Raw genomic sequence first — 115,343 nt, 5'->3', positions numbered from 1 at the left:
AACCAGACGAACAGTGTGCTCACCGCCGAATAGTCAGCATAGGGCTGACCATAAGTGGTCGGAAAAACCGTCGGCCCGTGGCGCAGCATTTCCTGGGCGAACAACACGAACCGCGAATCAAAGCCGATGGCGGACTGCTGATAAACCCCGGCCATGAACAACAGCAGGGCCAACAGCCCAAGACCGAGGGACTGTCGACGGATTGCATCAGTCGGTTGAGCCGCCACCGTCAGGCAACCGCTGGCGTGTTGGGCCATTGCTGGTATGGAATCGGCAGCTTGCGCGATTCCCCACGTCCCATCGGGAAGTACAGGAAGCCGCTGCGGGACAAGCGTTCGGCGTCATACAGATTGCGCCCGTCAAAGATCACCGGCGCGGCCAGGCGCTGGCGGATCAGATCGAAATCCGGGGCTTTGAACTGTTGCCACTCGGTGCAGATGATCAGCGCGTCCGCGCCGGCCAGTACTGACTCCGGCGTGCCCATGAGCATCAGCTTCGATTCGTCCGGGTACAAATGCTGCGTTTCCTGCATTGCTTCAGGGTCGAAGGCCCGTACGTTGGCCCCGGCCGCCCATAACGACTCCAGCAGCACCCGGCTTGGCGCATCGCGCATGTCATCGGTGTTGGGCTTGAACGCCAGGCCCCACACGGCAAAGGTCTTGCCGGCCAGGTCGCCTTTGTAAAACGCATTCACGCGCTCGAACAACTTGTGTTTCTGCCGTTGGTTGATCGCTTCCACCGCTTGCAGCAGGTCGCTGGAACAGTGCGCCTGTTCGGCGCTGTGGATCAGCGCGCGCATGTCCTTGGGAAAGCACGAGCCGCCATAACCGCAGCCCGGATAGATGAAGTGGTAGCCAATGCGTGAATCCGCACCGATGCCCAGGCGCACGGATTCGATGTCGGCCCCCAAGTGTTCGGCCAGTTCGGCGATCTGGTTGATGAAGCTGATCTTGGTCGCCAGCATGCAGTTGGCGGCGTATTTGGTCAGCTCGGCGCTGCGCAGGTCCATGAACATGATGCGGTCATGGTTGCGGTTGAACGGGGCGTAGAGATCGCGCATGACGTCGCGCACCTCATCACGTTCACAGCCGATGATGATACGGTCCGGGCGCCGGCAATCAGCCACCGCCGAACCTTCCTTGAGAAACTCGGGGTTGGAGACGATATCGAACTGCAACTGGCGGTCAGCCTGCAACAGCTTGCTTTCAATGTGTGCACGCAAGGTGTCGCCAGTACCGACCGGCACGGTGGATTTTTCCACGAGGATCAGGGGTTGTTCGCGATGACGAGCGACCGCGTCACCCACCGACAACACGTAGCTCAGGTCGGCCGAGCCGTCTTCGCTGGACGGCGTACCCACGGCGATGAACAACACTTCGCCATGCTGTACGGCCAGTTTTTCGTCGGTGGTGAACTGCAGACGCTTGGCCTCCAGGCTTTCCCTGACCAGACTGGCCAGCCCCGGTTCGAAAATGCTGACGTGGCCCTGCTGGAGCAATTCGACCTTTTTGGCATCGATGTCCATGCAGATCACATCGTGGCCGACTTCAGCCAGAACGGCAGCCTGTACAAGGCCAACGTAACCACTACCAAATACACTGATTTTCATGGGTCATTCCTGAGAACGGAGACGCGAGCAGGTCGAGAGTTGATGGTGATGACACCCAGGATGACCAAGGCCACCCCAAGGCTTTTTGCAAGACTGAAATGTTCGTTGAACGCCGGCAGGCTTGCCGCCAGCAGGTACACCAGCGCGTAGCTGATGCTCAGCAGCGAATAGGCCCGGCCCAGCGGCACATCGCGCAGGGCGAGCAGCCAACTGAGCATCGACAGCGCATAGGCGAGGATCGCCGCCAGCACTACGCCAATGGCGGTCAGGTCCACGCTGCCATTGCCCAAGGCAGTCAGCCATTGATCGGGATGCGGCAGCCGGCTCATGCTCCAGCGCATGCCCAATTGCGCAGCGCTGGCGAGCATTACGCTGCCCAGGGCAAAGGTGATTCCACGGCGCAGGCTCATGCGTGTTGCCCCAGCAAAACCACACCACCGATCACCAGCGCCACACCGAGCCAATGGCGACGGTCGACGGGTTCGTGAAAGATGAAGCGGGCGACCAACGTGATCAGCACAAAATTGAGGCTCAGCATCGGATAGGCGATGCCGACCTCCAGGCGCTGCAGTACCAGCAGCCAGACCAAAAGCCCCAGGCCGAGAGAGAAGAGCGCCAGCCACAACCACGGCGAACGTAATTTCTCGCCCCAGCCGGAGTCTTTACCGCGCCAGCTCTCCACCGCGTACTTCTGGGCGATCTGGCCCAGGCACGTCAGCAGGCATGCGGTCAGTAGCAGAACCAGGCTCATGACACATCCTTGGGGATAATCAGAATCACCAGGTTGCCTTGTTCATATCGCTTGCCCTCTTTAGGCAGCAGATCCACTTCCTGCAGTTCGTCGTCACCCTTGACCCGCATGACCACGCCCACGGAACCCTGCTTGCGAGCATCGCGCATCCACTGTTGCACTTCGTCGAGGGTGATTCGCCGATTCTCGGCTTCGGGATAATTCAGGCCATATTTCAGCTCGCCGACGGTGTTGTACAACGCCACTTGCGGACGTTGCAGACGCCAGGCCAGTGCCGACGCCGCCCCCAGATCGTTGCTCATCAGTTGGGTGGTCTGGCTGAGTTCACGGGCGTGTTCGAGGATGAATTGGTCAGGCGTTTTGTTCGACACCACCGAGTTGGGCAGACCGGAGGGAATCAGGCCGATGAACAGCAAGCTGCCAAACGCCGGCGCTGCCCAGCATTGGAGGGGCCGGAAGGCTTGCAGCAGGTTGGCCATGATCCAGCCGATCAGCGCAATAAACACCAGCACCAGGTTGTGCAGTTCGAGTTCGTACAGCGGCTTTTTCAGTTGCAGGTACACCAGGGCCAACAGCACCGTCAGGCCCAGCACCAAATTCAGCAGGCCATTGAGTCCCAGCGCCCGACCTTGCTCAAGCCGCAAACGATCGGCCACCGCATGCCCCAACAACAGGGCCAATGGCAGCAGGCACGGCAAGATGTAGGTCGGCAGTTTGCCGTTGCTCAGGCTGAAGAAAACCAGCGGCATCAGCAGCCACAACAGCAGAAAACCGATGTTCGCCTGGCGTCGGGTTTGCCAGGCTTGTTTCAGTGCCGGCGGCAGCAACACCGCCCACGGCAGACTGAACGCCACCAGCAGCGGCAGGTAAAACCACCAGGGCGCGTCATGCTGGGCATCGTCGCTGGCGAACCGTCGAACGTGTTCGTGCCAGAAGAAGAACCGCCAGTAATCAGGCTCTTGGGCATGCACCGCCAAAGCCCATGGCAGGCTGATCGCGATGGCCACGACCACCGCAATCGGGCCGTAGACCAGCAGTTCACGCCAGCGTTTCTGCCAGAGCATCCACGGCAGGGCGATCAGCACCGGCAACAGCCAGGCGAGAAAACCCTTGGTCATGAAGCCCATGCCGCAGGCCAGTCCCAACGCGGCCCAGCTCAATAACCGCGCACCACGGCCAGTGCTGTCCAGCGCAAACCACAAGGCCACCAGACTCAAATTGACCCAGAAGCTGAATTGCGGATCGAGGTTGGCGTAACCGGCCTGACCGGCGACCACGGTGAAACTCATGTACAGCAAGGCGCAGGCAAAACTTTTACGCGGCTCGTTCCACAGGCGCCGGGCGATCAGGTAGCACAGCATGACACTCAGCCCGGTGCTCAGGGCCGAGGCGAAGCGCACGCCGAACAGGTTCTCGCCAAACACGGCCTGACCTAGGGCGATCATCCAGTAACCGGCCACCGGTTTCTCGAAGTAACGCAAACCCATGAAATGCGGCGACACCCAGTCACCACTCAGGAGCATGTCCTGACTGATCTGGGCGTAGCGGGTTTCGTCGGGAATCCATAAACCATGGGTGCCCAATGGCAACAGGTAAGCCAGCAGCATGACGACCAGCAATACAGGCAGGGCCCAGCGTTTACTCATGCGCCTTGCACTCCCAGCCAGCCTTCACGGCCTTCGAGGACGCCACGCACCACGCGCCCGGCCGGCAGGCTGGCGAATGACTCGGGCAACAGGCCGCCCAAGGGTTTGAAACAAATGTCACGCTGGCGCGCATCGGCCAGCAGTTGACGAAAATCATTGGCCATCAGAATCCCTTCTACCTCGGCATGGATCGTGTAGACGTTGAGTTTTTCAGGAGTGAAGCGGTCGAGAATGAAAGCGTTGAAGTCCTTGGCGGCCACGCTCGGCCCGACCACTTCGTCAAAGGTCGGCAAGTCCACCGGGATTTGCGGCGCACCCAGAAGGCCACTGGCCAAGGTCGGCTGGAACAGGCTTTGGCCCCGGCAATCGCTGTTGTAGCGAAAGCCGAAGGCCTGCTTGGCTTCGATCACGCGTTCGTCTGCCCGCCAACCGGCGGAGGCCGAGCAGTCGACTTTTTCCCCGAGGATGTCGCTGAGGCTGTCGACGCCCCGGCGAATCTGCTCGATCAGTTGCGCATCGCTCCAGCGCCCGGCATTGGCCTGCCAGCCATGGTGATCCCAGGCGTGCAGGCCGACTTCATGGCCAGCCGCCCGGGCCTGACGCATCAAGTGCCCGAGGTCGCGACCGATGGGTTTGCCCGGCCAGGCAGTGCCGGCCAGCAAAATGTCCCAGCCATACAGGCCGGCGGCGTTGGAACGCAGCATTTTCCAGAGGAATTGCGGGCGGATGAGGCGCCACAAGTGGCGCCCCATGTTGTCCGGCCCGACGCTGAAGAAAAACGTCGCCTTGACCTGGGCCTCATCGAGGATTTCCAGCAACCGGGGCACCCCTTCACGGGTGCCTCGGTAAGTGTCGACATCGATTCGAAGGCCTGCCTGCATCAGCGCTTGTCCGCGATTTCGAGCATGGCTTCGCGCAAGAAGAAGTCCAGCGTGTTGCCGATGGTCTCGCTCATCTCGACGGTTGGCGTCCAGTCCAGCAGACGTTTGGCGTTGTCGATGCTTGGTTTACGGTGCGAAACGTCCTGGTAACCGGTGCCGTAGAACGCCTTGCTTTCCACATCGCGGAAACCGGCGAACGGCGGGAAGTTGCTGCGCAACGGGTGAGCTTCGAACTGACGAAGCAGCTCTTCGCCCAACTGACGGATGCTGGCTTCGTTGTCCGGGTTGCCGATGTTGATGATCTGGCCGTTGCACACGTCGTTGTCGTTGTCGATGATCCGCGCCAGTGCCTCGACGCCGTCAGCGATGTCAGTGAAGCAGCGTTTTTGCTCGCCGCCGTCGAACAGACGAATCGGTGTGCCTTCCACCAGGTTCAGAATCAGCTGGGTGATTGCCCGGGAGCTGCCGATACGTGCCGAGTCCAGACGGTCCAGGCGTGGGCCCATCCAGTTGAAAGGACGGAACAGGGTGAAGTTCAGGCCTTTCTGGCCGTAGGCCCAGATCACGCGGTCGAGCAGTTGCTTGGAAACGGAGTAGATCCAGCGTTGTTTGTTGATCGGGCCGAGCACCAGGTTCGAGGTGTCTTCGTTGAATCGTTCGTCCTGGCACATGCCATAGACTTCGGAGGTCGACGGGAAGATCACGCGCTTGTTGTACTTGACGCAGTAGCGAACCAGTTTCAGGTTCTCTTCGAAGTCGAGTTCGAAAACACGCAGCGGGTTGCGGGTGTATTCGATTGGCGTGGCAATGGCCACCAGCGGCAGGACCACGTCGCATTTCTTGATGTGGTACTCGATCCACTCGGAGTGGATGCTGATGTCGCCTTCGACGAAGTGGAAGTTCGGATGGCTGCGCAGGCGCTCGATGGCGTCGGAACCGATGTCCAGGCCATAGACTTCATAGCGGTCGTCACGCAGCAGGCGCTCGGACAAGTGGTTGCCGATGAAGCCGTTGACACCGAGGATCAGCACGCGGGTACGGCGCGGCGCACGACCGGATTCGGCACCACGCAGCACGGAGCCGTCCACCAGGCCCAGTTCGTTGGCCAGTTGCGGGCCGCTCAGGTACAGGCCGTTGTTGTTGCGCTGGCCGGCGGTGATCACCAGGGAGTCTTCGCCGCAGGCGATGCGCAATGGATCGACGCTGATGACACGGCCTGGCGCCTGACCTTCGTTGCCTTTGACGACTTGGGCGCCCCAGACAATCAGTTTGTGCTCGCCGACGTCACAGAAAGCGCCAGGGTAGGGCTGGGTCACAGCACGCACCAGGTTGAACAGTTCTTCGGCCGGTTTCTTCCAGACCAATTTGCCATCGGCCGGGGTACGACGGCCGAACACGGTGGCTTTGGATTCATCCTGCGCAGTTTCAGTGACCTTGCCTTGCAGCAGCGCTGGCAGGGTGTCACGCAGCAACGAACTGGCGGCATCGCGCAGCTTGGCGTGCAGGCTCAGGGCAGTGTCGGAACGCTCGATAGCGACTTTTTGCTGGGCGAGGATAGCGCCGGCATCGGCACGTTTGACCATGCGGTGCAGGGTCACGCCGGTTTCGGTTTCGCCGTTGACCAGCACCCAGTTGGCCGGAGCGCGACCACGGTAGGTCGGCAACAGCGAGCCGTGCAGGTTGAACGCACCTTTGCTCGCGGTGGCCAGCAGTGGCTCGCTCAGCAGGTTGCGGTAGTAGAAGGAGAAAATGTAGTCCGGGTTGAGCTTGCTGATGCGCTCGATCCACAGTGGATGGTTGGCATCTTCCGGAGCGTGCACGGGGATGCCTTTGTTGGCACACAGTTGCGCAACGGAACCGTAGAAAGCGTTTTCCTTCGGGTCATCGGCGTGAGTGAACACGGCCGCGATCTCAAAACCTGCGCCAAGCAGGGCTTCGATGCCGGCACAACCGATATCGTGATAGGCGAAGACAACAGCTTTTTTGCTCATGAGAGAACCTGATCTGAAGAAGTTGAAGTGAGACCGTCGACAGTGACAACGGGAGCAGGGGAGGCGGGTTGGCTACGCAAGACTTTTTCGATAAAGAACCGCGGGCGTGCCCGGACATCGCTGTACATGCGGCCCAGGTATTCACCCAACAGGCCCATGCCGATGAATTGCCCGCCGGTAAAGACGAACAGCACGGCGAACAATACGAACGTGCCGCCGCCAGCCCAGCCGGCGCCAAAAGCCAGGCGCAGGACGATCAGCGCAATGGCAAACAGCACGCCAAGGCCGGCCATGCAGAAGCCGACGATGCTGAGCAGGCGCAGCGGGGTGGTGGTCATGCAGGTGATCAGGTCAAACATCAGGTTGACCAGACGCATCGGGCTGTACTTGGATTCGCCGTGTTCACGCTCGGCGTGGGTCACCAGGATTTCGGTGGTGTGCCGGGCGAAGCTGTTGGCCAGGATCGGGATAAAGGTGCTGCGCTCACGGCAGGCGAGCATTGCGTCGACGATGGTGCGGCGATAGGCCCGCAGCATGCAGCCGTAGTCGGTCATGGCCACGCCGGTGGAGCGTTGCACAGCCAGGTTGATCAGTTTCGACGGCCAGCGGCGCAAGGCCGAGTCCTGGCGGTTGTTGCGCACGGTGGCGACCACGTCGTAGCCGAGTTCGGCCTGGGCCACCAGGCGCGGGATCTCTTCGGGCGGGTTCTGCAGGTCGGCGTCGAGGGTAATCACCACGTCGCCCTTGCATTGTTCGAAACCGGCCATGATCGCTGCATGCTGGCCGTAGTTGCGGTTGAGAATGACCGCGACCACCCGACTGCCTTCACGATTGGCGGCGTCCTCGAGGATCTGCGCCGAGTCGTCGCGGCTACCGTCGTCCACCAGCACGATTTCGTATTCGTAGTGCAATTGGGCGCAGGCCGCTTCGGTACGACGCAGCAGTTCGGGCAGGCTTTCTTCTTCGTTGTAGACCGGAATAACGATCGACACGCAGTTGATTGGGTAAGGTTTCAAAGGCTTCTGTCCATAATATTTTCAATGGCGCCGACGACTCGTTCGACATCGTCGGTGGTCATGTCAGGGAACAACGGGATCGAACACAGCCGCGCCGAGTTCCATTCGGTATTGGGCAGGTAAATGTCCGGGTAACGCTGGCGGTAGTAGGTGTGCAGGTGCGTCGCGATGAAGTGGATGCCGGTGCCGATGTTCTGCTCCTGCAAGGCCTTCATGAACGCTTCGCGGTCGAGCCCGCAGCGTTCGGCGTCGATACGCAGAATGAACAGGTGCCAGGCGTGCTGTTGCGGATACGACGGGATCGCCAGTGGTTGCACCGGCAAGCCTTCGAGCCGTTGCAGGTAGGTCTGGGCCAGTTGTGCGCGTTTGGCGTTGATCTCGTCCAGTCGCTCCAGTTGCACCAGGGCGATGGCGGCATTGATGTCGGCCAGGTTGTACTTGAAGCCAGGCTCGATGACTTGGGCCTGGGGTTTGCGGCCACCGGTCAGGCGGTCGTAGGCGTCCACGCCCAAACCGTGAAACTTGAGCATGCGCACCCGATTGGCCAGGGCTTCATCGTCGCTGACAAACATCGCGCCCTCGGCGCAGGTCATGTTCTTGATCGCGTGGAACGAGAAGATCGCCGTGCCTTGTGAGCCAACGTGGCGACCTTTGTAAAACGTGCCCGCCGCGTGGGCCGCGTCTTCGATAACGGGAATACCGTGTTTATCGGCCAGGGCATAAAGCGGATCGAGATCGAACGCCGCGCCGGCGTAATGCACCGGGATGATCGCCTTGGTCCGAGGCGTGATTGCCGCTTCGATGCTGTGCAGGTCAGTCATCAGGGTGTCGCGATCAACATCGACAAACACCGGCGTTGCACCCAACAGGCAGATCATGTTGGCGGTGGATACCCAGGTCTGGGACGGGGTAATGACTTCATCGCCAGGACCAATGCCCAAGGCCAGCAAAGTGATGTGCATGCCACCGGTGGCCGAAGACAATGCCACGGCATGTTTGCAACCGACGTAGTTGGCGAAGTGCTCTTCCAGTGCCTGGTTTTTTGGCCCGGTTGTGATCCAGCCAGAGCGCAGTACTTGCTCTACGGCTGCAATTTCTTCATCGCCGATACTGGGGCGTGAAAAGGGGAGAAAAGCCTGACTCATGGGGACCTCGGGGCTGAAGCTTCAACGGGAATTTCAGGTATAACGTCTTGGATCCACATTGAGCGTAGACGCTAAAACGAAAGCTGCATCAATTAGTTACCGCAGAAATGTGACAGATTGCGTAGGTTGACTTTTTGCTCCCTGCTCGTCAGGTTGTGTTGGCGGACCGCGAGTGGCCTGATCCGTTCAGATTAAGCGCGAAAATGTGAAAGGGACATGAAAAACCGGTCGGCGAATCGTTTATCTGAAGTTCAGACAGCTAGAGTTCAGACTTCGACCGTTGATCGCGTTAATCCCAACGTTTGCTACTCCTTACAGCAAGTAACCGAACTCTTTAGTTGTTGTGTTGAACCGTTTTCATTCAAGGCTTTTTCGTTTGATTGACTTACCCGCTAATGACCCAAAGGCTGCAAAAGCCAACCCGTTGACCCTTTATCTGGCGCGTCTGGCGCCGTCCAGCCAACTGACCATGCGCTATGTCTTGCAAGACGCGGCGGATCGCCTGGGCTTCGAAGATGTGAACATCGAGGAGATTCCCTGGTACGAACTCCAGCCCGAGGATGTCGTTGCGTTAGTGGCCGCTTTGCGCACTGACGGTTACGCGCCGAATACCTCTTCGCTGTATGTAAACGCTGTACGCGGGGTCATGAATGAAGCCTGGCGCATGAGCCTGATCAGTCAGGAGCACTTGCTGAAAATGCGCTCGGTCAAAGGCATCGCCGGCACGCGGCTGTCCCAGGGGCGCAACCTTAAGCGCACGTTGATTCAAGAGTTGATGGAAGTCTGTGCCGCCGACCCTCGGCCCCAAGGCCTGCGGGACGCGGCGATCATTGCGGTGCTGTACGGTTCGGGCATGCGCAAGTCGGAGTCGGTCAACCTGGACCTCAACCAGGTCGATTTCAGCGAGCGCAGCCTGCGGGTCACGGCCAAGGGCAACAAGCAGTTGATCAAGTACGCGCCGGCCTGGGCGTTCGCCAAACTGGAGGCGTGGCTGGAACTGCGACGTTCACAACTGGGGGAGGGGCAGGAGGACGATCCGTTCCTGTTCAACCGTATCCGTCGCGGCAGCCACATCACCCGCGAGCGCATCACCAAACATGCGATCTACTACATCGCCCGGCAGCGCGGCGCACAGGTAGGGGTGAAGATCATGCCCCACGATTTCCGGCGCTCGTTCATCACTCGGGTGATCGAAGAACATGACCTGTCGATCGCGCAGAAACTGGCCCACCACAGCAACATCCAGACCACCGCCAACTATGACGTGCGCGATGACAATGAGCGGCGGCGGGCGGTGGATCGCTTCGACTTGTGACGGCTGTCAGTCACTCAACACATGGGCATTGCCGAGCGTGGTGACGTGCACGGCGCTGCCGGCTGGCGGCGCGTGCATGCCGGAACTGCGCACCAGCAACGACCGGCCTGTTTCAAATTCGCCGGGCAGCAACTCCACGGTCAAGGTGCAGGTGTTGCCACCAAAATCGCGCTCGGTGACTACCCCCGGACAACCGTGGGTATCCGCCACCGAGTCGCCGATCTGCAACTGCTCGGGCCGCAGCATGATTTGCGCCGAGCCGTTTCTGTCCTGATCGTTGACCGGAATCCGGCCCAGGTCGCAATGGGCCCAACCGGACTCGATTCGCGCCGGCATGACCACCGCATCGCCGAGAAACAACGCGGTTTGTTCGTCATCGGGGTAGCGGTACAAATCCATTGGATGCCCCGACTGCACCAAGCGGCCCTGACGCATCACCGCCAACTGATCGGCGAACGACAACGCTTCGCTCTGATCATGGGTCACCAGAATCGTCGTAACGCCGGCAGTTTCCAGTAAACGCGCAACCATCTTGCGCATGGCCGCGCGCAAACCGGTGTCGAGGGCCGAGAAAGGCTCGTCCAGCAGCATCAGCCGTGGCTGTTGCGCCAGCGCCCGGGCCAGGGCCACACGCTGCTGCTGGCCGCCGGACAGTTCATGGGGCCAACGCTTGGCCATGTTCGAGTCCAGATTGACGCTGTCCATCAGCTCGGCAATACGTTCCTGTCGGGCCGGGCCTTTGTCCGTCAAACCGAAACCGATGTTGGCGGCCACGGTCATGTGCGGAAACAAGGCACCGTCCTGGGGCACGTAACCGATCAAACGCTGGTGTGCCGGCACCGAGTGGGTGCTGTCCACCAGGGTCTGGCCGTTGAGCGAGAGGCTGCCGGTGTCAGGGAACTCGAAGCCGGCAATCATCCGCAGCAGCGTGGTTTTGCCCGAGCCGGACGGCCCGACGATCACCGTGCGGCTACCGGTGGGCACCGACAGGCTAATGTCTTCCAGGGCTTGCTGGGCGCCGAAAGATTTGTAGATGGAGTTCAGTTCGAGGGCGTTCATCGGCCAGCCGTGCGTTTGGATTGGTGATAGAGGAGTCCGGTCAGCGGCAGCGACAGCAGGATCATGATCAGCGCGTAAGGTGCCGCCGCTGCGTAATCGATTTCGCTGGTCATCGCCCAGAAACCGGTGGCCAGGGTGCGGGTACCGTTGGGTGCCAACAGCAGGGTGGCGGTCAACTCGTTGGTGATTGCCAAAAACACCAGTGCGGCGCCGGCTGCGGCACCCGGTGCAGCCAGGCGCAAGGTAATCAGCCACAAGGCCCGACCGGGGGAACGTCCTAGGCTGCGGGCCATGTTTTCCAGTTCTACCGGAGCCTGGGCGATGCCGGCGCGCAAACTCACCAGCGCCCGGGGCAGAAACATCAGCAGATACGCCAGCAGCACGGTGATGGTGGTCTGGTAGATCGGCCGGGCGAAGTGAATCGTCACCGTGACCAAGGCCAGGGCCACCACGATGCCGGGCAACGAACTGGTGATGTAATTGCAGCTTTCCAGCACCCGTTGCAGGCGCCCCGGCGAACGAATCGACAGCCAGGCAATCGGGATCGCGGCGCAAGTGGTCAGAGCGGCGCCAGCGACCCCGAGCAACAGCGTCTGTTGCAGGGCCGGTAGCAATTCACTCCACTGCCAGACCTCGCTGCCGCCCGCGATCAGCCATTTGCCGAGGGTAACCAGCGGAACACCCAGTGCCAGCATGCAAGTAACGATTTGCAGGGCGAGGGCGAGGCGGGTGGTGTTGCCATCCAGCCGTACAATCCGCTGCTCCCGGGCACTGCCCGAGCCGACGCGGGCGTAACGGGCAGTGCCACGCGCCGCCGATTCGCCGGTCAGCATGGCCAGGCAACACAGGGCCAGAACCCCGGCCAGCATGTGCGCGGCCGGGCCGTTAAACGTCGATTTGAACTGATCGAAAATCGCCGTGGTAAAGGTGTCGAAACGGATCATTGCGTACAGGCCATATTCCGCCAGCAAATGCAGACCGACCAGCAGCGCACCGCCGCAAATGGCCAGGCGCAGTTGCGGCAGCACCACTCGGAAAAACACTGCCCAAGGCTTGAGCCCGAGGGATTCGGCAACGTCTTCGATGGCCGGATCGAGCCGGCGCAATGTCGCGGCCACCGGCAGATAAAGGAACGGGAAATATGCGATCACCGACACCAAAACACCGGCCGGTAACCCATGAATCGACGGCACCAGGCTGACCCACGCATAGCTGTGAACGAACGCCGGCACCGCCAGCGGCGCGGTGGCCAGCAACGACCAGCCACGTCGGCCCGGCAGGTTGGTGCGCTCGGTCAACCAGGCCAACGCCACACCCAACGCGACGCATAAGGGCAGGGTAATCAGCACCAGCAACACGGTGTTGATCAGCAACTCGCCGACCCGTGGCCGCAACACCAGTTTCTCGATGCCGGCCCAACCGGTTTGCCAGGACACGCCAATCACAAAGGCAATCGGCAACAGCGCCAGCAGCGACACCAGCACCGACAAACCCGTCACCCACGCACCACCGCGGCCAATAAACAGACCGCGGGAGCGTCGCAGCGAATTCGCCGGTATCGCCGAAGCGACACCCGACGGCAGGGTTTCAGGCATCAATTAGAGCAGTCCGGCCTGGGTCATCAGTTCCACCGCTTTTTTGCTGTCGAGCTTGGAGGCATCGACGGTCGGCGCGTCGAGCTGCGCCAGCGGCACCAGTTTCGGGTTCGACTCGGCATTCAGGCCCACGGCGTATTCGAACGAGTTGCCGTTCTTCAGAACCGCCTGGCCGTCCTTGCCGGTAACCCACTTCAGGAAGGCCTGAGCTTGTTCCTTGTGTTTACTTGAGGCCAGCACACCGCCACCGGAGATGCTGACAAAGGCGCCCGGATCTTTGTGCTTGAAGTAGTGCAGCGAGGTGTTCTTGCTGTTTTCACCGGTTTTGGCCTGATCGCCGAAGCGGTAGTAGTGGTAGATCACACCGCTGTCGATCTGCCCGGCGTTCACCGCTTTCAGCACCGCGCTGTTGCCCCGGTAAGCGGTGGAATTGGCTTTCATTGCCTTCAACCAATCGAGGGTGGCGGCTTCGCCCTTGAGTTCGAGCACGGCCGCGACAATAGCCTGGAAGTCCGCGCCGCCCGGTGAGGCGCCCCAGCGACCTTTCCAGTTGGGTGATGCAAGATCCAGCAGCGACTTGGGCAGATCGGCTTCCGCCAGTTTGCTCGGGTTGTAGACAAACACTGTGGAGCGCGCGGCGATCCCGACCCATTTGCCGTGAGCCGGACGATACGGTGCGCCAATTTGCTCCAGGGTGGCGGGCGCGACCGGGGCGAACAGCCCGGCATTGTCTACCAGCACCATGGCCGGGGAGTTCTCGGTGAGGAACACATCCGCAGGGGAGGCCGCGCCTTCCTGGACGATCTGGTTGCCCATCTCGGTGTCGTCGCCATTGCGCACGGTGACCTTGATCCCGGTTTCCTTGGTGAAGCCTTCAATCCAGGATTTGGTCAGGCTTTCGTGCTGAGCGTTATAGACCACAATGCCGTCGGCCTCGGTGGCGGCGTACACATGCCCGGCGCTGACCAATGCGGCGGTCAGCAGTGCGGTTTTGAGAAAAGAAGGAATGCGGGAAGTCATGCGATGCGTGCTCCTGTTTTTTTTTGATTTTTGCCTGCGCCGTCCACAGTGTTGACGAGGAAGGTTCTCAATAACTGTAGATCAATAGGAATCATTTGCATGTTTGAGGCGCGGCGAATGTAGAGCGCTGAATGAGAAAAAAACGTTAAAAAAACCGTCAATTCGTGTCATTCGCTGGAAGAAGAAAGGGGGCAGAAACAACCTGTGGGAGCGAGCCTGCTCGCGAAGAGGCCGTCACATTCAATATCTATATTGACTGACACGATGCTTTCGCGAGCAGGCTCGCTCCCACAGGGAGGATTACCGGTGTTGGTCAGGATTGAGGAATAAACGCCACGCTCTGGTCCTCCCGACCATGGAACATCCGCTCGCCATTGGTAGGCGTGGTGGTGATGACCTGATGGTCGACACTCAGGTAATTCAACGGCAGCGCATCACCGTTGCGGTATTGCGCCACGATGATGGTGCGCTGCGGATCCCAATGCTGACCGCTGGTGGTTTCGAGCCAAGTCATCAAAGCTGCGCTGTCGCCGGTGCGTGGGAAGTTCTGGTTTTCCTGCACGTAATAGAACGGCGCACCGCCGGTTTGCAGGTACATCGGCACTTTGTTATCGACTTCGATCATGACCATCCGCCAGTCCTTCAGCGGCGCACGTTTGCTGGCCTCAAGCTTGACCGTTTCACCGAAGCGGACCACGCCGCCACCGCCATTGGTCCAGGGATAAAGCACGCCCAGCACCGCGAGCAGCAGCACCGTGGCCGCGCCAAAACCAATCTTCCAGCCACGACTCACCACCTTGCGTTGGGTGATCCACCAGGCACCGAGCAATTGCGCAAATGGCACCAAGGGCAATACGTAATAACTGCGCCGACTGCCACTGGCGGTAAAGAACAGCATCAACAAACCCAGGCCCCAGATCAGCCAGCGGGTATTGGGCTCGATGCTATGCCAGCGCCGCACGGCAACCCACAACGCGATGATCCAGCAGGGCGCCCAGGGCAGGGTGTAGACCGGCAGGTAAATCAGATAGGTGTAAATCGGCCCGATGTTGTCGAACGGCTGGAAAAACCGCACGACGTTTTCCCGCAGCACCAGGCCCAGGCCACTTTCGCCATAGGTCGGCGCACCGTAGAAGTGAGACAGGATGAACGGCGTCATGTAGAACGCGCCGGCCATCACCAGCGCCAGGCACAGCCGCAGGTTGAGATGGCGTTTCCAGCGACCGTCCTGCAACAGATGGGGCAACAGCAGCAAGCCCGGCAGAATGAAGCCGATCAAGCCTTTGAACAGCGAAGTCAGCGACAACAGCAGGAAAAACACCAGGTAGCGACTGAAGCGGGTGTCGTCTGGTCCGCGCCAGTACCACCAGACGGCGGCGAGTACACCGCAAACGGTGAGGATGTCGGCCGTCGCGACCCGTGCCCAGAAGACGAAGTAGAACGTGGTCGCCAGCATCCACCCGGCAATCAGCCCGGTGCCTTTGCGGAACAATTGCTCGCCGAGCGAATACACCAGCCACACGCTCAGCCACGCCGAGATCACCGAAGACAGGCGCAGCGACCAGTTTCCGAGGCCGCCAGTCAGCCATGCCGTGGCGGTAATCAGCCAATAGGACGGCAGCGGCTTGTCGTAATACGGCCCGCCCTTGAGATACGGATCGAAGTAGTCACCGCTCTGGAGCATCTGCAGGGCGATATTGGCCCACCGGGTTTCGGCGCCCCAAAGTTCCCTCGAGCCCAAACCCAACACCAACATCAGGGCAGTCGCGCCCAGCAGGAGCCACAACGCGGCCCTGTCATTTGCCCGGAACTTCATGGAGGGTTTCCCTGGAACTTGAATTGGCATTACTCACTGTGGGAGCGAGCCTTCTCGCGAAGGCGGTAGGTCATTCAACATCAACTCTGAATGTACCGGCCTCTTCGCGAGCAGGCTCGCGCCCACAGGATTTGGTGTTTGTCTGAGCGATCAGGGTTGGGTTTGGGGGAATATCAAAATCTCCAAGTTGCCGCGCTCATAGCGTTTGCCGTCCACCGGCAACAACTCGACTTCCTCGACCTCCTGCACACTGTTGACCCGCATCACCACCCCGACCGAGCCTTTCTTGCGTGCTTCAGTCATCCACTGCGCAACGCTGTCCTTGGTGACTTTGCGCGAATCCATGGCCGGATCATCCAGGCCATATTTCAGCTCGCCAATGGTGTTGAACAGATCGACTTGCGGGCGCTTCAAGCGCCAGGACAAGGCCGACGCCGCGCCCAGGTCGTTACTGAGCAACGAGGTGGTCTGGCTCAAGGCGTCCAGGTGTTCGGCAATGAACTGGTCAGGCATCTTGCTGTTGACGATTGTTGCGGGCATCGCCGCCGGCAGCAGCGCGACCAGCAGCCAGATCCCCAGCGCCGGCGCGGCCCAGAACTGCAAGGGGCGGGAGACTTGCAGCGCGTTGGCGATGATCCAGCCGGCCAGCACGATGTAGCCCAGGGACAGGCTGAACATCTCGGTGTTTTCGAAGATTTCCCGGGTCGCCTGGACGTAAATCAGGGCGATCAGACCGACGCTGCCCAGCGCGACGTTGAGCATGCCGTTGAGACGAATCGCCCTGCCTTTTGCCTGGTCCACCAGGCCCACCACGGTATGGCCCATCAACAACGCCAGCGGCAGCAGGCACGGCATGATGTAGGTCGGCAACTTGCCGCTGCTCAGGCTGAAAAAGGCCAGCGGCAACAGCAGCCACAACAGCAGAAAACCAATGGCCGGTTTACCCTTGTTTTTCCACGACTGGATAAAGGTGGACGGCAATAATGCGGCCCACGGCAGGCTTGAAGCCACCAGCAACGGCAGGTAGAACCACCACGGACGGGCATGCTGCGCATCATCAGCGGCAAACCGGCGAATATGCTCGTTCCAAAAGAAAAATCGCCAGAAATCCGGTTCCTGATGGTGAATGGCGAGCACCCAAGGCAGGCAGACCACCGCTGCGACAATCACGGCAATCGGCCCGTAACGTAGCAATTCCCCCAAGCGTCGCTGCCACAGCATGTAGGGCAGGGCGATCAGCACGGGCAACAGCCAGGCGAGGAAACCCTTGGTCATGAAGCCCATGCCACAAGCCGCACCCAACACCGCCCAGGCACCGAGTCGTCCTCTACCTGACGGGCTATCGATGGCAAACCACAGCGCCACCAGGCTCAGATTGACCCAGAAGGTGAACTGCGGATCGAGATTGGCATAACCCGCTTGCCCTGCGATCAACCCGAAACTCATGTAGAGCAACGCACTGGCGCCACTCTTGCGCGGGTCGTTCCACAAGCGGCGGGCGATCAGGTAAGTCAGCCATACGCTCAGCCCGGTGCTCAGCGCCGAAGCGATCCGCACGCCGAACAAGTTGTCACCGAACACTGCCTGGCCGATGGCGATCATCCAGTAGCCGGCGATGGGTTTTTCGAAATAGCGGATGCCCATGAAGTGCGGGGCGATCCAGTCGCCGCTCAGGCGCATTTCCTGGGCGATCTGGCCATAACGGGCTTCGTCGGGAATCCACAAACCGTGGCTCACCAGTGGCAGTAAATAGAACACCACGAAGGCCAGTAGCAAACCGGGAACGATCCAGCGTTCGGCGGCAGTGGGGGCAGGTGCAGGTTGGCGGGACAGCTTCGCCGTAGGGTGTAGCAACAGATTGTTATGGGACGTCATAACTCGACCTTAACTCAGGGACGTTGCTTGATTCAGTGTTGTGCCCGGCGCAATCCTGCGCGGGCATAACACTGGCTTGAGTGAATGCAGGCATGTCGGCAGCTGAATGTGCGTGATCTCCCTGGATCCAGAGAACTATCAACCTTCCTGGCTGAACCGTTCCTGAAGGAATTCAAGCTTGAAACCCAGCGAAGTCCAGTCATTCATGTAAAAGACAAACTTTTTTTACATGAGCACACCCACTAGCTAGCCAACTAAGTAGCCTGCTATTTATATTTTGATCTTGTATGACGCTTGGCATTTAACAGTTGACTAATCTGGCGCTCGTTACTTCAGCGCTTTTTCGCTTGATAGCAAATGCCAATCAACGTCATTCAGCACGCCCAATACTTGAAGGTGTCCATCGGCGCCGATACTGGCAAACAATGAACTGCTGTATTCGCTGGTGTTGGCATGCTGGAAACCCGTCTGCTTTTCGAAATCACTGATGCAGCCGCTGTGGGTGACCAGCACCGTATTGCGATGGGCAATTTTGTGGGCGACGACGTCGTTACGCAGGGTTGTGCCACAACTGGCCAGCCATTCCTGGGTCAACGCTTCTTTACCGAACATGTAGTGCGCGGTTTGCTCCGTGCGGGTAACCGGGCTGGTGAAGACATCGGTCTGTGCCATGCCCAGTCGTGTAAAGCCCTGACCCACTGCGGTGGCAGACTCGCTGCCAAGCCGCGTGATGCCATCGGCTGGCCCCAGGCACGGGTTGCTGGAGCGGTCGCAGCGCTCGGCGTGACGAACCAGCACCACCACTTCACCGGCGCGCCAGTGCTGGAGCAATTCGGCGCGAGCCTCGACGCCGGCACTGCCCAGGTCGACCGGCGATCGATGCCACAGGACGAAACCCGTTACCAAAGCGGCCACCGTCAGCAAGGCTGACACGCTAATAATGCGGGTGAGTCGAGAGAGCTGCCAGCGGCGCGCAGGCATGGCGGATGACAATGATTCGAACACGGTCTAGCCCCTTTGGATAACCCGAAAACTGCGCACGACGCAGTCTGGCCGGGAAAATATCGACGGTTGTTGAAGTTGTTTGGTCAAACTTTCAGCAACGCTCAATACACTAAGGGGCGATGCGTATGAGCCCGGTGAAACGGATGTGAAAAATTTGCGGAGAAACGTCCTATTGATCACGAAACTGCTTCCTTTTAGTTTCAGTGGACAGAGCGTAGTTGACTAATTAGTTTTAAGTCAGGTGTATTTGAAAACTAGTATCAAATACATAGGTGGGATTAATTCAAGTTGTTGCAGAAGCTAATAATGGGCGACACCCACCCAGCGGCAGTTGTAAAGCCGTTGGGCTGACGCAGGGGAGGGCAACCGTGTTTTTCAGAGCGACGCCGGGCAACCCCGCTGCGAAGCGGCCGCTTGGCTGATCACCGCGGCCAGGCGTTTGACGTTGTTTTGTTGCGCCGTCACCAGATCCTCGATTGACGGCCCCGACGGCGTCTGCAAAGTGCTGCGACAGGTAACCAACACGTTATCTCCCGCCCCAAGAGGGCGCAGGCGCCATTTGACGTCGATCAAGCCGTACTGGCCGGGAATCGAGTCGAAGCGCTGCACATCCACCCGCAACGACACCTTGCGTTGCGGATTGCTGTTGGACAGTTGATCCACCAACGCGCTACGCAATTCGTCCGACAGGCTTGCGCCCCACCAATCGGTTTCGAGGATCGACAGGCCGCTGTTGCCCTGACGAATGACAATCTGTGGCCGATCGACCTGCGGCGGCACGCTGATGCCTTCAATCTTGATCTCGTCGCCACTGGTGCGGGGAGGTTGTGCCGGGGTCAGGGTGTGAAAGTGAATCGGGTCGCTGCGGCACGCCGCAAGCAGCAACAATGCGGCGACCAAGGTGATCTTCGGCGAAAAAGCCATGGGTGTTGCTCCTGTGGTCAGTTGCGCGGTGGTCCTTGCAGATCCGATGGCGCGGCATTGTCGGGGCGGCCGCGAATCAGCGATTCCGGGTGACGGCCCAGGTAATCCGAGAGTTCACGCAATGACCGCGACATACGTTTGAGTTCGTCCAGGGTCTGGGTCAGCTGTTCGCGCTGCGGCGAGTCTTCGGCAAGGGTCGAACTGGCCGATTGCAGGGTCTTGCTGACGTCGGCCAGGGTGGTTTGCACGCCGGGCAGGGTCTTGGCGTTGAATTGCGCCAGGCCTTTGCGCAGTTCGACGAGGTTGCTGTCGAGGTTGCCGGCAATCCGCTCCACCGGCAGCTTGTTGATCTTGTCGACCATGGCCTGAAGTTTTTCCTGCAATTCTTCCAGGCTGCCCGGGATCGTCGGGATACTGACCGGCCGGGCGTTTGGATCGAACGCGACTTTCTCCGCTTTCGGGTAGAAATCCAGCGAGATATACAACTGACCGGTCAGTAGGTTGCCGCTGCGGGCCTGGGCACGCAGACCGTTTTCGATAAAGGTGCCCATCAAACGCACGCCAGCGGCTTCGTCATTGGGGTCATGCATCAAGGCCTTGATCATTTTGGTGTGGGCCTGCCCCAGCCGTTGCGGGTAGATCACGATGCCGACATTGACCGGGAAGCTGCGTTTTTTCTCGTCGAAATCAAGATTGATCGCCACCACTTTGCCAATCTCCATGCCGAGGAATTCCACCGGCGCATCGACCTTGAGCCCGCGCAGGGCCTGGTCAAAACGCAGGCTCAGGTACTGCGCCTTGCCGTTGGGCGGGGCGAGGGCGGTGGTCTGGTCTTCGAACAGCTCGAAGGTTTTCTCCTCGCTGGCCGGTTGGTCGTTGGGGCTGTATTGCGGGGCAAGAAAAGCGATGCCGCCGACCAGCAACGAGGACAGCGATTCGGTCTTCACCGCAAAGCCGTTGGCACCGATGTTCAGGTCGATACCGCTAGCGTTCCAGAACCGGGTGTTTTCGGTGACATAGGCATCGTTGGGCGAATGGACAAAGACTTCGAGATTCACGCCTTTGCCGTCGGCATCCAGTGCGTAAGCCACGACTTGGCCGACCGGAATCTTGCGGTAATAGACCGGCGAGCCGATATCCAGCGAGCCCAGGTCCTGAGAATGCAGGGTGAAGCGCTTGCCCGGCTCGCCGTAGGTGATGGGCGGCGGGTTTTCCAGGCCTTTGAAGTTCTTCGCGCGACCGTCGGCGTGACCGATATCGGCGCCGATGTAGTCACCGGACAGCAAGGTATCGATACCCGAGACGCCGCCAGCACCGATGCGCGGGCGCACCACCCAGAATTGCGAGTCTTCGCGGGTGAAGGTTTCAGCCTGTTTGGACAGCTTGATCGTGGCATCGACACTCTTGTGGTCGTTGCTCAATTCCACGTCAGAGACATGGCCGATCACCACATTGCGGTATTTGACTTCGGTTTTGTTGGCGGTCAGGCCGTCGCCTGTCTTAAAGGTCACGGTAATGGTCGGGCCTTCCTGCATCAGACTGTGCAGCACCAGGGAGATCCCCACCAGGACCGCCACGATGGGCACGATCCAGACCAGCGATACGCTGAAACGACGAGTCTTGATACTGGCCTGGCCCGGGGCCTGCGGCCCGTCAGTGGCTTGCGACTTCATCCATGTCCTCCTCATTTTGTGACGGGGCAGGCTCTTTATCCCAGATCATTCTTGGGTCGAAGCTCATCGCCGAGAGCATGGTGAACACCACCACCAGGCCGAAAAACAGAATGCCCGGGCGCGGTTCGATATCCGCCAGGGCCTGGAACTTCACCAGAGAGGCGACAAGTGCCACCACTATCACGTCGAGCATTGACCAGTAACCAATGACCTCGACAAAACGATAGAGCTTCGACCGCTCCTTGCGCGCCCATAAGCTGTCGCGGTGAACGGTCACCAGCAGTAATGTCAGGGCCACGAACTTGATACCGGGCACCGCGATGCTGGCGATAAAAATGATCAGGGCAATGTCCCAGGCACCGGCCTCCCAAAACTCCAGCACGCCGCTCATGATGGTGCTGTCGGCGCCGTTGCCGACCATTTTGGTGTTCATCACCGGCAACAGATTGGCCGGCACATAAAACGCCAGGGCGGTGAACATATAGGCCCAGGTTCGGGCCAGGGCGTTGGTCTTGCGCCGATGCAACGGCGCGCCGCAGCGCTCACATTCATGGGGATCGTGGATCATGTCGCAGGCCAGGCCGCAGCTGTGACACAGGCACAGGCCGAGTTCGCTGGCGACCGGAGGGGTTGTCATAGGATGTCCCACAGCTCACGGATATCGCGCCCGGCGATGCGGATCATCATCAGACTGAGCACGGCCAGGGCGAACAGGCCAATGCCGGGCAGCACATCCAGCAACCCGGCGAGCTTGATCACCGCCACCATCGCCCCCAGCAGGCAGACTTCCAGCATGCTCCAGGGCCGGAGTGTTTCCAGCCAGCGCATGCAGAACCTGAAACCCGGCGAACGCCGGCCCTTGAGGGCGAAGCCCAAGACCCAGATCAGCAGCAGCAACTGGAAGACCGGCGCGATGATCATCGAGATCGCCGCCACCATGGCAATGAACGTGATCGGTCCCAGGCTCAGGGCCAGCACCGAATCCCAGAGCGTCGCACTGTTTTTCAGGCCTTTGAGGCTGATGCTCATGACCGGGAAGAAATTGGCAAAAATCCACAGCATCAATGCGGTGAGGGTCAAGGCCAGCCGCTGCTCCAGCGTCAGGCCGTTATAGCGCTGGAGCACGCCGCCGCAGCGGGTGCACAGGGTTTTCTGATGCTTGGCGAGCGTGACTTTTTCATACACGCAGTCGCAGTGCTCGCAGATGATCAACTGGTCAGTGGTGGCCATGGGTCGCATTCGCAAGGAGGCAGGAAAGTCAGAGCACCTTCTCAATATAGAAGTGCCTTGCGATAGAGCAAATTAAAAGGCGGTTCAAAGGGATGCACGCCCGACCTGTGGGAGCGGGCTTGCTCGCGAAGGCGGTGTGTCAGTCGACATCGGCATTGACTGACATGACGCCTTCGCGAGCAAGCCCGCTCCCACAGGGGTAAGGATTTTGCCGGGAGAATCGAGGGTTAACCGAGGATTTCGCGCAGGCGATACCAGAACATGCCGAGGGCCAGCAGCGGTGAACGCAGGGCGCGGCCACCGGGGAAGGTCATGTGCGGCACGGCGCTGAACACGTCGAAACCTTGGCTGTGCCCGGCGTGGATCGCTTCACCCAGCAGCTTGGCGCACCAATGAGTCACGTTCAGGCCGTGGCCGGAATAACCCTGAGCGTAGAACACGTTCGGGTGCTGGCTCAAGCGTCCGACCTGAGGGAAGCGATTGGCCGATATGCCGATCTTGCCGCCCCATTGGTAATCAATGCGCACGTTGGCCAGTTGCGGGAACACCTTGAGCATGGCCGGACGCATATAGGCCGCGATGTCCGATGGATCGCGCCCGGAGTAGTGACAGGCACCGCCGAACAGCAAGCGCCGATCCGCCGAGAGTCGGTAGTAATCCAGGCCGACTTTCTGGTCGCACAGCGCCAGGTTTTGCGGGATCAATTGCGCAGCGACTTCGGCTGACAGCGGTTCGGTGGCGATGATGTAGCTGCCAGCCGGGAGCACTTTGCCGCTGAGTTTCGGTTCCAGTTCTTCCAGATGCGCGTTGCAGCCCAGCACCACGCTGCCAGCGCGTATCGTGCCGCCGGCACAGCGAACCTGCACAGTGCTGCCGTGGATGATCTCCAGCACCGGGCTCTGTTCGAAGATCCGCACCCCAAGGGACTCCGCCAATCGAGCTTCGCCGAGGACCAAATTGAGCGGGTGCAAGTGGCCCGAGCCCATGTCGATCAAGCCACCGGCATAGACAGCGGAATTCACTACTTGCTGACGGATTTGTTCGGGGCCGACCAGGCGGGTTTCATGGGCGTATCCGGACTGAATCAAGTCAGCTTGCTCAGCCTTGAACGCTGCAAACTGAGCCGCCGTGTTGGCCAACTCACAGAAGCCCCAACGCAGGTCACAGTCGATCCCGTGTTCGCGTATCCGATCGCCCACCAGCGCCACGGACTCAACCCCGGCGCGCTCCATATAACGCACGCCTTCTACGCCGACATAGCGGGCGAACCCGCTGACGTCATGGCCAATCCCGCGAATCAACTGCCCGCCATTGCGCCCACTGGCGCCCCAGCCAATGCGCCGGGCCTCCAGCAGAATCACCGAGAGCCCGCGCTGTGCCAGTTCGATGGCGGTGTTGACCCCGGTAAACCCGCCGCCGATCACGCAGACATCGGCATCCAGATCCGAGGCCAGCGTGGGGTAGGGCGCCAGGCTTTTCGCCGTAGCGGCGTAATAAGAATGGGCGTGTTCATTGCTGTACCGATTCATTTATTGGACTTCACTTTGCTCCAGGAACGGGTCATCAGACGCATGATCGCCTGGGGCGGGGTGGTTGAAATGTAGAGTTTGTCGAGGACTTCCTGGGATGGGTAAACCTCAGGATTGCTCACCAACGCCACGTCCATGTATTGCTTGGCGGCCGGGTTCGGGTTGGCGTAACCCACCGAAGCGCTGACCTTGGCGATCACTTGCGGGTCTAGCAAGTAATTGATGAAGGCATGGGCTTCTTTCGGGTTAGCGGCATCGGCGGGCACCGCCAACAGGTCAAACCACAAGTTACTGCCTTCCTTCGGGATAGCGTAGGCGATGTTCACGCCGTTCTTCGCTTCCTTGGCGCGGTTGGCGGCCTGGAACACGTCGCCGGAGTAACCGAAGGCCACGCAGATATCGCCGTTGGCCAGGTCCGACACGTATTTGGAAGAGTGGAAGTAGGTGATGTAAGGGCGGATGCTCAACAGCTTGGCTTCGGCTTTCTTGAAGTCTTCCGGGTTTTCGCTGCGCGGGTCCATGCCCATGTAGTTGAGGATCGCCGGGAACACTTCATCCGCCGAGTCCATCATCGACACGCCGCACTGGCTGAGTTTCTTGATGTTCTCCGGTTCAAACAGCACCGCCCAGGAATCGATGTGATCGATACCCAGCACTTGCTTGACCTTGTCGACGTTGTAGCCGATGCCGTTGGTGCCCCACAGGTACGGCACCGAGTGCGCATTCTCCGGATCGTTTTTCTCCAGCAGCGCGAGCAGTTTCGGGTCGAGGTTCTTGAAGTTCGGCAGTTGCGAGCGGTCCAGCTTAAGGAACGCGCCAGCCTTTACCTGGCGAGCGAGGAAGTGGTTGGACGGCACCACCACGTCATAACCGGTGCGTCCGGCGAGCAGTTTGCCTTCCAGGGTTTCGTTGGAGTCGAAGACGTCGTAGATCACCTTGATCCCGGTTTTGCCCTGGAAGTCGGCGAGGGTGGTTTCGCCGATGTAATCGGTCCAGTTGTAGACGCTGACCTGTGGCTGAGCCTGGGCACCGGCACTGAACATGATCGCCAGCGCGACCGGAACCACGGATTTCAATAGACGCATTCGACACCTCTTTGAGTTATTGGATTATTCAGGCGTTGGCAATTTCCCCTTGTGGGAGCGGGCTTGCTCGCGAAAGCGGTGTGTCAGTCGACATCTGTATTGACTGTGCCGCCGTCTTCGCGAGCAAGCCCGCTCCCACAGGGTGATGCGGTTTAGACGCTCAGCAACAGGAATTCCCGCTCCCAGGAGCTGATCACGCGCTTGAAGTTTTCATGCTCGGCACGCTTCACCGCGACATACCCGCGCACGAATTTGCTGCCCAGGTAACGCCCGACGGTTTCGCATTCTTCCATCTGGGTCAGGGCGTCTTCGATGGTGATTGGCAGGCGCAGGTTGCGACGCTCATAGGCGCGGCCCTGCACCGCAGCGCTCGGCTCGACCTTCTCGACCATGCCCAGGTAACCGCACAACAGACTCGCGGCAATCGCCAGGTACGGGTTGGCGTCGGCGCCGGGCAAACGGTTTTCTACGCGCATGGCGTCCGGAGTCGAGGTCGGCACACGCAGGCCGACGGTGCGGTTTTCTTCGCCCCATTCGACGTTCACCGGCGCCGAGGTGTCCGGCAGGAAGCGGCGGAACGAGTTCACGTTCGGCGCAAACATCGGCAGCACTTTTGGGATGTACTTTTGCAGGCCGCCGATGTGGTGCAGGAACAACTCGCTCATTTTGCCCTCGGCATCAGCGAAGATCGGCTGGCCGGTGACGATATCCACCACGCTCTGGTGCAAGTGCATGGCGCTGCCCGGCTCGTCGCCAATCGGCTTGGCCATGAAAGTCGCGGTGACGTTGTGCTTGAGCGCCGCTTCGCGCAGGGTACGCTTGAACACGGTGATCTGGTCTGCCAGGTCGAGGGCGTCGCCGTGACGGAAGTTGATTTCCATCTGTGCCGGGCCGTCTTCGTGGATTAACGTGTCGAGGTCCAGGCCCTGGAGTTCACACCAGTCGTAGACGTCTTCAAACAGCGGATCGAATTCGTTGGCGGCGTCGATGGAGAACGACTGCCGACCGCTTTCCGCGCGACCGGAACGGCCCAGCGGCGCCTTGAGCGGCAAGTCCGGGTCTTCGCAGCGTTGGGTCAGGTAGAATTCCATTTCCGGCGCGACAATCGGCTTCCAGCCTTTATCGGTGTAGAGCTGCAGGACTTTCTTCAGCACGTTGCGCGGCGACAATTCGATCGGGTTGCCGAACTTGTCGAAGGTGTCGTGAATGACGATGGCGGTCGGCTCGATGGCCCATGGAATCACGTAGACCGCGTCGGCGACCGGGCGACAGATCATGTCGATGTCGGCCGGGTCGAGCAGGTCGTAGTAGATGTCGTCGTCGACAAAATCCCCGGTTACTGTTTGCAAAAGCACACTTTCCGGCAGGCGCATGCCTCGCTCATGCAGGAACTTGTTAGTGGGTGCAATCTTGCCGCGAGCGATACCGGTCAAGTCGCTGACCACACACTCGACCTCAGTAATCTTGTGATCTTTCAGCCACGTGAACAGCTGATCGAAAGGGACATTCATAAAGACCTCGTTATTGGTTTTGGTAACGCCGGGGAGGGCGGTCGCATCCGACAGACACTTCCCCTGAAGCGCGTTGACGACTATCTTGGGCGAGCCTTGCGGTTCCATCTATCCACTTTAAGCAGCACCAAAACGCACCAAACGAGTGCGTAAGGTCACCCATGACAGTGTGCAATCCGTTACAAGTCCAAGCGTTCAACACCGCCGATGTCGCCGAACAAATACGCGCCACACCGGGTTGGGTGCAGCATTACCAGCAGATGTCGCCGGGGCATTTCGCCGGGCTGGTGCGCTATCTGGACCTGCAGGGCGTGGAGATTTACGAAGAGCATATGAATACCCGGGTCGAGCAGAATTTCAGTGCGCCCCAAGGCTCGCTGGCGTTCTGTTTCGATCGCAGCGACAACTCGCTGTATGTGCTGAATGGCGAAAGTCGCAACATCTGGATCACCCCGGAGAACTACCAGGAAATCGCCGTGGTGTTCGGTCCGGAGTTCGTCCAGCGCCATGGCTTGAACGTGGCGCGGCTCGAAGGCCTGTTCATGTCGGCGCTCAATTGCCAGCAGAACGCGCTGTTCAGCCGTTGGCTAAGCACCACCTTGACCCGACTGACGCAGACGCTCGATCCGCCCAGCCGTGAGGCGTTGACCTTGCAACTGCTGGAAGACTGCCTGTACATCCTCGACAACGCGTGCGTGCGCCTGGACCGCGGCGGCTTGCAGCGGCGTGCCGAAGAACGGACGATCATGAAGCGAGTAGGGGAGTGGGCCGCCGATGCGCCGGAAGAAACCCTCAACCTGCTGGAGCTTTCCCAAGTGGCGGGGGTGTCGTTGCGTCAGTTGCAGCATGCATTCAAGGCGTTTACCGGCATGACGCCGACCCACTGGTTGCGTCTGCGTCGGCTCAATAGTGCTCACCGTGAACTGCTGAGCCGCACAACCATGGAAACTACCGTCGCCGAAGTGGCGATGCACTGGTCGTTCTGGCATTTGGGACGGTTTTCCAGTAGTTATCACGCGTTGTTCAAAGAGTTGCCCAGTGAAACGCTCAAGCGTGGAAGTCGAGTGACGAGATATAACGCAACCTGATTAACAAATAGATATCCACTAATCCTTGTCTGTAGGACACGTCTTGCAAATGTAGCTCGATGTTTCCAGATTGCTTGTGCCTCTGGCAAATATCGTTACTAATCAATCACCTGAAGATTTATATAACCCATCAAGTGATTTGACGCAGCACGAAGGTCATCTAGTTTCAGTTCGTCGATACAACGGGTGTATCGAACATATTGAACCGAGGCGAACATGATGACTGTTCAGTTGAAAGATGCAGAAGTAAGCAACGATCTTCCCAAAGCCGTGCTCCATTTGATTTCGGGTGAGTACCCTGGTGTTGCGCGCAGCGCCGGGGTATTTACCAAAGAAGATGTCATCAAGATCAAAGAGTATGTGAAAAAGGGACTCTCCCTGCCGAGTGAATTGCCAGAAGTTGAGTCCTACTTGAAATATACCAAACTGGATATTCCCGGACTGGAGCCCAGTGATGTTCAGGTGTTGTTCAAGAAAATCCGGATCCATGCCGCCAGTTGGGATGCAGTCGAAAACAAAATCGTCCAGCAAAGTATCGACTTGAGTTCTGCGGCTAAAAACATTGTCAGCAGTGGCGGTGAGATCATTTCTGTGATTAAAGAAATGCCCATCATGGAGCGGGTGAGAACCACCCTGGGCCAGTTGAGTAACCATGATCTGGAGGGCATCAGATACACCTCTGACGACGGTGAAGTCGCGTCTGCCGTGACTGAAATCATCGAACTGATGAAAGTCGATATCAAACGCCAGCAAAGCGCGACGAAGGAACTCAAGGACCGCATCTCTAACTTCAGGATTGAGCTGGCTGGCGGCGAACTGTCGAGCGGCAAACGAGTCTTTGGCTTGCAGTCCGAGGTCAAGAGCAAGTATGACTTGATGGAGCGAAACAGCTTGCTCGAATCCATCGCGAGCACCAAAGAAACCATTCGCTCCAAGAAAGACCGGATCACGCAGTTGGATAAGGACTACGACTATTACGTCGGCATGTCGTTTTCCGGTGGTTTGCCAATCTTCTGGCCTATTTCGGGCTCTATCTTCGGCCCGAAAGCAGAAACGGCCCGCAAAGAACGCAATAAGCTCAAGACCGAGGTGGATGACCTGGAGTTGTCCGTCAGTGGCAAGGAAGGCTTGCAGAGTGCCATGGAAAGTTCCCTGTCGAACTTTGGCGATATCGGTATCCGCATGGCCGGCGCGGAAGCCGCACTCAATATATTGAATACGATGTGGCAAACCATCCTGAGCAAGATTGATTCATCGGCCGAGCAGTTCGAGCGCATCAACGATGCCTTGCGCCTGACGTCATTCGTTGCCGAATTTGCAATGGTGATTGACCCGTGGCGCGATGTGAAAAACACCGCCGGTGAACTGGTGGCTGTATTTAATGAAGCGCTGGACGAATACAAAAAGAACTTCAACTGATTACCCGGCAACCAAAGGATGACTGCCATGAATAATGTGACACCGATCGACACCCAGCTTATCCCCGACATTGATGTTAAAAAAATCATTCAAACCATTCGCGATATCTCGAGACTCGCCAGTTTCAGGCAGGACCGGTCTGACGTATTGCAGGAACGGGCACAGCGAATCGCCGCGTATTTGAACAACATTGATAAAACCATGCGCGAATCTTTCCCGGTGCTGCTGACGGCGCTCAATAGCGCTTCCGGGCAAAGCTATTTTGAGGCCCTCGCGGAATTGAACAACGCCTTGGCCCGGAACGATTTGACGGCGAAGGATCGGGAGATGGTCAGCGAAGAAGTCTCGAATATCAAACGCAACATCGAATCGATGCTGGAAGGGGTGGAGGCAAAGTTTACCGACCGCTCGCGATTTCTTGAGAACGAAGTGCGCAGCTTATATAAGGTCGAAATTGATGAGCGAGCAGATGAGCCACTGAAAGTAACCAGGGACCGCAAAGCCAGAATTCTGCTGACCTTGAATGATCACACCCTGAGCAAAGCGCAATGTGAGGTGCAGCGAGACGCACTGATCAAGGCGCAGGATGTGATACGCGAGTTCAACCTGGCCGAGATGTATAAAAACTACATCCCTGACGGTGAAGCGCTTGATGGCCTGGACATCGAAAATCCAAAAAAAGAAGCGGTGAAGCAGGGGATCGAACTGGTCAGGAAAGTGCTGGGGGTTGTGTCCGCCGGCATTAAATACAGCGAACTCGCGACCTCACGGAACAATCTGGACAAGGAAATCCAGAGCCTGACGTTGTTGATGGAAGGGCTGAACCATGAGCTTCAGATTGCCGAAGATGCGCTGTCCGATATCACTGCCGTCGTGGAAATCAGTCGTCAACGCAAAGTGGTTGGCGAGGAAATCATTTCAGTGGTTGGTGTGTGGCTGGGTTTTTCAACAAGTCTCGATCAATTGAAAAACACCGATTACACCCAGGCCGAACTGTCCAGATTTCTGAATCGATACAAAACCCATCTGCAGGTACTGACCACTGACTACAACAGCATCATGATCCACTAACGAGCAAGGTGCGGCTGATCATGCGTGATTCTGCCGCACCCGGATCGCCTGTAACTCAAGCATTTCAAGTGTTCCGCTGTTAGAAGGCGCTTATACTGCGCGGGCCTTTAACCAACCTGTTAACAGCCTCGGAATTCCCTTGATACGCGACCTTCGACTTGCCACGTTGCTGACCGCCCTGGTGTGTATCTCCATGGTGCTGATGACTGCCTGGCAGATCTGGACTTCCCGTCAAAGCACATTGGGGGATATCCAGACCGATACATTGAATCTGACCAACGCCCTGAACACATATACCGAAGGCACGTTCAAGCAAAGTGAACTGGTGTTGCTGGGGCTCACCGAACGGATCGAGCGAGACGGCACCGGCCCACAGCAACTCGAGCGCCTGAGAACGCTGGTCGCGCAAGAGATGCAAGCGCTGTCGCAATTGAACAGCGTGGTGCTGTATGACGCCAACGGCGACTGGATATTCTCGACCAACAATCCGGTGCCATCGGGCAGCAATAACGCCGATCGAATGTTCTTCAAACATCATCGCGACGATCCCGATCGCGGCCTGTTCATCGGTCCGGCGATCCTCAGTCGTGCTACCGGCGTGTGGGTCATTTCAGTCAGTCGGCGTATCGATCGTCCGGACGGAAGTTTTGCCGGGGTCATCGCGGCAACCATCAGCCTCGAGCACTTCCTCAAGCTTTATCGAACCATTCACGTCGGGCAATTTGGTGCGATCAGTTTGACCACGTCTGAAGGCCGGCTGCTGGTCAGATACCCTTTCAAGGAAGAAGACGTCGGCCTGGATTTGTCGCCGGCACCGATCTTTTCGCAGGCCTTGCGCAAAGCGTCATCGGGCAGTGTGGATTTCGTTTCGAAAGTCGATGGCATTCACCGTATCTACGCCTTTAAAAGAAGTGATCAGTACCCTTTTGTGACCACGGTAGCGGTAGGGCAGAGGGAGGCGATGCAAGGGTGGTGGAACCAGACAGAGCAATCGGTCGCAGTGGTCACTGTGCTGCTGGGACTGCTGATCGCGTTGGGACGTCGGTTGATCTCCCATATCAATCGGCGAATCGGCGCCGAGAAAAAGCTGCGCACCACCCAGACCGAATTGATCGAACTCAACCATACGCTGGAGATTCTGGCCAGCGAGGACAAGCTGACGGGTTTGGCCAATCGTCGGCATTTCGATCAATTCCTCGAGGTCGAATTCAGGCGCGCCAAACGACTGGGCAGCCCGTTGTCATTGATCCTGATTGATGTGGATTTTTTCAAGCGTTACAACGACCACTATGGACATCTCGCTGGAGATGAATGCCTGCGAATCATCAGCCAGACGATCAAGCGTTGCGTACGGCGTCCTGGTGATATGGCCGCACGCTATGGCGGTGAAGAGATTGCCGTAGTGATGCCGAATACGGATGCAGCGGGCGCCCGCTCGGTAGGCGAAGCCATTTTGCTAGGCATGAAGGATGAGCAACTTGCGCATGTGACCAGTCCTTTCGGGATCGTGACGATCAGTCTAGGGTTGGCAACTTATGTGTCTTATGAAGGTGATAGCGATGAAAAAACGCTGATCGAAAAAGCCGATCGCGCGCTTTATTCAGCAAAATCCCAAGGCAGAAATCGCCTGAATATAGCTGTAGAAGGAGTGCAGGGCGCGCATGTTTGAGAATGTTAATATTCGATATATTTATAACTACACTAAATGACCGTTTAGTTTAGTTATTAAAAGAATCGTAATATCGGCCTTCATTACAGAGGAAGGATACCGGATGACACACAGCCAACCCAATGCTCGAGAACTGATCGCGGCACTCGAACTGGAACGCCACGTGGAAGGCGGTTACTACCGCAGAACCTTTCAATCGGATCAACGCGCGATGGTCGAGACCAAAGGTGGCCAGCGCTATTTGATGACGTCCATTTATTACCTGCTGACCAAGGATTCGCCCATTGGTCATTTCCATTTCAACCAATCCGACATCGTCCATTATTACCATCTGGGCGATGGAATTCAGTACAGCCTTATTTTCCCGGACGGCACATTGAAAACCGTGGTGATGGGCAGCGACGTTGTTGCCGGTGAATGCTTGCAGCTGCATGTACCTGGTGGTGTCTGGAAAGCTTCGCAGCTTAAGGATGGGTCTGCGGGTTACGGCCTGATCAGTGAAGCGGTTTCGCCAGGGTTTGATTTTGCGGATATGGAAATGGGCGACAGGCAGAAACTCACGGAACAGTTTCCCGAGCATTCAGCGCTGTTTGAAAAGCTGACGCAGGAGTAACGGCTTGTGTGGGCTTGAGTGGGCAATGGTTCATTCAAGCAATGAGCCTTGCGTGGACAGCAGCGTTCTGTGGGCAACCAGGCTAATCCTGAAACATCTTGTTACGTGTAATGTATATTATGTTAAATCACGTATTACCCTATAGCTGCGCATAGTGTCAGCCTCCTTCTCCCTATTCAGTGATACGAACACAATAATCCGCATCAGGATTTGTATGACGCATCAAAAATGTAGCCACGCTCAGGTTTATCCAACATGCAAACGCGGCCATTTGTTCAGCTTGATGGGCGATATGGCGCGGTAAACACTGGCTCACCCAGATTCAACATCAATCGATTGGCCCAGGCGAAAATCGAGATCGCATGGATCAGGTCCAGGACCTGTGCGTCGTCCAGCCCTTGATTGCGCAGCGCATGAATGTGACTTGCGTTCAGCGACGCCGGCGCCAGTGTCAGGTCGATGGCGAACTGCACAATGGCCTTCTCGCGATCGGTCGTGCCTGCGGTTGCAGGGTCGGCAAACACCTCGGCGATCACATCGTTGCGCTTGGCCAGTTGCTCGAACCGTTGCGCATGCACCGAGGCGCAATACACGCACCGATTGATCCGCGATACGACCGTACTCGCCAGTTCGCGCTCGGCGCGGGATAAACCGCCCGGAGCATACATGATGGCGTTGAACGCCTGGGAACGCTGGCGAAGGATGTCCGGGTGGTGGGCCAGCGTCAGGTAGTAGTCCGACGTCTTGGCCTGCGGGTGACTCTCTTGCAGTACGGCCACTTGCTCGAGCGTGGCGCTATTCAAATCGACAGTAGGCAACCAGGCTTTCCAGCCCAGCACTTCGTTGGTGAATCCATTGCTGCGAATAAGCTCGCTCATCAGGCTGCTCCAGCGGACAGTAACGCGCCGAGCCCGGCGGCCAGACGCACTTGATAGGACAAGAAGGCAATCAACTGCGCCAGTACGACGATTTCAGCGGTGCTCAGGCCCTCATGTTGAAGCGCTTGCAACGCTGCTTGATCGCCGTGGACCGGGGATTCGATCAAGGTGCGGGTAAATCCAAGAATCGCTTGCAGGCGCGAATTTTCCAGTGTTTCGAGGGCTGCGGAATCGACGGCCTCGCGCACGGTTTCATCCAGGCCTGACGCTTGCAACTGCGCCAGGTAGTGCGCAGCCAACGTTGCGTGCGGTGTCAGCCGCGCCGCGAAGTAAGCCACCCACAAGCGCTCACTCAATGACAGGTTGTTTTCCAGTGCCTGATCAAAAAACAAATCGTGGCTACCCTGTGTCGCCGAGGCGACCTTCTCCCTGGCATCGCGCACGGCGTGCAGTTGCGTTCCGGGCTGGATGCCCAGCACGCTATTGAGCAAATCGGCATTGGGTTCAACGGTCGAGGTCATGACAAATCCTGTAAGGCTGTTGGCGGACATTGCGCGCAGAGCCTGGCAGGCCCTGGCGCACACCGATTCAAGGTTGTTCGGTGACCATCGTCGCGGCCGTGCGGTCGCTGACCAGCGGCTCGACTTTCAGGCCTTTGCGAGCGGCCCAGATGTTCTGGTAATGGAACAGCGGAATGATGCCGACGTCGTCACTGACCACCTTGACCGAGTCCTGGAGGATCTTGCGGCGCTTGCCTTCATTAAACTCGGCGGTCGAATCCACCAGCGCCTTGTCCACCAGCGGATTGCTGTAATGACCCCAGTTGGAGGCGCCCTGCCCTTTGCTGCTGTCCACCGTGGTCAGGATGTTGGTCAGCGCATATGCGGCTTCGCCGGTGCCGTTACCCCAGGCAATCACACTGATCGCCAATTCATTTTTATTGGCCTTGCCGGCATACACCGCCCACGGCAACACTTCGAGCTGTACCTTGACGCCGATCCGCGACCAGAACTGCGCCACCGCTTGCAGCGCTTCCGGCGCCTGCGGATAGCGATCGCCCGGCACATGCACGGTCAATTGGAAGCCGTCGGGGAAACCGGCCTGCGCCAGCAGTTCCTTGGCCTGTTTCGGGTCGTACGGGATGTTCTTCACGTCCGGGTTGTAGCCGAAAGTGTTGGCCGGCATCCATTGATTGGCCTCGGTGACGGTGCCTTGCATGATGCGTTCATCGATGGCCGGGCGGTTGATCGCCAGGGACAGCGCCTTGCGCACCCGCACATCACGTAGCGGGTTTTCCGCCAGCGGCTTGCCAGCGTTGTCACGAATGAACTCATTGGGGCCTTCGCGGAAACTTGGCTGGATAATCAGCGCACGCAAGCCTTGATAGGCGTAGACATTGACGCTCGGGGTCTTGCGCAGACGCTCGACATCCGTGGGCGATACCTTGTCGATCACGTCCACGTCACCGGCGAGCAGCGCGGCTGTGCGGTTAGCGGCGTTGGCGATAAAGCGATAGTCGACCTTGTCCCAGGTTGGCTTGGCCCCCCAATAGGTCTCATTGCGCTCGAAGATCGTCCGGTCACCCGGCACGTAGGACACGAAACGGTACGGCCCCACGCCCACCATGGCCTTGCCCGAGTTGTAGTCGGCGCTGCTGGCATTGGCGCCGGCATGACGGCTGACGATGTAGATCGAGTCCACGTCCGGCAGCAGGTTCGCGTTCGGCGTGCGGGTCTTGATGATCAGCGTGTGATCGTCCTTGGCCGTCACCGATTCCACCGTGCGAGTGGCCCCGGCATAGGACGCCACGCTGCCCGGCACATTGCGAGCGCGCTCGAACGAAAACACAAAGTCATCGGCGGTCAGCGGCGTACCGTCCTGCCATTTCACGTCGTCACGCAGGGCGAATTCCCAGGTCGTGTCATCGATGACTTTCCAGCTCTTGGCCAGGCCCGGCAGGGTTTTGTCGTCGCGGCGATTGACCAGCGATTCGAAGGCATGCAGCGCCACCGAGCGGTCACCGGCGTAGTTGTTGAGTTGCGGATCGAGCGACGACACGGGGTCGGCGTAACCGATGCGCAGGGTCTGCGCGGCAGCACTGCCGGCCGCCAGGATAAGCGCCGAGGCTAACAGTGAACGAACAAATGGATTCATCGGTGATTCCTTGTACGCAATGGCAATGGGCATGAGGAGCGTCAGCGCGCTCGTTCAAAAATGGTCGTTGAGGTGACACGCACTCAGGTGGTTCGGCGAAACCTCCCTGAGTGCCGGAACTTCGTTGCGACAGCGCGCGGTGGCGTGCGGGCAACGAGGATGGAAATGACACCCGGCGGGCGGGTTCAGCGGGCTGGGGATTTCCCCTTGGATCGCTTCATAACGGGTGCTGCGGACATCGAAGCGCGGGATCTGCGCCAACAATGCTTGGGTGTAGGGATGGTTGGCGCGGGCAAACAGGTCATCGACCGACGCACTCTCGACCACTCGCCCCAGGTACATCACCACGACCCGGTCGCACAAGTGCTCGACGACGCCTAGATCATGGCTGATGAACAGATAGGTCAGGCCCAGCTCGTCGCGCAGGTCCATGAACAGATTGAGAATCTGCGCCTGAATCGACACGTCCAGTGCCGCCACGGACTCATCGCAGACCAACAATTGCGGCTGCACCGCCAGCGCCCGGGCAATGCCGATGCGTTGACGTTGACCGCCACTGAACTGATGCGGGTAACGCTGACGCAATTGAGGGCTGAGCCCGGCCCGTTGCAGCTGCGCACTGACGTAATCGTCGAAGCCCTGCTTGTCGGTCAAGCCGTGCAACAACGCGCCCTCGCCGACGATACGGTCGACCCGCAGACGCGGATTGAGGCTCGACGACGGGTCCTGAAAGATCATCTGCACCTTCAGGCGTACAGCCTGACGCTCATCCACCGTCAGGTTGTCGAGGGATTTGCCGTCCACCCACGCCGTGCCCGATGACACCGGCAGCAGCCCCGCCACCATGCGCCCGAGGGTTGATTTGCCACAGCCGGATTCACCGACCAGCCCAACCACTTCGCCACGGTTGATGCGCAGGTCCACCCTATCAACCGCATGGGTCACTGGCTTGGGACGCGTCAGATGAGCACGTTGCAGCCAGTGCTGGATCGAATGCTCAGGCACTGATTTACCGAACGTCTTGCTGACCTGACACAGCTCTATAAGAGGAATTTGATCAGTACGCATCAGCGGCTCCCGGGTGAAAACAACGAACCGTCTGGCCGGGCAAGATCTCGCGAGGTTCAGGTTCCTGCGCACAGAGCGCCGACGCTCGACTGCAGCGTTCGGCGAACGCACAGCCTGTCGGCATCGAGGACAGGTCCGGCGCCATCCCGGGAATCTGCCGCAAACGCTCACCGCGTTTGTTACGGCTCGGCAGGCTGTTGATCAGGCCTTGGGTGTAGGGGTGTTGCGGACGATCGAGCACATCAGCGACCGGGCCTTGTTCGACGATGCGCCCGGCGTACATCACCGCCACGTCGTCGGCCAGCCCGGCCACCACTGACAGGTCATGGGTAATCCAGATCAGCGAGGTGCCCTGCTCGCGCACCAGTTTCTGCACTTCACTGAGGATTTGCGCCTGGATCGTCACGTCCAGCGCGGTGGTCGGCTCATCCGCAATGATCAGGTCAGGCGAATGCAGCAGTGCAATAGCAATAGCCACCCGCTGACGCATGCCACCGGACAACTGATGGGGAAAAGCGCGCAGACGCTCTTCAGGGCTGGCGATGCCCATCAGCGCCAAGGTGCGACTGGCGTGTTCACGGGCGTCGCGCCTGCTCAATGGACGATGGGCCCGCACTGCTTCGATCATTTGAGTGTCGACCCGCAGCACCGGGTTGAGCGTCATCATCGGGTCCTGGAAAATCATTGCTATCCGATTGCCTTGTATCGCGCGCAGTTGGGACGCCGACAATTTTGTGAGATCACGCCCCTTGTACAACACCTGGCCGCCACTGATACGGCCGGGCTCATCCACCAGCCCGAGGATGGAAAATCCGGTCACCGACTTACCCGACCCCGACTCGCCCACCAGGCCCAGGATTCGACCCGGCTGAACGTGTAGCGACAGATCACGCACCGCCGGCAACACGCCGGCCCGGGTGTAGAACGAGGTGCACAGGCCGCGCACCTCCAAGGTTGGCAGCAACGGCATTTCAGGCAGGCTCATCGCTGCAACCTCGGATTCAGAACATCCCGCAATCGGTCACCAACCAGATTGATCGCGACGATGGTGATCAACAGCGCCAGCCCCGGAAACAGGCTGATCCAGTATTCGTTGCTGAGCATGTACTGGAAGCCGTTGGCGATCAGCAGGCCCAGGGACGGTTCCGTGACCGGCACCCCCAGACCGAGAAACGACAAGGTCGCTTCCAGGGTAATAGCGCGGGCGATCTGCAAGGCGCCGATGACAATCAACGGTGGCAGGCAATTGGGCAGGATGTGCCCGATGACAATGCGCAACGGACCAATGCCCTGCCCCCGCGCGGCGTCGACGTATTCGCGGCGGCTTTCGGTCAATGCCTGACCGCGGGCGGTGCGGGCGTAATAGGCCCATTCCAGCAGGACTAACGTGAGCATCACGTTGCCGACGCCCTTGCCCAGCCAGGCGAGGATCATCAGGGCCATGAGGATCACCGGGAACGACAGCAGCAAGTCCACCAAGCGCATCAACAACGCATCGACCCAGCCACCGACATACGCCGACACCAGGCCCAGTAAAGTGCCGATCAATGCCGCGATCAACGCCGAACCGATCCCGACCCACAAACTGATGCGCAAGCCATACAGGATCGCCGAAACCAGGTCGCGGCCCTGGCCATCGGTGCCGAGCCAATAGGTGTAGCCGCTGTCCATATTGACGCTGCCCGGTGCCAGGCGTGCATCCAGTACGTTGAGCTGCATCAGGTCATAGGGGTTCTGCACCACGATCCACGGCGCAGAAATCGCGACCAGCACGATGGCCAACAACAGCAGCAGCGCGATGACTGCCGTCGGCGAACTCATGAACTCGACGGACACCCGACGCCACGGCGACTGGGCCTGCAAACCCACGCTGACCGTTGTGGTTTTTTGAATGGCGTTCATCGGCTGGCCTCGATGCGGACGCGAGGGTCCAGCAGGTAATACAAGCTGTCGACAATCAGGTTGAGCACCACGAAGATCACCACGACCACCATCAGATAGGCGACCACCACTGGCCGATCCAGCGTGTTGATGCTGTCCAGAATCAGCTTCCCGGCGCCAGGCCAGGAAAAGATGCTTTCGGTGACCACGGCGTAGGCAATGGTCGAACCCAGCTCCATCGCCAGCACCGTGACCAGCGGAATCATGGTGTTGCGCATGACGTGCATGCACATCACCCGCATCGGCGAGAGGCCCTTGGCCCGTGCGAATTTAACGAACTCTTGTGGCAGTACTTCCCGGACACCGGCGCGGGTCAGGCGCAATACCAGCGAGATTTTGAACAGCGCCAGGTTCAGCGCAGGCAACAGCAGATGTTGCAGGCCATCAAGGGTCAGCCACGACCACTGCACCCCCAGCCACTCACGGGTATCGCCCCGCCCACTGGCGGGCAGCCAGCCCAATTTGATCGAGAACAACATGATCATCATCAACGCCACCCAGAACGCGGGCAGTGAGAAGCCCACAATGCTGCAGGCCATCATCAGGCGCGAGAACGGGTGATCAGGATAGGCGCCGGCAAACATGCCCAAAGGCACGCCAATCACCACGGCCAGGAACAGCGCGCTGAACGCCAATTCGAACGTGGCTGGCAGTCGTTGCAGAATCAGGCGCATGGCGTCTTCGTGATAGACAAAACTCTGCCCCAGGTTGCCGTGGACCGCGCCCTTGAGAAAAACCAGGTATTGCGCCCACAGCGGCTGGTCCAGCCCCAGGTGGGCGATGGCCTGCAAGCGTTCGGCTTGATTGAGGTCTTCGCCCACCAGGATGTCCATGGGATTGCCAATGGCATTCAGGCCGATAAACACCACGAGGGTCATCAGCACAATCACCAGCAGCGACTGAGCTAATCGTCGCAGCGCCCAGCCGATCATTGCCGCAGCTCTTCAGCAGTCGGCTGGCTGACCACCCATTCATCGCCAAGCAGTTCGGGGTCTGCGTAGCTGCGCATGGACTCGAAATGCAACGCGATGTCGTCGGTGAACAATTGGCCAACCAAGGCGTGCGCCAGGCGTTTGGAGCCTTCGCTGATGGCCGGGATATCCCCGGACACTGCGCCATAGGTCAGAGCGGCGGGATAGCTGAAGCAATGGATATGGTTCAGGCCCGGGCAACTGCCGGGTGTCTTTTCCTGGAATTCGAAATGGTTGCCCAAGTCCGGCAATTCCGACATTTCGGCATCGCGCTCCGTGGACGGCGCCTCGAAGCGATCCCGCCAGACGCGAATGTGCGAAGAGAACGGCGCGAACTCAGGGCGCTGCTGAAAGTCAGTGCGGAACCCGGTGGCGAACACCAGAAAATCCACTTCGATCCGGGCATTGGCCGTGTGCAGCCACAGGCCACCGGGAGGGTTTTCTTCCACCGAGACCACCGGGCTGTTCAACAGGAACCGCGCCCTGCCCGAGCTCGACACTCTGAGTGTACTGCTCCGTGGCGGCGGTACTTGCTGCTGATTGAGGTAGTTGCGAATCCGCCATTTCCAGGCATCCGGCAAACGCCAATAACCGTGGATCATCCCCGGATTACCGGCGCCCTTGCCTTTGTTGATGCGTGGCAGCTCGGCGCGGCGGATCAACAGATCGACCCGCGTCGCGCCAGCTTCCAGCGCAGTGGCGGCACTGTCCATGGCGGACGCCCCGCCACCGATGACCGCGACGCGCTTGCCTTCAAACCATGCATCCTGCAAACCGTCCGCCGAATGCGCCCAAAGATGACCCGGTAACTGCTGAGCGAACTCAGGCACCCAGGGGCCGCCCAGCCCGTCGCGCCCGGTGGCAAGCACGACATGACGCGCCAACAGATGATGCGTCTGCGTGGTCGTCGCGACCGCCAGTTCAACCAACCCGTCGGCCCTTGGCGCAACCCGGCTGACACGATGTTCGTTGCGCACGTCCAGCGCCAGGACCTTGCGATACCAGCGCAGGTAGTCGGCCCATTGCAGACGCGGGATTTTGTCCAGCGTGACCCAGCCCTCGGTGCCGAATTGTGCTTCGAACCAGGCGCGAAAAGTCAGCGCAGGCAACCCGAGTGCCGGGCCGGTCAGGTGTTTGGGTGAGCGCAAAGTTTCCATGCGGGCGGTGGTCGCCCAAGGTCCTTCGAAGCCTGTCGGCGACTGATCGAAAATCACCGCAGCGACACCGAGATGGCGCAACTCGGCGGCAAGTGCCAGGCCGGCCATGCCGCCGCCGATGATCGCCACGTCGAGCACCGGCGCACCTTCGCGCAGACGCGGCTTGACCCAGGGAGTGGCCGGAAGGTCGAGCCAGGCCAAGTCTTGGCGCAAGCGTGCTTCGAGTGCCGCGAGACCGGCGGGTGGGTTTACATCGGACATTGATCGCTACTCGATGATGATCGAGAGCAAATCACTCGACCCTTGATTCTCAAAAAGCCTCAGCAGCGACTAAAAATGAATTCTTAGTGCTTATGAATGCTTAAAGTGAATACTAAAAGGGGCTTCTTATTCTCGCAACGCGCAAAAAAACATATTGATATTCATAAATGGAATTAACGAGCTTCGAAACGCTTCACCAAGACCTGCGGCTAACCTGCCCTATTCCGCGTAAATGCTCTGCAACAGGGCGTCATGGGCACTGGCTTCATGCATGACCATCTCCGGCAGCAGCAATTTTGCCGAAGTGGCGATCTCGCCGATCAGCGCACGAGTCACGTCAGACAACGGGCTGGCGAACGCCGAAATCAAGCCAAAGAAAAACGGGATGTTGCAAGCAATCGGCCTGACCACCACGCCTTCCAACGGCACGCCTATCGCGGTAAAGGGATCGACCAGCGCAACGCCCAACCCGACCCTGGCCATCTGCATCGCAACCAGCGAGGTGTTGGTGTCGAGCATACGCGTCGGTGGCCCGCCGGCATCGTGGAAGGCTTTGTCGACACGACGACGAAAACGGTACGGATTGGCCATGGTGATCAGGGTCTGTTGCGCCAGCAGTTCCATGGACAGCACATCGTGCGAGGCCAGTTCGGAACTGGCCGGCAGCACCGCGACGCAAGGCGCCTCGCCGATCCAGTGAATCTCCAGCCCGCGATGTTCCAGCGGCAGGCTCACGGCGCCCAGGTCCATGGTTTTCGACAGCACTGCCTGAACCACATTTTCCGGTGACATGCTCTGCAACTGGATCTGCTGCGGACGAAGGCTATCCGGCAAGCGTGCCAGCGCCGCAGGCAGCAGCCCAAGCGCCAACGCCGAGATCGCTACCAATTTGATCTGATGATTTTCTTCCTGGGCGATGTGCTGCGCGCGCTGGCGAATGTTGCGAATCCCCAGCAGAGCGCTTTCGACTTCGGCGTACATCATGAACGCCTTGTGGGTCGGCGTGACCTTGGGTCCGCTGCGTTCGAACAAGGCAAAGCCGAGCTCTTGCTCCAGCTCCTGAATGACCCGGGTAACCGAAGGTTGGGAACGGCCGAGCATCTTTCCCGCTGCGGTGACACTGCCCGCCGACATCACAGCCGCAAAGGCTTCAAGCTGACGCAGATCCATAAACACGCCTTGATCAATACAGAGACTGACAGGAGCGCAGCACATAAGGGCTCCCAAGTTCGAAGCGCGAAAGTCTACACACAGTTCACGCATATATCGCCTCAGCAGCCCTCGTGTCCGGCCTCTCGACGGCAGCGCCCTACCCTCTGCGCCATTTACCTGGATCTATACATATTCCTCATCGATATTTAAAAAATGATTTTTATATCTATAGAGTCGATAAAAGCGCCATCTGCTGAATCGGTTAGCCCAGCCCCTTTATAACCACCATGTCGGGTACAACATGAAAGGCATCAAACTCAGTTCGTTGTCCGTCTTCGGTTCTGCCGCTCTGCTGAGCGCCGTGTTTGCGTCTTCTGCCATGGCAGGCTTGTTGGAGAAAGGTCGCAGCAGTGGGTTGACCGCGGGAATCGCCAACGAGCAGCCCTACGCCTATATCGACACCGATGGAAAAGTCACCGGCGCCAATGTCGAAGTTTTGCAGGCGATTTTGAACCCCCTGGGCATCACCAAAATCGACACCCCGATCACTGATTTCGGCTCGCTGGTGCCTGGCCTTGCGGCCGGGCGCTTCGATCTGATCGGCGCGGGCCTGTTCATCAATCCCAGTCGCTGCAAGGTCATTGGCTACTCCAATCCCGTCACCCATTCCGGCGGCGCGTTTATTGTCAAAGCGGGCAACCCGTTGAAGTTGCACAGCCTCAAGGACGTCGCCAGTAATGCCAAGGCACGCCTGGCCACGCAGACCGGCACCAATCAGGTTCAGGAAGCCAAGGACACCGGTATTGCCGCCAGCAACGTCATCCTGTTCGACAAAGACACCGAAGCCCTGGCCGCACTCCAGGCCGATCGTGTCGACGTGGTGTATTTCCCCGATGCCGAGATCATCAGCCTGGTGAAAAAAGCCAATAGCCCGGCGATCGAACGCGCCCTGCCCTTCAACCAGATTCCCGATGCCCAAGGCAAACCGACCTGGAATTACCACGCTTATGGCCTGCCGAAAAACGATCCTGAGTTCACCCAGGCGTTCAACGATCAACTGGCGAAACTGCGTGCGTCCGGCGAACTGTTGAAGATTCTGCAGAAATACGGCTACACCGAAAATGAACTGCCGGAAGCCGGTGTGACTGCTGCACAACGCTGCGCACTCTGACACTCACTGCACGGAGAGAACTTCGTTTTGCACAAGCACATCATCGGCAAAAACGGCACGTTGAGCTGGGGAACACTGACCTTTGACCCGCCATTGCTGGCGGATCTACAACTGCCGTTTTTCGACATCCAGGCACCGCTGCCTGGGCCGAAACTGGCGATCATCGCCGGCATGCATCCCAACGAAGTCGATGCCATGGAAGCGGCGCTGCGTCTGAAAGACTATTTCGCGCAACATCTGCTACGGGGCTCGGTGTCGATTCTACCGGTGCTGAACATGCCAGGTCTGTTTGATCACGCTGAGTTCGTTTGTCCGGTGGACGGCAAGAACCTGAACTTCCTCTCTCCCGGGGATTTGCACGGTACTTTCAGCCAGGTGTTGATGCATCAGGTGCTGCATGAGTGGGCGAAAGACGCCGATGTCTTTATCGACTTGCACAGCGGCGACTTGCGCGAGGAAGTCGCCAAATTCGTGATGTGCCAATTGACTGGTGACCACGCGTTCGATCAACGCACCCGTGAGCTGGCGCATCAGTTCGATGCCGACAGCATTGTCGAGTTTGAGGTGGAGCAAACCAACAATCGCGGGCGCGCCACTAATGAGCTGCCGTGGCTGGGCCGTCATGCGGTCATGGCCGAGGGCGGCGCCAATGGCGTATTTGACCCCGAGTGCATCGCGTTTCATTTCAATGGTGTGGCGAACATTGCGCAGTTTCTCGGCCTCACCGAGGGGCGCGCAACCGCGCCGAAGCAGCGGCGCAATATCGTGGTCAGCAACTTCGCCAAAGTCGAAGCGCCCATTAGCGCGCGGCTGTATCTGGAGGTGGCGGCTGGCGATCCGGTGATTGCCGGTCAGCGGCTCGGGCAGTTGAAGGATCTTTACGGCAACCCCGCGGGCGAACTGCTCGCGCCCCACCATGGGTTGGTGCTGATGGTGGTCAATCACCCGATTATCAACCAAGGCGAATGGCTGATCAGCCTCGCACCGTTGCCTGCCAGCACACCTTGAAACCCTGGGCAGCAAACGGCCTCAACCCACACGAGTACAGGCCATGTTGATCGAACCCGCAACGCTGGATACCGCCACGTTCATTGCCCGGCAGTTGGCCAAGGGCGCGTTGACGACACTGGAAATCACCGTCCTTGCGGAGCTGGTGGTGTTGCTGATGTCCTTCGTCATCGCGCTGATGCGTCTTTCATCGTCGCGAGCCCTGCGCTGGATCGCCACGGCCTATGTCGAAGTGCTGCGCGGTATCTCCGCACTGGTGTTGTTGTTCTACCTGTTTTTCATTTTGCCGTTGTTCGGCATCAGCCTGTCGCCCATGACCACCGGAGTCCTCGGCCTGGGCCTGACATTCTCGGCCTATGGATCGGAAATCGTCCGCTCGGCGCTGATTAACGTCAGTCGCGGACAGCGCGATGCGCTTCGGGCACTGGACTTTGGCCCTGTGACGGCGTTTCGCCGCATCCTTTTGCCCCAGGCCCTGCCCTTCATGTTGCCGCCGTTGGGCAATCAATTGGTGGAACTGATGAAAACCACCTCGTTGGTGTCATTGATTACCCTGAGCGACCTGACGTTTTCCGGCGGGCAACTGGTGACCACCCTGGGCCAGCAGACGCTGATCTGGAGCATCGTCCTGGTGTGCTATTTCGTCATGGCCTGGCCAATGAGTTGGCTGGTTCGGCGTTATGAGCAACATGTCACCGCATGGCGACAGGACCGCACATCATGAATTTCGACTACGACTTTGCCTGGTCAATTCTGCCGGATCTGTTTCGAGGCCTGCTGGTCACCCTCCAAGTGGTGGTGCTCGGCTTTCTGCTCGCGGTGTTGTTGGGTCTGGTGTTGGCCATGGCCCAGCGATCGCGGGTCGCCATCGTCCATGCCGTGAGCACCGGCTACCTGAGTTTTTTCCGCAACACGCCGTTGATGGTCCAATTGTATGTGCTGTTCTTTGCCTTTCCGCTGGTGGGGATCACCCTGCCCGCCATCACCACCGGTGTCATCGGCTTGGGATTTTATTACGGCGCCTACATTGCCGAGGCCTACCGGGGTGCTATCGAAGGCGTACCGGCCGGACAATGGGAAGCCGCCAAGGCACTGGATTTCGATACCGCGACGACGTGGCAAAGGATCGTTCTGCCCCAAACGCTGAAACCCATGCTGCCGGTCCTCGGCAACTACCTGATCGGCATGTTCAAGGAAACCCCGCTGCTTGCCGTCATCACCATTCCGGAACTGTTTCAGGCGGCCAAGCAAATCGCTGGCATGACCTATCGCTACAACGAACCCTATACCGTCATGGCCCTGATGTTTTTGCTGATCAGCGTGCCGACCTCCCTATTCTTCAGATACCTCGAAAGGCGCAGCCATGACTGATCTCGCACACTCCCAAAGCCTCGCGCCGGCGCAAATTACGCTCAAGCAAGTGGTCAAGAACTTTGGCAGCACACGGGTCATCGACCACCTCGACCTGAGCATCCCGCAAGGCCAGAAAGTCGCCTTGATCGGCCCCAGCGGCTCCGGGAAGTCCACTGTGCTGCGTTTGATCAAAGGGCTCGAAACGTATCAGCATGGCAGCATTGAAGTCGCTGGCGCAGCGGTGCCGATCAAGCGCTCGGGCTGGCGCTGGCCAGGCGCCAGAAGAGCGCCCGTGGTGCATCGCGTGGGCATGGTTTTCCAGCAGTTCAACCTGTTCCCGCACCTGACGGTTCAGGAAAACATCACCGAGGCGCCCTTCAGGGTATTGAAACTGAGCCGCGAAGAAGCCAACGCCCGCGCTGAGCAGTACCTGGGTTTGGTCGGTTTAAGCCATAAGGCCGATGCGTTCCCGAGCCAACTGTCAGGGGGCCAACAGCAACGCGTGGCGATCGCCCGAGCCTTGGCGATGCGCCCGCAAGTCATGCTGTTCGACGAAGTCACCTCGGCGCTGGACCCGGAACTGGTCGGCGAGGTGTTGGCGGTCATCCGCGCCATCGCCCATGAACAGCAGATGACCATGTTGTTGGTGACCCATGAAATGAAGTTCGCTCAAGACATCGCTGATCGAGTGTTGTTTATGGAGGCCGGAAAAATTGTCGCCGATGGCTCGCCGAGGCAAATACTGGTCAATCCTGACAACGAGCGGACCCGACGCTTTCTGAACCTGGTCGAGCAACGGTAATGATTGATCACGGCTACTGAATCACCTCTGCAACTCATGACAAGGACGCAAGACATGTCGAGACTGAAGAACAAATATGCGTTGATCACGGGCGACACCTCCGGCATCGGCCTTGCGCAGAGCTGTGCATATGCCGCGAGCCAAGGCCGGGCTGCTTTCATTGGCGCGCCCGCTATCGGGCGAGTTGATTGAGCGAGGCATCCGCGTCAACGGGCTAAGCCCGGGGCCGACTGAAACAGCGGCCTTGAGCAGAATGTTCAGGACTAAAGTTCGCGCACTTTACCCACAATGACCTGAAGACAGCAGAACCGACTATCCTTTCGGATAGTTAACGCTGCATTCTTGGCAAAAAGGGACGCCATGCCGGACTATGATTGCGCTATCGGCTCCAGCTCCAGCATCACATGTGGTGATCGAACCAGTCTGATCAAGGCCTGGTTACGCTGGATGGCTTCAATTACTGGTTTCTGTCTGTTCACGGCAACTCCCGGGTACGGACAGAACCTGCCAATCGCGGCGCGTGTCGAAAACGCCACGGTTACGGTGAATCAAGCACAGGAAATCGTCTCCAGGGCCACCCTCGAAGCCGTTCGCTGGAGCGGCCCTGAATCCGGCCCGCAAGCCCTGCGGGGCAAGAACATAGCCTTTGTCGCAGAAGATTTGCGTAACGGAGGAATTGTCGGTGTCGCGCAGGGCGCTCGCGAGGCGGCCAAGGCGCTGGGCTGGACGCTGAAGATATTCGATGGCGCTGGATCATCGGCTGGGCGCGCAAAGGCCTTTTCCGATGCCCTGGCAGCAAAACCCGACGGCCTCATTCTGTGCGGCTCCGATGCCCTTGAGAACAATGCGGCGCTGATGCTCTTCGCCAAAAGTGATGTGCCGGTGGTTGGCTGGCACGCGGGGGCACGCCCCGGGCCGATTGACGGCACGCCGGTGGCCATGAACGTCACGACCGACCCACTCGAAGTGGCTCGCCTCACCGCCATGGCGGCGGTGGCACAATCAAACGGGCACGCCGGCGTGGTCATCCTGACCGACTCCAAGTACAGCATCGCCATGGCGAAAGCCAAGGCCATGGAAAACGTCATTCGGGCCTGTCGGGAATGTACATTGCTGGAAGTGCGCGATGTCCCGATCTCCGAAAGTGGCGAAAAGATGCCGGCGATCACCAAGGAGCTGCTTCAGCGCTATGGCAAGCGCTGGACCCACGCGCTGGCCATCAACGATATCTATTTCGACTACTCGATTGCCACTTTGACCAATGCCGCAATACCCAGTGACGGCATCAGTCTGTTGTCTGCCGGTGATGGCAGCGCTTCGGCTTTTTTGCGCATACAGGCAAAAACCTACCAGACCGTCACCGTGGCCGAGCCGCTCAACCTGCATGGCTGGCAAGTGATGGATGAATTGAACCGGCTGTTTGCAGGTCAGCCAGTGAGCGGTTTCGTAGCGCCGATTCACCTGGTCAATGCCGACAATATCGCCTTCGATGGCGGGAAGAAATTCCAGTACGACCCTGACAATGGCTATCGAGACTTCTATCGCCACCAGTGGAATCCCTGACATTGGACGTTACTTCCCGACTCGTACGCTGGCTATTGCCGCAATCGCTACGCGCGCAGTTCACACTGGCGTTTCTGACGCTGGCGCTGCTGATCCTGGCGGGAGGTGCAACGGCGGTCTACGCGTTGCGCACTTCAAACAACGCCACCCGTCAACTGACAGATGAACGACTGGTCCGCATGCAAAATGGGCAAGACATGCTGCAGCGTACCTTGCTGATCGAACGCCAGACCGATCAGCTTTTGACCACCCGCTCATCCGACACCCTGCGTTCAAGCTATGCGGCGACCGTCGAACAGCTTAAAGCCCTTGATCAACTGGTGCAGCAGCTGACTGCCGCGAACAGTGGCGTGGCGATACTTGACATGTATCAGTCGAGTCAGATGTTCCGCAATACCGCCAACATCGTTGCGCAGCTGCGAGAAACCCTGCTGCAAACGGAGGTCACCTTCGAGCAAGCCGTGGAGGATCACACCGCCCGATTGACCGCGACCCAGACACGGGCGAGCCTGGAACTGGCGGTGTTACTTTTCGATCTGCCGCAGGCTGTTGACAGTGATGCCGTGCAACGGCTGCGAATCCGATATGAGCGCCTGTCACGCATTGCAGGCAAGTTACCCGATGCTGATGTGGAGACGTCCGATCTCTTCTCCCTTCGCCTGAGTCTCATCAATCAGCAAAACGTCATACAGCGCTTCAATGAGGAACTGAAGAATGAGGCCGGGGTTCTGGTCGCGGTGGCCCGTGCGCAATCCAGTGCTTACACCGAAGACTATCGCGAAGCCGTGCAGCGCCTGGTTGAGGCCTCAAATCGTAGCCAGCAATGGGTGCTAATCATGCTGGGCGCCAGCCTGGTGTTCGCCTGGTTCGTGACCCGGGTTTTCATGGGCCGTCATGTGCTCATGCGCCTGAATGAAATAAGCCGGCAATTGCGTCAGGAGCACACAGACAAAACGCATTTGATGATGGCGGTACATGGCAAGGACGAAATTGGCAACATGGCTCGCGCGGTGAATCAATTCCTTCAAGACCGACTTCAGCTGGAAAAAAGAACGGTCCAATTGAGTATCGCTACAGAGCGGCTCGCCGTGCAAAACAGCCGATTAGAGCAAGAAGCCATCATCCGCGCCGGACAAGGTCGTGTCCTGGAACTGATCGCCAGGAGCACCGAGCTTGCAGAAGTCCTCGACAGCCTGGCTCATTTGGTCGAATCCCAACTGGAGGGGATGATGGTGTCCATCCTGGTGCTGGATGAGGATGGCAAGCACCTTCTGCACGGGGCGGCCCCTAGTTTGCCGCAGGCCTATAACCAACTCATTGACGGGATTGCGATCGGTCCGAAGGTCGGTTCATGCGGCACCGCGGTATATCGACGAGAACCGGTCATCGTCAAGGATATCGAGCAGGACCCGCTGTGGGAGGAGTACCGTTCAGTCGCTACGTCCTATGGATTTCGCGCCTGCTGGTCGACACCGATTCTGTCCCATGAGCGAAATGTATTAGGTACCTTCGCCCTGTATTCCAAAACCGTACGCAGCCCTAGCTCGAGCGAGACGCGACTGATCAACATGGCGACACCTCTTGCCGGCATCGCAATAGAACGCCAGCTTACCGAAAAGCGTATTCGCTACATGGGCGACCATGACGCACTGACCGGACTGCCGAATCGCACACTGCTCGAAGACCGCCTCAAGCAGGCAATACTTTACGCTCAGCGCTATAACCGCCTGGTGACGGTGGTTTTTCTCGATCTGGACAAATTCAAACTGGTGAATGACAGCCTTGGGCACAGTGCCGGAGACGAACTGCTGAAAACCGTCGCCCAGCGCATGCTGGAGTGCGTACGCCGCACCGACACCGTCGTGCGACTGGGTGGCGACGAGTTTGTGATCATCCTGTTCGATCAGCCCTCAGACATCGACGGCGTTACTCCAGCCCTGCACAAAATCCAGGAAGCCATCCTGCGGCCGATTCAAATCAGCGGCCATACACTCCACGTCACCTGCAGCATGGGCTTGGCCACCTACCCTGCCGACGGCGTTGATACCGACACATTGCTCAGCAACGCGGACGCCGCCATGTACCGGGCCAAGGAGTTGGGTCGCAACAGTTACCAGTTTTATACGAGCGAGATGAATAACAAGGTTCAGGGCAAGCTCGCCATGCAGGACGGGCTTCGAAACGCACTCAACCATGACGAGTTCCTGCTGCTGTACCAGCCGCAGGTGGATTTGCAGTCAGGTCAGATTATCGGCGTAGAGGCACTGATCCGCTGGCAGCACCCCGAGCTCGGGATGGTGTCTCCAATCAAATTCATTCCGCAGGCCGAAGAAACCGGGTTGATCGTGCCCATCGGCGACTGGGTGATTCATGCCGCGTGCAGGCAGAACAAGGCCTGGCAGGATGCGGGCAGGCCGCCGATCACGATGTCGGTGAATATTTCAGCACGCCAGTTCATCGAAAGGGACCTGATCGACCGGGTGAGGCATGCCTTGCAAGAAACCGGACTGGACCCTATGTACCTTGAGCTGGAGCTGACCGAAAGCCTGATCATGCAAGACCTTCAGCAAGCCATCAGCAAAATGAAAGAACTCCAATCAATGGGGATCAGTCTCTCAATCGACGACTTCGGAACCGGCTACTCCAGCCTCGCTGCATTGAAAAGCTTCCCGATTGCGAGACTCAAGATCGACCAGTCTTTCGTACGCGATCTGCCCGACAACGAGAACGACAAAGCCATCGCCACGGCGGTGATCTCGTTAGGGCACAAACTGAACCTCAAGGTCATTGCCGAAGGTGTCGAAACCGAAGAGCAGCAAACCTTCCTGCGTGAAAACGGCTGCGATGAAATTCAGGGCCATTTTTTCAGCAGAGCGGTCAGCGCAGAGGAAATCAGTTTGTTACTGCGTACGCCACGGTTGCCTCAACCAGGGCGCATTGCGAGCCCTGACTCGGTAAGTCGAAAACGCGATGTAAAACGCCCAAGCAGTCCAATACCCGGACATTAATTACAGTCGGCCTGTCTATTCTGACCTGGCTGTTCGAAGGAGAAATCCAGCGTAAGGACAGCCCAGGCTCGCATCAATGGGTGACACCGGCTGACTGGATCGCCCACTCCCCCACTGACCGGTTAACTTACAACCAACAGTTGGCGACTCAATGCGACCTGCGTCGCATGACCATGTTGTTCAGGCCGGACGCCATTTTGTACCCGAAAATGATGCATCGACGTTCTTGCGCAATGCCTCAACCAAGAGCGTAAACGCGGGAGACTGCTGACGTCGGCTGGGGAAATAAAGATGGTATCCCGCAAAAAACGGGCACCACTCATCAAGCACTTGTACAAGCTGACCGGATCGCAGTTGTTCCTGTGCAACGTCCTCAAATACAAATGCCAGGCCGAAACCTTCTACCGCCGCTTGTTGCGCCATGCGCATGTTGTTGAACGTCAGCGGGCCATCAACCCGTACATTCAAGTCACGTCCCTGGTTATGGAACTCCCAAACGTAGAGAGCTCCCGATGATGGCAAGCGCACGTTGATGCACGCATGACGGGTCAGGTCATGGGGCCTTTTGATCGCTGGACTGCGCGCCAGGTAGGACGGCGACCCGACGACGATCATTCGCAGGTCAGGACCGATCCGTACGGCAATCATGTCCCGATCTATCTGCTCACCCAGCCGCACGCCGGCATCGAAGCGATCAGTGACGATATCTGTTAATGCCGCATCGGTAGATATCTCCACCTTGATGTCCGGATACTCGAGTAACAGACGTGAAACCGTGGGCCAGAGGATGCCTTCAGCCGCGTGCTTGCTCGCGGTGATGCGAACGCTGCCGGCCGGTTTCTGGCGCATTTCACTCAGCTCGCTCAGTTTGGCTTCAATGTTGCCAAATGCGGGTCGTACGGTTTCCAGTAACCGCTCTCCCGCCTCCGTCGTGGCCATACTCCGGGTGGTGCGAGCGAGCAACCTGACGCCCAGGCGAGCTTCGAGCCGGCGAATGGTCTGACTGACCGAAGACTGTGACGTAGCGAGTCGTGCGGCTGCACGAGTGAAGTTCAGCTCCTGCGCCACGACCAGAAAAACGGCCAGATCACCGAGTTCAGATCGATCCATTTATTATCTCAAAGTATAAGTTCATGCAGATCCTAGCATCTAATCATGTGGATGCTGTCGTTCTATATTGGTCAGCCGTACTTCCCGTTACGGGTGAGCCCGGCACCATTGAGGGTGTGTTGTCGGGCATAGCGATCCAGGATCACACGCACTTTTTATTAAATGCTCACAGGATAAATACATGCTGAGTTCCATGGAGCACGCTGACGAAAGCTCAGAGATTATTGGAACCCTGAACGCCTATCACACTGCCATGGTAGAGGCTCGTACGTCTGATCTTGATCGCTTGCTCGAACCGGGTTTCTTACTGGTGCATATCACCGGCTACGTTCAGCCCAAGCACGAATGGCTCGATCTTGTTTGGTCGGGAGACTTCAACTATCACCGAATAGAACTGGAACAGAACTCGCTTGAAGTCAGCGTCAAGGGAACAGGCTCCACAGTGCAAGGTCGCGGCATTTTCAACGCCAGCATTAACGGCATGACTGCCCCCTGGAGATTGAACTTCGTTTTAGAACTCAAGAAGGATGAAGGTGTATGGATGATCGCGAGTGCCCGCTACACCACTTTCTAAAAAACTGCGTTTGAACAGTGGCTGATATGGCTAGAGCCAAAGGAAATCACTATGAAGAAAGAGATTGTTGTCGTAATCGGTGCCGGTGGAATTGGCCAAGCCATTGCCCGCAGAGTCAGTGCCGGTAAGCACGTCGTATTGGCAGATCTGAAGCAGGAGAACGCCGATGCCGCGGCCAAGGTCTTGCTTGACGCAGGATTCGAGGTCACTACGGCCATCGTAGACGTCTCTTCTCGCGAGTCGGTTCAGGCGTTGGTGCAGACCGCAACGGCAATTGGAGAGATCACCGGCGTCATCCACGCTGCGGGTGTTTCACCCTCTCAAGCGCCAGTTGCAACCATTTTGCGGGTTGATTTGTATGGAACGGCAGTCGTTCTTGAAGAGTTCGGCCATGTCATCGCCGAAGGCGGCTGCGCAATCGTCATCGCGTCACAATCGGGCCACCGCTTGCCCGCGTTGAGCGCCGAACAAAACAAGGCGTTGGCGACAACTCCAGCGGACGAGCTGCTCGCGCTCCCGATGCTTCAAGCGGATCAAGTCACCGATCCTTTAAACGCTTACCAGATCTCCAAGCGTGGGAATTCGCTGCGGGTCATGGCAGAAGCTGTGCGCTGGGGCAAACGCGGTGCGCGAGTCAATACGATCAGCCCGGGCATCATCTTTACACCTCTGGCGCGGGACGAGTTGAGCGGCCCACGTGGCGAGGGCTACCGGCGCATGATCGACGTAAGCGCGGCAGGACGCGGTGGAACGCCAGATGAAGTGGGCGCCGTAGGAGCACTGCTCATGGGACCGGAAGGCACCTTCATTACCGGCAGCGATTTCTTGATGGATGGTGGTGTCACGGCGGCTTATTGGTACGGCGATCTGGCGCCCCGGTAAAGGGTGCGCCACAACTGGATTAATGAATACACCTCATCAACCCTTGCCGATTTACCCGTCTAGTCCCCACCCGATAGCTCGCTTACTGTTTGCGCAGCGCTATTGCACATGGCCGACATTCACTGACCGCAGCCTTGTCCGATCTTTGATCCGCAAACCACATGCTGATCGCGACAAGCAGGGAGATTGAAATGCAAAAACGGAAACTCGGAAATAGCTCTCTTGAAGTCTCCGCCCTGGGCCTGGGCTGCATGGGGCTCAGCCACGGCTACGGCCCGGCCACCGACACGAAGCAGGCAGTCTCTCTGATCCGCACGGCAGTTGACCGAGGCATCACCTTCTTCGACACCGCAGAGGTGTACGGTCCTTACCTGAACGAAGAAGTGCTCGGTCAGGCGTTGGCGCCGGTTCGCGATCAGGTGGTCATCGCCACCAAGTTTGGTTTTACCTTCGGGCCCGACAACAAACAACAGATCCTCAACAGCCGCCCGGAGCACATCCGGGTTGCAGTCGAGGGCTCGCTACGCCGGCTGAAGACAGACTTCATCGATTTGCTCTACCAGCATCGGGTCGACCCGGACGTGCCCATCGAGGATGTCGCTGGCGTGGTAAAGGCGCTTATCCAGGAAGGTAAGGTCAGGCACTTCGGTCTTTCGGAGGCAGGGGAGCAAACCATTCGACGTGCTCATGCTGTCCAGCCTGTTACCGCGCTGCAAAGTGAGTACTCACTCTGGTGGCGAGAGCCTGAACAGGAAATTCTCCCGACACTTGAAGAGTTGGGTATCGGCTTCGTGCCCTTCAGTCCATTGGGTAAAGGTTTTTCTCACCGGAACCGTGGCGGCAGACGCCTCCTACGGCAGCGACGATTTTCGCAGCATCGTCCCCCGCTTCAGCCCGGAAGCCCTTCAGGCCAATCAAGAATTGGTGGTCCTGATCCGCAAGCTCGCGGCCCAGAAGGCTGCGACACCGGCCCAGATCGCACTCGCCTGGCTGCTGGCACAGGCTCCCTGGATTGTTCCTATTCCCGGAACAACCAAACTGCATCGCCTGGAAGAAAACATTGGCGGTGCGAGCATCACGCTCACCGAGGTCGATCTCAAGACCATTGATTCAGCGCTTTCGCAGATCCGTATTCAGGGCGACCGCTACCCCGAGTCTCTCAAGGCTCGTGTCGGGCGTTGACGGTGAACACCGTGAGTAACGGGAATTGAACCGTATGCACCTCGATTTCTGACATTGGAGTAGATCAATGAAAATTCGCAAGCTGGGCAACGGCCTGGAAGTGTCCGCTCTGGGCCTTGGTTGCATGAGCATGACTTCGGCCTACGGGCCGGCCGCTGACAAACACAGCATGATCAAGCTGATTCGCTCCGCTCATGATCAAGGGATCACCCTGTTCGACACCGCAGAGGCGTATGGCCCGTTCAGTAACGAAGACCTGCTGGGTGAGGCCCTGCAGCCGATCCGCGATCAGGTGGTAGTGGCCACCAAGTTCGGCTTCGATATAGACCTGGTCACCGGCGAGCGAGGCGGCGGCACTAATAGCCGGCCGGAGCATATCCGGGCGGTGGCAGAGGCCTCGTTAAAGCGCCTTCGAACCGATTGCATCGATCTGTTCTACCAACATCGCGTTGATCCCGAGGTGCCGATCGAGGATGTCGCCGGCACCGTCAAGGATTTGATCGCCGAGGGCAAGGTGAAGCACTTCGGCTTGTCCGAGGCTGGCGTGCAAACCATTCGGCGTGCCCATGCGGTTCAGCCGGTGACGGCGGTACAGAGCGAATACTCGCTGTTCTGGCGTGGCCCGGAGCACGAACTCCTGATTGTGCTGGAAGAGTTGGGTATCGGCTTCGTGCCGTTCAGTCCACTGGGCGCTGGTTTCCTCACCGGCAAGATCGACGAAAACACAACGTTCGACGCTTCCGACTTCCGGAACTTTGTCCCCCGTTTCTCTCCTGAGGCGCGCAAAGCCAACCTTGCGCTGGTCGAAGTAGTAAAGGCCGTAGCACAACGCAAAGACGCGACGCCCGCGCAGGTGGCGTTGGCTTGGCTGATGGCGCAAAAGCCCTGGATTGTCCCGATACCTGGCACGACGAAACAACACCGACTGGAAGAGAACCTTGGCTCTGTCGAACTGGAGCTGACCGGCGAGGATCTGCGCTTGATCAATGACCAGATTTCCAAGATCCAGGTGCAAGGTGAACGCCTGCCCGAGCCTGCCCTGAAGATGACCGGGCTCTGAATCCTCCCGTGCGGCAGCCCTCACCGAAAGTGCCTGGCGACCTCGCGGAACATAGTTGCATCAATCTGCGTTTGACTACCCTCTCTACTACCCTAACCGCCGTGAGCAGTCGTCAGCGTTTGGCGTAGTGGTTGATGCGCTGCGCGATAAGCCGTGCTTTGCCAGCACCTTCGTGGAAAGCCTCAGCCGGCTTCGCCTACGGGACATCGAAGAACTCTATAGATCTCGGAAACCACCTGCATCGTCGCGTCTTCGATCGTTCCTTCATTACGGCATAAAACCCAGCCGTGATCTGCAATCGCTCGCTCGAACGCCTCGGTACAGGCGACATGCTCTTCCGGCTTATGCATCACAGTACTGCTCAGCCCACGCGATCGTGCCGCGGCCCTACTCCATGAAATATCAGGGTCGGTGACAACCCCGACATGCAGGTCTGGCACTCGCACGTTTCGATCGATGTTCATTTGTAGAATCTCTGCAAACGGGACCATCCGGCGGAACGCGGCATCAGAGGGGTACCAGCGATCGATCAAGATGATGCTGCCTGGTGGCTGCTTAGCCAGCACGTGCAGGGAAATCCAGGTGCGGCTCTCAGCAAAGCGCTCACAAACCCTCAACTCCAAATCCCGGGTGGGATTTCTGACGAACTTGTTAACGAGGGCCATTGTTTCACCCCGATAAGGATCGCTTTTTTTCTCGCAAAGCCGGATCACCTTTTTGTTGTCTGCCCTCAGTACTTTCGTAATGGCCTCCAACAGTGTGGTTTTACCGGTTCCCTTGGGCCCATCTAGAGAAACAAACAGCGGACGATTCCTTCTTCAAATAACGATTGATATACAGTTTTATTGATGAACACTCTAACTGAGTTTCTGGCTAACGGTCATGCCAAGGTTGGGCGTTATGGTCAGCGTGCGCTGTCGATGATTTGTCCACCGTCCGGCGTCACGCCGTATCCCGTCAGGAAAATGTGTGTAGCACCTCATCCCTGACAAGCACGGCAAAACGGTCCGAAGTCCGCCTTAACCGGCAGGCGTGGCCTCAGGGAAATGCCAGCTGCCATCCACTACATTTGCATGCGGCTTGTAAAGTCGGACCATGTAGTTCCATCCCGGCATAACAGGCAGGCAGTTGGCAACGCCGTTATCGCAACCACCAAATTGCACGGCAATGCTGCCATCGCGCTCGCGTTTTGCGGTCAGGTTGTTAAGGGTGTAGATATCCTGCGCGTTGCGTTCGAAATTACCGGCCGCGTTGTACACGCTGTCAAATCGCCCCGCTCCGCCTGGCTGATCCACCTTTATTTCATCCTGGAGTGCTCGCGCGTTTTTCATATCGTCTGCTGATGCCGGATCTGCCAGGGTTCGAACTCCCAGCAAGACATAGCGGGTTCCGATCGATTCGCGGGTGAAATGGTAACTGCCGGGTTTGTACATCAATGGTTGGGTGTACTGATCCTCATTGATGGCGATCAATGAGAAGTATCGTTGGCCCGCGTCGGGCAATGTGACGGTGACCGGTCCCGCCTCCAGGTCGAACACGGCAGAAGAATAGAGCGTGTCCCGGTTCGGTCGGATAACCACCTGAGTCTCGACTGGCGTCAGCTCACGGTTATGCACGAACTTGCCGAAGCCGCCGCGCGCCATGACTCGACTGAAGAATTTGTCGGATTCAGCGCGCACAAAGGTGTCCGCCGCCACTCGCGTTGTACTGGTCGGCGCCGCGATGCCGAAGCAAAGTGGCGCGATCAGGATAAGCCCAAGCAAGGGCGCTTTTAATAAGTGCATGATCCATCGCGTATCTCACCCAAAAACCGGATTCCAGGAATGCTTGTCTGTACTCATCACCGCTACTCGTTGCTCGTCCGCCGCTCAAGAACGGCAGACGGACATTAAGGAAAAGAGCGATGACCAGACTGTCCAGAAAGAGAGTAGACGACGATTTTCTCAGGTCCGGTTTCGACTCCCGTTGATCCTGTGTCTCTGCCTTCCCAGCTTGAGCTTATGGCGAAAGCAGTGATGTCCTTACCTTCGACTTATTCCAAATCGTGATTAAACACCTCCATTCCTTGCACCCTCCCCATCCTTTGCTATATCTAAAACTCCACAACGCAATCTAAAGAGGCAACGGAATGTCAGTCGCGAAGAAAATGAGTGTGGGGCAACTGACGATGTTGACGGCCGTCAACATGTTGGGCTCGGGCATCGTGTTGTTACCGACCAAACTCGCCGAAGTCGGCGCCATTTCCATTCTCTCCTGGCTGATCACGGCCACCGGCTCGCTTGCACTGGCGTATGCCTTTGCGCGGTGCGGGATGCTCAGTCGCAAGACCGGCGGCATGGGTGGTTATGCCGAATACACCTTCGGCAAGGCCGGTAACTACCTGACCAACTACACCTATGGCGTATCGCTGTTGATTGCGAACGTGGCGATCAGCATTACGGCTGTGGGTTACATCCAGGTGCTGTTCGACGTGAAGCTGGACTCGCTGCAAGTGGGCCTGGCGACCATTGCCTTGCTGTGGATCACCACCTTCGCCAACTTCGGTGGCGCGCGGATTACCGGGCGGATCGGCGCGGTCACCGTGTGGGGCGTGATTGCGCCCGTGGTGCTGGTGTCGACGGTTGGCTGGTTCTGGTTTGACAGCAGTGTCTACGCCGCTGGCTGGAACCCGCACGACAAGGGCTGGTTCGAAGCCGCCGGTGCTTCGGTGGCAATCACCTTGTGGGCATTCCTCGGGCTGGAATCGGCATGCGCCAACACCGACGCGGTTGAAAACCCCGAGAAGAACGTGCCGATTGCTGTGCTCGGCGGCACCTTGGGGGCGGCGGTGATCTACATCGTTTCCACCAATGTCATCGCCGGTATCGTTTCCAACCCGGAACTGGCCTCCTCCACGGCCCCGTTCGGACTGGTTTTCGCCAAGATGTTCACCCCACTGATCGGCGATATCGTGATGGCGGCCATGATTCTGGCGTGCATCGGCTCGCTGCTCGGTTGGCAGTTCACCATTGCCCAGGTGTTCAAAAGCTCGGCGGACACCGGTTATTTCCTGCCGATCTTCGCCAAGGCCAACAAGGCCGGCACGCCCATCATCGGCATGTTGATCCTCCTCGCCGGCCAGACCGCACTGGGCCTGCTCACCATTAGCCCGGACCTGAGCAAGCAGTTCGACACTCTCGTCAACCTGGCGGTGGTGACCAACCTGGTGCCGTATATCCTGTCCATGGCCGCGCTGGCGACGATGCAGAAAGTGTCCAACGTACCCGCAGGCAAGGCGCTGGCCACCAACATCATTGCCTGGGTCGCGGCGGCCTACAGCTACCTGGCGCTCTACAGTTCGGGCGAGCAAGCGCTGATGCTCGGCGGTGTGGCGACGATCTTCGGCTATACGCTGTTCGGCTTCGTCAATAACCGCCTGATCCGTCTCGAAGCACTCAATAACAGCGTACCGACACAAACCGTCAGTGCGCAGCACATCACTGGCGAGCCGGTGCCGGTCAATCACTTGCAATCCGCCATCCTGGAGCCTCAATCATGACGGAATATAGACACACGCTCGGGATGCTCACGCTGTTGGTGAGTAACCCGCCGGACAAACGCACGGTCTTCGGCCGGGCTCTGGATCAGTTGGTCCACGATGTGGAAGAACGCGCGGTCCACGTCATCGCGTCGGAAACCCTGAGCGACGCCACGTCGATCCTGCGCTCTGATCCAGCCGTTCAATGCGTGCTGCTCAGCTGGGAAATGGACAAAAGTGAGGGGCACGAGGAATGCATTAAATTGCTGGTCAGCCTGCGCGAACGCAATACCCGCGTACCGGTGTTCCTGATCAGCGACCGTAGCACCGCGTCGAGCATCCCGCTGGTGGTCATGCAGCACGCCGATGACTTTATCTGGTTACCCGAGGACACCAGTCGCTTCCTCAGCGGCCGCATCCTGGCCGCCATCGAACGCTATCGCCAGGCCGCGCTGCCACCGATGTTCGGCGCGCTGGTGAAGTTTGCCCGGACCTACGAATACTCATGGCACACCCCGGGTCATGCCGGCGGCACAGCGTTCTTGAAAAGCACCGCAGGCCGTGCGTTCTACGAATTCTTCGGGGAAAACCTGTTGCGCTCCGACCTGTCGATCTCGGTCGGCGAACTCGGTTCGCTGCTCGATCACAGTGGCCCAATCGGTCAGGGCGAGCGCTATGCCGCCAAGGTCTTCGGCGCCCACCGCACTTATTACGTCACCAACGGTTCTTCGACCTCTAACCGCGTCATCCTCATGGCCAGCGTCACGCGCAATCAGATTGCCCTGTGCGACCGCAATTGTCACAAGTCCGCCGAACACGCGATGACATTGTCCGGGGCCATCCCGACGTACCTGGTGCCGACCCGTAACCGCTACGGCATCATCGGCCCGATCCTGCCGCAAACCCTGAGCGCCGAAGGCGTCAAAGCCGCCATCGCCAACAACCCGCTGGTCAAGGACGGGATCGACCCGACACCGATTCACGCGATCATCACCAACTCCACCTATGACGGCCTGACCTACAATGTCACCCGCGTCGAAGAGTTGCTGGGCCAAAGCGTCGACCGCCTGCATTTCGACGAAGCTTGGTACGGCTACGCACGCTTCAATCCGTTGTATCGCGAGCGCTTTGCCATGCACGGCAGCCCGGACGATCACGACGCTTCGAAGCCAACGGTATTCGCCACCCAATCGACCCACAAACTGTTGGCCGCCCTCTCCCAGGCCTCGATGATTCACGTGCGCAACGGCCGTAATCCCATCGAGCACGGGCGTTTCAACGAGTCGTTCATGATGCACGCCTCGACCTCGCCCAACTACGCGATCATGGCCTCCTGCGACGTCAGCTCGGCGATGATGGAAGCCCCGAGCGGGCAGATCCTCACCAGCGAATCCATTGAAGAAGCCGTCGCGTTCCGCCAGGTCATCTCGCGCATGCACAACGAGATACTGAGCAAAAACGATTGGTTCTTCACCTGCTGGCAACCGCCGTCGGTGCACGTCGGTGGCACGACTGTGCCGTTCCATGAAGTCGATCCGGTATTACTGAAAACCGACCCGAACTGCTGGGTCTTGCACCCGAACGAGGTATGGCACGGTTTCGGCGACATCGAGGAAGGCTATTGCATGCTGGACCCGATCAAGGTCTCGGTGCTCAGCCCCGGCATGGGCGACGACGGCAATTTGCTCGACTCGGGCATCCCGGCCTGTGTGCTGACGGCGTACCTCGGTCGCCAAGGCATCGTGGTTGAAAAAACTACCGACTTCACCATCCTGTTCCTGTTCTCCATCGGCATCACCAAAGGCAAATGGGGCACGCTGGTCAACGCCCTCCTCGACTTCAAGCGCGACTACGACGACAACGTCGAACTGGAACTGTGCCTGCCGGATCTGCTGGCCGCCAACCAGACGCGATACGCAGGCATGGGTCTCAAGGACCTCGCCGACGACATCTTCGCTGCCATGAAAAAGCACAAGACCACCGCCAATATGGCCCAGGCCTTTGGCATGCTGCCCAAAGCCGAATTCAGCCCGGTGGAGGCCTACGAGAAACTGGTGCGCAACGACATCGAACGGGTCACCCTGGAAGAAGCCGCCGGGCGCATCGTCGCCACGGGCATCGTGCCGTATCCACCGGGTATTCCTTTACTGATGCCGGGCGAAAACGCCGGGCCTGCGGACGGCCCGTTGCTGGCGTACCTCAAGGCTTTGGAGGCTTTCGACAAATCCTTCCCCGGTTTCACCCACGACACCCATGGGATCGAAAGCGAAGCCGGGGTTTATCGTTTGCTGGTGTTGAAATGAGGTAGGCGGGGCTCTGAGCTGCCTGTTGGTCTGAGCATAAAAACGCCCTGACAACATGTCGGGGCGTCTTTGTATCTGTCATTGGACGGCAACCGCTGAGGGCGGAAACAACGGGTTATTGAACGAGGGAGCAAATAGCAGGGCTTCGTCTCTCCATCGCACTAACCATCCCCCGACTCCTAGGTAAGTAAGTTTCGGCACCTTAAGGTTAGTGTTCTGAATAGTCGGCAAATTGAGGTCGGCAACATCTTGGGTACTGCCGACAATGCACGGCACTGTAAGCAGGGTGATCAGGCGCATTTCCATTCCTTCACCATGGATGCCTGAAGCGTAGCCTGCTGAATATTTAATGAGTACGCAGACTGGGAATTTGTCACCTGCCGACTGGCAGCTGTGGAAATTCAGTCTAATTTCAATCCAGTCTCTCCCAGATTTCCTTGGTGGTCAGCAGTCCGGGATAACGTTCTTCGCATCGTTGGGTGGATGAGAGCTTGTGTGCAATAACCAGCCGGTTAGCTCACTGGAGCACTTCGCCATGAACATGCTGATTGGATTCTTTTCTCCCTCCGCACCCAGCTTTACCGCCGCCGCTACGGATGTTGCGTTTTTCATCTGTCTGATACTCGCAATAGTGTTTTGTTGGGCGCTCGGTTCCAATACAGGACAAAACGACCGGCGAAACAGATGCTTTCTGCTTTTTATTGGTCTGATAAGCGGATGTATCGCTGCAGTGTTGATCATTCCATTCGACCCGGTGGACAGCGCACTGTACTCGCCTATCGGCAAGGCCTTGGGACTTGTATTAACCGGCTACATCGCCAGCAAGGTGGGGACGGTCGCGAAAGAAGTTCTCATGCCGACGGCCCAAACGGTTGATTGGAATAAGGTGGGATACCTGGCTTTCTGGCTGATAGGCGCCGCGTTAAGCGCCACACTCATTGTCGTGAACCGCACAGAGTGGATTGCTCAGGCCGTGCGCTGCAACCCCGATTTCTATGCCCCCTCCTTGCCCAAGAAATTGCGGGAACAGATGCCCCATGATCAAGAAACCTGCGAGCGATTGAACATCGGCGCCAGCGAGAAGCCCTCAAACCTACCGATACCGGTTTATAAAAACCTCAACATTATCCCCTACAGCACGGCCTACATACGTGCGCTGCCCTGGCAGGCCCTGGAGCCTGAACAGTGTGTGTACAACTTGAAGTCAACGGGTATGCCAGGGCTATGGCTTGAGTGCAAAACCATCATGCCGGCGCCACTTCGCGTAACTTCGACAACACTAAAAAGCCCAAAAGCAGCAAACGTACCCAATGAAAATCAACTTACCCACAGTGGGGCCCGTTGTCGGCATCACGGGTCAAAACCCCTCTCGACTGCTTTTACCCAGCGAGCTCGAACGTGTTCCGCAAGGCGCGCGAATTAACTTGCCTTCGACGCCAGTCATTCGGGCATGATCGACGGTCACTCTGTATCGGAGTGGAACTCCATCCGCTTGAGGTTATAGTCCTCTTCAGTCAACGATCCGGGTAAAGCCACCATGAAAACGGTCACGGCCCTTTTCACCTGTCTGTTCGCTGCCAACATCTGCGCGGCGACACCCCCCAGTGCCGAGCCCCCTCCGCCCATCAAGACCACCTTCGATTGCACGCAGGCAAAGGCTTCCGTCGAGAAGCTGATCTGTCGCGATCCGCAACTGATGCAGATGGACATGGAACTGACGCGGCTTTATCGCCTGGCACTCACCGATGAACGTTCGGTACCGCCTCCCGACAAAATCATCATCGACCAGCAATTCTGGGCCAATGCCCGCAATCAGTGCGCCTCCGATCCAGAGCCCAAGATGTGCACGATCCGCAGTTATGCCGAGCGTGCTCACCAGTTGCGTCAAGGCTCGGCGATTGTGCGAACCAAGGATCCCGACCGACTCACCGAAGGTCCTCAGGTTATTCGCTGTACTGGATTCAGCACGCCGATTGCCGCCACGTTTTTTAGTACCCAGCCTGCGGTCGTGTACCTGAAATGGGCAAACGCCTCGATCACCCTGACCCAGGCGCCGAGCGATTCGGGCACCCGCTACACCGGCAAGGATCGCCAGGGTGACTACAGCTTCTGGCAAACCGACAACGGGGTCCTTTTCCAGAAACCAGGCTCCGGGGCAATGAGTTGTACGGCGGAACCGGTCGGCTGATGTTGGTACCGGCGGTCTTCATTGCGATGCAACAGTCTTTGCTTCCAGGAATGCCTCCAGCCCCAGGATGCCGAATTCCCGGCCGATCCCGGACTGCTTGACGCCGCCGAACGGGGCGAGAAGATCCGGAGTAATTCTGTTGATCAGTACCGTGCCGGCCTCTAATCGGGACGCGATGCCATTCGCGCGTTCCTGCCGTTGCGAAAACACATACGCCTGTAAACCGTAAATCGTGTTGTTGGCGATTTCTATGGCGTGCGCCTCGCTGTCATAAGCAAGGATCGACAGCACCGGGCCGAAAATCTCTTCACGCGCGATGTCCATGTCGTTGTTAACGTCGGCAAATACCGTGGGCTGTACGAAATAACCCTTTTCCAGCCCAAAGGGCCGGCCCTCCCCACCTGCAATCAGCGTCGCGCCTTGCTCATGGCCACGCCGGATGAAACCTTGCACCCGGTCGTATTGGGCTCGGCTGACAAGCGGCCCAATAATCGTTGCCGGATCTTGAGGATTTCCCACGACCATCGCCGCCACTAACGTCTTGACCCGCTCGATGACTTCCTTCAAACGCGCACGCGGCACCAACAAACGCGTACCGGCGACGCAGGCCTGGCCGTTGTTCATGAACGCGGCACTCAGAGCCAAGGGTATGGCGCTGTCGAAGTCTGCGTCATCGAGGACGATAGCGGCGGATTTTCCCGTGAGCGCCAGGCTCACCCGTTTCAGGGTCTCTACACCGGCGTGAGCAATCAGCTTGCCTGTCGGTGTCGAGCCCGTGAATGAGATTTTTGCGATGAGAGGACTGGTGCTGATTTCGTCGCCCACATCGCTTCCCCGCCCAAGCAGGATATTGAAAACACCGTCCGGCAGACCTGCACGATCGAGGGCTTGGGCCAGCGTGTGAGCCTGCAGGGCACTCAACTCACTGGGCTTGATGACCGAAGCACAGCCAGCGGCAATCGCGGAGGCCAGTTTGCTGCAAATTGTGCCGGCGGTACTGTTCCAGGGCGCAATCAAACCCGCGACACTGACGGGTTCCATAAACACCCTCGCCGTTCCCATCGGGCGAACCAGTTCGTAGGCCTCCAGGGTTTGCGCTGCGTTGGCGAAACACTGCGAAGCATATTGGCTAACCCATTGGGCCCGGGCAAACGGCGCGCCGTATTCCTCGATGGCGGTGTCGCGTATCTGCTCGGTGCTTGCCAGCACGGCCGCCTGAAGGCGTTTGAGCATGTCGATACGTTCAGCCTTGGTGGTGCGACCCATTGCGACCTGAGCACGTTTGGCCGCCACAATTGCGCGCTTGGCATCGTCACGATTGGCCAATGTGACGGTGCCCATAACCGCTTCTGTCGATGGATTGATGCACTCCACGACTTCACGTCCCTGCACGGGAACAAACTTGCCGTCGATATAAGCCTGATTGATGTGCCACATGATGGAGGTTCCTGACTGTGTCCTGGTTCGGTCCCTACAATCTAAGGTCACTTCACTGTTTTAATAATATGATCAAACACGGATGAGTTATTTCGGAAACCGGGACTATGTATAAAAGTGGCCTGACTGAACTTGAAGTCGTGCTGGCCGTGGCCAGGCGCAACGGCTTTCGCGCGGCAGCGGTAGAACTGGAGATGTCGACCACCGCCGTCAGCAATGCCGTGGCCGGATTGGAGGCCAGGCTGGGCGTGCGACTATTTCACCGCACGACCCGCAGCGTCTCGTTGACCGAGGCTGGCCAAACCTTTGTGAATCAAATCGGCCCATCGGTCACCACCATTCAAGAGGCAATGGCCACGCTCCTGGAACACAACGCCATGCCTACCGGTACATTGCGCATCAACAGTTCGCTTGGCGCTGCGCTGATGATTTTCCAACCCATCCTGTTGAAGTTCCTGAGTCGCTATCCCGATATGACGGTAGACATCTCGACTGACGGGCGGATGGTGGACATTATTGCCGAGGGCTTCGACGCCGGCCTGCGTGCCAGTTCACGCGTACCGCAGGACATGATCCGCGTGCCCATCAGTGAACACATTTCAATGGTCGTAGTCGCTTCATCCGACTACTTGAACCGGCATCCCGCGCCAGACACGCTCGATGATCTTGCAGCGCACACCTGCATCCGCGCCCGGCTTCCCAGCGGGGTTGCCTCACCGTGGGAGTTCATGCGCGAAGACAAGACGCTGAAGATTGAAGTGCTGGGCCCCTTGGTTCTGGACAGCCCCATCCTGATGCTGGAGGCCGCGAGGCAAGGCTTGGGGCTCGCGCAGTTGCCCGAGTGGTACGTCACGGATGATCTGGCAAGTGGACGCCTGACAAGGGTATTGCAGCAATGGACCACGCCGGCTCCCGGGCTTTCCTTGTACTACTCCGGCCGTCGGCACTTGCCCGCCGGGCTGCGTGCGCTGATAGGCGTGATTCATGAAGCGACTGACCTCTAGCTCAACAAATACAAACGTCGTCATCGAGCGCAAACGCATCGCGTAAATAGTCGGTAAACGCCCGCACCCGCGCCGATTGCCGACGATCCGGCGGTGAAACCGCATGGATCGGCAGGGACGACGGCGTGTAGCCGTCCAACACCGCCACCACCCGCCCGGCCTGCAGGTCTTCGCGAAACAACCATGAGGGCGACAATGACATGCCCAACCCACTCAGGACCATTTGCCGAATCGCTTCGCTGTTGTTGCTGCGTACATTGCCCTTGACCTGCACGCTGCGCCATTGGCCATCGTGCTCGAAACTCCAGTTGTCGAAATGCTCCAGTTGATTGAAGACCAGACAGTTGTGAGCGCTCAGATCATCCGGTGTCGCGAGGACGCCGTTTTGCACTAGATAACCGGGCGCCGCGAAAACCCGACGTTTTGTCAGTCCGATCTGACGGGCAATCAGACTGCTGTCCTTCAACTCGCCAATCCGCACGGCGACATCGATTCCCTCACTGACCAGATCGACGTTCTCGTCGCTCAATTGCAAATCGATCGTCACTTGCGGGTATTGCTGAAGAAATCCGTGCAGGCGAGGCGCAATCTGTATCCGTCCGAAGCTGCCGGAAGAGGCAATGCGCAGCGGCCCGGCCACCCTCTCCTGGCCGGTCTGGAAACTGTGCTCGGCGTTGTCCACCGCCGCCAGGATCTGCCGACAATGCTCGTAGTAGCGCTGGCCTTCGTCGGTCAGGCTCAGGTTGCGCGTACTGCGGGCAAACAGTCGGCCGCCCAGTCTTTTTTCCAGGGCGCTGATTTGCTTGCTGATGGTCGGCTGGCTGAGTCCGAGCTCCCGGGCCACAGCCGAGAAGCTGCCGCGCTCCACCACTCGCCTGAACATCGACATCGCTTCTAACGTATCCATGGCTGCCTACTTGGCGGTTATTTGGCATGAATACTATAGGTATTTATCGTCTTATCGGAATCCATGCGCTGCGTGAAACTGTGGTCATCAGCCCATCGTCATCAGGAGTCCCCAATGAACCAGACCACCATGCGCGCCGCCATCGCTGTAAACCCTGGCGCCGCACTGCAAGTGCAGAACCTGCCGTTGCCTGAGATCAAGGCAGGCCATGTGTTGGTAAAAATCATCGCCAGTGGCGTCAACCCGCTGGACACAAAGATCAGCAGCGGCCAGGGCGGCCATGCCCGGCAACCATTGCCCGCTGTTTTGGGGATGGATCTGGCCGGCATCGTCGAAGCGGTCGGCGCTGACGTCACGGCGTTCAACATTGGCGACGAGGTCTACGGCATGGCCGGCGGGATTGGCGGCAATCAGGGTTCGCTGGCGCAATACATTGCCGTCGATGCCGACTTGCTGGCGCGCAAGCCGAGTAACCTGAGCATGCGCGAGGCCGCCGCGCTGCCGTTGATCTTCATCACGGCTTGGGAAGGACTGGTAGACCGGGCCAATGTTCGGGCCGGGCAAAAGGTATTGGTGCAAGGTGGCGCGGGTGGCGTCGGTCATATCGCGGTGCAAATTGCCAAGGCTCGCGGGGCTGACGTGTTCGCAACCGGAAGCGCCAATAGCCTGTCAATCATCGAGAGCTTCGGCGCCACGGCGATTGATTACCGCAGTCAGGCGCCTGCCGATTACCTTGAGCAATACACCGACGGCGAAGGGTTCGACATCGTGTATGACACCGTCGGCGGCGCGACACTGGACGCCTCGTTCGGCGTATTGAAGCTCTATACCGGCCATGTCGTCAGTTGCCTGGGTTGGGGCGAACACAAACTCGCGCCGTTGTCGTTCCGGGGGGCGACTTACTCCGGGGTCTTCACGCTACTGCCGCTGATCACCGGCAAAGGTCGCAAGCACCACGGCGAAATCCTCACCGAAGCCACCCGGATGTCCGAATCGGGACAACTGCGGGTGCTGCTGGACGATCGACGTTTCAACCTGGAAAACGTCAATGACGCCCATGCAATCGTTGCCGCAGGGCAGACAATCGGTAAAGTAGTGATCGACATCTGACCGATCCCTTCCTGGATATTCATGAATGAGCGTTAAACCGACACTCCAAATGCTTTGCTGTGCCGCACTCGGCCTGGCCGTCCTCAACGCCCAGGCCAGTGCGCCCTCTTCGTCACCCAAGGCCTTGCAACCGCTGCTGGTGACCTTGAACGAGCGCCTGAACATCGCTGATCTGGTCGCCCTGACCAAGTGGGACAGCGGCAAACCGATCCAGGACAGTCCCCGGGAAGCGCAAGTGATCGCTAACGCCAGGCAACTGGCCACTGAGCGGAAAATGGACCCCGAAGACGTCGGCCAGTTACTCGCGGCGCAGATGGAAGCCAACAAACTGGTGCAATACGGGCTATTGGCCAAATGGCAAGCCGCCGGCAAGGCACCCGACACCCCTCGCCCAGACCTGGCCAAGCAAATCCGGCCACGCCTGGATGAACTGCAAAATCGGCTGTTGCAGCAATACGCCGACTTCACGCCTTATCGAAATGACCCACAGTGCGCGAGTTGGATTGCCCAGGCACGCGTCAGCCTGGCCACGGATCAGCTGCATGAACTGGCGCTGATACGGGCCACAGGGGAGTTGTGTACTGCAAATGTACCGAGGTGATGGGTTTCCTGGCGTCCTGCTTTGACAAACAGGCCCTCGCTTAGCTGTTCGGCGATTTATGCCACGGATAGCCTTTCGAGCTGACTTCAAAGGCGTAATCGAACAGGCGCTTCATGTACTCGCCATCGAATTTATGATTACGCGGGCACAGAAAGTCAGAGCCGATGTACGCCAGGTTGAAGTCCGCGCCGTCCTGCTGTGCAATTCGGTAAATACGGTCCAGATCGCTGATCCCCTGGGTCTGGATCAGTGTGCTGATGGCTCGACCGCCAATGCTCAAGGTGCGGCGCTTGGTGCCCGACCATTGCGGCTCCAGTTTGCCGTTGCGAATGACGTAGAAATGCCGCTCCCGGCGCAGGCGCGCGCCGGGCACTTTGTTCAGTTCCATGACGGTGGCCGGCGGGTAAAGGAACACCTGCGTGAGAACGCCGCCGTCCACGTGCATTTCCTGGAACTGTTTGCCATCAACCTCCACATCGATCATGACCGGCGAGACGGCGCCGGGAATGCTCATCGACGCGACCATGATGTTGCGAAACAGGTCGAGCGCTCCCGGTGCGCCGCTGGAAGCAATAGCGCCCATGTTCCAGGTGACGGGGCGCCCTGCATCCAGGTCGGTGGTGCCGATCATCAGCAGGCGTCCCTTGGCGTATTGCCCGGCGACGGATGCCAGCAATTCGGCGGTGACGTACTTGGCAATCAATCGCGACAGTGGTTTGCTGTCCGCGATGCCGTCGCTCGCCAGACGGGTCAGCACGTTTCGCGAATGGAACACGTCTTTTGGGCCGATGCCGTTGCAGATGCCCTGAATCACAGCGTCGTACTCAGGGCCCAGGTAAGCGAACGGCGCGACCAGTGCCCCCGCGCTGATGCCGGTGACGACCTTGAACACTGGTCGGGTCCCATTCAGGGTCCATCCCGCAATGATGCCCGCCGCGAAAGTGCCGGCGTCGCCACCGCCCGAAACGGCGAGCATATCGGCCAGCGGCAGCATGTCATTCGGCTCCTCGGTACTGGCGAACGCTTCGTACTCTCGTACGTTGGCCTCACTCGCATCCCGGATAAATGACGTCAGGTCATGATCCAGCCAGTAGCGCGCATTCGGGATGCCGGGGATGAGCGCTTTTTCCGTTAACGGTTGTGGCACTGCATCGCGGCGTTGCAGGCAGCCTTGGCGCAACATGTTCAGCGTTGAGGCGCTGGGCCTGGGCAGAAAGGTTTTCAAGACGCCTCCTCCGGTCCCTGCAATTGACAGAGAACGCGCTCGACTACTGGGTGGTGAGTGGCTTGTACACCTTCCAATTTAGCTCAAGCCCAGGCAGTCAGGACGCCGGCGGGACGTCCGGTCTGACTTAACGCAGCTTCAGTGGATCGACCATTTGCGCCGCAATCGCCATCCCCACCAGATCCGGCAAGGTATTGGCCTGCATCCGCTTCATCACCCGCGAGCGATACAGGTCGACGGTTTTGGCGCTGACGCCCAGTTGCTCGGCGATTTCACGCGTGGTGTAACCCTGCACCAATGGCAGCAACACATCGCGCTCCCGTGGCGTCAGCGTCAGCAGACGTGCCTGCAATTCTTCGTGGCCGACATTGCCCGAACGATTGGCCGCGCAGTTACTGAGGGCTTGTTGCACGCTGTCGAGCAGCAGCTGTTCGTTGTAGGGTTTTTCGATGAAGTCATGGGCGCCGGCCTTGAAGGCGCGGACCACAATCGGTACATCGGCGTGGCCGCTGACGAAAATGATCGGCAGTTTCAGTTCGCGTTCACGCATGGCTTCCTGCACGTTCAAACCACCCATGCCGGGCATGCGCACATCCAGCAGCACACAGGCATTGAGCTTTGCATCGCAGGCATCGAGAAACTCAACGCCACTGGTGAACGGCAAGGCTTTCAGTCCGACCGACTCCAGCAGCCAGACCGTCGAGTCGAGCATGCCTTGATCATCGTCGACCACATACACCACGTGTTCCGTCAGTGCTGCCATTAAGTTATTCCTGTTTTTTTTTTATTGGGCCGGCCAGCGGCAAACGGCAATAAACCAGCAGCCCGACCGGTTGCCGGCGCGCCTGCAGTTCGCCGCCGAGACCTTCGATGATGCTGCGGCTCATGGACAAGCCAAGGCCCAGGCCATCGGGCTTGCTGGTGTAGAACGGGGTGAAGATTTGCTCGAGCTCCGGCTCGCTGACGCCCGGCCCCTGATCGTGCACGCTGATCTCCACCGTTGCGCCCCCGACCTGCCCCGCCGCCATCACAATCAATGACGGCCGGCCCGGATGTTGTTCGCGATTGGCATCGATGGCATTGCGCAACAGATTGAGCAGCACTTGCTCCAGCTGTACCCGGTCTGCGTAAACGGGCGGCAGATTATCCGGCAGTCGATCTTCGATTGTCACGTGGCATTGGGTCGCCTCCCAGGCACACAAACGCACGGCGCCACGAGCGACATCGGCGACATTCAGCGCCTGCATGCGTCGCTGGCCCTTGCGCAGAAAACCGCGCAGGCGGCGGATGACTTCCGAGGCGTGAGTGGCGTGCAAGGTAATGCGTTCCAGGCCCTGGGCCACCCGTTCGGCGGCTTGCGGATTGTTGCCCAGAGCCTGCAAATAGCGTTGGCTGGCGTTGGCATAATTGACCACGGCGGCCAGCGGCTGGTTGATTTCATGGGCGATGCCCGACGCCAGTTCCCCCAGCGTCACCAGCCGCGCGGTGTGCGCCAATTCGTCCTCCAAACGCCGCCGGTTTTCTTCGGATTGCACGCGGGCGGTGATGTCCCGGGAGACGCAGACCACTTCGACTACCGCACCGGTGTAGGTTTCACGAATCGCCCGGCTGGCGGTCTCGAACCACAGGTAATGCCCGTCACGATGGCGGATTCGGTAGGTCATCGTGTGATAACCGTCCTGCTCCAGGGCATCGCGGGCGGTTTGCACCAGGTTGGCCAGGTCCTGGCCGTGGAACAGGCCCTGGGCCATTTGCCCACGCAACTGTTCAGGCCAATAACCGAGCAAGGTCCAGGACGCCGGCGACGCATCGAGAAAACGCCCGTCCGGGGTGTGCCGGGAAATCAGGTCGGTGGTGTTCTCGATGATCAGCCGGTACAGCCGCCGCGCCGTGGCCGCCTCGCGTTCTGCCAGCACTTGCTTGGTGGCCACATGGCAACGACCGAGCACACGGCTGCTCTGCGGATCGGGGATAAACGTCCAGATCAGAATCTGCGTCTGGAACTCGGCCTCGACCCCTTCGATGGCGCGCTGCTGCGCCAGGCAAGCGCGCACCAGGTCCCGGTGATTCTTCGGCAAAAAACCCAGTACGTAACTGTGCGGATGCTGCGCGACCAATGCCAGCAGTGCCGCATTCAACTCCAGCGGCTGACCTTGGCTATCGAGCAGCACACTCGGCTGTGGGTCATAACTCAACAAGGACGAGTCAGAAGTCATCACGGGTCCGCTACGTGGGGGAAACCAAGGATATACCGGCCGTGGAGCTTTGGCGGCATTCATTTAGCGCTCGGAGAATAATATATAGTACTTATACTATACAACGTAGGTTGTACTTCCATATCTCCGGCAGATTGTTATATAAAGCACACCGGACATAAAAGTTGACCTCAGCGGCTACGCTGAAAGGTCAGCTATAGAGCTAACAATCAGCCACCGAGTACCCGTCATGTCGATCTTCGAACAAGGGCTTAGCCCTACGGCTGTCAATCATATTGCCTTGTCGCCGCTCAGCTTCCTCGAGCGCACCGCCCACGTTTACCCCGACTACCCCGCCGTCATCCACGGTTCGATCCGCCGCACCTGGGCGCAGACCTACAGCCGCTGCCGACGCCTGGCTTCAGCCCTGGCCGGTCGCGGGATTGGCAAGGACGACACCGTTGCGGTGATGCTGCCCAACATCCCGGAGATGCTGGAAGTGCACTTCGGCGTGCCGATGATTGGCGCGGTGCTCAACCCGCTGAATGTGCGCCTGGACGCCGAAGCCATCGCGTTCATGCTGCAACACGGCGAAGCCAAGGTGCTGATCACCGACCGCGAGTTCCACAACGTGATTCATGCAGCCATCGGCATGCTCGACCATCCGCCGCTGGTGATCGACGTCAACGACCTGGAATACGGCGAAGGTCAGGCCGTCAGCGACCTGGACTATGAAGCGCTGCTGGCCGAAGGCGATCCGGCGTTCGCCTGGCAATGGCCGGACAACGAGTGGCAAGCCATCTCGCTGAACTACACCTCTGGCACCACCGGCAATCCAAAAGGCGTGGTCTATCACCATCGCGGCGCTTATCTGAACGCATTGGGCAACCAGATGACCTGGGCCATGGGCAACCATCCGGTGTACCTCTGGACCTTGCCGATGTTCCATTGCAACGGCTGGTGCTACCCGTGGACCATCACCGCGTTGGCCGGCGTGCATGTGTTCCTGCGCCGGGTCGATCCACAGAAAATCCTCACATTGATCCGCGAACACCAAGTGACCCACCTGTGTGGCGCGCCGATTGTGCTTAACGCGCTGGTCAACATGCCGGACTCGGCGAAGGCCGCCATTGATCACCCGGTGAATGCCATGGTCGCCGGTGCCGCGCCGCCGGCCAAGGTGATCGGCGCCGTGGAAGAAATGGGCATCAAGGTCACCCACGTCTATGGCCTGACCGAAACCTATGGCCCGGTGACGCTCTGCGCCTGGCACGCCGAGTGGGATGAATTGCCGCTGGATGAACGCGCGCAGATCAAGTCTCGCCAGGGCGTGCGTTACCCGACACTCGAAGGCGTGATGGTCGGCAATTCGACAACGCTCAGACCGACCCCGCGCGACGGCAAAACCATCGGCGAGATCTTCATGCGCGGCAACACCGTGATGAAGGGCTACCTGAAGAACCCGACCGCCACCGCCGAAGCGTTTGAAGGCGGCTGGTTTCATACCGGGGACCTGGCTGTGTGTCACCCGGACGGTTATGTCGAGATCAAGGACCGGCTCAAGGACATCATCATTTCCGGCGGCGAGAACATTTCCACCATCGAACTCGAAGGCGTGCTCTACCGCCATCCTGCCGTGATGGAAGCCGCGGTGGTCGCACGGCCCGATGAGAAATGGGGTGAAACCCCGTGTGCGTTTATCACCTTGAAGGCCGATCACCCGGACGTGCGCGAGGCGGACATCATCAGTTTCTGCCGTGAGCACCTGGCCGGGTTCAAAGTGCCGCGCACGGTGATCTTCACCCTGTTGCCGAAGACCTCCACCGGCAAGATCCAGAAGTACGTGCTGCGCGACCGAGCCCAGGCCCTCTAACCCTCACCGACGTTAAACCCTTCAAGCGGCAGGTCCCGGACCTGCCGTTTCGGGCTCGTGCGCGCCCAATTCGGCTGCCCGGCCCTGCCCCCACACACCGACAACAAAAACAATGTGGAGCTACCGATGATCGACATCCATTCAACCGACACCCAGCGCTGCGAACGGATTCGCACCAACCCGAAATTCCTTCAACTGGTCAGTAGCCGTTCGCGCCTGGCCTGGTCGTTGAGTGCCACGGTGCTCGGCACGTATTACCTGTTCATGCTGGTGGTGGCGTTTGCCCCGCAGTGGCTGCACGCACCGCTGGGCGAGAACCGGATGTTGACCCTGGGCATGCCGGTGGGCGCGGCGATCATCATTTTTTCCTGGCTGCTGACGGGCTGGTACGTCTACCGCGCCAACACCCGTTTCGACGCACTCGGCGCCGCGATTCTTGAGGAGAGCAAGTGATGACTTTACTCAGGAAGCTGACCTTCGCCGGTCTCGGACTATTGCCGGCCTCTGTTGTACTCGCCGCGCCGCTGACCGGTGCGGTGGAGAAACAACCGCTCAATCTGAACGCGATCAGCATGTTCTTTGTGTTCGTGCTCGGCACGCTCTGCATCACCTGGTGGGCAGCGCGGCAAACCAAATCCACTTCGGATTTCTACACCGCTGGCGGCGGCATTACCGGGTTCCAGAACGGTCTGGCGATTGCTGGTGACTACATGTCCGCCGCCACGCTGTTGGGGTTGTCGAGCCTGGTGTTCGCCAAGGGCTACGATGGATTCATCTACACCATCGGCTTCTTCGTCGGCTGGCCGATCATCACGTTCCTGATGGCCGAGCGCTTGCGCAACTTGGGGCGCTACACCTTCGCCGACATCGTTTCCTATCGACTGGACCAGAACAAAGTGCGGATCTTCGCCGCGTTCGGCTCGCTGACAGTGGTGTGCTGCTACCTGATCGTGCAGATGGTCGGTGCCGGACAATTGATCAAATTGCTGTTCGGCCTCGACTACCCGGTGGCGGTGGTGATCGTCGGCGCGCTGATGTTGGTGTACGTGATCTTCGGCGGCATGATCGCCACCACCTGGGTGCAGATCATCAAGGCAGTGTTGCTGCTCGCTGGCGGTACGACCCTGGCGGTCATGGCCATGTCGCAATTCGGCTTCAGCTACGAAACCCTCGCGACCAAAGCGGTTCAGGTCCACGCCAGCGGCTGGAACATCATGGGCCCCGGTGCGATGCTCGCCGACCCGATCAACACCGCGTCCATGTCCCTCGGGCTGGTATTCGGGATTGCCGGCCTGCCGCACATCCTAATGCGTTTCTTCACCGTGCCCAACGCCAAGGAAGCGCGCAAATCGGTGTTCTACGCCACCGGTTTCATCGGTTTCTTTTTCCTCGTGGTCTGCACCCTGGGCTTCGCGGCGATGGTGATCATCGGTACCGACCCGCAGTACTACGTCAACGGTGAAGTCGGGGGCGCCTTGATCGGCGGCGGCAACATGGTCGCCATGCATTTGGCTAAAGCCGTGGGCGGCAACCTGTTCTTCGGTTTCCTCGCAGCGGTGGCGTTCGCCACCATTCTGGCGGTGGTGTCCGGGCTGGCGCTGGCCGGTGCTTCGGCGATTTCCCATGACCTCTACGCCACGGTGTTCAAGCAAGGCAAGGCCAGCGAGAAACAGGAAATGCGCGTCACGCGCATGGCCACTGTCGGTCTGGGCATCATCGCGATTCTGCTGGGCATTCTGTTCGAGAAGATGAACGTCGCATTCCTGGTGGGCCTGACCTTCGGCATCGCTGCGTCGACCAACTTCCCGGTGCTGATCATGGCCATGTACTGGAAAGGCCTGACCACCAAAGGCGCGATCCTCGGCGGTTTCGCCGGCCTGATCTGCGCGCTGGTGCTGGTGATTCTGTCGCCTGCGGTGTGGGTCACCGTGCTCGGCCATGCCCACGCGATTTTCCCGTATGACCACCCGGCGCTGTTCTCCATGCCGCTGGCGTTCCTGGTGATTGTCGTCGTGTCCCGACTCGACCGCAGCGTGCGCGCCGACAAGGAACGAGAGGCCTACGCCGACCAGTTCGTTCGCGCCCAGACCGGCCTCGGCGCCGCCAGCGCATCCAGTCATTGATTGAAAAAGCACGGCCCGCCCGTTGCGGCGCCGTGCCCACCGTCCCAAAGAGGTTCACGTTATGCCCGAATTCAACGCTCCCCTGCGCGACATGCGCTTCGTGCTGCATGAAGTGTTCGACGCCCCGGCCCTGTGGGCACGCCTGCCGGCCCTGGCCGACAGCGTCGATGCCGACACTGCCGACGCGATTCTTGAGGAGGCGGCGAAAGTCACCTCGCACCTGATTGCGCCGCTCAATCGCAGCGGCGACGAAGAAGGCGCGCATTGGGTCTACGGCCAGGTCACGACGCCAATCGGTTTCAAGCAGGCTTACACCACTTACATCGAAGGTGGCTGGGTCGGTTTGTCCGGCAACGCCGAGTTCGGCGGCATGGGCATGCCGAAAATGCTCGCGGTGCAATTCGAAGAGATGCTCTACGGCGCCAATTCAAGCTTCGCGCTGTACTCAGCGTTGAGTTCCGGCGCCTGCCTGGCGCTGGATGCTCATGCAAGCGAAGAACTGAAAAGCATCTACCTGCCACCAATGTACGAAGGCCGCTGGGCCGGTTCCATGTGCCTGACCGAAGCCCACGCCGGCACTGATCTGGGGATCATCCGCACCCGCGCCGAACCCCGCGCCGACGGCAGTTACAGCATCAGCGGCAGCAAGATCTTCATCACCGGTGGCGATCAGGATCTGACCGAAAACATCATTCACCTGGTGTTGGCCAAACTGCCGGACGCGCCAGCCGGGCCCAAGGGCATCTCGCTGTTTGTGGTGCCCAAAGTGCTGGTCAATGCCGACGGTTCCCTCGGTCATGCCAACGCGGTGAGTTGCGGTTCGATCGAACACAAAATGGGCATCAAGGCCTCGGCCACCTGTGTGATGAACTTCGACGGTGCCAGCGGTTGGCTGGTGGGTGAGGCCAATAAAGGCTTGGCGGCGATGTTCACCATGATGAATTACGAACGCCTGTCCATCGGCATTCAGGGCATCGGCTGCGCGGAAGCGTCGTATCAGAGCGCGGTGAACTATGCCCGCGAACGGGTGCAGAGCCGCTCGCCTACCGGCGCCATGGCGCCGGAGCAAATCGCCGACCCGATCATCGTCCACCCCGATGTGCGACGCATGTTGCTCAGCATGAAAGCCATGACCGAAGGTGGCCGCGCGTTCGCCAGTTATGTCGGCCAGCAACTGGATCTGGCGAAGTTTTCCGATGACGCCCGGGAGCGCGACAACGCGCAAACCCTGGTGGCGCTGCTGACCCCGGTGGCCAAGGCATTTTTCACCGACACCGGGCTGGAAAGCTGCATCCACGGCCAGCAAGTGTTCGGCGGTCACGGCTACATCCGCGAATGGGGCCAGGAACAGTTGGTTCGTGACGTGCGTATCGCTCAAATCTACGAAGGCACCAACGGCATCCAGGCGCTGGACCTGCTCGGGCGCAAAGTGCTGGCCGACAGTGGCGTTGCGCTGCGCCAGTTCACCGGCGAGATCCGCCACTTCGCCCATCAGCCCGACGCGCCCTACTCCGTTCAACTGTTCGATGCCGTACAGCGCCTGGAAAACCTCAGCGACTGGCTGCAAGACCAGGCCGCGACCAACCGCAATGAAGTCGGCGCCGCTTCGGTGGAATACCTGCATCTATTCGGCTACGTCGCCTACGCCTGGCTCTGGGCGCGGATGGCCCAGGTGGCGAAGAAAAAGCGCAGTGACGACCCGGCGTTTTATGGCGCGAAGATCGCCACGGCGGACTTCTACATCGAACGCTTGCTGCCACGGATCTTGAGCCTGGAGCAATCCATTCGCGCCGGCAGTGGCTCGTTGTATGGCCTGAGCGCCGAACAGTTCTAACGATTGAACCGCACGCGACGCCCCGCTCCTCTCTTTGGGCGTTCGCGTTTTTTACTGATTAAGCCCTCGCCTGTCTGGCGAGGGTGTGTGATCCGCTTTTTCCAAAAAAATAAAAACAAAGGGGCTTCACCATGGACCGTCACACCCGCACGCTCGCTACCCGATTGTTACTCGCCGGCGGCGTTATCAGCCTCTCGGCCCCCGCCGCCGCTGACTTTATCAAGGACAGCAAAGCCAGCCTCGAGCTGCGCAACTTCTACTTCAACCGCGACTTTCGCCAGGACAACGCCGCGCAGTCCAAGCAAGAGGAATGGGCCCAGGGTTTTCTACTGCGTTACGAATCCGGTTTCACCGACGGCTTGATCGGCTTCGGTGTCGATGCCATTGGCCTGGCCGGGGTCAAACTCGATTCCAGCCCGGATCGCGCCGGTTCCGGCTTGCTGCAACGCCATCGCACCACTAGCAAAGGCGCCCAGGATGAATATGGGGAGCTGGGCGTAACTGCCAAGGTCCGCGCCTCCAAAACCACGCTGAAGCTGGGCACCTTGCTGCCGAAGTTGCCGACGGTGCTGGCCAACGATTCGCGGCTGTTGCCGCAGACGTTCGAGGGCGGTCAACTGACCTCGCTGGAAGTCGAAGGCCTGACCGTGGACGGCGGACGCCTGAAACAAGTCAACCAGCGCGATTCCTCCGACTACGAAGACATGAGCATCACCAAGACCGGCGCCAAAGGCATCACCACGCCGCATCCGACCAGCGACAGCTTCGACTTCGCCAGCCTCAACTACAAATGGACCGGTAACCTCGCCACGGGCTACAGCTATGGTCATCTCGACAATCTGTACAGCCAGCATCTGGTCAACCTGACCTACGTGCTGCCGGTGACCGCCGGCCAGTCGTTCAAGAGTGACTTGCGCTTCGCCCGCTCCACCAACGATGGCGGCAGCAACGTCGATAACAAGGCACTCGGGGCGATGTTCACCTACACCCTCGGCGGGCATGCGCTGGGGCTGGGTTATCAGGGCATGAGCGGCAACACTGGTTTCGCCTACATCAACGGCACCGATGCGTTCCTGGTGAACTTCGTGCAGATCGGCGACTTCGCCAGCAAGGATGAAAAATCCTGGCAGGCGCGCTACGACTACAACTTCGCGGCCATGGGTGTGCCTGGGCTGACCTTCATGACCCGCTACCTCTCGGGCGACAACATTGACCTGGGCGGCAATCGTCCTGAGGGAAAGGAATGGGAGCGCGATACCGATATCGGTTATGTCGTGCAGAGTGGCCCGTTGAAGAACGTTGGGGTGAAATGGCGCAATGCGACCGTGCGCTCGACTAACTTTGGCAGTGACCTGGATGAAAATCGTCTGATCGTCAGCTATAGCTTGCCGATTTGGTAGGAGGACTCGGCATCACAAGATGGGACTTGCTTTGCGGCGGGTCCCTTTTTTTTGATCCGGGATCCTTGGTGTTCTGGCGGGCCTCTTCGCGAGCAAGCCCGCTCCCACTGGGGGCTTGTGGGCGCTGCAGATCCAGTGTGGGAGCGGGCTTGCTCGCGAAGGCGGCCGCAAGGACAACAAAGAAGGTTAAGATGCCTGCAAATCAGGCTCGCCCACGAGATGCCCCGCATGACAGATAACAGTCGGAACACTCCCCGCCTGATCAAGAAATACCCCAATCGCCGCCTGTACGACACCCACACCAGCAGCCACTTGACCCTGGCCGACATTCGTCAATTGGTGGTCGATAAAGTCCCGTTCCAGGTGGTCGATGCCAAAAGTGGCGAGGACTTGACCCGCAGCATTCTGCTGCAAGTCATCCTGGAAGCCGAAAGTGGCGGCGAGCCGATCTTCAGCAGCGAAATGCTGATGGGCATCATCCAGTTCTACGGCCCGTACCAAGGCGTGCTCGGCAGTTACCTGGATAAAAGCATCCAGACTGTGATCGACATCCAGTCCCAGACCGGCGCCCAGTCGACCGAGGCCTGGAGCACCTTCATGCACCAGCAGGCACCAGTGATGCAGGACTTGATGCGGCAATACGTCGACCAGTCCAAGGCCCTGTACCTCAATACCCAGAACATGTTCGGCCTGTTCGGCGCCAAGCCTGCCCCTGATAACGAGCCGAAAAAAAATGGCGATGGGGAATAAACCCATCACCATCGGTGCCGCTCTGATCTGACTTACTTGTTAGCGCTGGTCGCCTTGGCGGCCGCTTCTGGAGCGGCTTTGCCGGCTGCAGCCGTCGCTGCATCGAAGCCGCTCTGAGCCACATCAGAAGCCTGTTTCACGGCTTTCTGTGCGCTTTCAAACACGGTGCTGGCATTCGCCAAACCCGACTTGAATGCTGCGACCACTGGCTCGGAACCCGCTGGGGCATTCTTGCTGATCGACTCAACAAACTCATTCACCTGCTGGGTGCCCGCCTCAACCTGACGCTCGGTCAGTTTGGCGATGTCCGATTGCGTGCCGACGATCAGCGCTTGTACCTGACGGTTGAACTCGGCCAGGCGTTCGGTTTGTGCGCTCGGCTGGGTGAACGACGCCTGCAAATCGGCGAAGCCTTGTGGATCACGTACCGCCAACAGCTTGCGAACACCTTCGAAGTGCTCTTCAGTGGAGTCACGCAGTGCCTTGAACTGCAACTGGCTCAGCTGTTCAACGCTGGCGAAGACCTTGCCGCTGATTTGCTGCAAAAGATCGAGGTTGGCTTTCTGAGTGGCTTGCAGTTTTTCCGAGTTGAAAAAAGACATGCTGAAATCTCCTGGTACTGGAAGGCCCATTCAGGCCTGAGGACGCGACAGCGATCCGGGCAGTCGTCGCGTTAGCCTTGATATTGCAGTGCACAAAACAGTTTGGCAACGGATATTTTGTGCACTGCAAAATAAACGGTACTCTCCACGTGGTTATTCGCTATAGACTTGTGAAAATCCGATGATCGGCCTAGCCATTGCTAGTCTGGCTGACGACTCCCCCGCACAGTGTCAGGAGATCACGATGGGCCAGGACGAAAATATTGCAGCGCAAGAAGAAGCGCTTTCCTCAGCGGCCGGTTTGTTCGAGCACCTGAATCACCTGCAGCGCCTTAACGTTCATAACGTGCTCGACGCCGTGCAGCAGCGCCAAGCCAAAACCTTCGCGCCGCTCAGCCAAGGTCAACTCAAACAACCTACCGCCGCTGACTGGCAGGCATACTTCACTGACCTCAGCCAACGCAGCCTGTTGTTCTGGGACACCTTGCGCCAGCGCGGCGACAACACCCTGGCCCATGAGCGCGCAGGTTTTCCGCTGCTGCTCAAGTTCGAGCATGAAACCCTGGTTAACGGTGCGGACCTGCCGCGCCCGGTCAACTACTCACTGTTGCGCATCCTTAGCCACGAGCCATCCATCGACGGCCAACCGCCGGTCATCATCATCGACCCCCGGGGTGGTCACGGTTCGGGCATCGGCGGCTTCAAGCAGGATTCGCTGATCGGTGAAAGCCTGCGCGCCGGCCATCCCACCTACTTCATCGCGTTCAGTCACTCGCCAAGTCCAGGGCAAACCCTGGCGGACATCGTCCAGGCCCAAGCGAATTTCATCGAAACAGTCAGCGCCCGGCACCCCGCCAGCGCCAAACCGGTGGTGATCGGCAACTGCCAGGCGGGTTGGGCACTCATGGGACTGGCCGCCACAAGACCCGAATTACCAGGGCTGATCATCGTCAATGGCGCACCGTTGTCGTATTGGGCCGGGGTCAACGGGCGCAATCCGATGCGCTACACCGGCGGTTTGCTCGGTGGTGGCTGGATGACGCGTTTGGGCAGTGACTTGGGCAACGACCGTTTCGACGGCACCTGGCTGGTGAGCAATTTCGAAAACCTCGACCCGGCCAACACCTACTGGGGCAAGTACTACCACCTGTTCAGCGAGGTCGATACCGAAGCCGCGCGATTCCTCGATTTCGAGCGTTGGTGGGGCAGCCCGACGCTGCTCAACAGCGAAGAAATCGAGATGATTGTCGATGACCTGTTTATCGGCAACCAACTGTCCGGCGGACTGGGGCGCAAGAGCAGCGGGCTCGACCTCAAGCGCATCGAAGTGCCGGTGGTGGTGTTTTGTTCCTATGGCGACAACATCACCTCGCCGCAACAGGCGCTGGACTGGATCGCGGATGTGTACCCCAGTGACCTGGCCCTGCAAAACGCCGGGCGCACCATTGTCTACCTGCGCCACGCCAGCATCGGTCACCTGGGGATTTTCGTCTCCGGCGAAGTGGCGCGACGTGAACACCGAGAACTGCTGGGCGCGGTCGCCACCATCAACGCCCTGCCCGCCGGGCTCTATGAAATGCTGATCGACGATCTACCCAACTCGCAATACGCCGTGCGTTTCGAGCCCCGGCGCATCGCCGACGTCCATGGCGATGTGCAGCCGAATCGTGACGATGATCGCGAGTTTGCGCTGGTCGAGCGCGCTTCTGCCATCAACAACAGTCTGTACGACGGTTGGGTTCGTCCGTGGTTGCGCCCGCTGATCAACGAGTCGAGCGCCGAGCTGATGCGCAAGGCCCATCCGTTCCATCAGCAGCAAGTGCTCTGGAGCAGCTTGAACCCGGCGTTGTGGTGGTTGGCCGGCAGCGCGGCGCAGGTGCGCAATGATCGTCGCCCCGCCGCCACGGACAACCCGTTGCTGGCCTGGCAGGCGTTGTTTTCCAATCAGATCCAGGACGCCTTGAACGGCTATCGCGATCTGCGTGATGCCACCCAGGAACTGTGTTTCTACGGCGTGTATGGCGCGCTCAACAGCTTCGGTGGCCATATGCCGGAACGCGATCTTCAGGCTCATGCCGACCAGCACGACAAAGTGCTGCTCGAACGCCTGCAAACCGCCCTGCCCCTGGGCGGCCTGATGGAAGCCTTGGTCCGTATCCTGTTCCTGCTGGGCCGTGACAGCGATGCGTCGGGCAAGGCCGACCTCGAAAAACTGTTCGATCAATTACAGGTGCTGCTGCAAGACCATAGTGCCGAGCCGTTGGACCTTCGCGAAACCCTGCAAACCCAGAAAATGCTGGTACTCACTCACCCACAAGAAAGCCTGCGCAGCCTGCCGCTGTTGCTGCCTGAAACCGAGGAACGCCAGCAGGTATTGGCTGCTGTTGCCAATCTGTTGCCGGATTTGCTGAACGAAACCGCAACCGGCCATGCTTTTTGGTGCGAGCTGCACACCTTGCTTGAAGTGCCGTTGCCGGGGTTCGACCTGACTCAGCCGCCCGGTGAACTGGATGTGGCCGAACAGCCACTTCCAGTCGACAAGACTGAAACTCTGGCAGTCCCACTCGCCAGTCCCCGTAAAAGAGCGAAGAAGCTACCAAGACGATGAATACAAACCGCGTCGCCTTTCAGATCCACCCCTCACCCCAGCCCTCTCCCCAGAGGGTAGAGGGGGAAAGGGAGCCGATCTTTGTGCTGTTCAAGCCTGAGTTCGACTCGGGCCTTCAGGTCGATGTCACTCGAAACGCCGATCTTCATGCTGTTCAAACCTGAGTTCGACTCGATATTTCAGGTCGATGTAGCTCCAAGAACAACTCGGTCGGTCCCCTCTACCCTTTGGGGAGAGGGTTAGGGTGAGGGGTGGCTCTAACCGACACCCTAAAAAACTCACACTCAAACCGGCTCGGCTTCCTCGACCTCAAAGGATTCATCCGCCCGGTACTGCCCGGGCGTCATGCCAAACCAGCGGCTGCACGCCTTGTTGAAACTGCTGTGGTCATGAAAACCAAGGAGATAGGCCACATGCTTCATGTTGAAGTGAGAATGACGCAGGTAAAAATCCGCCAGTTGCCGGCGCACCGCGTTCTGCACATCCTTGAATTGCGTGCCGTCCTTTTCGAGGGAGCGTTGCAGCGTGCGCTTGCTGATGTTCAGAGCCGCGGCGATCGATTCCATGTCGTATTGCCCCTTGCCCTGGCTCAAACGCTCGCTGATCAAGGCGCGAATCCTGCCGACAATCGAGAAGCCAAACAGCAAGTCCAGCTGCGCTTCGGCAAAACTGTCATGCAGCACCGCCAGTGTTTCGTTGGCCATGCTCAACGGGCGCAGCACTTCCTGGCCGTCGAACAGAATGCTGTCGTAGGCCGCGTCAAACTGCAGGTTGCAGCCAAACAGACGCCGATGTTCGGACGTGTCCGCAGGTTCCGGATAACTGAACTCCACGTTCAGCGGCTGCGGCGAGTTGCCGCCGGCCAGCCAACGGCAAAACCCCATCAACGATGCGAGAGCCGCGTCGACATATTGCCTGGGTTTGACCGAGCCGGCCTGCTGATGATCGAGTGCGGCCAATCGATAGTTCTGCTGCTCGGCCATGAAAAACAGGCTGAACCCGGTGCCGATCAACGGGCTGAAACGCACCAGCCGTTCGAGGGCCCTTTTCAGGTTGAGGCTGGACATCATGGTGTAGCCGACAATCTGAAAACTGCCGGGATGGAAGTTGCCATAGGCTTTGAGGCCGATGTCCGGATCACCGCTGGCCTGGGCCGCCAGTGTCCACAATTTATAGATCGCCCTGCGCTCGCAAAACGCTCCTGGCAGGTTCGCGAGCGTGATGTCCAGTCCAGCCTCTCGACACAGACTGGCGACATCCAGTCCTTGAGCCGAGAGCGTATTCACCAGCACGCTGGCATAGCCTGAACTCATTCTATACATGGCGTCCTCATTGACCTGTGGAACCGGACATCCTGTCCGGAGCCATAACGGATCTGCGTTGAATCAAAGAATATCGGGCCGCTCAATGTCGAGTGTTGATCCCAGTATAGGTACTCCTCGTTTTTAACCACGTTTGGCACCGTTGGACACCACACAGTCACCTCACAACACTTCCGCAGGCCCCGGCAATACCCAACAATCTCCCCATCTTGCAGCGCAAAAGAAAAAAGGGAAGAGATCTATGAAGTCGCTTGGTCGTATTGCATTGGTAACCGGTGGTATGGGTGGGATTGGTACGGCGATCAGCCAGCGTCTTTACAAGGAAGGCTTCAAGGTGGTGGTGGGTTGCAGCGCTGATTCCGCGCGCAAGAATGAATGGGCCGCGAGCCAGTTGGCGGCCGGGTTTGAGTTCGAGTTTGTCTACGGCGACATCACCGACTGGGAATCGACCCGCAAGGCATTTGAAATGGTCAGGGAGACCGTCGGCCCAGTCGATGTGCTGGTCAACAACGCCGGCATCACCCGGGATGCCTCGTTTCGCAAACTCACTCACGAAGACTGGAACGCAGTGATTGGCACCAACCTTAACGGCATGTTCAACACCACCAAACAGGTGATTGAAGGCATGTTGAGCAAAGGCTGGGGACGCGTGATCAACATTTCCTCGATCAACGGTCAGCGCGGCCAGTTCGGCCAGACCAACTACAGCGCGGCCAAGGCCGGCATCCACGGCTTCACCATGGCCCTGGCGCGGGAAGTGTCGGGCAAGGGCGTGACCGTCAACACCGTGTCGCCGGGCTACATCCAGACCAGCATGACCGCCGCCATTCGCCCGGACATCCTCGACAGCATGATCGCGGCCACGCCGGTCGGTCGCCTCGGTCAACCCGAGGAAATCGCCTCCATCGTCGCCTGGCTGGCCTCCGATGAGTCGGCCTACAGCACCGGTGCCGACTTCTCGGTCAACGGCGGCATGAACATGCAGTAACTCGCGCGGGGCATGGAGGCCCTGCAGCTGTTCGACACATTCTTAATGAGGTCACGCATGAACGAAGTCGTAATCGTTGCCGCTACTCGTACCGCCATTGGCAGCTTCCAGGGTGCCTTGTCCGCGATTCCGGCCACCGAACTGGGCGCGGCGCTGATTCGCCGCTTGCTCGAACAGACCGGGATTAACGGCGAACAGATTGATGAAGTGATCCTCGGCCAGGTGCTCAGCGCCGGTGCGGGGCAAAACCCGGCCCGCCAGACTGCAATCAAGGCCGGCCTGCCCTTCACCACGCCGGCCATGACTTTAAACAAGGTCTGTGGCTCCGGGCTCAAGGCTGTGCAACTGGCCGTCCAGGCGATCCGCTGTGGCGACGCCGAACTGGTGATTGCCGGCGGCCAGGAAAACATGAGCCTGGCGCCTTACGTCCTGCCCAAAGCCCGCACCGGTTTGCGCCTGGGCCATGCGCAATTGCAAGACAGCGTGATTCAGGACGGTTTGTGGGATGCCTTCAACGACTACCACATGGGCATCACTGCGGAGAATCTGGCGCAGAAGTACAGCCTGACTCGCGAGCAGCAAGATACCTTCGCCGCCGCCTCGCAACAGAAAGCCGCCGCGGCCATCGAAGCCGGCTACTTCAAGCGGGAAATCACCCCGATCCTGATTCCCCAGCGCAAAGGTGAGCCGCTGGCCTTCGACACCGATGAACAGCCACGCCCGGACAGCAGCCTCCAGGCCCTGGGCAAACTCAAACCGGCGTTCCAGAAAGACGGCAGCGTCACCGCCGGCAACTCGTCGACCCTCAACGATGGCGCCGCCGTGCTGTTGCTGGCGAGCGCCGCCAAGGCCCAGGCGCTGGGGTTACCCGTGCTGGCGCGGATCAAGGCTTACGCCAGTGCCGGCGTGGACCCGTCGATCATGGGCATCGGCCCGGTGCCGGCCACCCGTCTGGTGCTGGAAAAGGCCGGTTGGAGCCTTGATGACCTGGACCTGATCGAAGCCAATGAAGCCTTCGCCGCGCAGTCACTGGCGGTCGGCAAGGAATTGGGCTGGGACACCAGCAAAGTCAACGTTAACGGCGGTGCGATTGCCCTCGGCCATCCGATCGGCGCATCGGGTGCGCGGATTCTGGTGTCGCTGCTGTTTGAGCTGATCCGTCGCGATGGCCACAAAGGCCTGGCCACGTTGTGCATCGGCGGCGGGCAAGGCGTCAGCCTGATCATCGAGCGCTAGTCACACCGAACTGCTTGCCTTAGCTACTGACGCGGCACCATACGCGGTGTCGCGCTTTTTTCTGCCCGGTTGATCTTTGTGGGCAAGGAGTTCCATGGATAACAATGCGCACACGTTCAACACCTACTGGTCTGGCCAGGTTCCGTTCATTGCTTCCTTTGCAGTGCAACAATTACGCCTGTGGGTCAGCACCAATCCGTGGTTCACAGGGCATGAATACAACGACTGGTTCGACTTGTCCCGTGGCACCCTCGACAGCCTGCAGTCCGACTATCAGCTGCAATGGGGTGACCTCGGCCAACGCCTGATGACTGGCCAGCCGTTCACGTTTGAGGATCGACGTTTCGCCAGCGGCGCCTGGAGCCAACCGCTGTTTGGTTCGCTGGCCGCGTTTTATCTGCTCAACGCCGGTTTCCTGCTGAAGCTGCTGGACAAACTGCCGATCAAGGACAAAAAGCCGCGCCAGCGCTTGCTGTACCTGGTGGAGCAAGCCATCGCCGCCGGGGCGCCGAGCAACTTCCTCGCGAGTAACCCGGATGCCTTGCAACGGGTGGTCGACACCCAGGGTGCCAGCCTGCTCACGGGGTTGCTGCACCTGGCCAGCGACCTGCAAGAAGGCAAGATGCGCCAGTGCGACAGCAATGCGTTCAAGGTCGGCGTGGATTTGGCCACCACCCCCGGCGAAGTGGTGTTCGAGAACGAACTGTTCCAGCTGATCCAGTACTACCCGCAAACCGAAACCCAATACCGGCGCCCGGTGTTCGTGGTGCCGCCGTCGATCAACAAGTACTACATCCTCGATTTGCGCCCCGACAACTCAATGATCGGTCATCTGTTGAAGCAAGGGCATCCGGTGTTTCTGATGTCCTGGCGCAACTTCGACCAGGCACACGCTAACACCACCTGGGATGACCTGATCGAAACCGGCATCATCAAAGGCCTGCAAGTGACCCGGGAAATCAGCGGCGAGCAACGGCCCAATTGCGTCGGCTTCTGCATCGGCGGCACGCTGTTAAGCACGGCGCTGGCGGTATTGGCCGCGCGCGGCGATAAGGACATCGCCAGCGTCAGCTTGCTGACCACCTTCCTCGATTACCTCGACACCGGCCCCATCGACATCTTCGTCGACGAACAACTGGTGGCTTTTCGCGAACGCACCATTGGCGGAAAGGACGGCCCTATCGGTCTGTTCAAGGGCGAGGACATGGGCAACACCTTCTCGCTGCTGCGACCCAATGACCTCTGGTGGAACTACAACGTCGACAAATACCTCAAGGGCCTGAAGCCGATTGCCCTGGACCTTTTGTTCTGGAACAACGACAGCACCAACCTGCCCGGCCCGATGTATTGCTGGTATTTGCGCCACACCTACCTGCAAAACGACCTGAAATCCGGCGAACTGGATTGCTGCGGCGTCAAACTGGACCTGCGGGCCATCGAGGCGCCGGCGTACATCCTCGCTACCCACGACGACCATATCGTGCCGTGGAGAAGCGCCTACGCCAGCACCCAGTTGCTCGGCGGTACCAAGCGTTTTGTACTCGGCGCCTCGGGGCACATCGCCGGGGTCATCAACCCGCCAGCCAATCAGAAACGTCATTACTGGACCAACAACCGCGTGACCAAAAAACCGGACACCTGGTTCATGAATGCCCAGCAACATCCCGGTAGCTGGTGGAACGACTGGTTTGTCTGGCTGGCCGAACACGCCGGCGAGCGCCAGCCTTCCACGCTGCATACTGGCAACACCCAGTACCCGGCGCTGGAATCGGCACCGGGGCGTTATGTGATGCAATGACCCACTGCCCTGCGCGATGACGGACCCTCGCGCAGGGCGCGTACAACTCAGCACACCCACTCAAGATCCCCACCCGAATCTGCGCAACCATGAGCCTTCACTCACTCCCGTAAGGACCTCGTGATGGCCATTGCAAAAGCAGTTCCCGGCAAAACCCTGCTGACCCCTACCGATCACACCCTGATCATGATCGATCACCAGTCGCAGATGTCCTTCGCGACCAAGTCCATCGATGCCGTGACCCTGCGCAACAATGCCGCGCTGGTGGCCAAGGCTGCCCGTGGCTTCAAGGTTTCGACCATCCTCACCACCGTGGCCGAGAAGAGTTTTTCCGGGCCGATCTTCGACGAAATCAAGTCGGTATTCCCGGAACACAACGTGATCGACCGCACCAGCATGAACACCTGGGAAGACGAGCGCATCGCTGTTGAAGTCAACAAGTTCGGCAAGCAGAAAATCGTCCTCGCCGGTCTGTGGACGTCCGTGTGCATCGTTGGTCCGGCGTTGTCGGCCATCGACCAGGGTTTTGAGGTGTACTTCATCGCCGATGCTTGTGGCGATGTGTCGATTGAAGCCCATGAAATGGCGATTCAACGCATGATCCAGCTCGGCGCCCGGCCAATGACGTCGCTGCAATACCTGCTGGAACTGCAACGTGACTGGGCTCGCAGCGAGACGTACGAAGAAACCGTCAAAACCTCCATCGCCAACGGTGGCTCGTATGGTTTGGGGCTGATCTACGCCAAAACCATGTTCGGCGCGTCCGAAGGCCATTAAGCAATAACAGCGACTGCGTGACTTGCTCGCGCAGTCGCTGCCCTCGTGGTGATCGATCCATGATGTTTTCTTCGTTAAATCGCAGCCTGTGCTTGTCGATGGTACTCGCCGGCCCGGCCCTCGCGGATGAACCGGCGCCCAGCGGTTTTCTGGATGGCGCAACGCTGGGGGTGCTGAGTCGCAACTTCTACCTCAACAGCGACTACCGAACGCCCTCACCCTCTGGAAAAAGCTACAAAGCTGAATGGGCTCAAGGGTTTATCAGCACCTTTGAATCTGGTTTCACCGCAGGCGTTGTCGGTTTTGGCCTGGACGCCCACGGGTTTTTCGGGCTCAAGCTTGATGGCGGCAAGGGGCATTCGGGCACTGGGTTGCTGCCGGTGGATGATGATGGACGCAGCGACAGCAATTACTCCAGTGGTGGCGGCGCGATCAAGTTGAAGGCGTCCCGCACGACCCTGGCGTTTGGTGAAATGACCGTGGAAACACCGGTGTTCGATACGTCGGACAAACGCCTGCAACCGGAGTACGCCACGGGGTTTCTCATGAACAGCCGGGAAATCGACGGCATCAACCTGGTGGCCGGGCATTTCACGGCGTTCAAGAATCAGGACAGTTCATCGGGCAAAGGGGATTTCTTCGGTTACGGTGCAAACACCGAGGCTGGCGGGATTTCCTTTCTGGGGGCCGACCTGTTCACCAACAGCCCGGTGGGCGGCGCGGTGTATGCCTCTGAACTGAGCGACACCTGGCACCAGTACTACGGCAATCTGCACTTCAAACAGTCGGATGTATTTCTCGACGCCAATCTGTACCACACGCAGGACACTGGCCGCGCATTGGCGGGTGCGATCGACAATACGGCCTATAGCTTGTCGGGCAAGTACAGCCTCGGTGCCCATGGTTTCACCCTGGCCTATCAGCAAATCAACGGTGATACGCCGTTCGATTTCGTCGGTGGCGACTCCATCTACCTGGCCAACTCGATCAAGTACGCCGACTTCAACGGCGCCCATGAACGTTCCTGGCAGGCGCGTTACGACCTCGACTTGGGTGCGTTTGGCATTCCGGGGCTGAAGTTCATGACCCGCTATGTGACCGGTCGCGACATCGACGGCACCCGTGCGCCCAAGGGTGGCGCCTACAACCCGTTCGACGAGGCCAGCGGCGAGTACGTACCGCAGCAAGGCGATGGCGGACGGCATTGGGAGCGCGACATCGACTTGCACTACGTCGTGCAATCCGGATCGGCCAAGGGCTTATCCCTGCAACTGTCCCACGTCTCCCATCGAGGCAACACCGCCCAGGCGGGCGATGACATCGACCGGGTCTACGTCGTGATCCAATACCCCCTGACCTTCGGGCCTTTCTGATTCTCACAAATCCCTGTAGGAGCAAGGCTTGCCCGCGAAGACGGCGGCACATTCAACATCGCCGCTGCAGACAGACCGCTTTCGCGGGCAAGCCTCGCTCCCACAGAGGAATTGCTGCGGTCGCGGGATCGGGTTCCACACAGACCAAAATGTGGGAATGGCTGCGGCTACAGGATTGGGTTTTACGCAGGACAAAATGTGGGAGCGAGCTTGCTCGCGATGGCGGTAGTCCAGGCAACATCTCTGTCGACTGATACTCCGTCTTCGCGAGCAAGCCCGCTCCCACATGTTCGGCCCTGTGTAGATTCAGGGTCGGTGATTGATCCCTTATTTGACCTGCCGCTGCGGTGCCTTGTGCACCATGGTGTAGGCGTAGTCCACGCCCATGCCGTAGGCGCCGCTGTGTTCGCGCACCAGTTCCATCACTGCGTCGTAGGTTTCTTTGTGGGCCCAGTCGCGTTGGTATTCGAGCAGCACTTGTTGCCAGGTCACCGGCACCGCGCCGGCCTGGATCATGCGTTGCACGGACATGTCGTGGGCTTCCTTGGTGGTGCCACCGGACGCGTCGGTGACGATGTACACCTCGTAGCCTTCAGCCAGGGCTTCCAGCGCCGGGAAGTTCAGGCAGACCTCGGTCCACAGTGCCGCCATGATCAGCTTTTTGCGCCCGGTGGCTTTCACCGCAGCGACCAGCGCCTTGTCTTCCCAGGAGTTCATCGAGGTGCGTTCGATCGGCTGTTGATCCGGGAATACACCGAGCAGTTCCGGCCAGATGAAACCGCTGAAGCTCTCGGTTTCCACCGAGGTCAGGATGGTCGGCACATTGAAGATCTTGGCAGCCTTGGCCAACGCCACGGTGTTGTTCTTCAGGGTCTGGCGATCAATCGATTGCACGCCGAAGGACATCTGCGGCTGGTGATCGATCAGGATCAGGGCGGAGTTGGTTGGGTTGAGCAATTCACGGATGGACATGGCGAGTTCCTTTTGATGTCGATGAGTTCTGTTTAATGGGTTAGTCGCTGTTTGCTGGCGGCTTGGTTGCTAATTTAGGCCCTGGCCACAAAAGGAACAATTACCTAGAATCGGGAATCATTGATTCCAAATTGGGGACAATCCTTGGACCGTATCGAATGCATGCGCGCGTTTATCGTCACCGTCGCTGAAAACGGCTTCGCCGCCGCAGCCCGGGCGATGGATGTGCCGCGCTCCAAAGTCAGCAAACAGATTCAGGCACTGGAAGAAGCCATCGGCGTGCAGTTGCTGCAACGCACCACGCGCAGCCTGCACCTGACCGAGGCCGGCGCCGAGTATTACGATGCGGCGCGGGAGCTGATCGCCTCGCTCGATGAAGCCGAGCAACGGGCCCGTGATGGCGTTGGTGAACTGCGTGGCGTGCTGCGGATCAACGCGCCGATGTCCTTCGGGCTGCGGCGTCTGGGGCCGCTGATTCCGCTGTTCCATGAGCTGCACCCGAATATCGAGCTACAACTTGTGCTCAGCGACCAGCAAGTGGACCCGGTGCGCGGCGGTTTCGATGTGACGCTGCGGATTGCGAGCATGCCCGACTCGTCGATGATCGCCCGGCTGTTGGCCCCGGCACCACGGATTATGGTGGCCTCGCCGGCCTACTTGAAACGTGCCGGCACACCGCAAGTGCCAAAGGACCTGACAGCCCACCAATGCTTGAACTACGGCTATTTGCAAAGCGGCGTCAGCTTGCAACTGAGCAATGGCAAGGACACGCAACGGGTCAACGTCACTGGGCCGTTGCACGCCAACAACGGCGACTTGCTCGCCCAGGCCGCCGAAGCCGGGATGGGCATCGCCCTACTCCCGGATTTCATTGTTGAAGAGGCGCTGGCGGCAGGTCGGCTGGTGCCGGTGCTGTGCGAGTGGCAGGCGCCACCGATCACCATCAACGCGGTCTACCCATCATCGCGGCGGGTGCCGCAGAAGACCCGCACGTTTATTGATTTCCTGATCAAGGAACTGGCGCCACGGTGAAACTGGCGGAAGGCAGCCGGAGTCGAACCTGCCCGGGAACGGATGCCGTCCCCAACCGGGTTTGAAGCCCGGCCGCGCCACCGGGCGCGATTGCCTTCCTTATTCGTTGGCCTGAGCCAAGGCACTGTCGAGACGAATCTGGCGCCGGTCGCCGAGGCGTCGGGTCAGGCCGATCCGGTCGAAATACTCGAGAATCTGCACGCAGCGCTTGCGACCCAACCCCACCGCATCACGAAACGCCGCCACCTCGACCACCGGGTTTTCACCGGCCAGTTGCAACAGCATAGCCGCCAATCGCCGCAGCACCGCGTCGGTGTAGAACAGGTCGCGCACCACTTGGTGCAGCAAGCCCAGCCGCGCCATTTTGCGCAGCAGCAGGCGCACCGCCGCCTCGTCATGTCCCAGATCACGCACCCACGGTGGATTGAAACCGGCCTGTTCAAAGATTGGCTGCAATTGCTGCCACAAGGCTTCATCGTCGGCGCTGAGGCGCACTTGATGATCGGGCAGATGCAGCCACGGTCCGCTGCTGACTACGGCGCCGCTGGCGAGTAATTCGTCGAGCAGGCTGATGAACGTTGCACGGTCGAGCACGGAGCCAGAGAACCGGCGCAGGCGATCACGGTCCGGGCCCATTTGATCCGGTTCCAGTTGATGGAAGCGTGCGAGGTGTTCCAATAACGGAGCCTTCAACGCATCCCAACGGGCGGCGCTGAACAGTAACGGACCTTGGCGGGTGGCAATCAGGCGCACGTCGTCGGGCAGCACCCAATCATCACGCTGACGATTGAACTGGCGTTCGAGGCGTTGCGGGTCGAGGCCGATGTCGCTGTGGGCCAGCAGCGCGGGCATGACTTGCTCAAGACTGTTGGTGTCGGCGAGGGCTTGTAGTTGCGCCAATCGCTCGGGACTGCGGCGATGGCGGCTCGGTGCAAACGGATCGAGCACCCGTCCACCGCCGAGGGTGCGCTGGGCGCTTTGGTCGCGCAGGATCAGCGGATCACCCTTCACCGCATGCACCGGCGCATTCAACAGCAACTGCGCGAACATCCGCTCGCCGGGCGCCAGGCTCGGGCCTTCCAGCAATGCGACACGCCCAGTCACGTCTTGCGTGCCGAGGTGCACGTGCACCGGGTGAAAGTGCGCAAATGCGGTGACTTCGCTGGGCAACAGACGCATCTCGATATCCAGCCGCTGGGTCGGCGCATGCAGCCACTCGGCGAGCAACCATTGGCCACGGTGGATCTGTTCCAGGTTCAGGCGTTCGGCGCTCAGGTTCAGCGCTACGCGTTGGCCTGCGATTGCAACCTCGCTGGGCTGATTCTGCGCATGCAAACCACGTACTCGCACCGGTTTACCCAACGGCCCGAGCAGCAACGTGTCACCCACGGCCACCTGACCGGACAACGCAGTGCCGGTCACCACGATGCCGGCGCCGGCAACGCTGAAGGCACGATCAATCGCCAGCCGAAACCCGCCGCTGATACTGCGTTGAAGGACGTGTTTTTGCTCAGCGAGCAGCGCCTCTCGCAAGGTTTCGACACCCTCGCCCGTCACACTCGACAACGCAATCAGCGGCGCGCCGGCATACGGTCCGGGTGCGAGCAATGCTTCAATCTGCACCCGAACTTCAGCGACCCTGCCCGCCTCAACCCGATCACACTTGGTGATCGCCACCAACGCCCGAGGAATGCCCAGCAACTCGACAATCGCCAGATGCTCCCGAGTCTGGGGCATCACGCCGTCATCCGCTGCCACCACCAACAGCACCAGGTCGATCCCTTGCACCCCGGCAAGCATATTGTGGGTGAAGCGCTCATGCCCGGGCACGTCGATAAACCCGGTCAGTTCCGCCCCCGGTTCCAGCGCCGCGTAGAGGTAGCCGAGGTCGATGGTCATGCCCCGTTCGCGCTCTTCGCGACGACGATCCCCCGCCTGACCGGTCAGCGCCTCAAGCAACAACGTCTTGCCGTGGTCGATGTGCCCAGCCGTGCCGACGATCACCCTTCCCTTCCTTTCAGTTGATCAAGTTGCGCCAGCCACGCCGCTTCGTCATCCAGTTGCCGCAAGTCCAGCCACAAGGCGTCGTCATCAATGCGACCGAGCACCGGGATCGGCAAGTCCCGAAACGCTGCTTCCAACCCAAGCAAAAACCGGCCACGCAGACGTTTGGAGACCACCGGCCGCAGGCATAATGCCGCACTCGGCAAACGCGCCACCGGTTGGCTGCCGCTGCCGATCATGCCCAGTGCCGGCACCGCACTGACATTCCAGCCTTCGCCCAACACTTGTGCCAGTGACGATTGCAGACGCTCGGCTTGCGCAAGGATGTCCGCCTGCGGCCGGGTCAACAGGCGCAGGCTCGGCAAGCGTTCGACCAGTCGATCAGGATCGCGGTACAAGCCCAACACCGCTTCCAGCGCCGCCAACGTCAGTTTGTCGACCCGCAATGCACGCTTGAGCGGGTTCTTCTTGATCTTCGCGATCAACTCCTTGCGCCCGACAATCAATCCGGCTTGCGGCCCGCCGAGCAACTTGTCGCCACTAAACGTCACGATGTCCGCGCCATCCAGCAGTGCCTGACGCACCGTCGGCTCAGCCGGCAAACCCCAACGCGTCAAATCCAGCAAACTGCCGCTGCCCAGATCCTCCAGCAACGGCAACGCATGTTTGTGCGCCAACTCGGCCAGCTCCACCGTCGGCACACTCGTAGTGAAACCCGAGATTGCGTAGTTGCTCGCATGCACGCGCATGATCAAGCCACTGCGCAGGCCGATAACGGCTTCATAGTCCTTGGCGTGGGTGCGATTGGTGGTGCCGACTTCACGCAAACGAACCCCGGCCCGGGCCATGATGTCGGGAATGCGAAACGCACCGCCGATTTCAATCAGTTCGCCCCGGGAAATGATGCCTTCCTTGCGCGCGCCCAGGCTGTTGAGGGTCAGCAGCACGGCGGCGGCATTGTTGTTGACCACGGTGACCGCTTCGGCACCGGTCAATTCACGGATCAGGCCTTCGATCAGGTCATCGCGGTCGCCACGCTTGCCGCTGTGCAAATCGAACTCAAGATTGATCGGATAACGCGCGGCCATTTGCACCGCTTCGATGGCCTCTTCGGGCAACAGCGCCCGACCCAGATTGGTGTGCAAAACCGTACCGGTGAGGTTGAACACCCGGCGCACATGGCTGCGATGTTGCGCAATCAGCCGCTCGCCCGCCCTGCCCGCCAGCACTTCTGGCGCGATCTCGACCGCCGCCAGTTGTCCCGACAAAACCGGCTCGCGCAAGTCATCGAGCAACTGCCGCAGACTCGCCAGCAACGCCTCTCGCCCATAACGCTCAGCCAGCGGCTGACACGCCGGATGGCGCAACAAACTGTCGATGGAAGGTAGGCGCAGGTTGGACATCGGTAACTCCAAAAAGCGATGGACCGTCGCGCCTGAGTGTAGACGCTGGGTTCATTCGCCTCCGGGAGCGAACAACAGATTCGGCGCCAGGCGCTGATAGCCTTCCTGCTCCAGGCGCATATCGAGCAGCAGGCTGGTCAGGTCGGTCGACAACGCCTCGGCTTCGGCATCATTTTCCAGATACAGCAGTTTCAAATAGCTGTTGCAGCCGGGGCAGACTTCCGCGCGCAACGGCGCCTGATTCGCCGCGTATCGATCATCATCGAGGCTGACGTATTCCAGGCCTTTGCTCTGTTCGCAATACACGCATTTGACCCGCACCACATGCCATTCGCAGGCACACAGCGAACACACCAGATAACGCAAACCGTTGAACTTGCCACGATGGCGAATCACCCCGGCCATCGCCGGCGAACCACAGGCCGGGCATTGGCTGAGGCTGTCGCCAGGCTTGAGTTCCAGGTTCGGGGTGTCCAGCAACCAGTGGCTCCAGGTCACTTGCAGCGCCGCGCCGAGAAACGGCACCACCGCCGCCGGCAGCAATGTGAATTGTCCGCTGACCAGCGCCACAGCCCAGGCCTTGAGCTGCCCGGGGTTGGCACCTAGCAGCGTGTTGATCGCGCTTTTGACAGCGGTGTCTGCCGGTGGCTTATAGCGCAGCAACAGCGCGTACAGAAACGGTAACCAATCCCCCTCACGCACCAGACTGTCAGCGGCGAACGGCGGCAAACCGTGCTGCTGGCAGGCTGTCAGCCGTTCGGGGTCTGGCATCTCATCAACCGGCAGGTCATCCAGCATTTCCTGTTGCAGATGACACAAGCCGGCCATCAGTCGCAGGTAATCAGCGAGTGGATGCCCCTCGGCCAAGCGCTCCAGACCCTGCGCGCGCAAGGTAAACAGGTTGCGCGGTGGCAGGTGCAGAAACGGCGGTGAACTCGCCGCCGCTTCAATCTCGCCAGGCTCAAGAATCGTCGCCACGTGCTTATCCTTTTCTGATGGGTCGGTCGGGGTCTTCGTCGCGGGTCACTTCGCGATACCAGAGCTCATGGTGCTTCTTCGCCCAGGCGCGGCTGACCCAACCGTGGACCATGGCGCTGATCGAGCCCTTGATCCAGATCCCGGCGTAGATGTGGATGATGATGCTCAACACCAGCACAAACCCGGCCAGCGTATGCAACAGCATGGCCCAGCGAATCGTGGTGATGCCGAAATACACGCTGAAGTACGCGCGCCAAATCACCAACCCCGTGAACAGCAACCCTAACATGCACAACAGCAACGTCCAGAACAGCAGCTTCTGCCCTGGGTTGTACTTGCCAATCGGCGGCACGCCCTCTTCTTCGTTTTTTATCACCCGGTCGATCCGCTTGAGCCACAACCCATCGTTGCGGATAAAGAAGTTGGCACTCCAGAAGCGAATCACCAGCCCGAGGAACAGCACAAACATCAACACGCCCATGAACGGATGCAAAACCCGCGTCCACGGCCCGCCGCCAAACAGGTTGCTCAGCCAGAACAGCGCCGGATGAAACAGCGCCAACCCCGACAACGCGGCCATGAAAAACAGGATCGCCACCAGCCAGTGATTGGTCCGCTGGTTGGCGGTGTAACGCAGGATCTGCTTGCGGATCATGGTCTGTCCTCCCCGCGCGGATCAAAGGTGTGCACCGATGGATCGACCTCGTGCACCGCCGGGTCTTTGTACGGCGGCAGTTCATCCTCTTCCACAATTTGCGGCCCGATGCGCACGTAATGGAAGAACCCGGCCAGCACCGCCAGGCCCATGGCCAACAAGCCCAAGGGTTTGCTTACGCCTTTCCACAAGCCCACCAACGGACTGATCGTCGGGTCTTTCGCCAAACCGGCGTACAGCTGCGGTGTGTCGGCATGGTGCAGCACGTACATCACGTGGGTGCCGCCGACCCCGGCGGGGTCGTACAGACCGGCGTTCTCAAAGCCACGGCTCTTGAGATCGACGATACGTTCGGCGGCGTGTTCCTTCATGTCTTCCTTGGTGCCGAAGACGATGGCGCCGGTCGGGCAGGTTTTCACACAGGCCGGTTCCAGACCGACCGCGACCCGGTCCGAACACAGCGTGCACTTGTAGGCCTTGTGATCCTTTTGCGAAATGCGCGGGATGTTGAACGGGCACCCGGTGATGCAATAGCCGCAACCGATGCAATGGTCCTGATCGAAATCGACGATGCCGTTGGCGTGCTTGATGATCGCCCCAGGGCTGGGGCACGCCGCCAGGCAACCGGGTTCGGCGCAATGCATGCAGCCGTCCTTGCGGATCAGCCATTCGAGGTTGCCGGCGTCGGTTTCGTGCTCGGTGAAGCGCATCAGGGTCCAGGTTTCTGCGGTCAGGTCCTGGGGATTGTCGTAGGTGCCGAGGTTGTGGCCGACATCGTCGCGCAGCTCGTTCCATTCCGAGCAGGCGACCTGGCAGGCCTTGCAGCCGATGCATTTTGTAGTGTCGATCAGCTTCGCCACTTCCTCCTGATTGCGCGCCGATGGCGGCACAGTCGTGGTGGCCGAGCGAGCAATAATGTCTTGGCTGGCCATTTAGACTTTCTCCACGTTGACCAGGAATGACTTGGATTCCGGGGTCTGGGAATTGCCATCGCCGAGGAACGGCACCAGGGTGTTAGTGAGATAACCGTGACGCGTCAGCCCGGTAAAGCCCCAGTGCAGCGGGATGCCGATGTGGTGCACTACCTGGCCGTTGACCTGCAGCGGACGAATGCGCTTGGTCACCACCGCCACCGCTTCGATAAAGCCACGCTTGCTACTGACCCGGACCTTGTCGCCGGCAACGATGCCTTTCTCCTTGGCCAGCACTTCACCGATCTCGACGAACTGCTCGGGCTGGGCAATCGCATTGAGCTTGCAGTGCTTGCTCCAGAAGTGAAAATGCTCGGTCAGCCGGTAACTGGTGGCGGCATACGGGTAATCTTTGGCCACGCCGAGGGTGTCCCACACAGAATCAAAGATCCGCGCCGCCGGGTTGCTGGTGGCTTTCTTGTTGGTCGGATGCAGCGGGTTGATGCCGATCGGGGTTTCGAACGGCTCGTAGTGCTCGGGGAATGGTCCTTCGTTCATCTTGTCCACGGCGAAGAACCGCGCGACGCCTTCGGGGTTCATGATGAACGGGTTCATCCCGGCGTCCGGGGCCGAATCGACCTTGAAGTCCGGCACATCAGTGCCGGCCCAAGCCTTGCCGTTCCACCACACCAGGCGTTTTTTCTCGTCCCACGGCTTGCCTTGGGTGTCGGCCGAGGCGCGGTTGTAGAGAATCCGCCGATTGGCCGGCCAGGCCCAGGCCCAGCCCAGGTGTTGCTTCATACCGTACGGATCGCTGTTGTCACGCCGGGCCATCTGGTTGCCCATTTCGGTCCAGCTGCCGCAGAAAATCCAGCAGCCTGACGCGGTACTGCCGTCGTCCTTGAGCTGGGCGAAACCGGCCAGTTGCGCGTTGCCCTTGATCGCCGCGCCGGTGGCATCAGTGAAATCCGTGGTGGCGACGCCGTTGATTTCCCTGGCCAGTTCTTCCGGCGAAGGCTCGTCAGGGATTTTGTACGGCCAGGACAACTTCAGGATCGGGTCGGGATACGCCCCGCCATCGGCCTGATAACGCTTGCGCAAACGCAGGAACAACTCACCCATGATCTTGATATCGGTCAGCGCTTCCCCCGGTCCGTCGGCACCTTTCCAGTGCCATTGCAGCCAGCGGCTGCTGTTGACCAGCGAGCCGTCTTCTTCGGCGAAACAGGTGGTGGGCAGGCGAATGACTTCGGTCTGGATGTTGGCGCTGGTCACGTCGTTGTACGGCCCGACGTTTTTCCAGAACTCCGAAGTCTCCGTGGACAGCGGGTCCATCACCACCATCCATTTCAGCTTGGCCAATGCCGCCATCACGCGGTTTTTGTCCGGCAACGCGACAATCGGGTTGAAGCCCTGGCACATGTAGCCGTTGACCTTGCCCTGGCCCATCAGGTCGAACATTTTCAGGATGTCGTAGTTGGGGATGTCGAGTTTCGGCAGGTAGTCGTAGGCCCAGTGGTTCTCGGCGGTGGCGTTGTTGCCGTACCAGGACTTCATCAGGCTGACGTGGAACTTGCTGTAGTTCTGCCAGTAAGACAGTTGCCCCGGCCGCAAGGGTTTTTGCGTGCGTTTAGTGATGTAGGCGTCGTAATCCTGCTCGGCATCCAGGCCCAGCGTCAGGTAACCGGGCAGCGAGTTGGAGAGCAAACCGAGGTCGGTCAGACCCTGGATGTTCGAGTGTCCACGCAAGGCGTTGACCCCACCGCCGGGCATGCCGACGTTGCCCAGCAACAGTTGCACCATCGCCGCGCTGCGGATGATTTGCGAACCGATGGAATGCTGGGTCCAGCCCAAGGCGTAGAGAATCGTCATGGTCTTGCCCGGTTGCGAGCAAGTGGCGATTTCTTCCCAGATTTTCTTGATTGCCTCCACCGGCATGCCGCAGATCTGGCTAGCCAGGTCGATGTTGTAGCGGCTGTAGTGGGTTTTCATCAATTGATAGACGCAGTGCGGGTCTTGCAACGTCGGGTCGACCTTGGCAAAGCCGTCCTCGCCGATTTCATAGCCCCAGCCGGACTTGTCGGTGTACAGACGCTTGGCCACGTCATAGCCGCTGAAGATCCCGTCTTCGAAGCCGTACCCGGCTTTGACGATGAACGATACGTCGGTGTAATTGCGTACGTACTCGTGCTGGATCTTGTCTTCGGTCAGCAGGTAATTGATCAACCCACCCATGAAGGCAATGTCGGTGCCGGTACGGATCGGCGCGTAATAGTCGGCCACGGAGGCGGTGCGGGTAAATCGCGGATCGACCACGATCAGCCGTGCCTTGTTGTGCGCCTTGGCTTCGGTCACCCATTTGAAACCGCAGGGGTGCGCTTCTGCTGCGTTGCCGCCCATCACCAGGATCAGGTTCGCGTTGGCGATATCGGTCCAGGTATTGGTCATGGCACCACGGCCGTACGTCGGGGCAAGACTTGCCACCGTCGGACCGTGTCAGACACGCGCCTGGTTATCGAACCCCAGCATGCCGAGACTGCGAATCACCTTGTGGGTGATGTAGCCCGCTTCGTTGGACGCCGCCGATGCCGCGAGGAACCCGGTGGTCAGCCAGCGATTTACCGTTTGGCCCTGATCATTTTTCTCGATGAAATTGGCGTCGCGGTCGGCTTTCATCAGGTCGGCCACGCGGTCCAGCGCTTCATCCCAGGAAATCCGCGTCCATTCGGTGCTGCCCGGCTTGCGCACTTGCGGGTACTGCAAGCGGCTGGGGCTGTGAATGAAGTCCAGCAGGCCCGCGCCTTTCGGGCACAGGGTGCCGCGGTTGACCGGGTGATCGGCGTCGCCTTCGATGTGGATGATGCTTTGGCTGACGTTTTTCGCCTGGTCGCCCTGGCTGTACATGATCAAGCCGCATCCCACCGAGCAGTACGGGCAGGTGTTGCGGGTTTCATGGGTGTGGGCGAGTTTGAAATGACGCACTTGCTCGGCAAAGGCAGGCGCCGGGAGCATGCCCAGCGCGCCGAGGCTCGAGCCCGCAAGGCCGATACCGGCGACCTTGAAGAACTGACGACGGTTGAGGTCCATCGTGCACTCCTTTCTTCTGGACAAATACATTTCAAACTCTAGGCCAGTGAAACGGTGGCCCAGATGAAAACCGACCGTCGGCACAACCCCGATCGAAATGTGGGAGCGGGCTTGCTCGCGAAAGCGGTGGGTCAGTCAATGAGGATGTTGAATGTGCCGCCGCCTTCGCGAGCAAGCCCGCTCCCACAGGGAATGGGGTTCTGATTATTTTTGTGAGGTGTCACCAGAGATGAACGTTGGGGCTTATCATGCCGCCATGATTAACCTCCACCCTTTATGAGACTGAGCATGACCTTCGATTTCGATCAGGTGTTCGACCGCCACGCAACCGGCAGTACCAAATGGAGCCGTTACCCGGCCGACGTGTTGCCGATGTGGGTCGCAGACATGGATTTCGCCGCGCCGCCGGTGATTATCCAGGCCCTGCAAAAACGCCTGGAACACCCGTTGCTCGGCTACAGCGTGGCCCCGGACAACCTGCGCGACGCGATCGTCGCCGACCTCTGGAACAAGTTCGCTTGGCGCGTCCTGCCTCAGGAGCTGGTATTTCTGCCTGGGGTGGAATCGGGTTTCAACATGGCGCTGAATGCGCTGGTCGAGCCACAGCAGAACGTCGTGGTGCAAACGCCCAATTACCCGCCACTGCGGCATGCGCCGGGGCATTGGGGCTTGAACAAGGTTGAACTGGAATTTGTCGCCCAGACAGACGGTTCCTACGCCACGCCGCTCGATGCGTTGCGTGAATCCCTGAGCGGTGGCGGCGCACTGCTGTTGAGCAACCCGCACAACCCGCTGGGCAAAGTGTTCCCGCGCGAAGAACTGCAAGCCGTGGCCGATATTTGCCTGGAACAGGACGCCTGGATCATCTCCGACGAGATCCATGCCGAGCTGTGTTACGACGGTCGCGTACACGTTCCTACGGCGTCGCTGAGCCCGCAGATCGCCAAACGCACCATCACCCTGATGTCGGCGAGTAAGGCTTACAACATCGCCGGATTGAAGACGTCATTCATGATCATTCAGGACCCGGCACTGCTGTCGCGGGTCAACCACGCCCGTTGCGGTCTGGTGGACAGCGTCAATCCACTGGGACTGGAAGCCACCCGCGTTGCCTACACCGAGGGCGGTCCGTGGCTTGCCGAGCTGATGACGTACCTGCACGGCAACCGTGACTATCTGGTGAACGCGGTTCGCACCCGACTACCCGGCGTGACCATCAACGTGCCACAAGGCACTTACCTGGCCTGGCTCGATTGCTCGGCGCTGGGGCTGGACGATCCGCAGCAGTTCTTCCTTGAGCAAGCCAAGGTCGGCTTGAGTGCGGGCCTGGATTTTGGTGATCACAGTAAACAGTTCGTGCGCCTGAACTTCGGCTGCCCGCGGGCGCTGCTCGAAGAAGGGATTGCGCGGATGGAGCGCAGTTTGCGCAACCGTTAAAAACCAAAAGATCACAACCTTCGGCAGCTCCGAGATTGGAATAGCGTTTTCCCTGTAGGAGCTGCCGAAGGCTGCGATCTTTTGATCTTGCATCATCTGAAACCCGACCGAACTGCGCTATAGCGTGACAGGTGGCAAACCGATTCTTTAAATGGAACCCGCCACCGACTCCAGAACTCAACACTTTATAGGCCTGCCCCTGGTGGGCCTTTGATATCTGGAGGTCCTCATGTCTGCGCCTATTATCAAACTGTTTACCCAACCCAATTACGCCTGGACGGATATTCGTCACGAGGAGGAAGCCCATCCACGCCACTACCTAGCGCATCTGGTGCTGCTCGCACTGATCCCCGTCGTGTGCCTGTTTATTGGGACCACCTATGTCGGCTGGAGCCTGGCCGAGAACGAAATCGTGAAACTCAGCCCCCGCAGCGCGCTGCAACTCTGTGGGTTGCTGTACCTGACCATCCTCGCCGGTGTGGCGCTGATGGGGCTGTTTATCCGCTGGATGTCCCGCACCTTCGACGCCCGACCCACCGTGAATCAGTGCATCGGCTTTGTGGCCTACACCGCGACGCCTTTTTTTATCGCCGGTTTTGCCGGGCTGTACCCGAACCTGTGGCTGGCGGTGCTGGTAATGGCAGCCGCTTGTGCCTACGCGACATTCCTGTTGTTTGTCGGCCTGCCGACCTTCATGCACGAGCGCAAGGAACAGGGCCTGCTGTACGCCGCCAGTGTCTGGGGTGTCGGCCTGCTGGTGTTGGTGACCATTCTGGTGGAAATGATTGTGCTGTGGACCAACGTCCTGGCACCTGAATACCTGCGCGCGATTGTCGGTTGAGCCTTTCAATGTACTCATCCAGCGAGCGTCCGGCATGAGCTTCACTGTATGGGTAGCGGTGTTGGGTGCGGTGCTGCTGACGCTGGCGCTGACCTCGTCGTTTTTGCGCTGGATGCCGGTGACCACCTCGGCAGTCTGTCTGGCGCTGGGGGTGGCCATCGGTCCGGCAGGCATGGGCTTGCTCAAGCTGGACATCAAGGATGCAGCAAACTGGATGGAGCACCTGACGGAAGTCGCGGTGCTCTTTTCGCTGTTTGTCTGCGGGTTGAAGTTGCGTCTGCCGCTCAGGGATCGCAAGTGGCGGGTTGCGTTCGGGCTTGCGGGCCCTGTGATGCTGTTGAGCATTACCGGCGTGTGTCTGTTGCTGCATTACGGCTTTGGCCTGGCGTGGGGGCCATCCATGCTGATCGGCGCGATCCTGGCGCCGACTGATCCGGTATTAGCGGCGCTGGTGCAGGTCAACGATGCCAAGGATTACGATTCGGTGCGTTTCGGGCTCTCTGGCGAGGCCGGCCTGAACGACGGGGTCGCGTTTCCTTTCGTCATCCTCGGTTTGTTGGTTTTGCAACAGAGCGGCAACTCCAGCGCCTGGCTCGATGACTGGGCCTTGAAGAGTCTGCTGTGGGCCGTTCCCGCCGGTTTGCTGACCGGTTACTGGATGGGCCACGGCATCGGTCGCGCGACGTTGTCGATGCGTATCCGTAATGCCGACAGCACCTTCTCCCCCAATGATTACCTGACCCTGGCGCTGATCGCCCTGGCCTATGTTGCGGCCGAATCAATTCACGGCTACGGCTTTTTGTCGGTGTTCGCCGCAGGTCTGGGGCTGCGCCAGGCCGAGGTCAAATCCACTGGCGACACCCAGACCCCGGCCGAACATCTGGTGCAGCCGGTGGTCGGTCATCAGAACGTCGAGCCCGAGGCGGCGGTGCATGGCGACGTCGACAACCTGGAAGACACCCAGGTCGCGGCTGGCATCATGATGGGCGACATGCTGTCCTTCGGTAGCCTGGTGGAACGGGCCATGGAAGTGTTTCTAGTGACCTTGCTCGGGGTGGTGCTGGTGGCGCACTGGGACTGGCGGGGGCTGGTGATCGCGGCGGTGCTGTTCTGCGTAATTCGGCCTTTGAGCGTGTGGCTCATCCCTTGGGGGCGATTGCTTGACGGGCGGCAACGCGCCTTGATCGGCTGGTTCGGGATTCGCGGTATCGGCAGTTTTTACTACCTGTTCTACGCCTTGAACCACGATCTGCCTCCGTCCGTGGCGACCTTATGTACTGACCTGACGCTGTCAGTGGTGGCATTGAGCATTCTGATCCATGGCGTCAGCACTCAGCCGATGCTGGCGTGGTACGAGCGAAAAAACCATCCAGAAACCTGATTGATTTTTACGATAGCAACCTATGCACCCATCCATTTTACAGCCTGAAAATAATGAAATTCCTAAGGGGGCATGCAGTCACAACAGTATCCAGCCCTTGTGGCTACTCCAAAAAAAGAGGTGAACGCTATGCAGTACTACTCGGCTCCGGTCCACCCACAAGCATGCCGCGACTTCGCACTCGAATGTAATCGTCAATTGTTCGAGGACGCGCATCAGTTGAGCCGGGAGGCCTTTGAACTGCTGGAGAAAGCCGAGCTGGATGCCGAGTTGTTCACCGAATACCAGGCCCTGCGTCTGAAGGTTGATATGAAATTTCAGGAGGCGATCGATCACCTGCGGTTGATCGAAGAAGAGTTCCCATCGCCGGAGACCCTGGCGTTGCTGCGCTCGAAATCTGCTGGCGAGGGTTTTGATTCACGAGCTTGAGCCTTAAAAAAAGATCGCCGTCTTCTGCTGGAAAAGCCGAAGGCGGCGATCTTTTTTTGCGCCGCGATTTGCACTGAGCAACACCGTCAATTCATGCACCTTGCATGGCAAAAATCCCTTACAGACAAATTAACCTATTGTTTTTTATTGGATTTTATCCTGAATGAAATCAGGCACAGGAAATGCTCTTGCACTGTAAGCGACTGACGGCAACCCGATCGTCTGCGCTGCCCAGTGATTAAACCAAGAGGTTCGACCATGAACGCCATTGACCTGTTGAAAGCCGACCACGAACGCGTAAAAGGCATCCTCGGCCAGTTGAGTGAGTCCACAGAGCGCGCCGTCAAAAAACGCACGGAGTTGATCGCCAAACTGGAAATGGAGATCGCCATCCATACCCGTCTGGAAGAGGAAGTGCTCTACCCCGCCTACAAGAAGGCCGGTGGCAAAGAACAGGAAATCATGTACTACGAAGCCAAGGAAGAACACCGGACCGTAGACTCCCTGGTATTGCCGGACCTGAAAACCACCGACCCTTCGACCCCCGAGTTCTCGGGCCGGGTGAAAGTGGTCAAGGAACTGTTGGAGCACCACATCGAGGAAGAAGAAACCGAGATGTTCCCGCAGGCCAAGAAGCTGCTGGGTAAAGCCACGCTCGATGAGTTGGGGCAGCAGATGGAAATGCTCAAGGTCCAGTACAAGAAAGAAATGACGGCGGCCAATCTGGCGGCTTGATGCTTGCAGCACTCAACCATGGCAAGGGAGATCGCTGTGGTGAAGGGGCTTGCTGTGGCGAGGGAGCTTGCTCCCGTTGGACTGCGCAGCAGTCCCTTCTGTTAGGGCCGCTTCGCAGCCCAGCGGGAGCAAGCTCCCTCGCCACAAAAACCTTCCCCACCAATATTTATCTCAACCCCCAGGATTAGTGACCTGGATGTAGAACGAGTAACTGCCCAGCAGCATCCAGAACGTCGCAAAGATCCACGGCGTGCGCACGGAGAACAACAGCGATTTGCGATAGCCCTTGTGGCTCGATTCTGTTTCAGCGAACAGCGGCGACTCATCGTAAGCCAGCCCCATCAACGGTTCGCTGCTCAGCAACTGGCTTTGCTTGAAGTGCCAGTGATCGATGATGTCATACGCCGCACGAATCCCCGGCCAGGCATTCAACGAACTGAGTACCCCCAGCAATGCCAGAAAGGGTGGCACCACCAGAGTAAACAACTTGCCCCATTCCGGATTGAGATTGGACATGCAGGACGCGAAGGCAATCACCAAGAACGATTGCGCTGCCAGATAGGCGTCGGTGCGGTTGGCCAGGATGCTGGTTTCGTACTGGATCTCCCGGCGATAGAAGTCCAGGCGTTCCTTGGGCGAACCGAACATCTTGGCGTTGTGTTCGGTCAGGGCTTCTTCAGCATTGGTTTCGGTCAGGATTCTTGGCACGGCGCTTACACACAGAGTGGAAAGCGTTTAGAAGAAGCCTGCGCAGGCAAAGTTCAGCCGGATTGTCTCAGGCTGACCCCCGATCACTTCATCGCCTGGGAGATGATCTCCACCAGATTCAGTTGGGTAAAGGGTTTGGACAAGCGCGGAAGTTCAGTGACGAAACCTTCCAGGCGCTCGGCGTAACCGGTGGCCAGAACGATCGGCAGGTTTGGCTTCAAATTCCGGATCGCCTGCGCCAGTTGCGCGCCATTCATGTGCGGCATGGCCATGTCGGTGATGACCAGGTCGATGGCCTGGCCGCTTTCGAACGCTTCCAGGGCCTGCGCACCGGATGCCGCACTGATAACCCGATGCCCCAGGTCCTCGAGCAGCAGGCTGGTACTGGTCAGCACCAGACTGTCGTCATCCACCACCAGCACGCTGAGCCCCGGTATCGGGGATATATCCGGCATCTCGATAGCCGGTTTGGCCACTGCGCCGGGTGTGGCGACGGGCAACCAGAGTTCGGCCGTCGTGCCGACGTCCTTCTGGCTTTTGAGAATGAAACATCCGCCCAGTTGCGCGATAAAGCCGTGAACCATCGACAACCCCAGCCCGGTGCCTTTGCCCACTCCTTTGGTGGTGAAGAAAGGATCCGTCGCCGACGCCAGCGTGGCCTGGTCCATGCCTTCCCCGGTATCGGTGATACTCAGGCAAACATACCGACCGACCGGCAAGGATGACCGGGCCGGATCGCTGACCGTCTCGCTCCTGGCATTGATTACAATCTTTCCGCCGTTGGGCATGGCATCGCGGGCGTTGGTCGCCAGATTCAGCACGGCCAGTTCGAGTTGATTAACGTCGGCCGACGCAAGTTCGAGGTCAGGGGCGAAGCGGGTTTCGAGATTCACTGAAGGCCCCAAAGAGCTACGCAACAGCCCGGTGATGCCTTGAATCAGGGCCGGGATCTCGACGGATTCGGTCTTGAGTTCCTGACGCCTGGCGAATGCCAGCATACGCTGGGTCAGGGAAACACCGCGCAAGGCACCCTGGGTGGCGTTGTCCAGCAAGCGCACGATTTTCGGATCGTCCGACACGCGTTTGCGCACGATCTCAAGGTTGCCGAGGATCACCGTCAACAGGTTATTGAAGTCATGGGCAATCCCGCCGCTGAGCTGACCGATGGCCTGCATCTTTTGCGCCTGGAACAGTGCTTCACGGGTTTGCTCAAGGGCCTGCTGTGCTCTTGTCACTTCGGTGATATCGCGGGTGATCTTGGCGAAACCAAGCAGCGTCCCCGTCTCCCCCCAGATCGGGTCCACCACGACATGGGCCAGAAACTGAGTCCCGTCCTTGCGCAGGCGCCAGGCTTTGTTTTCGAATCGACCTTCGCGCGCAGCAGTGTCCAGTGCCCGTTGCGGTTCGCCGGCCTCACGGTCTGCCGGGGTGTAAAACATCGAAAAATGCTTGCCGATGACTTCTTCGGGCCGGTAACCCTTGATGCGCTGGGCGCCAAGGTTCCAGTTAGTCAGGTGACCGTCCGGGGAGAGCATGTAGATGGCGTAGTCGGTGACACTCTGAACCAGCAAACGAAACTGTTGCTCGCTCTGCTTGAGGGTTTCTTCGGCCATTTTGCGGTCGGTCAGGTCCCGGGTGATCTTGGCGAACCCCAGTAACGTGCCCGACGTGTCGATAATCGGGTCGATCACCACATGGGACCAGAACAGCGTCCCGTCCTTGCGCACCCGCCAGCCTTCGCCCTCGAAACGACCTTCCGTCCTTGCCGTATCCAGCGCACGCTGGGGCAAACCGGCCAGACGATCGGCTTCGGTATAGAAGCGCGAGAAATGCTGGCCGAGAATCTCCGCCTCTTCATAACCCTTGAAACGTCGGGCGCCGGCGTTCCAGCTGGTGATGATGCCATCGGGGTCGATCATGTAGATCGCGTAATCCACCACGGAATCGATCAGCTGACGAAAACGGCTGTCCTCGATAGCCCTAGTTTTGGTCCGATCACCGCTCATTGATCATTCTCGACATTTTGATTTTTGCAGTATGCGACAAACCAAAGGATAGGACAGCCGTAATAACCCGACCTTGGAATGTTGTAGTGGAGTGGCGGTTACAGAACACCTATTCTCGATGCAACCTGCCACTTGCGGCCAAGGAAACTGTCCTCAATGATTCTGATCCTGTTGCCGACCCGAGATTACGATCCGACTGAAAGCAGCGTGCCCTGGCAGGCCATGCGCCAGGCCGGGATCGAGGTGCGTTTCGCAACGCCCGAAGGGACACCCGCCTACGCCGACCCGCGTTTGGTGGACAGCGGTTTCGGCCTGCTGAACCCGCTCCTGATGACGCGCAAACCTGACCTCGCCAGCTACGCTCGAATGATTGAGGACGAAGCGTTTCGCCAGCCATTGGCCTACGCCGATGTCGACCCGGCACAATTCAGCGGGCTGCTGATTCCCGGCGGTCACGCCCAAGGCATGCGCAGCCTGCTGGAGTCCGGCCAGGCCCGACGCATTGCCCGGCACTTTTTCAAGACCGACAAACCGGTGGCCGCGGTTTGCCATGGCGTGCTGTTGCTGGCCCGTACCCTTGACCCTGACACCGGGCGCCCGGTCATCGATGGGTACAAAGTCACGGCCCTGGTGGCCAGCACCATGGAACTGCCAGCCTGGATCATCACCGCACTGTGGCTGGGACGCTATTACCGGACTTACCGGCAAACCGTCGAAGCCGAAGTGCGCGCAGCCCTGGGCAAACCTGCGGATTTCCAGCGCGGTCCGTGGGTGTCCACACGCGATTCGGCGGACAAGCCACAACACGGCTTCGTGGTCCGTGACAGGCAGTTGCTCACCGCGCGCTGGCCGGGAGACTGTCATCGTTTTGCAAGTGAATGGGTGCAAATGCTGAGCGAACAGACCACCAGCGCGGCAGCAATTGCTTGACCTTGCTGTCGCCAAACCGGTCATCGATCAGCATCACTACGCCCTGATCCTGCTGGGTGCGGATCACCCGTCCGGCGGCCTGCACCACTTTCTGCACGCCGGGATAGAGGTAGGTGTAGTCATAACCGGCGCCGAAAATCGCCGCCATGCGGTGTTTCATTTGTTCGTTGACCGGGTTCAGTTGTGCCAGCCCCAGGGTGGCAATGAAGGCGCCGATCAGCCGCGCACCGGGCAAGTCGATGCCTTCGCCAAACGCCCCACCGAGCACCGCGAAGCCAACGCCTTGGCTGTGTGCGGTGAATTGGTCGAGGAAGTCCTGGCGCTGACGCTCGGCCATGCCCCGCGATTGCGACCACAAGGTGATGTGCGGATGCCGCTCGGCCAGCAACTGCGCCACTTGCTGCAGATAATCGAAGCTGCTGAAAAACGCCAGGTAGTTGCCGGGACGCTCGGTGAATTGTCGGGCGATCAGTTCGACAATCGGCTCAAGGGAGGCCTGACGGTGAACGAACCGGGTCGAGATCTGGCTGACAATGCTGACCTGCAACTGATCCGCGTGAAACGGCGACTCCACATCGATCCATACGGTGTTCGCCGGGGTGCCCAGCAGGTCGGCGTAATAATGCCGAGGGCTCAGGGTCGCGGAGAACAACACGGTACTGCGCGCCGCTGTCAGGCGTGGGCGGATGAACCCGGCGGGCACCACATTGCGCAGGCACAGCTGCGACAGGTTGCGTTTGCGCTCAAGGTCGCGCTTGCTGATGTCGAACAGGAACTGCTCATCGAACAGCTCCGCCACCCGGCCAAACTGCAAGATGTCGAAGTAGAAATTCTGTAAGGCGCTGTCCAGTCCTTGGGGATGATCGTTGAGGTAGTCGCCGATGCTCGCGCTGCACGATGACAAGGCCTGGAGAAGTTTTTCCGGGGCCTTGTCGTAAGCCTGATAGGCGCCGAGCTGCAAGTCATGCAAGGCACTCCATTCACGATTGACCCGCTGCAAGGATTTCTTCAGCGGTTCCGGCGCGGTTTTGCGCACGGCGTTAAGGGTCGCCTGATCGAGGCTGGCGCTGTACATCTGCCGACCGCGCTCCACCAGGTTGTGGGCTTCATCCACCAACACCGCGACCCGCCAGTTGTTGGCCTGGGCCAGGCCGAATAGCAAGGCGCTGAAATCGAAATAGTAGTTGTAGTCGGCGACCACCACGTCCGCCCAGCGGGCCATTTCCTGGCTCAAGTAATACGGGCAAACGTTGTGTTCCAGCGCCACTTCACGCAACGCGCTCTGGTTCAACAGGCTCACCTGACTGGCAGCCTGACGCGCGGCGGGCAAACGATCGTAGAAGCCTTGGGCCAACGGACAGGATTCGCCGTGGCAAGCCTTGTCCGGGTGCTCACAGGCCTTGTCCCGGGCGATCATCTCCAGAATGCGCAACGGCGGTGCATCCGCGCTATCGAGGATCACCTGCGTCGCGTCCAGCGCCAGTTTGCGTCCCGGGGTTTTCGCCGTGAGGAAGAACACCTTGTCCAGTTGCTGCGGCGCCAACGCCTTGAGCATCGGGAACAACGTGCCGACGGTCTTGCCGATCCCAGTGGGCGCTTGCGCCATCAGGCAGCGGCCAGTGCTGACGGCTTTGAACACCGATTCGGCCAGGTGCCGTTGCCCCGGACGAAACCCGGCATGGGGAAACTTCAATACTTGAGCCGCTTGGTTGCGGGCGTCGCGGTGGACCATTTCCTGCTCGGCCCACTGCAGGAATAACTGGCAATGGTGTTCGAAGAACGCCTCCAGTTCAGCGGCACTGAAAGCCTCGACCAGACAGGTTTCCTTTTCGCTGACGATGTCGAAATACACCAGCGCCAGGTTGATCTGTGCCAGTTGCAGCTTCTGGCACATCAGCCAGCCGTAGACCTTGGCCTGGGCCCAATGCAACTGGCGATGGTTGGCCGGTTGTTTGCTCAGATCGCCACGGTAGGTTTTGACTTCTTCCAGGCAGTTTTGCGCCGGGTCGTAGCCGTCCGCCCTGCCCCTGACGTTCAGCGTTTGATACAGCCCCTCCAGCGCCACTTCGCTCTGATAGCTGTCGCTGCGGCGTGACGCGACCGTGCGATGGCCGACTATGCCTTCCAGCGCAGTGGGCGATGGCGTGAAGCGCAGGTCCAGGTCACCGACCTTGGCGGTGAACTCACACAACGCCCGCACCGCAATGCTATAGCTCAAGCGCTCTGCTCCGCCCATTGCACGTAGCAGACGGCAATCGGCATCTGGTGTTCGTGGCAGAACTCCAGCCAGCGCAGTTGATTGTCTTGCAGGCGATCGCCGGGGCCTTTGACTTCAATCATGCGGTAGGTCTTGTCCTGCGGCCAGAACTGGATCAGGTCCGGCATGCCGGCACGATTGGCCTTGATGTCGAGCAACAGCCGGGTGAACCAGTGCTTGAGGTGCTCGGCCGGCAGGCAGTCCAGCGCCTGATCAAGCAGTTCCTCAGTCAGCGCGCCCCAGAACACGAACGGCGACTGCACACCCCATTTGGCCGCGTAACGCTCGCGGATGGTCTGGCGATAATGTCCGTCATCCAGCTCGGCGAGGCAGCCCCGGAACAATTCGGCGCGGCGATCGTGAAAGTCTTCATTGAGCAAATCCACCGGCCCACGCTGGAACGGGTGGAAAAACGCCCCCGGCAACGGTGCGAAGATCGCCGGCCAGCAGAGCAAACCGAACAAGGAGTTGATCAGGCTGTTCTCGACGTAATGCACCGGCGCCGCGTCTTCGGCCAGGTGCGCCTGCACGTAATACTCCACCGACAGCGCCAGATCGGTGCGGGGTAGTTGCAGGTCCAGACGCTGCATGGCCCGAGGGGCCGCGCGTTTCATCGGTGGCCCGCCCAATTTGCGCCGCAGCCGTGGCAGTACTCGCAACAACTTCTGCTGTTCGGTGGCGCTTTCCGGCGACTGCTCGGCGATAGTCGCCAGCTCCAGCGCCAGCGCGTATTCAGCGCAACGCTCCAACACCCGGATCAGCCGCAAACGCGCGCCAGGATAAGCGCATTCACGGTAGATGCTCAGGGCATTGGGAAAATCCGCGATGCGTTCGCAGTGCTGACCGATCTGGAACAACAACTTGCCCCGACGGCGTTGCAGCCAGGGATTGATCAGGACCAATGCGTTGATCTGCTCAACAACGGCCGCCACCGCTTCACCAGTTTCGAATCGCTGCTGACACTCGTGCAGGAACACGCAGGCGTCCACGTCCTCGCGACTACGCAAACCTCGGGATTCGGCGCAGAACTCGACTTTTTCATAGGTGAAGATGCCAAGGTCTGCCAGCACGAACTCCGACCAGTCCTGGTAAAGGTTGCCGAAGAACATCAAGCGCAACCGGTCGCACAGGCCCATGATGGTCAGGCTGAACAAGCGGTCATCCAGCGACGGGCACCACTGTTGGAAGCTGCGGGGGTCGGGAAACTGCTCGCTCAGCAGCGGCAGCCAATCGGTCTTCTTGCCTTTGGGCTGCTCGATGGCATGGCCCAGGCATTGAAGGATCTCGGCCTTGAGCAATGCGTCGAACACGTCCTCTATGAAAAGTGGCGACTGCTCATCGATCCAGCCCAGTTCCAGCAGCGGGCCGGCAGCGCTGGCGATATCGCCGATCTCGACGTAATGCAGCTTGCCAGCCCTGAAATGCAGGCCCTTGCGCATCACCATCCGCACCAGCAATGCCCGGGACTCGCGAGGCAGCCGGTTGAATTCGCCAATGAAATGCTGCTCTTCCGGGCTCAATACGTCGGCATAACGCTGCTCAAGCCAATCAAGCACTTGCATGAAGTTGTTCAGGTAATAGAACGGATCGTCGAGCGGGTTTGCAGTCACAGGAAATAAGGGCCATGGCGAGCGAGTACTGGTTATGCGTACAGATACCAGCTACGCCCTGTTCGGGCAAACGGAAAAAGATAGGCGGCGACACTAATCGGGCATTTTTCGGGTAGTGATCGAACTTTCTACCGATCCATGGCACCAAACGCCATAGAGCACAGTGCTGACTGAAGCTGTCACACTGATTTTTTCAGCATCATGAGAGGTATGTATGAATATCAAGACCCTGGGCCTGCCCCTGGCCGTAGCAGCCTTTCTGGCTCTGGCCGGTTGCTCGACGCCGACGGTGGTGACCCTGCAGAACGGCACCCAGTATTTGACCAAGGACATGCCGAAAACCAAGACCAAGGATGGTTTTTATGAATTCGAAGATATTTCCGGGGCGAAAGTGAAGGTCAATGCCAATGATGTGGCGACGGTCCGCAAGGAGGACTGAAGACCGCATTATCGTTCTTCGCGGGCAAGCCTCGCTCCCACAATGGATCGCGGTCTAATGTGGGAGCGAGCCTGCTCGCGAAAGGGCCATTACAAACGCTGCAAAACTACGGCATCCCCGGAACGCTGGTATCGCAGACGACATAGCGGTCACCACGCTTGATCATCTCCGCCCGCAGCTTCTGGCAACGGTCGTATTCCTGTTGTACTGAATTATCGATGCTGATGTTACCGGTCACTTCCGGCTTTTTCCCGTCACCGATGCGGATCGTGGCCCAGGGCTGTTCCGGCTGGACATGAAAGAGGCTTTTCTCTTCGAGGGGTTCTTTGGTTTCAATCGCTGCCGGTTTCGGCAACTCATCAGGTGTCATGCCATAACGGCTCAAAATCGAGTTGTGCGGCAATTCTGCAGCGGCGCTCGCCGATAACACGGCCAAGGCCAACCCCAAGACAACCCTCTTGCTGTTACTCACGTTGCTGAATCTCCTGTACTCAATGGCGGCATGCCGCTGTGCGTTTCGACATAA

98 protein-coding genes, 1 tRNA gene and 1 pseudogene (1 of these 100 only partly in view) are annotated in these 115,343 nt (G+C 59.2%); 46 read left to right on the top strand and 54 right to left on the bottom strand.

Annotated features, from left to right (window positions below):
- The 9 genes in view from ACWIKB_RS05550 to arnB are tightly spaced (each overlapping or abutting the next) and all read right to left on the bottom strand, a layout consistent with a single transcriptional unit that may run on beyond the window.
- Window positions 1-257, bottom strand: partial view of an ArnT family glycosyltransferase gene (locus ACWIKB_RS05550; protein ID WP_475265698.1) — the 5' portion only. It extends 1,372 nt beyond the left edge of the window; only the first 257 of its 1,629 coding nucleotides appear in the window; the start codon lies at window positions 255-257; its stop codon lies off the left edge, out of view.
- Window positions 230-1,609 carry a UDP-glucose dehydrogenase family protein gene (locus ACWIKB_RS05545; RefSeq protein WP_475265697.1) on the bottom strand — a complete coding sequence of 460 codons (1,380 nt, stop codon included), beginning with the start codon at window positions 1,607-1,609 and terminating at the stop codon, window positions 230-232. The genes ACWIKB_RS05550 and ACWIKB_RS05545 overlap by 28 nt, the downstream gene beginning before the upstream one ends.
- Window positions 1,606-2,019: a 4-amino-4-deoxy-L-arabinose-phosphoundecaprenol flippase subunit ArnF gene (arnF, locus tag ACWIKB_RS05540; RefSeq protein ID WP_475265696.1), complete on the bottom strand. Its 414-nt coding sequence runs from the start codon at window positions 2,017-2,019 to the stop codon at window positions 1,606-1,608. Before arnF ends, ACWIKB_RS05545 begins: the two co-directional genes overlap by 4 nt.
- Window positions 2,016-2,360, bottom strand: coding sequence for a 4-amino-4-deoxy-L-arabinose-phosphoundecaprenol flippase subunit ArnE (gene arnE, locus ACWIKB_RS05535; protein ID WP_475265695.1), 345 nt, complete (start codon window positions 2,358-2,360; stop codon window positions 2,016-2,018). Before arnE ends, arnF begins: the two co-directional genes overlap by 4 nt.
- Window positions 2,357-4,006, bottom strand: a complete 1,650-nt coding sequence (arnT, locus tag ACWIKB_RS05530) for a lipid IV(A) 4-amino-4-deoxy-L-arabinosyltransferase (RefSeq protein ID WP_475265694.1) — start codon at window positions 4,004-4,006, stop codon at window positions 2,357-2,359. The genes arnE and arnT (ACWIKB_RS05530) overlap by 4 nt, the downstream gene beginning before the upstream one ends.
- Window positions 4,003-4,887 carry a 4-deoxy-4-formamido-L-arabinose-phosphoundecaprenol deformylase gene (gene arnD, locus ACWIKB_RS05525; RefSeq protein ID WP_475265693.1) on the bottom strand — a complete coding sequence of 295 codons (885 nt, stop codon included), beginning with the start codon at window positions 4,885-4,887 and terminating at the stop codon, window positions 4,003-4,005. Before arnD ends, arnT (ACWIKB_RS05530) begins: the two co-directional genes overlap by 4 nt.
- A complete protein-coding gene (gene arnA / locus ACWIKB_RS05520; RefSeq protein ID WP_475265692.1) occupies window positions 4,887-6,878 on the bottom strand; it encodes a bifunctional UDP-4-amino-4-deoxy-L-arabinose formyltransferase/UDP-glucuronic acid oxidase ArnA in 1,992 nt (663 codons plus the stop codon). Before arnA ends, arnD begins: the two co-directional genes overlap by 1 nt.
- The gene (arnC, locus tag ACWIKB_RS05515; protein WP_475265691.1) at window positions 6,875-7,894 is read right to left on the bottom strand and encodes an undecaprenyl-phosphate 4-deoxy-4-formamido-L-arabinose transferase; all 1,020 of its coding nucleotides are present in this window, start codon (window positions 7,892-7,894) and stop codon (window positions 6,875-6,877) included. Before arnC ends, arnA begins: the two co-directional genes overlap by 4 nt.
- The gene (gene arnB, locus ACWIKB_RS05510) at window positions 7,891-9,039 is read right to left on the bottom strand and encodes a UDP-4-amino-4-deoxy-L-arabinose aminotransferase (RefSeq protein ID WP_475265690.1); all 1,149 of its coding nucleotides are present in this window, start codon (window positions 9,037-9,039) and stop codon (window positions 7,891-7,893) included. The genes arnC and arnB overlap by 4 nt, the downstream gene beginning before the upstream one ends.
- Window positions 9,040-9,415: 376 nt before the next feature.
- Here arnB and ACWIKB_RS05505 point away from each other — a divergent pair, with 376 nt between their 5' ends.
- On the top strand, window positions 9,416-10,354 hold the full coding sequence (locus ACWIKB_RS05505; RefSeq protein ID WP_475265689.1) for a site-specific integrase: 939 nt from the start codon (window positions 9,416-9,418) through the stop codon (window positions 10,352-10,354).
- 6 nt (window positions 10,355-10,360) lie between these two features.
- Here ACWIKB_RS05505 and ACWIKB_RS05500 read toward each other — a convergent pair whose 3' ends face one another.
- From ACWIKB_RS05500 to ACWIKB_RS05440, 13 genes are all read right to left on the bottom strand, one after another.
- Window positions 10,361-11,413 carry an ABC transporter ATP-binding protein gene (locus ACWIKB_RS05500; protein ID WP_475265688.1) on the bottom strand — a complete coding sequence of 351 codons (1,053 nt, stop codon included), beginning with the start codon at window positions 11,411-11,413 and terminating at the stop codon, window positions 10,361-10,363.
- Complete coding sequence (locus tag ACWIKB_RS05495; protein WP_475265687.1) at window positions 11,410-13,008, bottom strand: ABC transporter permease; 1,599 nt, start codon at window positions 13,006-13,008, stop codon at window positions 11,410-11,412. Before ACWIKB_RS05495 ends, ACWIKB_RS05500 begins: the two co-directional genes overlap by 4 nt.
- 3 nt (window positions 13,009-13,011) lie before the next feature.
- Entirely contained in the window at window positions 13,012-14,028 is a 1,017-nt protein-coding gene (locus tag ACWIKB_RS05490) for an iron ABC transporter substrate-binding protein (protein WP_475265686.1), read from the bottom strand.
- Window positions 14,029-14,341: 313 nt separating this feature from the next.
- Window positions 14,342-15,844 (bottom strand): ArnT family glycosyltransferase, encoded by a 1,503-nt coding sequence (locus tag ACWIKB_RS05485; RefSeq protein ID WP_475265685.1) that lies wholly within the window; start codon window positions 15,842-15,844, stop codon window positions 14,342-14,344.
- Between the two features lie 150 nt (window positions 15,845-15,994).
- Window positions 15,995-17,719, bottom strand: coding sequence for a lipid IV(A) 4-amino-4-deoxy-L-arabinosyltransferase (gene arnT, locus ACWIKB_RS05480; protein ID WP_475265684.1), 1,725 nt, complete (start codon window positions 17,717-17,719; stop codon window positions 15,995-15,997).
- 327 nt (window positions 17,720-18,046) lie between these two features.
- Window positions 18,047-18,724 (bottom strand): lipopolysaccharide core heptose(II)-phosphate phosphatase PmrG, encoded by a 678-nt coding sequence (gene pmrG, locus ACWIKB_RS05475; RefSeq protein WP_475265683.1) that lies wholly within the window; start codon window positions 18,722-18,724, stop codon window positions 18,047-18,049.
- Between the two features lie 375 nt (window positions 18,725-19,099).
- Window positions 19,100-19,648, bottom strand: a complete 549-nt coding sequence (locus tag ACWIKB_RS05470; RefSeq protein WP_475265682.1) for a PqiC family protein — start codon at window positions 19,646-19,648, stop codon at window positions 19,100-19,102.
- A gap of 17 nt (window positions 19,649-19,665) precedes the next feature.
- Complete coding sequence (locus tag ACWIKB_RS05465; RefSeq protein ID WP_475265681.1) at window positions 19,666-21,321, bottom strand: PqiB family protein; 1,656 nt, start codon at window positions 21,319-21,321, stop codon at window positions 19,666-19,668.
- Entirely contained in the window at window positions 21,302-21,958 is a 657-nt protein-coding gene (locus tag ACWIKB_RS05460) for a paraquat-inducible protein A (protein ID WP_475265680.1), read from the bottom strand. The genes ACWIKB_RS05465 and ACWIKB_RS05460 overlap by 20 nt, the downstream gene beginning before the upstream one ends.
- The gene (locus tag ACWIKB_RS05455) at window positions 21,955-22,551 is read right to left on the bottom strand and encodes a paraquat-inducible protein A (protein WP_475265679.1); all 597 of its coding nucleotides are present in this window, start codon (window positions 22,549-22,551) and stop codon (window positions 21,955-21,957) included. The genes ACWIKB_RS05460 and ACWIKB_RS05455 overlap by 4 nt, the downstream gene beginning before the upstream one ends.
- A gap of 227 nt (window positions 22,552-22,778) precedes the next feature.
- The gene (locus ACWIKB_RS05450; RefSeq protein ID WP_475265678.1) at window positions 22,779-24,080 is read right to left on the bottom strand and encodes an NAD(P)/FAD-dependent oxidoreductase; all 1,302 of its coding nucleotides are present in this window, start codon (window positions 24,078-24,080) and stop codon (window positions 22,779-22,781) included.
- Window positions 24,077-25,165, bottom strand: coding sequence for a polyamine ABC transporter substrate-binding protein (locus ACWIKB_RS05445; RefSeq protein ID WP_475265677.1), 1,089 nt, complete (start codon window positions 25,163-25,165; stop codon window positions 24,077-24,079). Before ACWIKB_RS05445 ends, ACWIKB_RS05450 begins: the two co-directional genes overlap by 4 nt.
- Window positions 25,166-25,317: 152 nt before the next feature.
- Window positions 25,318-26,676 carry a glutamine synthetase family protein gene (locus tag ACWIKB_RS05440; protein WP_475265676.1) on the bottom strand — a complete coding sequence of 453 codons (1,359 nt, stop codon included), beginning with the start codon at window positions 26,674-26,676 and terminating at the stop codon, window positions 25,318-25,320.
- 161 nt (window positions 26,677-26,837) lie between these two features.
- Here ACWIKB_RS05440 and ACWIKB_RS05435 point away from each other — a divergent pair, with 161 nt between their 5' ends.
- The 5 genes from ACWIKB_RS05435 (at window position 26,838) to ACWIKB_RS05415 (ending at window position 32,536) form a co-directional block, all read left to right on the top strand.
- A complete protein-coding gene (locus ACWIKB_RS05435) occupies window positions 26,838-27,764 on the top strand; it encodes a helix-turn-helix domain-containing protein (protein ID WP_475265675.1) in 927 nt (308 codons plus the stop codon).
- A gap of 216 nt (window positions 27,765-27,980) precedes the next feature.
- Entirely contained in the window at window positions 27,981-29,183 is a 1,203-nt protein-coding gene (locus tag ACWIKB_RS05430) for an alpha-xenorhabdolysin family binary toxin subunit A (RefSeq protein ID WP_475265674.1), read from the top strand.
- 27 nt (window positions 29,184-29,210) lie between these two features.
- Entirely contained in the window at window positions 29,211-30,254 is a 1,044-nt protein-coding gene (locus ACWIKB_RS05425; protein ID WP_475265673.1) for an alpha-xenorhabdolysin family binary toxin subunit B, read from the top strand.
- Between the two features lie 139 nt (window positions 30,255-30,393).
- Entirely contained in the window at window positions 30,394-31,923 is a 1,530-nt protein-coding gene (locus tag ACWIKB_RS05420) for a sensor domain-containing diguanylate cyclase (protein ID WP_475265672.1), read from the top strand.
- Between the two features lie 103 nt (window positions 31,924-32,026).
- Entirely contained in the window at window positions 32,027-32,536 is a 510-nt protein-coding gene (locus ACWIKB_RS05415) for a cupin domain-containing protein (protein WP_475265671.1), read from the top strand.
- Between the two features lie 275 nt (window positions 32,537-32,811).
- On the opposite strand, the gene ACWIKB_RS05410 is transcribed toward ACWIKB_RS05415, so the two are convergent.
- The 9 genes from ACWIKB_RS05410 to ACWIKB_RS05370 form a co-directional block, all read right to left on the bottom strand.
- Complete coding sequence (locus tag ACWIKB_RS05410) at window positions 32,812-33,414, bottom strand: peroxidase-related enzyme (RefSeq protein ID WP_475265670.1); 603 nt, start codon at window positions 33,412-33,414, stop codon at window positions 32,812-32,814.
- Window positions 33,414-33,935, bottom strand: coding sequence for a CMD domain-containing protein (locus ACWIKB_RS05405; protein WP_475265669.1), 522 nt, complete (start codon window positions 33,933-33,935; stop codon window positions 33,414-33,416). Before ACWIKB_RS05405 ends, ACWIKB_RS05410 begins: the two co-directional genes overlap by 1 nt.
- A 67-nt stretch (window positions 33,936-34,002) precedes the next feature.
- A complete protein-coding gene (locus ACWIKB_RS05400) occupies window positions 34,003-35,568 on the bottom strand; it encodes an ABC transporter substrate-binding protein (protein WP_475265668.1) in 1,566 nt (521 codons plus the stop codon).
- 54 nt (window positions 35,569-35,622) lie between these two features.
- The gene (locus ACWIKB_RS05395) at window positions 35,623-36,636 is read right to left on the bottom strand and encodes an ABC transporter ATP-binding protein (RefSeq protein WP_475265667.1); all 1,014 of its coding nucleotides are present in this window, start codon (window positions 36,634-36,636) and stop codon (window positions 35,623-35,625) included.
- Window positions 36,626-37,621 (bottom strand): ABC transporter ATP-binding protein, encoded by a 996-nt coding sequence (locus ACWIKB_RS05390; RefSeq protein WP_475265666.1) that lies wholly within the window; start codon window positions 37,619-37,621, stop codon window positions 36,626-36,628. Before ACWIKB_RS05390 ends, ACWIKB_RS05395 begins: the two co-directional genes overlap by 11 nt.
- A complete protein-coding gene (locus ACWIKB_RS05385) occupies window positions 37,618-38,538 on the bottom strand; it encodes an ABC transporter permease (protein ID WP_475265665.1) in 921 nt (306 codons plus the stop codon). Before ACWIKB_RS05385 ends, ACWIKB_RS05390 begins: the two co-directional genes overlap by 4 nt.
- Window positions 38,535-39,509, bottom strand: a complete 975-nt coding sequence (locus tag ACWIKB_RS05380) for an ABC transporter permease (RefSeq protein WP_475265664.1) — start codon at window positions 39,507-39,509, stop codon at window positions 38,535-38,537. The genes ACWIKB_RS05385 and ACWIKB_RS05380 overlap by 4 nt, the downstream gene beginning before the upstream one ends.
- The gene (locus tag ACWIKB_RS05375; protein ID WP_475265663.1) at window positions 39,506-40,966 is read right to left on the bottom strand and encodes a SidA/IucD/PvdA family monooxygenase; all 1,461 of its coding nucleotides are present in this window, start codon (window positions 40,964-40,966) and stop codon (window positions 39,506-39,508) included. The genes ACWIKB_RS05380 and ACWIKB_RS05375 overlap by 4 nt, the downstream gene beginning before the upstream one ends.
- 219 nt (window positions 40,967-41,185) lie before the next feature.
- Entirely contained in the window at window positions 41,186-42,136 is a 951-nt protein-coding gene (locus tag ACWIKB_RS05370; RefSeq protein WP_475265662.1) for a LysR family transcriptional regulator, read from the bottom strand.
- 283 nt (window positions 42,137-42,419) lie between these two features.
- On the opposite strand from ACWIKB_RS05370, the gene ehuB reads away from it, so the two are divergent.
- The 9 genes from ehuB to ACWIKB_RS05325 all read left to right on the top strand — a co-directional run bounded on the left by ehuB (window position 42,420) and on the right by ACWIKB_RS05325 (window position 51,023).
- Window positions 42,420-43,289 carry an ectoine/hydroxyectoine ABC transporter substrate-binding protein EhuB gene (gene ehuB / locus ACWIKB_RS05365; protein WP_475265661.1) on the top strand — a complete coding sequence of 290 codons (870 nt, stop codon included), beginning with the start codon at window positions 42,420-42,422 and terminating at the stop codon, window positions 43,287-43,289.
- A gap of 27 nt (window positions 43,290-43,316) precedes the next feature.
- Window positions 43,317-44,297 (top strand): succinylglutamate desuccinylase/aspartoacylase family protein, encoded by a 981-nt coding sequence (locus tag ACWIKB_RS05360; RefSeq protein WP_475265660.1) that lies wholly within the window; start codon window positions 43,317-43,319, stop codon window positions 44,295-44,297.
- Window positions 44,298-44,340: 43 nt separating this feature from the next.
- Window positions 44,341-45,021 carry an ectoine/hydroxyectoine ABC transporter permease subunit EhuC gene (gene ehuC / locus ACWIKB_RS05355; protein WP_475265659.1) on the top strand — a complete coding sequence of 227 codons (681 nt, stop codon included), beginning with the start codon at window positions 44,341-44,343 and terminating at the stop codon, window positions 45,019-45,021.
- On the top strand, window positions 45,018-45,668 hold the full coding sequence (ehuD, locus tag ACWIKB_RS05350) for an ectoine/hydroxyectoine ABC transporter permease subunit EhuD (protein ID WP_475265658.1): 651 nt from the start codon (window positions 45,018-45,020) through the stop codon (window positions 45,666-45,668). Before ehuC ends, ehuD begins: the two co-directional genes overlap by 4 nt.
- Window positions 45,661-46,452 (top strand): amino acid ABC transporter ATP-binding protein, encoded by a 792-nt coding sequence (locus tag ACWIKB_RS05345; RefSeq protein WP_475265657.1) that lies wholly within the window; start codon window positions 45,661-45,663, stop codon window positions 46,450-46,452. The genes ehuD and ACWIKB_RS05345 overlap by 8 nt, the downstream gene beginning before the upstream one ends.
- Window positions 46,453-46,506: 54 nt before the next feature.
- Window positions 46,507-46,644 carry a hypothetical protein gene (locus tag ACWIKB_RS05340; protein WP_475265872.1) on the top strand — a complete coding sequence of 46 codons (138 nt, stop codon included), beginning with the start codon at window positions 46,507-46,509 and terminating at the stop codon, window positions 46,642-46,644.
- On the top strand, window positions 46,583-46,744 hold the full coding sequence (locus ACWIKB_RS05335) for an SDR family oxidoreductase (protein ID WP_475265656.1): 162 nt from the start codon (window positions 46,583-46,585) through the stop codon (window positions 46,742-46,744). Before ACWIKB_RS05340 ends, ACWIKB_RS05335 begins: the two co-directional genes overlap by 62 nt.
- A gap of 251 nt (window positions 46,745-46,995) precedes the next feature.
- Window positions 46,996-48,015, top strand: a complete 1,020-nt coding sequence (locus ACWIKB_RS05330) for a substrate-binding domain-containing protein (RefSeq protein ID WP_475265864.1) — start codon at window positions 46,996-46,998, stop codon at window positions 48,013-48,015.
- Window positions 48,003-51,023: an EAL domain-containing protein gene (locus tag ACWIKB_RS05325; protein WP_475265655.1), complete on the top strand. Its 3,021-nt coding sequence runs from the start codon at window positions 48,003-48,005 to the stop codon at window positions 51,021-51,023. Before ACWIKB_RS05330 ends, ACWIKB_RS05325 begins: the two co-directional genes overlap by 13 nt.
- Window positions 51,024-51,203: 180 nt before the next feature.
- Here the strand turns inward: ACWIKB_RS05325 and ACWIKB_RS05320 are convergent, their stop codons facing one another.
- Window positions 51,204-52,133 carry a LysR family transcriptional regulator gene (locus ACWIKB_RS05320; RefSeq protein WP_475265654.1) on the bottom strand — a complete coding sequence of 310 codons (930 nt, stop codon included), beginning with the start codon at window positions 52,131-52,133 and terminating at the stop codon, window positions 51,204-51,206.
- A gap of 181 nt (window positions 52,134-52,314) precedes the next feature.
- Here ACWIKB_RS05320 and ACWIKB_RS05315 point away from each other — a divergent pair, with 181 nt between their 5' ends.
- The 4 genes and pseudogenes from ACWIKB_RS05315 to ACWIKB_RS05300 all read left to right on the top strand — a co-directional run bounded on the left by ACWIKB_RS05315 (window position 52,315) and on the right by ACWIKB_RS05300 (window position 55,831).
- On the top strand, window positions 52,315-52,707 hold the full coding sequence (locus ACWIKB_RS05315; RefSeq protein WP_475265653.1) for a nuclear transport factor 2 family protein: 393 nt from the start codon (window positions 52,315-52,317) through the stop codon (window positions 52,705-52,707).
- A 51-nt stretch (window positions 52,708-52,758) separates the two neighbouring features.
- Window positions 52,759-53,589 carry an SDR family oxidoreductase gene (locus ACWIKB_RS05310; RefSeq protein WP_475265652.1) on the top strand — a complete coding sequence of 277 codons (831 nt, stop codon included), beginning with the start codon at window positions 52,759-52,761 and terminating at the stop codon, window positions 53,587-53,589.
- A 191-nt stretch (window positions 53,590-53,780) separates the two neighbouring features.
- Window positions 53,781-54,771: pseudogene (locus tag ACWIKB_RS05305) on the top strand (aldo/keto reductase).
- A gap of 67 nt (window positions 54,772-54,838) precedes the next feature.
- Window positions 54,839-55,831 (top strand): aldo/keto reductase, encoded by a 993-nt coding sequence (locus ACWIKB_RS05300; protein WP_475265651.1) that lies wholly within the window; start codon window positions 54,839-54,841, stop codon window positions 55,829-55,831.
- A gap of 182 nt (window positions 55,832-56,013) precedes the next feature.
- Here the strand turns inward: ACWIKB_RS05300 and ACWIKB_RS05295 are convergent, their stop codons facing one another.
- Window positions 56,014-56,634, bottom strand: a complete 621-nt coding sequence (locus ACWIKB_RS05295) for a dTMP kinase (RefSeq protein ID WP_475265863.1) — start codon at window positions 56,632-56,634, stop codon at window positions 56,014-56,016.
- A 216-nt stretch (window positions 56,635-56,850) separates the two neighbouring features.
- Window positions 56,851-57,615, bottom strand: coding sequence for a DUF1254 domain-containing protein (locus ACWIKB_RS05290; RefSeq protein ID WP_475265650.1), 765 nt, complete (start codon window positions 57,613-57,615; stop codon window positions 56,851-56,853).
- Window positions 57,616-57,959: 344 nt separating this feature from the next.
- Here ACWIKB_RS05290 and potE point away from each other — a divergent pair, with 344 nt between their 5' ends.
- The 4 genes from potE to ACWIKB_RS05270 all read left to right on the top strand — a co-directional run bounded on the left by potE (window position 57,960) and on the right by ACWIKB_RS05270 (window position 63,839).
- Window positions 57,960-59,369: a putrescine-ornithine antiporter gene (gene potE / locus ACWIKB_RS05285; protein WP_475265649.1), complete on the top strand. Its 1,410-nt coding sequence runs from the start codon at window positions 57,960-57,962 to the stop codon at window positions 59,367-59,369.
- Complete coding sequence (locus ACWIKB_RS05280) at window positions 59,366-61,651, top strand: Orn/Lys/Arg family decarboxylase (RefSeq protein WP_475265648.1); 2,286 nt, start codon at window positions 59,366-59,368, stop codon at window positions 61,649-61,651. The genes potE and ACWIKB_RS05280 overlap by 4 nt, the downstream gene beginning before the upstream one ends.
- 535 nt (window positions 61,652-62,186) lie before the next feature.
- Window positions 62,187-63,074 (top strand): hypothetical protein, encoded by an 888-nt coding sequence (locus tag ACWIKB_RS05275; protein ID WP_475265647.1) that lies wholly within the window; start codon window positions 62,187-62,189, stop codon window positions 63,072-63,074.
- A gap of 114 nt (window positions 63,075-63,188) precedes the next feature.
- Window positions 63,189-63,839: an MliC family protein gene (locus ACWIKB_RS05270; RefSeq protein ID WP_475265646.1), complete on the top strand. Its 651-nt coding sequence runs from the start codon at window positions 63,189-63,191 to the stop codon at window positions 63,837-63,839.
- Window positions 63,840-63,857: 18 nt separating this feature from the next.
- Here the strand turns inward: ACWIKB_RS05270 and ACWIKB_RS05265 are convergent, their stop codons facing one another.
- On the bottom strand, window positions 63,858-65,276 hold the full coding sequence (locus ACWIKB_RS05265; protein WP_475265645.1) for an aldehyde dehydrogenase family protein: 1,419 nt from the start codon (window positions 65,274-65,276) through the stop codon (window positions 63,858-63,860).
- 107 nt (window positions 65,277-65,383) lie between these two features.
- On the opposite strand from ACWIKB_RS05265, the gene ACWIKB_RS05260 reads away from it, so the two are divergent.
- The gene (locus ACWIKB_RS05260; RefSeq protein WP_475265644.1) at window positions 65,384-66,280 is read left to right on the top strand and encodes a LysR family transcriptional regulator; all 897 of its coding nucleotides are present in this window, start codon (window positions 65,384-65,386) and stop codon (window positions 66,278-66,280) included.
- Window position 66,281: 1 nt separating this feature from the next.
- On the opposite strand, the gene ACWIKB_RS05255 is transcribed toward ACWIKB_RS05260, so the two are convergent.
- Window positions 66,282-67,187 carry a LysR family transcriptional regulator gene (locus tag ACWIKB_RS05255; RefSeq protein ID WP_475265643.1) on the bottom strand — a complete coding sequence of 302 codons (906 nt, stop codon included), beginning with the start codon at window positions 67,185-67,187 and terminating at the stop codon, window positions 66,282-66,284.
- A 114-nt stretch (window positions 67,188-67,301) separates the two neighbouring features.
- Between ACWIKB_RS05255 and ACWIKB_RS05250 the strand changes: the two genes are divergently transcribed.
- Window positions 67,302-68,297 carry a zinc-dependent alcohol dehydrogenase family protein gene (locus ACWIKB_RS05250; RefSeq protein WP_475265642.1) on the top strand — a complete coding sequence of 332 codons (996 nt, stop codon included), beginning with the start codon at window positions 67,302-67,304 and terminating at the stop codon, window positions 68,295-68,297.
- 25 nt (window positions 68,298-68,322) lie between these two features.
- The gene (locus ACWIKB_RS05245; protein WP_475265641.1) at window positions 68,323-68,898 is read left to right on the top strand and encodes a chorismate mutase; all 576 of its coding nucleotides are present in this window, start codon (window positions 68,323-68,325) and stop codon (window positions 68,896-68,898) included.
- A gap of 40 nt (window positions 68,899-68,938) precedes the next feature.
- Here the strand turns inward: ACWIKB_RS05245 and ACWIKB_RS05240 are convergent, their stop codons facing one another.
- The 3 genes from ACWIKB_RS05240 to ACWIKB_RS05230 all read right to left on the bottom strand — a co-directional run bounded on the left by ACWIKB_RS05240 (window position 68,939) and on the right by ACWIKB_RS05230 (window position 72,339).
- Window positions 68,939-70,081, bottom strand: a complete 1,143-nt coding sequence (locus ACWIKB_RS05240) for a patatin-like phospholipase family protein (protein WP_475265862.1) — start codon at window positions 70,079-70,081, stop codon at window positions 68,939-68,941.
- 169 nt (window positions 70,082-70,250) lie between these two features.
- Window positions 70,251-70,886 carry a response regulator transcription factor gene (locus ACWIKB_RS05235; protein ID WP_475265640.1) on the bottom strand — a complete coding sequence of 212 codons (636 nt, stop codon included), beginning with the start codon at window positions 70,884-70,886 and terminating at the stop codon, window positions 70,251-70,253.
- 4 nt (window positions 70,887-70,890) lie between these two features.
- Window positions 70,891-72,339 carry a sensor histidine kinase gene (locus ACWIKB_RS05230; protein WP_475265639.1) on the bottom strand — a complete coding sequence of 483 codons (1,449 nt, stop codon included), beginning with the start codon at window positions 72,337-72,339 and terminating at the stop codon, window positions 70,891-70,893.
- A 229-nt stretch (window positions 72,340-72,568) separates the two neighbouring features.
- Between ACWIKB_RS05230 and ACWIKB_RS05225 the strand changes: the two genes are divergently transcribed.
- The 6 genes from ACWIKB_RS05225 (at window position 72,569) to phaR (ending at window position 80,298) form a co-directional block, all read left to right on the top strand.
- A complete protein-coding gene (locus ACWIKB_RS05225) occupies window positions 72,569-74,191 on the top strand; it encodes an acyl-CoA synthetase (protein ID WP_475265638.1) in 1,623 nt (540 codons plus the stop codon).
- A gap of 126 nt (window positions 74,192-74,317) precedes the next feature.
- Window positions 74,318-74,644 carry a DUF485 domain-containing protein gene (locus ACWIKB_RS05220; RefSeq protein WP_429530981.1) on the top strand — a complete coding sequence of 109 codons (327 nt, stop codon included), beginning with the start codon at window positions 74,318-74,320 and terminating at the stop codon, window positions 74,642-74,644.
- Entirely contained in the window at window positions 74,644-76,314 is a 1,671-nt protein-coding gene (locus ACWIKB_RS05215; protein WP_475265637.1) for a cation acetate symporter, read from the top strand. Before ACWIKB_RS05220 ends, ACWIKB_RS05215 begins: the two co-directional genes overlap by 1 nt.
- Window positions 76,315-76,375: 61 nt before the next feature.
- Window positions 76,376-78,148, top strand: coding sequence for an acyl-CoA dehydrogenase C-terminal domain-containing protein (locus ACWIKB_RS05210; RefSeq protein ID WP_475265636.1), 1,773 nt, complete (start codon window positions 76,376-76,378; stop codon window positions 78,146-78,148).
- A gap of 131 nt (window positions 78,149-78,279) precedes the next feature.
- Window positions 78,280-79,548 carry an OprD family porin gene (locus ACWIKB_RS05205; protein WP_475265635.1) on the top strand — a complete coding sequence of 423 codons (1,269 nt, stop codon included), beginning with the start codon at window positions 78,280-78,282 and terminating at the stop codon, window positions 79,546-79,548.
- 228 nt (window positions 79,549-79,776) lie between these two features.
- Entirely contained in the window at window positions 79,777-80,298 is a 522-nt protein-coding gene (gene phaR, locus ACWIKB_RS05200; RefSeq protein ID WP_475265634.1) for a polyhydroxyalkanoate synthesis repressor PhaR, read from the top strand.
- Between the two features lie 32 nt (window positions 80,299-80,330).
- Here phaR and phaP read toward each other — a convergent pair whose 3' ends face one another.
- Window positions 80,331-80,900, bottom strand: coding sequence for a TIGR01841 family phasin (gene phaP, locus ACWIKB_RS05195; protein WP_475265633.1), 570 nt, complete (start codon window positions 80,898-80,900; stop codon window positions 80,331-80,333).
- Between the two features lie 244 nt (window positions 80,901-81,144).
- Between phaP and ACWIKB_RS05190 the strand changes: the two genes are divergently transcribed.
- Window positions 81,145-83,508 (top strand): DUF3141 domain-containing protein, encoded by a 2,364-nt coding sequence (locus ACWIKB_RS05190; protein ID WP_475265632.1) that lies wholly within the window; start codon window positions 81,145-81,147, stop codon window positions 83,506-83,508.
- A 284-nt stretch (window positions 83,509-83,792) separates the two neighbouring features.
- Here the strand turns inward: ACWIKB_RS05190 and ACWIKB_RS05185 are convergent, their stop codons facing one another.
- Window positions 83,793-84,830: an AraC family transcriptional regulator gene (locus ACWIKB_RS05185; RefSeq protein ID WP_475265631.1), complete on the bottom strand. Its 1,038-nt coding sequence runs from the start codon at window positions 84,828-84,830 to the stop codon at window positions 83,793-83,795.
- A 241-nt stretch (window positions 84,831-85,071) separates the two neighbouring features.
- Between ACWIKB_RS05185 and phbB the strand changes: the two genes are divergently transcribed.
- The 5 genes from phbB (at window position 85,072) to ACWIKB_RS05160 (ending at window position 91,002) form a co-directional block, all read left to right on the top strand.
- Window positions 85,072-85,818 carry an acetoacetyl-CoA reductase gene (gene phbB / locus ACWIKB_RS05180; RefSeq protein WP_475265630.1) on the top strand — a complete coding sequence of 249 codons (747 nt, stop codon included), beginning with the start codon at window positions 85,072-85,074 and terminating at the stop codon, window positions 85,816-85,818.
- Window positions 85,819-85,875: 57 nt separating this feature from the next.
- Entirely contained in the window at window positions 85,876-87,054 is a 1,179-nt protein-coding gene (locus ACWIKB_RS05175; RefSeq protein WP_475265629.1) for an acetyl-CoA C-acetyltransferase, read from the top strand.
- Between the two features lie 94 nt (window positions 87,055-87,148).
- Window positions 87,149-88,852: a class I poly(R)-hydroxyalkanoic acid synthase gene (gene phaC, locus ACWIKB_RS05170; protein ID WP_475265628.1), complete on the top strand. Its 1,704-nt coding sequence runs from the start codon at window positions 87,149-87,151 to the stop codon at window positions 88,850-88,852.
- Between the two features lie 123 nt (window positions 88,853-88,975).
- Complete coding sequence (locus ACWIKB_RS05165) at window positions 88,976-89,629, top strand: hydrolase (RefSeq protein WP_123508379.1); 654 nt, start codon at window positions 88,976-88,978, stop codon at window positions 89,627-89,629.
- A gap of 59 nt (window positions 89,630-89,688) precedes the next feature.
- Window positions 89,689-91,002 (top strand): OprD family porin, encoded by a 1,314-nt coding sequence (locus ACWIKB_RS05160; protein WP_475265627.1) that lies wholly within the window; start codon window positions 89,689-89,691, stop codon window positions 91,000-91,002.
- Between the two features lie 327 nt (window positions 91,003-91,329).
- Here the strand turns inward: ACWIKB_RS05160 and ACWIKB_RS05155 are convergent, their stop codons facing one another.
- On the bottom strand, window positions 91,330-91,974 hold the full coding sequence (locus ACWIKB_RS05155; protein ID WP_475265626.1) for a hydrolase: 645 nt from the start codon (window positions 91,972-91,974) through the stop codon (window positions 91,330-91,332).
- A 144-nt stretch (window positions 91,975-92,118) separates the two neighbouring features.
- Between ACWIKB_RS05155 and ACWIKB_RS05150 the strand changes: the two genes are divergently transcribed.
- Window positions 92,119-93,006 (top strand): LysR family transcriptional regulator, encoded by an 888-nt coding sequence (locus ACWIKB_RS05150; protein ID WP_475265625.1) that lies wholly within the window; start codon window positions 92,119-92,121, stop codon window positions 93,004-93,006.
- A gap of 3 nt (window positions 93,007-93,009) precedes the next feature.
- Here the strand turns inward: ACWIKB_RS05150 and ACWIKB_RS05145 are convergent.
- The 7 genes from ACWIKB_RS05145 to fdnG all read right to left on the bottom strand — a co-directional run bounded on the left by ACWIKB_RS05145 (window position 93,010) and on the right by fdnG (window position 102,044).
- Window positions 93,010-93,105, bottom strand: a tRNA-Sec gene (locus ACWIKB_RS05145).
- A complete protein-coding gene (gene selB, locus ACWIKB_RS05140; RefSeq protein ID WP_475265624.1) occupies window positions 93,106-95,010 on the bottom strand; it encodes a selenocysteine-specific translation elongation factor in 1,905 nt (634 codons plus the stop codon). It abuts the tRNA gene before it with no gap.
- Window positions 95,007-96,413, bottom strand: a complete 1,407-nt coding sequence (selA, locus tag ACWIKB_RS05135; protein WP_475265623.1) for an L-seryl-tRNA(Sec) selenium transferase — start codon at window positions 96,411-96,413, stop codon at window positions 95,007-95,009. The genes selB and selA overlap by 4 nt, the downstream gene beginning before the upstream one ends.
- A gap of 51 nt (window positions 96,414-96,464) precedes the next feature.
- The gene (gene fdhE / locus ACWIKB_RS05130) at window positions 96,465-97,391 is read right to left on the bottom strand and encodes a formate dehydrogenase accessory protein FdhE (protein WP_475265622.1); all 927 of its coding nucleotides are present in this window, start codon (window positions 97,389-97,391) and stop codon (window positions 96,465-96,467) included.
- A 4-nt stretch (window positions 97,392-97,395) separates the two neighbouring features.
- Window positions 97,396-98,046 carry a formate dehydrogenase subunit gamma gene (locus ACWIKB_RS05125; protein WP_475265621.1) on the bottom strand — a complete coding sequence of 217 codons (651 nt, stop codon included), beginning with the start codon at window positions 98,044-98,046 and terminating at the stop codon, window positions 97,396-97,398.
- Window positions 98,043-98,978: a formate dehydrogenase subunit beta gene (gene fdxH, locus ACWIKB_RS05120; RefSeq protein WP_475265620.1), complete on the bottom strand. Its 936-nt coding sequence runs from the start codon at window positions 98,976-98,978 to the stop codon at window positions 98,043-98,045. The genes ACWIKB_RS05125 and fdxH overlap by 4 nt, the downstream gene beginning before the upstream one ends.
- Window positions 98,979-102,044 carry a formate dehydrogenase-N subunit alpha gene (gene fdnG, locus ACWIKB_RS05115; RefSeq protein WP_475265619.1) on the bottom strand — a complete coding sequence of 1,022 codons (3,066 nt, stop codon included), beginning with the start codon at window positions 102,042-102,044 and terminating at the stop codon, window positions 98,979-98,981.
- Between the two features lie 288 nt (window positions 102,045-102,332).
- Here fdnG and ACWIKB_RS05110 point away from each other — a divergent pair, with 288 nt between their 5' ends.
- The 5 genes from ACWIKB_RS05110 (at window position 102,333) to ACWIKB_RS05090 (ending at window position 106,867) form a co-directional block, all read left to right on the top strand.
- The gene (locus tag ACWIKB_RS05110; RefSeq protein ID WP_475265618.1) at window positions 102,333-103,481 is read left to right on the top strand and encodes a MalY/PatB family protein; all 1,149 of its coding nucleotides are present in this window, start codon (window positions 102,333-102,335) and stop codon (window positions 103,479-103,481) included.
- A gap of 229 nt (window positions 103,482-103,710) precedes the next feature.
- Window positions 103,711-104,322 (top strand): Yip1 family protein, encoded by a 612-nt coding sequence (locus ACWIKB_RS05105; protein ID WP_475265617.1) that lies wholly within the window; start codon window positions 103,711-103,713, stop codon window positions 104,320-104,322.
- A gap of 34 nt (window positions 104,323-104,356) precedes the next feature.
- Entirely contained in the window at window positions 104,357-105,703 is a 1,347-nt protein-coding gene (locus ACWIKB_RS05100; protein WP_475265616.1) for a cation:proton antiporter, read from the top strand.
- Window positions 105,704-105,775: 72 nt separating this feature from the next.
- Complete coding sequence (locus ACWIKB_RS05095) at window positions 105,776-106,132, top strand: hypothetical protein (protein WP_475265615.1); 357 nt, start codon at window positions 105,776-105,778, stop codon at window positions 106,130-106,132.
- A gap of 258 nt (window positions 106,133-106,390) precedes the next feature.
- Window positions 106,391-106,867 carry a hemerythrin domain-containing protein gene (locus ACWIKB_RS05090; protein WP_475265614.1) on the top strand — a complete coding sequence of 159 codons (477 nt, stop codon included), beginning with the start codon at window positions 106,391-106,393 and terminating at the stop codon, window positions 106,865-106,867.
- A 171-nt stretch (window positions 106,868-107,038) separates the two neighbouring features.
- Here the strand turns inward: ACWIKB_RS05090 and ACWIKB_RS05085 are convergent, their stop codons facing one another.
- Both ACWIKB_RS05085 and ACWIKB_RS05080 read right to left on the bottom strand, forming a co-directional pair.
- Window positions 107,039-107,575, bottom strand: a complete 537-nt coding sequence (locus ACWIKB_RS05085; protein ID WP_475265613.1) for a hypothetical protein — start codon at window positions 107,573-107,575, stop codon at window positions 107,039-107,041.
- Between the two features lie 83 nt (window positions 107,576-107,658).
- Window positions 107,659-109,581: a hybrid sensor histidine kinase/response regulator gene (locus tag ACWIKB_RS05080; RefSeq protein ID WP_475265612.1), complete on the bottom strand. Its 1,923-nt coding sequence runs from the start codon at window positions 109,579-109,581 to the stop codon at window positions 107,659-107,661.
- 156 nt (window positions 109,582-109,737) lie between these two features.
- Here ACWIKB_RS05080 and ACWIKB_RS05075 point away from each other — a divergent pair, with 156 nt between their 5' ends.
- On the top strand, window positions 109,738-110,511 hold the full coding sequence (locus tag ACWIKB_RS05075) for a type 1 glutamine amidotransferase domain-containing protein (protein WP_475265611.1): 774 nt from the start codon (window positions 109,738-109,740) through the stop codon (window positions 110,509-110,511).
- Here ACWIKB_RS05075 and ACWIKB_RS05070 read toward each other — a convergent pair.
- Together ACWIKB_RS05070 and ACWIKB_RS05065 are read right to left on the bottom strand one after the other, a co-directional pair.
- Entirely contained in the window at window positions 110,417-112,729 is a 2,313-nt protein-coding gene (locus ACWIKB_RS05070) for an ATP-dependent DNA helicase (RefSeq protein ID WP_475265610.1), read from the bottom strand. The genes ACWIKB_RS05075 and ACWIKB_RS05070 overlap by 95 nt on opposite strands.
- Window positions 112,726-114,378 (bottom strand): VRR-NUC domain-containing protein, encoded by a 1,653-nt coding sequence (locus ACWIKB_RS05065; protein ID WP_475265609.1) that lies wholly within the window; start codon window positions 114,376-114,378, stop codon window positions 112,726-112,728. The genes ACWIKB_RS05070 and ACWIKB_RS05065 overlap by 4 nt, the downstream gene beginning before the upstream one ends.
- 214 nt (window positions 114,379-114,592) lie before the next feature.
- On the opposite strand from ACWIKB_RS05065, the gene ACWIKB_RS05060 reads away from it, so the two are divergent.
- Window positions 114,593-114,817: a YgdI/YgdR family lipoprotein gene (locus tag ACWIKB_RS05060; RefSeq protein WP_054046026.1), complete on the top strand. Its 225-nt coding sequence runs from the start codon at window positions 114,593-114,595 to the stop codon at window positions 114,815-114,817.
- 106 nt (window positions 114,818-114,923) lie between these two features.
- Here ACWIKB_RS05060 and ACWIKB_RS05055 read toward each other — a convergent pair whose 3' ends face one another.
- Window positions 114,924-115,289: a hypothetical protein gene (locus tag ACWIKB_RS05055; protein WP_475265608.1), complete on the bottom strand. Its 366-nt coding sequence runs from the start codon at window positions 115,287-115,289 to the stop codon at window positions 114,924-114,926.
- Window positions 115,290-115,343 lie beyond the last annotated feature (54 nt).

Source organism: Pseudomonas sp. 5Vm1k (assembly GCF_056161485.1).
Note: the sequence above shows the minus strand (reverse complement) of the source record. Positions and strands in the feature narration are given on the sequence as shown.

Excerpts from the sequence above, each read along its gene's own strand:
- ACWIKB_RS05455 (WP_475265679.1), bottom strand. The coding sequence starts at position 22,551 with ATGGCCACCACTGACCAGTTGATCATCTGCGAGCACTGCGACTGCGTG.
- ACWIKB_RS05270 (WP_475265646.1), top strand. The coding sequence starts at position 63,189 with ATGAAAACGGTCACGGCCCTTTTCACCTGTCTGTTCGCTGCCAACATC.
- ACWIKB_RS05430 (WP_475265674.1), top strand. The coding sequence starts at position 27,981 with ATGATGACTGTTCAGTTGAAAGATGCAGAAGTAAGCAACGATCTTCCC.
- ACWIKB_RS05240 (WP_475265862.1), bottom strand. The coding sequence starts at position 70,081 with ATGTTGCGCCAAGGCTGCCTGCAACGCCGCGATGCAGTGCCACAACCG.
- phaP (WP_475265633.1), bottom strand. The coding sequence starts at position 80,900 with ATGTCTTTTTTCAACTCGGAAAAACTGCAAGCCACTCAGAAAGCCAAC.
- ACWIKB_RS05465 (WP_475265681.1), bottom strand. The coding sequence starts at position 21,321 with ATGAAGTCGCAAGCCACTGACGGGCCGCAGGCCCCGGGCCAGGCCAGT.
- ACWIKB_RS05185 (WP_475265631.1), bottom strand. The coding sequence starts at position 84,830 with ATGTATAGAATGAGTTCAGGCTATGCCAGCGTGCTGGTGAATACGCTC.
- ACWIKB_RS05450 (WP_475265678.1), bottom strand. The coding sequence starts at position 24,080 with ATGAATCGGTACAGCAATGAACACGCCCATTCTTATTACGCCGCTACG.
- ACWIKB_RS05500 (WP_475265688.1), bottom strand. The coding sequence starts at position 11,413 with ATGAACGCCCTCGAACTGAACTCCATCTACAAATCTTTCGGCGCCCAG.
- ACWIKB_RS05110 (WP_475265618.1), top strand. The coding sequence starts at position 102,333 with ATGACCTTCGATTTCGATCAGGTGTTCGACCGCCACGCAACCGGCAGT.
- ACWIKB_RS05100 (WP_475265616.1), top strand. The coding sequence starts at position 104,357 with ATGAGCTTCACTGTATGGGTAGCGGTGTTGGGTGCGGTGCTGCTGACG.
- ACWIKB_RS05470 (WP_475265682.1), bottom strand. The coding sequence starts at position 19,648 with ATGGCTTTTTCGCCGAAGATCACCTTGGTCGCCGCATTGTTGCTGCTT.
- ACWIKB_RS05245 (WP_475265641.1), top strand. The coding sequence starts at position 68,323 with ATGAGCGTTAAACCGACACTCCAAATGCTTTGCTGTGCCGCACTCGGC.
- ACWIKB_RS05225 (WP_475265638.1), top strand. The coding sequence starts at position 72,569 with ATGTCGATCTTCGAACAAGGGCTTAGCCCTACGGCTGTCAATCATATT.
- ACWIKB_RS05445 (WP_475265677.1), bottom strand. The coding sequence starts at position 25,165 with ATGCGTCTATTGAAATCCGTGGTTCCGGTCGCGCTGGCGATCATGTTC.
- arnD (WP_475265693.1), bottom strand. The coding sequence starts at position 4,887 with ATGCAGGCAGGCCTTCGAATCGATGTCGACACTTACCGAGGCACCCGT.
- ACWIKB_RS05380 (WP_475265664.1), bottom strand. The coding sequence starts at position 39,509 with ATGATCGGCTGGGCGCTGCGACGATTAGCTCAGTCGCTGCTGGTGATT.
- phbB (WP_475265630.1), top strand. The coding sequence starts at position 85,072 with ATGAAGTCGCTTGGTCGTATTGCATTGGTAACCGGTGGTATGGGTGGG.
- ACWIKB_RS05210 (WP_475265636.1), top strand. The coding sequence starts at position 76,376 with ATGCCCGAATTCAACGCTCCCCTGCGCGACATGCGCTTCGTGCTGCAT.
- ACWIKB_RS05435 (WP_475265675.1), top strand. The coding sequence starts at position 26,838 with ATGACAGTGTGCAATCCGTTACAAGTCCAAGCGTTCAACACCGCCGAT.
- ACWIKB_RS05370 (WP_475265662.1), bottom strand. The coding sequence starts at position 42,136 with ATGGATCTGCGTCAGCTTGAAGCCTTTGCGGCTGTGATGTCGGCGGGC.
- ACWIKB_RS05220 (WP_429530981.1), top strand. The coding sequence starts at position 74,318 with ATGATCGACATCCATTCAACCGACACCCAGCGCTGCGAACGGATTCGC.
- ACWIKB_RS05260 (WP_475265644.1), top strand. The coding sequence starts at position 65,384 with ATGTATAAAAGTGGCCTGACTGAACTTGAAGTCGTGCTGGCCGTGGCC.
- ACWIKB_RS05320 (WP_475265654.1), bottom strand. The coding sequence starts at position 52,133 with ATGGATCGATCTGAACTCGGTGATCTGGCCGTTTTTCTGGTCGTGGCG.
- ACWIKB_RS05545 (WP_475265697.1), bottom strand. The coding sequence starts at position 1,609 with ATGAAAATCAGTGTATTTGGTAGTGGTTACGTTGGCCTTGTACAGGCT.
- ACWIKB_RS05310 (WP_475265652.1), top strand. The coding sequence starts at position 52,759 with ATGAAGAAAGAGATTGTTGTCGTAATCGGTGCCGGTGGAATTGGCCAA.
- ACWIKB_RS05290 (WP_475265650.1), bottom strand. The coding sequence starts at position 57,615 with ATGCACTTATTAAAAGCGCCCTTGCTTGGGCTTATCCTGATCGCGCCA.
- ACWIKB_RS05075 (WP_475265611.1), top strand. The coding sequence starts at position 109,738 with ATGATTCTGATCCTGTTGCCGACCCGAGATTACGATCCGACTGAAAGC.
- arnT (WP_475265694.1), bottom strand. The coding sequence starts at position 4,006 with ATGAGTAAACGCTGGGCCCTGCCTGTATTGCTGGTCGTCATGCTGCTG.
- ACWIKB_RS05300 (WP_475265651.1), top strand. The coding sequence starts at position 54,839 with ATGAAAATTCGCAAGCTGGGCAACGGCCTGGAAGTGTCCGCTCTGGGC.
- ACWIKB_RS05190 (WP_475265632.1), top strand. The coding sequence starts at position 81,145 with ATGGGCCAGGACGAAAATATTGCAGCGCAAGAAGAAGCGCTTTCCTCA.
- ACWIKB_RS05230 (WP_475265639.1), bottom strand. The coding sequence starts at position 72,339 with ATGACTTCTGACTCGTCCTTGTTGAGTTATGACCCACAGCCGAGTGTG.
- ACWIKB_RS05410 (WP_475265670.1), bottom strand. The coding sequence starts at position 33,414 with ATGAGCGAGCTTATTCGCAGCAATGGATTCACCAACGAAGTGCTGGGC.
- ACWIKB_RS05400 (WP_475265668.1), bottom strand. The coding sequence starts at position 35,568 with ATGAATCCATTTGTTCGTTCACTGTTAGCCTCGGCGCTTATCCTGGCG.
- ACWIKB_RS05440 (WP_475265676.1), bottom strand. The coding sequence starts at position 26,676 with ATGAATGTCCCTTTCGATCAGCTGTTCACGTGGCTGAAAGATCACAAG.
- ACWIKB_RS05405 (WP_475265669.1), bottom strand. The coding sequence starts at position 33,935 with ATGACCTCGACCGTTGAACCCAATGCCGATTTGCTCAATAGCGTGCTG.
- ehuB (WP_475265661.1), top strand. The coding sequence starts at position 42,420 with ATGAAAGGCATCAAACTCAGTTCGTTGTCCGTCTTCGGTTCTGCCGCT.
- ACWIKB_RS05425 (WP_475265673.1), top strand. The coding sequence starts at position 29,211 with ATGAATAATGTGACACCGATCGACACCCAGCTTATCCCCGACATTGAT.
- potE (WP_475265649.1), top strand. The coding sequence starts at position 57,960 with ATGTCAGTCGCGAAGAAAATGAGTGTGGGGCAACTGACGATGTTGACG.
- ACWIKB_RS05175 (WP_475265629.1), top strand. The coding sequence starts at position 85,876 with ATGAACGAAGTCGTAATCGTTGCCGCTACTCGTACCGCCATTGGCAGC.
- arnE (WP_475265695.1), bottom strand. The coding sequence starts at position 2,360 with ATGAGCCTGGTTCTGCTACTGACCGCATGCCTGCTGACGTGCCTGGGC.
- selA (WP_475265623.1), bottom strand. The coding sequence starts at position 96,413 with ATGTCCAACCTGCGCCTACCTTCCATCGACAGTTTGTTGCGCCATCCG.
- ACWIKB_RS05160 (WP_475265627.1), top strand. The coding sequence starts at position 89,689 with ATGATGTTTTCTTCGTTAAATCGCAGCCTGTGCTTGTCGATGGTACTC.
- ACWIKB_RS05395 (WP_475265667.1), bottom strand. The coding sequence starts at position 36,636 with ATGCGTACTGATCAAATTCCTCTTATAGAGCTGTGTCAGGTCAGCAAG.
- ACWIKB_RS05165 (WP_123508379.1), top strand. The coding sequence starts at position 88,976 with ATGGCCATTGCAAAAGCAGTTCCCGGCAAAACCCTGCTGACCCCTACC.
- ACWIKB_RS05080 (WP_475265612.1), bottom strand. The coding sequence starts at position 109,581 with ATGAGCGGTGATCGGACCAAAACTAGGGCTATCGAGGACAGCCGTTTT.
- ACWIKB_RS05390 (WP_475265666.1), bottom strand. The coding sequence starts at position 37,621 with ATGAGCCTGCCTGAAATGCCGTTGCTGCCAACCTTGGAGGTGCGCGGC.
- ACWIKB_RS05335 (WP_475265656.1), top strand. The coding sequence starts at position 46,583 with ATGCCGCGAGCCAAGGCCGGGCTGCTTTCATTGGCGCGCCCGCTATCG.
- fdxH (WP_475265620.1), bottom strand. The coding sequence starts at position 98,978 with ATGGCCAGCCAAGACATTATTGCTCGCTCGGCCACCACGACTGTGCCG.
- ACWIKB_RS05090 (WP_475265614.1), top strand. The coding sequence starts at position 106,391 with ATGAACGCCATTGACCTGTTGAAAGCCGACCACGAACGCGTAAAAGGC.
- ACWIKB_RS05060 (WP_054046026.1), top strand. The coding sequence starts at position 114,593 with ATGAATATCAAGACCCTGGGCCTGCCCCTGGCCGTAGCAGCCTTTCTG.
- ehuC (WP_475265659.1), top strand. The coding sequence starts at position 44,341 with ATGTTGATCGAACCCGCAACGCTGGATACCGCCACGTTCATTGCCCGG.
- ACWIKB_RS05250 (WP_475265642.1), top strand. The coding sequence starts at position 67,302 with ATGAACCAGACCACCATGCGCGCCGCCATCGCTGTAAACCCTGGCGCC.
- ACWIKB_RS05345 (WP_475265657.1), top strand. The coding sequence starts at position 45,661 with ATGACTGATCTCGCACACTCCCAAAGCCTCGCGCCGGCGCAAATTACG.
- ACWIKB_RS05155 (WP_475265626.1), bottom strand. The coding sequence starts at position 91,974 with ATGTCCATCCGTGAATTGCTCAACCCAACCAACTCCGCCCTGATCCTG.
- ACWIKB_RS05315 (WP_475265653.1), top strand. The coding sequence starts at position 52,315 with ATGCTGAGTTCCATGGAGCACGCTGACGAAAGCTCAGAGATTATTGGA.
- ACWIKB_RS05415 (WP_475265671.1), top strand. The coding sequence starts at position 32,027 with ATGACACACAGCCAACCCAATGCTCGAGAACTGATCGCGGCACTCGAA.
- ACWIKB_RS05385 (WP_475265665.1), bottom strand. The coding sequence starts at position 38,538 with ATGAACGCCATTCAAAAAACCACAACGGTCAGCGTGGGTTTGCAGGCC.
- ACWIKB_RS05125 (WP_475265621.1), bottom strand. The coding sequence starts at position 98,046 with ATGATCCGCAAGCAGATCCTGCGTTACACCGCCAACCAGCGGACCAAT.
- arnA (WP_475265692.1), bottom strand. The coding sequence starts at position 6,878 with ATGAGCAAAAAAGCTGTTGTCTTCGCCTATCACGATATCGGTTGTGCC.
- ACWIKB_RS05215 (WP_475265637.1), top strand. The coding sequence starts at position 74,644 with ATGACTTTACTCAGGAAGCTGACCTTCGCCGGTCTCGGACTATTGCCG.
- ACWIKB_RS05235 (WP_475265640.1), bottom strand. The coding sequence starts at position 70,886 with ATGGCAGCACTGACGGAACACGTGGTGTATGTGGTCGACGATGATCAA.
- phaC (WP_475265628.1), top strand. The coding sequence starts at position 87,149 with ATGGATAACAATGCGCACACGTTCAACACCTACTGGTCTGGCCAGGTT.
- ACWIKB_RS05460 (WP_475265680.1), bottom strand. The coding sequence starts at position 21,958 with ATGACAACCCCTCCGGTCGCCAGCGAACTCGGCCTGTGCCTGTGTCAC.
- ehuD (WP_475265658.1), top strand. The coding sequence starts at position 45,018 with ATGAATTTCGACTACGACTTTGCCTGGTCAATTCTGCCGGATCTGTTT.
- ACWIKB_RS05495 (WP_475265687.1), bottom strand. The coding sequence starts at position 13,008 with ATGCCTGAAACCCTGCCGTCGGGTGTCGCTTCGGCGATACCGGCGAAT.
- ACWIKB_RS05375 (WP_475265663.1), bottom strand. The coding sequence starts at position 40,966 with ATGTCCGATGTAAACCCACCCGCCGGTCTCGCGGCACTCGAAGCACGC.
- arnB (WP_475265690.1), bottom strand. The coding sequence starts at position 9,039 with ATGAGTCAGGCTTTTCTCCCCTTTTCACGCCCCAGTATCGGCGATGAA.
- ACWIKB_RS05275 (WP_475265647.1), top strand. The coding sequence starts at position 62,187 with ATGAACATGCTGATTGGATTCTTTTCTCCCTCCGCACCCAGCTTTACC.
- ACWIKB_RS05485 (WP_475265685.1), bottom strand. The coding sequence starts at position 15,844 with ATGAAGTTCCGGGCAAATGACAGGGCCGCGTTGTGGCTCCTGCTGGGC.
- ACWIKB_RS05105 (WP_475265617.1), top strand. The coding sequence starts at position 103,711 with ATGTCTGCGCCTATTATCAAACTGTTTACCCAACCCAATTACGCCTGG.
- ACWIKB_RS05265 (WP_475265645.1), bottom strand. The coding sequence starts at position 65,276 with ATGTGGCACATCAATCAGGCTTATATCGACGGCAAGTTTGTTCCCGTG.
- arnT (WP_475265684.1), bottom strand. The coding sequence starts at position 17,719 with ATGACGTCCCATAACAATCTGTTGCTACACCCTACGGCGAAGCTGTCC.
- ACWIKB_RS05340 (WP_475265872.1), top strand. The coding sequence starts at position 46,507 with ATGTCGAGACTGAAGAACAAATATGCGTTGATCACGGGCGACACCTCC.
- ACWIKB_RS05095 (WP_475265615.1), top strand. The coding sequence starts at position 105,776 with ATGCAGTCACAACAGTATCCAGCCCTTGTGGCTACTCCAAAAAAAGAG.
- arnF (WP_475265696.1), bottom strand. The coding sequence starts at position 2,019 with ATGAGCCTGCGCCGTGGAATCACCTTTGCCCTGGGCAGCGTAATGCTC.
- ACWIKB_RS05490 (WP_475265686.1), bottom strand. The coding sequence starts at position 14,028 with ATGACTTCCCGCATTCCTTCTTTTCTCAAAACCGCACTGCTGACCGCC.
- phaR (WP_475265634.1), top strand. The coding sequence starts at position 79,777 with ATGACAGATAACAGTCGGAACACTCCCCGCCTGATCAAGAAATACCCC.
- ACWIKB_RS05205 (WP_475265635.1), top strand. The coding sequence starts at position 78,280 with ATGGACCGTCACACCCGCACGCTCGCTACCCGATTGTTACTCGCCGGC.
- ACWIKB_RS05280 (WP_475265648.1), top strand. The coding sequence starts at position 59,366 with ATGACGGAATATAGACACACGCTCGGGATGCTCACGCTGTTGGTGAGT.
- ACWIKB_RS05255 (WP_475265643.1), bottom strand. The coding sequence starts at position 67,187 with ATGGATACGTTAGAAGCGATGTCGATGTTCAGGCGAGTGGTGGAGCGC.